Annotated in this window: 105 protein-coding genes, 1 tRNA gene and 1 other RNA gene (2 of these 107 cut by a window edge); 50 read left to right on the top strand and 57 right to left on the bottom strand. The window is 52.2% G+C overall.

Annotated elements, in window-relative coordinates; translation table 11 throughout:
* Both OGV93_RS08235 and OGV93_RS08240 read left to right on the top strand, forming a co-directional pair.
* Positions 1-184: the final stretch of a mannitol dehydrogenase family protein gene (locus tag OGV93_RS08235; protein WP_019078100.1), read on the top strand. It extends 989 nt beyond the left edge of the window; 184 of the gene's 1,173 nt are visible here — the last part of the coding sequence; its start codon lies beyond the left edge, outside the window; it ends in the stop codon at positions 182-184.
* A 2-nt stretch (positions 185-186) separates the two neighbouring features.
* Positions 187-474: an HPr family phosphocarrier protein gene (locus OGV93_RS08240; RefSeq protein ID WP_029139725.1), complete on the top strand. Its 288-nt coding sequence runs from the start codon at positions 187-189 to the stop codon at positions 472-474.
* 98 nt (positions 475-572) lie between these two features.
* Here the strand turns inward: OGV93_RS08240 and rsmJ are convergent, their stop codons facing one another.
* Both rsmJ and prlC read right to left on the bottom strand, forming a co-directional pair.
* Positions 573-1,325, bottom strand: coding sequence for a 16S rRNA (guanine(1516)-N(2))-methyltransferase RsmJ (rsmJ, locus tag OGV93_RS08245; protein ID WP_094761590.1), 753 nt, complete (start codon positions 1,323-1,325; stop codon positions 573-575).
* A gap of 8 nt (positions 1,326-1,333) precedes the next feature.
* Positions 1,334-3,376, bottom strand: coding sequence for an oligopeptidase A (gene prlC, locus OGV93_RS08250; protein WP_019078097.1), 2,043 nt, complete (start codon positions 3,374-3,376; stop codon positions 1,334-1,336).
* A gap of 214 nt (positions 3,377-3,590) precedes the next feature.
* Here prlC and OGV93_RS08255 point away from each other — a divergent pair, with 214 nt between their 5' ends.
* Together OGV93_RS08255 and gorA are read left to right on the top strand one after the other, a co-directional pair.
* Complete coding sequence (locus OGV93_RS08255) at positions 3,591-4,433, top strand: 23S rRNA (adenine(2030)-N(6))-methyltransferase RlmJ (protein ID WP_016154881.1); 843 nt, start codon at positions 3,591-3,593, stop codon at positions 4,431-4,433.
* A gap of 104 nt (positions 4,434-4,537) precedes the next feature.
* On the top strand, positions 4,538-5,890 hold the full coding sequence (gorA, locus tag OGV93_RS08260; RefSeq protein ID WP_046274489.1) for a glutathione-disulfide reductase: 1,353 nt from the start codon (positions 4,538-4,540) through the stop codon (positions 5,888-5,890).
* Between the two features lie 66 nt (positions 5,891-5,956).
* On the opposite strand, the gene dinQ is transcribed toward gorA, so the two are convergent.
* Both dinQ and OGV93_RS08270 read right to left on the bottom strand, forming a co-directional pair.
* Positions 5,957-6,040, bottom strand: coding sequence for a damage-inducible type I toxin DinQ (gene dinQ / locus OGV93_RS08265; RefSeq protein WP_003837776.1), 84 nt, complete (start codon positions 6,038-6,040; stop codon positions 5,957-5,959).
* A 381-nt stretch (positions 6,041-6,421) separates the two neighbouring features.
* Complete coding sequence (locus OGV93_RS08270; RefSeq protein WP_016157700.1) at positions 6,422-7,816, bottom strand: cytochrome-c peroxidase; 1,395 nt, start codon at positions 7,814-7,816, stop codon at positions 6,422-6,424.
* Positions 7,817-8,241: 425 nt separating this feature from the next.
* On the opposite strand from OGV93_RS08270, the gene OGV93_RS08275 reads away from it, so the two are divergent.
* On the top strand, positions 8,242-9,891 hold the full coding sequence (locus tag OGV93_RS08275) for an alpha,alpha-trehalase (protein ID WP_029139724.1): 1,650 nt from the start codon (positions 8,242-8,244) through the stop codon (positions 9,889-9,891).
* 26 nt (positions 9,892-9,917) lie between these two features.
* Here OGV93_RS08275 and OGV93_RS08280 read toward each other — a convergent pair whose 3' ends face one another.
* Positions 9,918-11,507, bottom strand: coding sequence for an STY4199 family HEPN domain-containing protein (locus OGV93_RS08280; protein ID WP_016154886.1), 1,590 nt, complete (start codon positions 11,505-11,507; stop codon positions 9,918-9,920).
* A gap of 167 nt (positions 11,508-11,674) precedes the next feature.
* On the opposite strand from OGV93_RS08280, the gene OGV93_RS08285 reads away from it, so the two are divergent.
* Both OGV93_RS08285 and OGV93_RS08290 read left to right on the top strand, forming a co-directional pair.
* Entirely contained in the window at positions 11,675-12,229 is a 555-nt protein-coding gene (locus OGV93_RS08285) for a GNAT family N-acetyltransferase (RefSeq protein WP_287109503.1), read from the top strand.
* A gap of 71 nt (positions 12,230-12,300) precedes the next feature.
* Positions 12,301-12,651, top strand: coding sequence for a glycoside hydrolase family protein (locus tag OGV93_RS08290; RefSeq protein ID WP_103283344.1), 351 nt, complete (start codon positions 12,301-12,303; stop codon positions 12,649-12,651).
* An 18-nt stretch (positions 12,652-12,669) separates the two neighbouring features.
* Here the strand turns inward: OGV93_RS08290 and OGV93_RS08295 are convergent, their stop codons facing one another.
* Positions 12,670-13,272: a helix-turn-helix transcriptional regulator gene (locus OGV93_RS08295; protein ID WP_016154889.1), complete on the bottom strand. Its 603-nt coding sequence runs from the start codon at positions 13,270-13,272 to the stop codon at positions 12,670-12,672.
* 355 nt (positions 13,273-13,627) lie between these two features.
* Between OGV93_RS08295 and OGV93_RS08300 the strand changes: the two genes are divergently transcribed.
* On the top strand, positions 13,628-13,804 hold the full coding sequence (locus OGV93_RS08300; RefSeq protein WP_153646715.1) for a hypothetical protein: 177 nt from the start codon (positions 13,628-13,630) through the stop codon (positions 13,802-13,804).
* 15 nt (positions 13,805-13,819) lie between these two features.
* Here the strand turns inward: OGV93_RS08300 and OGV93_RS08305 are convergent, their stop codons facing one another.
* Positions 13,820-14,578 carry an SDR family NAD(P)-dependent oxidoreductase gene (locus OGV93_RS08305; protein ID WP_016154890.1) on the bottom strand — a complete coding sequence of 253 codons (759 nt, stop codon included), beginning with the start codon at positions 14,576-14,578 and terminating at the stop codon, positions 13,820-13,822.
* Between the two features lie 119 nt (positions 14,579-14,697).
* Between OGV93_RS08305 and OGV93_RS08310 the strand changes: the two genes are divergently transcribed.
* From OGV93_RS08310 to OGV93_RS08320, 3 genes are all read left to right on the top strand, one after another.
* Complete coding sequence (locus tag OGV93_RS08310) at positions 14,698-15,597, top strand: LysR family transcriptional regulator (RefSeq protein ID WP_287109504.1); 900 nt, start codon at positions 14,698-14,700, stop codon at positions 15,595-15,597.
* Positions 15,598-15,644: 47 nt separating this feature from the next.
* The gene (gene yhjD, locus OGV93_RS08315; RefSeq protein ID WP_287109505.1) at positions 15,645-16,673 is read left to right on the top strand and encodes an inner membrane protein YhjD; all 1,029 of its coding nucleotides are present in this window, start codon (positions 15,645-15,647) and stop codon (positions 16,671-16,673) included.
* Positions 16,674-16,967: 294 nt separating this feature from the next.
* Positions 16,968-18,290 carry an MFS transporter gene (locus OGV93_RS08320; protein WP_003023312.1) on the top strand — a complete coding sequence of 441 codons (1,323 nt, stop codon included), beginning with the start codon at positions 16,968-16,970 and terminating at the stop codon, positions 18,288-18,290.
* A 92-nt stretch (positions 18,291-18,382) separates the two neighbouring features.
* Here the strand turns inward: OGV93_RS08320 and OGV93_RS08325 are convergent, their stop codons facing one another.
* Both OGV93_RS08325 and pdeH read right to left on the bottom strand, forming a co-directional pair.
* Positions 18,383-20,443 (bottom strand): AsmA family protein, encoded by a 2,061-nt coding sequence (locus tag OGV93_RS08325; RefSeq protein WP_019078089.1) that lies wholly within the window; start codon positions 20,441-20,443, stop codon positions 18,383-18,385.
* Positions 20,444-20,520: 77 nt separating this feature from the next.
* Entirely contained in the window at positions 20,521-21,288 is a 768-nt protein-coding gene (gene pdeH, locus OGV93_RS08330) for a cyclic-guanylate-specific phosphodiesterase (RefSeq protein WP_016157708.1), read from the bottom strand.
* 230 nt (positions 21,289-21,518) lie between these two features.
* Between pdeH and kdgK the strand changes: the two genes are divergently transcribed.
* The gene (kdgK, locus tag OGV93_RS08335; protein WP_016157709.1) at positions 21,519-22,448 is read left to right on the top strand and encodes a 2-dehydro-3-deoxygluconokinase; all 930 of its coding nucleotides are present in this window, start codon (positions 21,519-21,521) and stop codon (positions 22,446-22,448) included.
* A 64-nt stretch (positions 22,449-22,512) separates the two neighbouring features.
* On the opposite strand, the gene OGV93_RS08340 is transcribed toward kdgK, so the two are convergent.
* The 4 genes from OGV93_RS08340 to OGV93_RS08355 form a co-directional block, all read right to left on the bottom strand.
* Positions 22,513-24,006 (bottom strand): M16 family metallopeptidase, encoded by a 1,494-nt coding sequence (locus OGV93_RS08340; protein ID WP_047358202.1) that lies wholly within the window; start codon positions 24,004-24,006, stop codon positions 22,513-22,515.
* Positions 24,007-24,228: 222 nt separating this feature from the next.
* Entirely contained in the window at positions 24,229-25,515 is a 1,287-nt protein-coding gene (dctA, locus tag OGV93_RS08345) for a C4-dicarboxylate transporter DctC (protein ID WP_003023301.1), read from the bottom strand.
* 157 nt (positions 25,516-25,672) lie between these two features.
* Positions 25,673-27,679 carry a biofilm formation regulator HmsP gene (gene hmsP / locus OGV93_RS08350; RefSeq protein ID WP_103928736.1) on the bottom strand — a complete coding sequence of 669 codons (2,007 nt, stop codon included), beginning with the start codon at positions 27,677-27,679 and terminating at the stop codon, positions 25,673-25,675.
* Between the two features lie 226 nt (positions 27,680-27,905).
* Positions 27,906-28,013 carry a type I toxin-antitoxin system toxin Ldr family protein gene (locus tag OGV93_RS08355; RefSeq protein WP_016154898.1) on the bottom strand — a complete coding sequence of 36 codons (108 nt, stop codon included), beginning with the start codon at positions 28,011-28,013 and terminating at the stop codon, positions 27,906-27,908.
* Positions 28,014-28,438: 425 nt separating this feature from the next.
* Here OGV93_RS08355 and megL point away from each other — a divergent pair, with 425 nt between their 5' ends.
* Together megL and OGV93_RS08365 are read left to right on the top strand one after the other, a co-directional pair.
* Positions 28,439-29,635: a methionine gamma-lyase gene (gene megL / locus OGV93_RS08360; RefSeq protein ID WP_003023295.1), complete on the top strand. Its 1,197-nt coding sequence runs from the start codon at positions 28,439-28,441 to the stop codon at positions 29,633-29,635.
* Between the two features lie 117 nt (positions 29,636-29,752).
* Positions 29,753-31,051, top strand: coding sequence for an SLC5/6 family protein (locus OGV93_RS08365; protein ID WP_103928737.1), 1,299 nt, complete (start codon positions 29,753-29,755; stop codon positions 31,049-31,051).
* A gap of 33 nt (positions 31,052-31,084) precedes the next feature.
* On the opposite strand, the gene OGV93_RS08370 is transcribed toward OGV93_RS08365, so the two are convergent.
* From OGV93_RS08370 to OGV93_RS08425, 12 genes are all read right to left on the bottom strand, one after another.
* Positions 31,085-32,287: a sigma-54 interaction domain-containing protein gene (locus tag OGV93_RS08370; protein WP_016154900.1), complete on the bottom strand. Its 1,203-nt coding sequence runs from the start codon at positions 32,285-32,287 to the stop codon at positions 31,085-31,087.
* Positions 32,288-32,463: 176 nt separating this feature from the next.
* Positions 32,464-33,468 carry a dipeptide ABC transporter ATP-binding subunit DppF gene (gene dppF / locus OGV93_RS08375; protein WP_003827418.1) on the bottom strand — a complete coding sequence of 335 codons (1,005 nt, stop codon included), beginning with the start codon at positions 33,466-33,468 and terminating at the stop codon, positions 32,464-32,466.
* The gene (gene dppD / locus OGV93_RS08380) at positions 33,465-34,448 is read right to left on the bottom strand and encodes a dipeptide ABC transporter ATP-binding protein (RefSeq protein WP_016154901.1); all 984 of its coding nucleotides are present in this window, start codon (positions 34,446-34,448) and stop codon (positions 33,465-33,467) included. The genes dppF and dppD overlap by 4 nt, the downstream gene beginning before the upstream one ends.
* 10 nt (positions 34,449-34,458) lie before the next feature.
* Positions 34,459-35,361: a dipeptide ABC transporter permease DppC gene (gene dppC / locus OGV93_RS08385; protein WP_016154902.1), complete on the bottom strand. Its 903-nt coding sequence runs from the start codon at positions 35,359-35,361 to the stop codon at positions 34,459-34,461.
* 9 nt (positions 35,362-35,370) lie between these two features.
* Positions 35,371-36,390 (bottom strand): dipeptide ABC transporter permease DppB, encoded by a 1,020-nt coding sequence (gene dppB, locus OGV93_RS08390; RefSeq protein ID WP_016157714.1) that lies wholly within the window; start codon positions 36,388-36,390, stop codon positions 35,371-35,373.
* Positions 36,391-36,551: 161 nt separating this feature from the next.
* On the bottom strand, positions 36,552-38,159 hold the full coding sequence (dppA, locus tag OGV93_RS08395; protein ID WP_016154904.1) for a dipeptide ABC transporter periplasmic-binding protein DppA: 1,608 nt from the start codon (positions 38,157-38,159) through the stop codon (positions 36,552-36,554).
* Positions 38,074-38,310, bottom strand: coding sequence for a hypothetical protein (locus OGV93_RS08400; protein ID WP_137398959.1), 237 nt, complete (start codon positions 38,308-38,310; stop codon positions 38,074-38,076). Before OGV93_RS08400 ends, dppA begins: the two co-directional genes overlap by 86 nt.
* A 419-nt stretch (positions 38,311-38,729) precedes the next feature.
* Positions 38,730-38,863: non-coding RNA, RtT sRNA (locus OGV93_RS08405), on the bottom strand.
* Positions 38,864-38,896: 33 nt separating this feature from the next.
* Positions 38,897-38,973 (bottom strand) — tRNA-Pro (locus tag OGV93_RS08410).
* Positions 38,974-39,064: 91 nt separating this feature from the next.
* A complete protein-coding gene (gene eptB / locus OGV93_RS08415) occupies positions 39,065-40,759 on the bottom strand; it encodes a kdo(2)-lipid A phosphoethanolamine 7''-transferase (RefSeq protein WP_016157716.1) in 1,695 nt (564 codons plus the stop codon).
* A 210-nt stretch (positions 40,760-40,969) separates the two neighbouring features.
* Positions 40,970-42,172, bottom strand: coding sequence for an L-lactate MFS transporter (locus OGV93_RS08420; protein WP_016154906.1), 1,203 nt, complete (start codon positions 42,170-42,172; stop codon positions 40,970-40,972).
* Positions 42,173-42,423: 251 nt separating this feature from the next.
* Entirely contained in the window at positions 42,424-43,125 is a 702-nt protein-coding gene (locus OGV93_RS08425; protein ID WP_016154907.1) for an autotransporter outer membrane beta-barrel domain-containing protein, read from the bottom strand.
* A gap of 159 nt (positions 43,126-43,284) precedes the next feature.
* Here OGV93_RS08425 and tag point away from each other — a divergent pair, with 159 nt between their 5' ends.
* On the top strand, positions 43,285-43,854 hold the full coding sequence (gene tag / locus OGV93_RS08430; RefSeq protein ID WP_287109506.1) for a DNA-3-methyladenine glycosylase I: 570 nt from the start codon (positions 43,285-43,287) through the stop codon (positions 43,852-43,854).
* On the top strand, positions 43,844-44,284 hold the full coding sequence (locus OGV93_RS08435; protein WP_065554383.1) for an N-acetyltransferase: 441 nt from the start codon (positions 43,844-43,846) through the stop codon (positions 44,282-44,284). The genes tag and OGV93_RS08435 overlap by 11 nt, the downstream gene beginning before the upstream one ends.
* Here OGV93_RS08435 and OGV93_RS08440 read toward each other — a convergent pair.
* A complete protein-coding gene (locus OGV93_RS08440) occupies positions 44,253-46,586 on the bottom strand; it encodes a molybdopterin guanine dinucleotide-containing S/N-oxide reductase (RefSeq protein WP_287109507.1) in 2,334 nt (777 codons plus the stop codon). The two genes, OGV93_RS08435 and OGV93_RS08440, sit on opposite strands and share 32 nt — an antisense overlap.
* A 159-nt stretch (positions 46,587-46,745) precedes the next feature.
* On the opposite strand from OGV93_RS08440, the gene OGV93_RS08445 reads away from it, so the two are divergent.
* From OGV93_RS08445 to ghrB, 6 genes are all read left to right on the top strand, one after another.
* Positions 46,746-47,408: an OmpA family lipoprotein gene (locus OGV93_RS08445; protein ID WP_016157720.1), complete on the top strand. Its 663-nt coding sequence runs from the start codon at positions 46,746-46,748 to the stop codon at positions 47,406-47,408.
* Between the two features lie 101 nt (positions 47,409-47,509).
* Complete coding sequence (locus OGV93_RS08450) at positions 47,510-48,526, top strand: LacI family DNA-binding transcriptional regulator (RefSeq protein ID WP_005133828.1); 1,017 nt, start codon at positions 47,510-47,512, stop codon at positions 48,524-48,526.
* A gap of 99 nt (positions 48,527-48,625) precedes the next feature.
* Positions 48,626-49,375, top strand: coding sequence for a sugar phosphate isomerase/epimerase family protein (locus OGV93_RS08455; RefSeq protein ID WP_287109508.1), 750 nt, complete (start codon positions 48,626-48,628; stop codon positions 49,373-49,375).
* A gap of 3 nt (positions 49,376-49,378) precedes the next feature.
* Complete coding sequence (locus tag OGV93_RS08460) at positions 49,379-50,317, top strand: sugar kinase (protein ID WP_019078077.1); 939 nt, start codon at positions 49,379-49,381, stop codon at positions 50,315-50,317.
* 70 nt (positions 50,318-50,387) lie between these two features.
* Complete coding sequence (locus OGV93_RS08465; RefSeq protein WP_003827389.1) at positions 50,388-51,668, top strand: MFS transporter; 1,281 nt, start codon at positions 50,388-50,390, stop codon at positions 51,666-51,668.
* Positions 51,669-51,690: 22 nt separating this feature from the next.
* Entirely contained in the window at positions 51,691-52,665 is a 975-nt protein-coding gene (gene ghrB / locus OGV93_RS08470) for a glyoxylate/hydroxypyruvate reductase GhrB (RefSeq protein ID WP_094761604.1), read from the top strand.
* A gap of 58 nt (positions 52,666-52,723) precedes the next feature.
* Here the strand turns inward: ghrB and OGV93_RS08475 are convergent, their stop codons facing one another.
* Positions 52,724-53,434, bottom strand: coding sequence for a DUF3053 domain-containing protein (locus OGV93_RS08475; RefSeq protein ID WP_016154915.1), 711 nt, complete (start codon positions 53,432-53,434; stop codon positions 52,724-52,726).
* A 380-nt stretch (positions 53,435-53,814) separates the two neighbouring features.
* Here OGV93_RS08475 and OGV93_RS08480 point away from each other — a divergent pair, with 380 nt between their 5' ends.
* From OGV93_RS08480 to cueP, 3 genes are all read left to right on the top strand, one after another.
* Positions 53,815-54,105, top strand: coding sequence for an HTH-type transcriptional regulator (locus tag OGV93_RS08480; protein ID WP_016157726.1), 291 nt, complete (start codon positions 53,815-53,817; stop codon positions 54,103-54,105).
* 280 nt (positions 54,106-54,385) lie between these two features.
* Entirely contained in the window at positions 54,386-54,598 is a 213-nt protein-coding gene (cspE, locus tag OGV93_RS08485; protein ID WP_000014594.1) for a transcription antiterminator/RNA stability regulator CspE, read from the top strand.
* 187 nt (positions 54,599-54,785) lie between these two features.
* Positions 54,786-55,325 carry a copper-binding periplasmic metallochaperone CueP gene (cueP, locus tag OGV93_RS08490; RefSeq protein ID WP_104651747.1) on the top strand — a complete coding sequence of 180 codons (540 nt, stop codon included), beginning with the start codon at positions 54,786-54,788 and terminating at the stop codon, positions 55,323-55,325.
* 63 nt (positions 55,326-55,388) lie between these two features.
* Here cueP and glyS read toward each other — a convergent pair whose 3' ends face one another.
* From glyS to OGV93_RS08505, 3 genes are all read right to left on the bottom strand, one after another.
* Positions 55,389-57,458 (bottom strand): glycine--tRNA ligase subunit beta, encoded by a 2,070-nt coding sequence (glyS, locus tag OGV93_RS08495; RefSeq protein ID WP_287109509.1) that lies wholly within the window; start codon positions 57,456-57,458, stop codon positions 55,389-55,391.
* Between the two features lie 9 nt (positions 57,459-57,467).
* Positions 57,468-58,379: a glycine--tRNA ligase subunit alpha gene (gene glyQ / locus OGV93_RS08500; protein ID WP_001168551.1), complete on the bottom strand. Its 912-nt coding sequence runs from the start codon at positions 58,377-58,379 to the stop codon at positions 57,468-57,470.
* Positions 58,380-58,474: 95 nt separating this feature from the next.
* Positions 58,475-58,783, bottom strand: a complete 309-nt coding sequence (locus OGV93_RS08505) for a YsaB family lipoprotein (RefSeq protein WP_016154920.1) — start codon at positions 58,781-58,783, stop codon at positions 58,475-58,477.
* A gap of 173 nt (positions 58,784-58,956) precedes the next feature.
* Between OGV93_RS08505 and OGV93_RS08510 the strand changes: the two genes are divergently transcribed.
* Positions 58,957-59,952, top strand: coding sequence for an acyltransferase (locus OGV93_RS08510; RefSeq protein ID WP_109017937.1), 996 nt, complete (start codon positions 58,957-58,959; stop codon positions 59,950-59,952).
* Between the two features lie 40 nt (positions 59,953-59,992).
* On the opposite strand, the gene yiaA is transcribed toward OGV93_RS08510, so the two are convergent.
* From yiaA to xylA, 4 genes are all read right to left on the bottom strand, one after another.
* Complete coding sequence (yiaA, locus tag OGV93_RS08515) at positions 59,993-60,430, bottom strand: inner membrane protein YiaA (protein WP_142418069.1); 438 nt, start codon at positions 60,428-60,430, stop codon at positions 59,993-59,995.
* Complete coding sequence (gene yiaB / locus OGV93_RS08520) at positions 60,431-60,799, bottom strand: inner membrane protein YiaB (RefSeq protein WP_047415855.1); 369 nt, start codon at positions 60,797-60,799, stop codon at positions 60,431-60,433.
* Between the two features lie 166 nt (positions 60,800-60,965).
* The gene (xylB, locus tag OGV93_RS08525; protein WP_275262206.1) at positions 60,966-62,420 is read right to left on the bottom strand and encodes a xylulokinase; all 1,455 of its coding nucleotides are present in this window, start codon (positions 62,418-62,420) and stop codon (positions 60,966-60,968) included.
* Positions 62,421-62,491: 71 nt separating this feature from the next.
* Entirely contained in the window at positions 62,492-63,814 is a 1,323-nt protein-coding gene (xylA, locus tag OGV93_RS08530) for a xylose isomerase (protein ID WP_287109510.1), read from the bottom strand.
* 365 nt (positions 63,815-64,179) lie between these two features.
* Between xylA and xylF the strand changes: the two genes are divergently transcribed.
* The 4 genes from xylF to xylR all read left to right on the top strand — a co-directional run bounded on the left by xylF (position 64,180) and on the right by xylR (position 69,241).
* Positions 64,180-65,172 (top strand): D-xylose ABC transporter substrate-binding protein, encoded by a 993-nt coding sequence (gene xylF / locus OGV93_RS08535; RefSeq protein ID WP_016154926.1) that lies wholly within the window; start codon positions 64,180-64,182, stop codon positions 65,170-65,172.
* A 109-nt stretch (positions 65,173-65,281) separates the two neighbouring features.
* Complete coding sequence (locus OGV93_RS08540; RefSeq protein WP_046275786.1) at positions 65,282-66,823, top strand: xylose ABC transporter ATP-binding protein; 1,542 nt, start codon at positions 65,282-65,284, stop codon at positions 66,821-66,823.
* Entirely contained in the window at positions 66,801-67,982 is a 1,182-nt protein-coding gene (gene xylH / locus OGV93_RS08545) for a xylose ABC transporter permease XylH (RefSeq protein WP_142418067.1), read from the top strand. Before OGV93_RS08540 ends, xylH begins: the two co-directional genes overlap by 23 nt.
* Positions 67,983-68,062: 80 nt before the next feature.
* Entirely contained in the window at positions 68,063-69,241 is a 1,179-nt protein-coding gene (gene xylR, locus OGV93_RS08550; RefSeq protein WP_016154929.1) for a D-xylose utilization transcriptional activator XylR, read from the top strand.
* 42 nt (positions 69,242-69,283) lie between these two features.
* Here the strand turns inward: xylR and OGV93_RS08555 are convergent, their stop codons facing one another.
* Positions 69,284-70,108: a protein bax gene (locus OGV93_RS08555; RefSeq protein WP_016154930.1), complete on the bottom strand. Its 825-nt coding sequence runs from the start codon at positions 70,106-70,108 to the stop codon at positions 69,284-69,286.
* Between the two features lie 316 nt (positions 70,109-70,424).
* Here OGV93_RS08555 and malS point away from each other — a divergent pair, with 316 nt between their 5' ends.
* Together malS and avtA are read left to right on the top strand one after the other, a co-directional pair.
* Positions 70,425-72,455, top strand: a complete 2,031-nt coding sequence (gene malS / locus OGV93_RS08560) for an alpha-amylase (RefSeq protein ID WP_287109511.1) — start codon at positions 70,425-70,427, stop codon at positions 72,453-72,455.
* A gap of 176 nt (positions 72,456-72,631) precedes the next feature.
* Complete coding sequence (avtA, locus tag OGV93_RS08565) at positions 72,632-73,882, top strand: valine--pyruvate transaminase (protein WP_049042774.1); 1,251 nt, start codon at positions 72,632-72,634, stop codon at positions 73,880-73,882.
* 34 nt (positions 73,883-73,916) lie between these two features.
* Here avtA and OGV93_RS08570 read toward each other — a convergent pair whose 3' ends face one another.
* Together OGV93_RS08570 and OGV93_RS08575 are read right to left on the bottom strand one after the other, a co-directional pair.
* Entirely contained in the window at positions 73,917-74,390 is a 474-nt protein-coding gene (locus tag OGV93_RS08570; protein WP_094168827.1) for a 4Fe-4S binding protein, read from the bottom strand.
* A 236-nt stretch (positions 74,391-74,626) separates the two neighbouring features.
* Positions 74,627-75,367: a MipA/OmpV family protein gene (locus OGV93_RS08575; protein ID WP_016154944.1), complete on the bottom strand. Its 741-nt coding sequence runs from the start codon at positions 75,365-75,367 to the stop codon at positions 74,627-74,629.
* Positions 75,368-75,488: 121 nt separating this feature from the next.
* Between OGV93_RS08575 and OGV93_RS08580 the strand changes: the two genes are divergently transcribed.
* Positions 75,489-76,442 (top strand): LysR family transcriptional regulator, encoded by a 954-nt coding sequence (locus tag OGV93_RS08580; RefSeq protein WP_287109512.1) that lies wholly within the window; start codon positions 75,489-75,491, stop codon positions 76,440-76,442.
* Between the two features lie 48 nt (positions 76,443-76,490).
* On the opposite strand, the gene OGV93_RS08585 is transcribed toward OGV93_RS08580, so the two are convergent.
* The 9 genes from OGV93_RS08585 to OGV93_RS08625 form a co-directional block, all read right to left on the bottom strand.
* Entirely contained in the window at positions 76,491-77,627 is a 1,137-nt protein-coding gene (locus tag OGV93_RS08585; protein ID WP_016154946.1) for an HlyD family secretion protein, read from the bottom strand.
* Between the two features lie 5 nt (positions 77,628-77,632).
* The gene (locus OGV93_RS08590) at positions 77,633-77,956 is read right to left on the bottom strand and encodes a DUF3302 domain-containing protein (protein ID WP_016154947.1); all 324 of its coding nucleotides are present in this window, start codon (positions 77,954-77,956) and stop codon (positions 77,633-77,635) included.
* Between the two features lie 184 nt (positions 77,957-78,140).
* A complete protein-coding gene (aldB, locus tag OGV93_RS08595) occupies positions 78,141-79,679 on the bottom strand; it encodes an aldehyde dehydrogenase AldB (protein WP_047359014.1) in 1,539 nt (512 codons plus the stop codon).
* Between the two features lie 92 nt (positions 79,680-79,771).
* Positions 79,772-80,923: an L-threonine dehydrogenase gene (gene yiaY, locus OGV93_RS08600; RefSeq protein ID WP_287109513.1), complete on the bottom strand. Its 1,152-nt coding sequence runs from the start codon at positions 80,921-80,923 to the stop codon at positions 79,772-79,774.
* A 188-nt stretch (positions 80,924-81,111) separates the two neighbouring features.
* Positions 81,112-82,956 (bottom strand): selenocysteine-specific translation elongation factor, encoded by a 1,845-nt coding sequence (selB, locus tag OGV93_RS08605; RefSeq protein WP_287109514.1) that lies wholly within the window; start codon positions 82,954-82,956, stop codon positions 81,112-81,114.
* Positions 82,953-84,344, bottom strand: a complete 1,392-nt coding sequence (gene selA, locus OGV93_RS08610) for an L-seryl-tRNA(Sec) selenium transferase (RefSeq protein WP_016154951.1) — start codon at positions 84,342-84,344, stop codon at positions 82,953-82,955. The genes selB and selA overlap by 4 nt, the downstream gene beginning before the upstream one ends.
* A 98-nt stretch (positions 84,345-84,442) precedes the next feature.
* Positions 84,443-85,051 carry a glutathione S-transferase gene (locus OGV93_RS08615; protein ID WP_047501319.1) on the bottom strand — a complete coding sequence of 203 codons (609 nt, stop codon included), beginning with the start codon at positions 85,049-85,051 and terminating at the stop codon, positions 84,443-84,445.
* A gap of 70 nt (positions 85,052-85,121) precedes the next feature.
* A complete protein-coding gene (locus OGV93_RS08620; RefSeq protein WP_137380158.1) occupies positions 85,122-86,258 on the bottom strand; it encodes an HlyD family secretion protein in 1,137 nt (378 codons plus the stop codon).
* A 2-nt stretch (positions 86,259-86,260) separates the two neighbouring features.
* A complete protein-coding gene (locus OGV93_RS08625) occupies positions 86,261-86,623 on the bottom strand; it encodes a DUF3302 domain-containing protein (protein WP_016154955.1) in 363 nt (120 codons plus the stop codon).
* 533 nt (positions 86,624-87,156) lie between these two features.
* Between OGV93_RS08625 and mtlA the strand changes: the two genes are divergently transcribed.
* The 3 genes from mtlA to mtlR all read left to right on the top strand — a co-directional run bounded on the left by mtlA (position 87,157) and on the right by mtlR (position 91,029).
* Positions 87,157-89,073 carry a PTS mannitol transporter subunit IICBA gene (gene mtlA, locus OGV93_RS08630; RefSeq protein WP_016154956.1) on the top strand — a complete coding sequence of 639 codons (1,917 nt, stop codon included), beginning with the start codon at positions 87,157-87,159 and terminating at the stop codon, positions 89,071-89,073.
* 220 nt (positions 89,074-89,293) lie between these two features.
* Entirely contained in the window at positions 89,294-90,442 is a 1,149-nt protein-coding gene (mtlD, locus tag OGV93_RS08635) for a mannitol-1-phosphate 5-dehydrogenase (RefSeq protein ID WP_016154957.1), read from the top strand.
* Entirely contained in the window at positions 90,439-91,029 is a 591-nt protein-coding gene (gene mtlR, locus OGV93_RS08640; RefSeq protein ID WP_005120486.1) for a mannitol operon repressor MtlR, read from the top strand. Before mtlD ends, mtlR begins: the two co-directional genes overlap by 4 nt.
* 12 nt (positions 91,030-91,041) lie before the next feature.
* Here the strand turns inward: mtlR and OGV93_RS08645 are convergent, their stop codons facing one another.
* A complete protein-coding gene (locus tag OGV93_RS08645; protein WP_016154958.1) occupies positions 91,042-91,248 on the bottom strand; it encodes a hypothetical protein in 207 nt (68 codons plus the stop codon).
* A 292-nt stretch (positions 91,249-91,540) separates the two neighbouring features.
* Here OGV93_RS08645 and OGV93_RS08650 point away from each other — a divergent pair, with 292 nt between their 5' ends.
* The 6 genes from OGV93_RS08650 (at position 91,541) to trmL (ending at position 97,837) form a co-directional block, all read left to right on the top strand.
* The gene (locus OGV93_RS08650; protein WP_016154959.1) at positions 91,541-91,903 is read left to right on the top strand and encodes a YibL family ribosome-associated protein; all 363 of its coding nucleotides are present in this window, start codon (positions 91,541-91,543) and stop codon (positions 91,901-91,903) included.
* A 262-nt stretch (positions 91,904-92,165) separates the two neighbouring features.
* Positions 92,166-93,821, top strand: coding sequence for an L-lactate permease (lldP, locus tag OGV93_RS08655; RefSeq protein WP_016154960.1), 1,656 nt, complete (start codon positions 92,166-92,168; stop codon positions 93,819-93,821).
* On the top strand, positions 93,818-94,594 hold the full coding sequence (lldR, locus tag OGV93_RS08660) for a transcriptional regulator LldR (RefSeq protein ID WP_003024170.1): 777 nt from the start codon (positions 93,818-93,820) through the stop codon (positions 94,592-94,594). The genes lldP and lldR overlap by 4 nt, the downstream gene beginning before the upstream one ends.
* On the top strand, positions 94,591-95,781 hold the full coding sequence (lldD, locus tag OGV93_RS08665) for an FMN-dependent L-lactate dehydrogenase LldD (RefSeq protein WP_016154962.1): 1,191 nt from the start codon (positions 94,591-94,593) through the stop codon (positions 95,779-95,781). The genes lldR and lldD overlap by 4 nt, the downstream gene beginning before the upstream one ends.
* A gap of 195 nt (positions 95,782-95,976) precedes the next feature.
* Positions 95,977-97,317 carry an MFS transporter gene (locus OGV93_RS08670; RefSeq protein WP_016154963.1) on the top strand — a complete coding sequence of 447 codons (1,341 nt, stop codon included), beginning with the start codon at positions 95,977-95,979 and terminating at the stop codon, positions 97,315-97,317.
* 46 nt (positions 97,318-97,363) lie between these two features.
* The gene (gene trmL, locus OGV93_RS08675) at positions 97,364-97,837 is read left to right on the top strand and encodes a tRNA (uridine(34)/cytosine(34)/5-carboxymethylaminomethyluridine(34)-2'-O)-methyltransferase TrmL (protein WP_049042808.1); all 474 of its coding nucleotides are present in this window, start codon (positions 97,364-97,366) and stop codon (positions 97,835-97,837) included.
* A 181-nt stretch (positions 97,838-98,018) separates the two neighbouring features.
* Here the strand turns inward: trmL and cysE are convergent, their stop codons facing one another.
* The 5 genes from cysE to OGV93_RS08700 form a co-directional block, all read right to left on the bottom strand.
* Positions 98,019-98,840, bottom strand: coding sequence for a serine O-acetyltransferase (gene cysE / locus OGV93_RS08680; protein WP_016154965.1), 822 nt, complete (start codon positions 98,838-98,840; stop codon positions 98,019-98,021).
* Between the two features lie 77 nt (positions 98,841-98,917).
* Complete coding sequence (gpsA, locus tag OGV93_RS08685; protein ID WP_016154966.1) at positions 98,918-99,937, bottom strand: NAD(P)H-dependent glycerol-3-phosphate dehydrogenase; 1,020 nt, start codon at positions 99,935-99,937, stop codon at positions 98,918-98,920.
* Positions 99,937-100,404: a protein-export chaperone SecB gene (gene secB / locus OGV93_RS08690; protein ID WP_003024155.1), complete on the bottom strand. Its 468-nt coding sequence runs from the start codon at positions 100,402-100,404 to the stop codon at positions 99,937-99,939. Before secB ends, gpsA begins: the two co-directional genes overlap by 1 nt.
* Before the next feature lie 46 nt (positions 100,405-100,450).
* Positions 100,451-100,702, bottom strand: coding sequence for a glutaredoxin 3 (gene grxC, locus OGV93_RS08695; RefSeq protein WP_200083991.1), 252 nt, complete (start codon positions 100,700-100,702; stop codon positions 100,451-100,453).
* A gap of 51 nt (positions 100,703-100,753) precedes the next feature.
* On the bottom strand, positions 100,754-101,185 hold the full coding sequence (locus tag OGV93_RS08700) for a rhodanese-like domain-containing protein (RefSeq protein WP_005120473.1): 432 nt from the start codon (positions 101,183-101,185) through the stop codon (positions 100,754-100,756).
* 247 nt (positions 101,186-101,432) lie between these two features.
* Here OGV93_RS08700 and gpmM point away from each other — a divergent pair, with 247 nt between their 5' ends.
* The 3 genes from gpmM to OGV93_RS08715 are packed head-to-tail and all read left to right on the top strand — an operon-like array spanning position 101,433 to position 105,245.
* A complete protein-coding gene (gene gpmM, locus OGV93_RS08705; protein ID WP_200083992.1) occupies positions 101,433-102,977 on the top strand; it encodes a 2,3-bisphosphoglycerate-independent phosphoglycerate mutase in 1,545 nt (514 codons plus the stop codon).
* A 33-nt stretch (positions 102,978-103,010) separates the two neighbouring features.
* Complete coding sequence (gene envC / locus OGV93_RS08710; protein ID WP_231390992.1) at positions 103,011-104,270, top strand: murein hydrolase activator EnvC; 1,260 nt, start codon at positions 103,011-103,013, stop codon at positions 104,268-104,270.
* 3 nt (positions 104,271-104,273) lie between these two features.
* Positions 104,274-105,245 carry a divergent polysaccharide deacetylase family protein gene (locus OGV93_RS08715; RefSeq protein ID WP_103284429.1) on the top strand — a complete coding sequence of 324 codons (972 nt, stop codon included), beginning with the start codon at positions 104,274-104,276 and terminating at the stop codon, positions 105,243-105,245.
* Here OGV93_RS08715 and OGV93_RS08720 read toward each other — a convergent pair.
* The gene (locus OGV93_RS08720) at positions 105,232-106,266 is read right to left on the bottom strand and encodes a glycosyltransferase (protein WP_049042810.1); all 1,035 of its coding nucleotides are present in this window, start codon (positions 106,264-106,266) and stop codon (positions 105,232-105,234) included. The genes OGV93_RS08715 and OGV93_RS08720 overlap by 14 nt on opposite strands.
* Before the next feature lie 244 nt (positions 106,267-106,510).
* Between OGV93_RS08720 and rfaY the strand changes: the two genes are divergently transcribed.
* The gene (gene rfaY / locus OGV93_RS08725) at positions 106,511-107,197 is read left to right on the top strand and encodes a lipopolysaccharide core heptose(II) kinase RfaY (RefSeq protein ID WP_016157747.1); all 687 of its coding nucleotides are present in this window, start codon (positions 106,511-106,513) and stop codon (positions 107,195-107,197) included.
* A gap of 67 nt (positions 107,198-107,264) precedes the next feature.
* On the opposite strand, the gene tdh is transcribed toward rfaY, so the two are convergent.
* The 3 genes from tdh to yibB all read right to left on the bottom strand — a co-directional run bounded on the left by tdh (position 107,265) and on the right by yibB (position 110,633).
* A complete protein-coding gene (tdh, locus tag OGV93_RS08730; RefSeq protein ID WP_046275753.1) occupies positions 107,265-108,290 on the bottom strand; it encodes an L-threonine 3-dehydrogenase in 1,026 nt (341 codons plus the stop codon).
* A 9-nt stretch (positions 108,291-108,299) separates the two neighbouring features.
* On the bottom strand, positions 108,300-109,496 hold the full coding sequence (gene kbl, locus OGV93_RS08735) for a glycine C-acetyltransferase (RefSeq protein WP_019078053.1): 1,197 nt from the start codon (positions 109,494-109,496) through the stop codon (positions 108,300-108,302).
* Between the two features lie 279 nt (positions 109,497-109,775).
* Positions 109,776-110,633, bottom strand: coding sequence for a protein YibB (yibB, locus tag OGV93_RS08740; RefSeq protein WP_032932023.1), 858 nt, complete (start codon positions 110,631-110,633; stop codon positions 109,776-109,778).
* A 278-nt stretch (positions 110,634-110,911) separates the two neighbouring features.
* On the opposite strand from yibB, the gene rfaD reads away from it, so the two are divergent.
* From rfaD to rfaL, 4 genes are read left to right on the top strand one after another with little or no spacing between them, the layout of a single operon-like run.
* Complete coding sequence (rfaD, locus tag OGV93_RS08745; protein ID WP_003827312.1) at positions 110,912-111,844, top strand: ADP-glyceromanno-heptose 6-epimerase; 933 nt, start codon at positions 110,912-110,914, stop codon at positions 111,842-111,844.
* A 2-nt stretch (positions 111,845-111,846) separates the two neighbouring features.
* Positions 111,847-112,893 (top strand): ADP-heptose--LPS heptosyltransferase RfaF, encoded by a 1,047-nt coding sequence (rfaF, locus tag OGV93_RS08750; RefSeq protein WP_016154975.1) that lies wholly within the window; start codon positions 111,847-111,849, stop codon positions 112,891-112,893.
* 3 nt (positions 112,894-112,896) lie between these two features.
* On the top strand, positions 112,897-113,874 hold the full coding sequence (rfaC, locus tag OGV93_RS08755; RefSeq protein WP_287109515.1) for a lipopolysaccharide heptosyltransferase RfaC: 978 nt from the start codon (positions 112,897-112,899) through the stop codon (positions 113,872-113,874).
* A 14-nt stretch (positions 113,875-113,888) separates the two neighbouring features.
* Complete coding sequence (gene rfaL, locus OGV93_RS08760) at positions 113,889-115,097, top strand: O-antigen ligase RfaL (protein ID WP_200012429.1); 1,209 nt, start codon at positions 113,889-113,891, stop codon at positions 115,095-115,097.
* Between the two features lie 36 nt (positions 115,098-115,133).
* Here rfaL and OGV93_RS08765 read toward each other — a convergent pair whose 3' ends face one another.
* Positions 115,134-115,343 carry the end of a lipopolysaccharide N-acetylglucosaminyltransferase gene (locus OGV93_RS08765; protein WP_210404996.1) on the bottom strand. The gene runs 933 nt beyond the window's last position, so 210 of the gene's 1,143 nt are visible here — the last part of the coding sequence; the start codon falls outside the window, past its right edge; its stop codon occupies positions 115,134-115,136.

Raw genomic sequence — 115,343 nt, forward strand, 5'->3', positions numbered from 1 at the left:
TGCTTATTATGCCGAAGACGATCAAGCCTCTGTCAAACTGCAACAGAAAATGCAACGAATGGGATTGCTGACTACCGCTGCCGAAATCATTGGCTTACCTAAAAATCACCCTGTGACGCTTAATGTTGCACAGCAATATTTAGCGCTGGATGCTGAAAATTTAATTCCAACGACACAGTGTTAATTATGATGCCTGATGCCAATTGCAATGCTCGTTTCATCATAAAAAATGAGCATGGTCTACATGCTCGTCCAGGAGCAAACCTGGTTGCGACATTAAAACCCTTTAAATGTGAAGTTAAGATCGCAAATCTTGCAAGAAGTGATAAATACGTAAATGCAAAGAGTCTAATGGCTCTCATGTCCCTGGGTATAAAAAAAGGCCATGAAGTCAATATCGTATTCCTGGGTGAAGATGCCCAAATTGCATTACAAAAACTTAGCGCCGAAATCGAAAATGGTTTAGGTGAATAAGCTAATATCATTGGCGCTTATTTTTAAATAAGCGCCAACATCCGAAGATTTGGGAGCATTATGATGACCACCACCCATGATCGAGTTAAGTGGAAAGGCTATTCAGGAGTCCCCGCGTAAATATCAAACCGATGCCCTTTCGTAACTACCGCGTTCGGCGTGGCGACATTCGCCAGCGGCGGTGCGTAATCCGGGCGCTTCACTACCACACGTTTAGTGGCTAGCTGACGCGCAGGCTCCAGCAGCCCATCCGCATCCAGGTCCGGCCCCACCAACGACTGAAACACCCGCATCTCTTTTTTCACCAGCGCGCTTTTCTGCTTATGCGGGAACATCGGGTCGAGGTACACCACCTGCGGACGCGGGGTGATATCGGTTAACGCCGTCAGGCTTGAGGCGTGGATCAGTTGTAAACGTTCCTGCAGCCACGGACCGATTTCCGGGTCAGCATACCCTCGCGCCAGGCCATCATCCAACAGCGCCGCCACGACCGGGTTACGTTCCAGCATTCGCACGCGGCAGCCTACCGAGGCCAGCACAAACGCATCGCGCCCCAGCCCTGCAGTCGCATCGACCACATCCGGCAGGTAATCGCCTTTAATGCCAACCGCCTTCGCCACCGCTTCGCCGCGACCACCGCCAAATTTGCGCCGATGGGCCATCGCACCGCCAACGAAATCCACGAAGATACCGCCGAGTTTGGGCTCATCACGTTTACGCAGTTCCAGATGTTCCGGTGTCATCACCAGCGCCATCAGGTTATCTTCATCGTGCGTAAGATTCCAGCGGGCGGCAAGAACAGATAAGGCGCCGTCTCCGGCGCCTGTTTCATCTACTAAGCAGATTTTCACGTGAATAATCAGCCTTTAATCCCGTAATGCTCCAGCATTGCATCCAGTTGCGGCTCACGGCCACGGAAGCGCTTGAACAGTTCCATCGGCTCTTCAGAACCACCACGGGTGAGAATGTTATCGAGGAACGATTGTCCGGTTTGACGGTTGAAAATCCCTTCATCTTCAAAGCGAGAGAATGCATCCGCCGCCAGCACGTCGGCCCACAGGTAGCTGTAGTAACCCGCCGCATAGCCACCAGCAAAAATGTGGCTGAAGGCATGTGGGAAGCGGCCCCACGTTGGGCCCGGCACCACGGCGACCTGCTTTTTAATTTCCGCCAGCGTTTCGAGGATTTTCGCCCCTTGCTGTGGGTTAAACTCCGCGTGCAGACGGAAATCAAACAGGCCAAACTCCAGTTGACGCAGAATAAACAGCGCCGCCTGGTAATTTTTCGCCGCCAGCATTTTATCCAGCAGCTCCTTGGGCAGCGGCTCACCGGTCTCAAAGTGACCAGAGATAAATGCCAGCGCTTCGGGCTCCCAGCACCAGTTTTCCATAAACTGGCTCGGCAGTTCGACCGCATCCCACGGCACGCCGTTGATACCTGAAACACCGGCAGTTTCGATACGGGTCAGCATATGGTGCAGACCGTGGCCGAACTCGTGGAACAGGGTGATCACTTCATCGTGGGTAAACAGCGCGGGTTTGCCGTTCACCGGGCGGTTAAAGTTACAGGTCAGGTAGGCAACAGGCTTTTGCAGCGTACCGTCGGCTTTACGCATCTGGCCGACGCAGTCGTCCATCCACGCCCCGCCACGTTTATGTTCACGGGCATACAGGTCAAGATAGAAACTGCCGCGCAGTTCGTTGTTTTCGTCATACAGTTCGAAGAAACGTACTTCCGGGTGCCAGACGTCAACATCAGTGCGCTCTTTAGCGGTAATGCCGTAAATACGTTTAACCACTTCAAACAGGCCGTTAACGGCTTTGTTTTCCGGGAAGTATGGACGCAGTTGCTCGTCGCTGATGCTATAGAGGTGCTGTTTTTGTTTCTCGCTGTAGTAAGCGATATCCCACGGCTGCAGCTCATCGACACCAAATTCCGCTTTCGCGAAGGCGCGCAGTTGAGCCAGCTCTTTCTCACCCTGAGGACGGGCACGTTTCGCCAGGTCCGTCAGGAAGTCGAGTACCTGCTGCGGGTTTTCCGCCATTTTGGTGGACAGAGATTTAAAAGCGTAGCTTTCAAAGCCCAGCAGCTGTGCCAGCTCGTGGCGCAGCGCGAGGATCTCTTCCATTATCGGGCTGTTGTCCCATTTACCAGCGTTTGGCCCCTGGTCAGACGCGCGAGTGGAGTAAGCGCGATACATCTCCTCACGCAGCCCCTGGTTATCACAGTAGGTCATCACCGGCAGGTAGCTTGGGATATCCAGCGTTAACAGGAAGCCTTCCTGCTGTTTAGCATCAGCCTGGGCTTTTGCAGCCGCCAGCGCGCTTTCCGGCATGCCGGAGAGTTCCGCTTCATCAGTCACCAGCTTAGTCCAGCCCATCGTGGCATCGAGGACGTTATTGCTGTAGAGATTGCCCAGCTCAGACAGGCGTGTGGCAATCTCACCATAGCGCAGCTGTTTTTCCTTCGGCAGACCAATACCAGAAAGCTCAAAATCGCGCAGCGCGTTATCGACCGCTTTTTTCTGTGCGGTGTTCAGGGTGGCGTAATGATCGCCGTCACGCAGGTCGCGGTACGCTTTGTACAGACCTTCATGTTGTCCAACCCAGGTGCTGTATTCAGACAGCAGCGGCAGCGTTTGTTCGTAGGCTTCGCGCAATTCCGGGCTGTTTTTCACCGAGTTCAGGTGGCTAACCGGAGAGAAAATACGCCCCAGCACATCGTCAACTTCCGCCAACGGCTGGCAAAGATTTTCCCAGGTGTACGGCGCGCCCTGCGCAACCACTCGCTCAACGTTTTCGCGGCAATCGTTCAGCGCCTTAGTCACGGCAGGCACAACGTGCTCAGGCTGAATTTTAGAAAACGGCGGCAGTTCGAAGGGGGTCAGCAATGGATTGGTCATTAGCGCGGTCCTGTTGAAAAGAGTGAATGAAGCGCGTATCCGGCGCTGTGCATATTAATTTGTACAATGGGGTTAAGTGTAGAGGATTTCAATGCCAGGCGTTGCGCTTTCGCGGCAGTGACGACTTTTCTGTATACTGTGGCGATACGCTTTATTTTCGCCCGATATTGCGCTGTTTTCGGGCCTACGTTTATAACCTGGAACACGTTTACCCATGCTGAGTTATCGCCACAGTTATCACGCTGGCAACCACGCCGACGTCCTTAAACACACCGTCCAGAGCCTGATCATCGAATCGCTTAAAGAGAAAGAAAAACCGTTTCTCTATCTGGATACCCATGCTGGCGCAGGCCGTTATCAGCTGAGCAGTGAGCATGCCGAACGTACCGGTGAATATCTGGAAGGGATCGCCCGTATCTGGCAGCAGGACGATTTGCCTGCCGAACTGGAACCCTACATTGGCGTGGTGAAGCACTTCAACCGTAGCGGCCAACTGCGCTACTACCCCGGCTCTCCATTAATTGCTCGCCAGCTGCTGCGAGAACAGGATAGCCTGCAATTAACGGAACTGCACCCGAGCGACTTTCCTTTGCTGCGCGGCGAATTCCAGAAAGATGAGCGCGCACGCGTGGCCAAAGCCGATGGTTATCAGCAGCTAAAAGCAAAATTACCGCCGGTTTCCCGTCGCGGGCTGATCCTTATCGATCCCCCCTACGAAATCAAAAGCGACTACCAGGCGGTGGTGACCGGTATTAACGAAGGCTATAAGCGTTTCGCAACCGGCACCTATGCGCTGTGGTATCCGGTAGTTCTGCGCCAGCAAATCAAACGCATGATCCACGACCTGGAAGACACCGGTATCCGCAAAATTCTGCAGATTGAGCTGGCGGTGCGTCCGGACAGCGATCAGCGCGGCATGACGGCGTCCGGTATGATTGTAATAAACCCGCCGTGGAAGCTGGAGCAGCAGATGAACAGTGTCCTGCCGTGGTTGCACAGCAAACTGGTTCCGGCAGGAACCGGTCATACGTCGGTAAGCTGGATCGTGCCGGAGTAATCGCAGTCATCGGTGGAACCTTTTAATTTCAGGTATACAATCGCGAATATTTTGGCGGATGGCGTAACGCTTCTCCGCCCTACAATGAACATGAAGGAGCGGTCATGACCAAGCACTATGATTACATCGCTATTGGCGGCGGCAGCGGCGGTATTGCCTCCATTAACCGTGCAGCAATGTACGGCCAGAAATGCGCGCTGATTGAAGCCAAAGAGCTAGGCGGCACCTGCGTTAACGTTGGCTGCGTACCGAAAAAAGTGATGTGGCATGCCGCACAGGTCCGCGAAGCAATCCACATGTACGGGCCGGATTACGGTTTCGACACCACCATCAATAAGTTCGATTGGGATAAACTGATCGCCACGCGTACCGCTTATATTGATCGCATTCATACCTCGTACGACAACGTGCTGGGCAAAAATAATGTCGATGTGATTAAAGGCTTTGCCCGCTTTGTGGATGCCAAAACCATTGAAGTGAACGGTGAAACCATTACTGCCGATCATATTTTGATTGCTACCGGTGGTCGCCCGAGCCATCCGAGCATTCCGGGTGTGGAATACGGTATCGACTCCGACGGTTTCTTTGAGCTGCCCGCGCTGCCAAAACGCGTGGCCGTTGTTGGCGCAGGCTACATCGCCGTTGAACTGGCGGGCGTAATTAACGGTCTGGGCGCACAAACGCATCTGTTCGTGCGTAAACACGCGCCGCTGCGCAGCTTCGACCCGATGATCGTCGACACGCTCGTTGAGGTGATGAACGCCGAAGGCCCGACTCTGCATACTCACGCTATTCCAAAAGCGGTCGTTAAAAACGCTGATGGTAGCCTGACCCTGCAACTGGAAGATGGTCGTAGCGAAACGGTAGATTGCCTGATTTGGGCGATCGGTCGTGAACCTGCCACCGACAACTTCAACCTGGCGGTTACTGGCGTGAAAACCAACGAAAAAGGCTACATCGTCGTTGATAAATTCCAGAACACCAGCGTGCCGGGTATTTATGCCGTCGGCGATAACACCGGGGCCGTTGAGCTGACGCCGGTTGCCGTTGCCGCGGGCCGTCGTCTGTCCGAGCGTCTGTTTAACAATAAGCCGGACGAACATCTGGACTACAGCAACATCCCGACCGTGGTCTTCAGCCATCCGCCTATTGGTACCGTGGGCCTGACCGAGCAGCAGGCTCGCGAACAGCACGGCGATGATCAGGTGAAAGTGTATAAATCATCGTTTACCGCGATGTATACCGCTGTCACCACCCACCGTCAGCCGTGCCGCATGAAGCTGGTTTGCGTCGGCCCGGAAGAGAAGATTGTCGGTATTCACGGCATTGGTTTTGGGATGGATGAAATGCTGCAAGGCTTCGCGGTCGCTCTGAAAATGGGCGCAACCAAGAAAGACTTTGATAACACCGTTGCCATTCACCCAACGGCATCTGAAGAGTTTGTCACCATGCGTTAATCGCGCTTCAGGAATGTTAAAGGGCAAAGAGGGGTTAGCTCTTTGCCCTTAGTTACGTTTCCGCTATTAGTTCAGCAGTTGCAGCAGATAGCGGATCAGCTCCAGCAACGCGATTAACGCTCCCAGAACGATGATTGCTTTATCAATCACCCGTTTTCTCCATTAGATGGAGTGAGAATGCATCCGCTTACTCATCCATTGCCTGTCACGGCGCATGTCCCAGTGTTAGATGATGGAACTCTCACTCCGGCCAGAGCATCGGCCAACGGCACCACCCGTACAGCCGATCAGGACTTAGAAAGCGTTTAGCGCGCGTCCGGAATGAAAATGCTTCAGAGCTAACTGGATAAGTATACAGTTGTTTTAATCAAAACAACCAGCGTATTCTTGCAATACTACCGGTAAGGTAATACGATTGAAGCGTTAGATGATGGAACTCTCACTTCGGCCAGAACCACCAACTCGGGCTGAAGCGTAAAAAAACCGACGCGAAGTCGGTTTTTTTACGTCCGAATCTGGACCAGAGAGAAATTATTTACCCTGCATATACGGTGTATATACCCCATTAAGGCTTTCGAGGAATGCCACGATATCGTCGATATCTTCCTGCGGTAGTTCTTTACCCACCTGATAACGCAGCATAAGTTTTACCGCGCCGTCGAGCGTAGGCACATCACCGCGATGGAAATAAGGCGCAGTCAGCGCAACGTTACGCAATCCAGGGACTTTCTGACGCAGCTTGTCACGTAATTCATTGGTGACGTTCATGCGGCCAATATCTGCAGCAGTGACCTCGCCGAAATTAAAGTCCTTTTTCAGCCCCAATGGCTCAAATGAACGTCCGCCTAAAATAATACCGCCATGACAGGTCGCGCACTTATTATCTTTAAACAACTGATAGCCATGTTTTTGCTGAGCGGTTAAGGCCGCTTCATCACCACGCAGCCATTTATCAAACGGCGAATTTGGCGTAATCAGCGTTTTCTCAAACTCAGCAATCGCATCGGTAATATTATCCCCACTGAATCCCTGCGGATAAACGGCAATGAACTCTTGCTTAAGTTGCGGATCTTTGTCCAGTTTCTGGATAATTTCATCCCAGGATTTAGACGCCATTTCGATAGGGTTCAACGGTGGGCCACCGGCCTGCGCCTGCAGTGTTGGCGCACGGCCATCCCAGAATTGCTCAACGTTAAAGACCGAGTTAAATACCGTTGGCGCATTGATAGGGCCAACCGCGCCGCCTACACCGATTGACGTTTTCCGGCCATCCACGCCGCCCGCATTCAGGGCGTGACAGTGCGCACAAGAAATCGTGCTGTCGCCGGAAATACGCGGGTCATGGTAAAGCGTAAAACCAAGCGCTACTTTGCGGGCATCGGTCGGGATGCTTTCCGGTATCGGCTGTACAGGTTCATTACGATGCTGCGTGGCAGTATCGTTACTGGCGTAGTACTGCTCACGCTGTTTCGCAATCCAGCCCAGGATCTCTGCTCGCTCCGTATCGCTTACTTTGCCAGCCCAGTGCAGTGCGGTATAACGCGTCGGCGGCATGGTCTCGTACTGCATCACCCACTCAATTTTATTCAGATCGCTTTGCGAAACGGGTTTATCCGCGACCAGCGCCGCACGAACGGCCTCCAGATTGAATGATTTGTATCCCAGTTGAATATCGTAATTCATCAACTGCTTAGCGACGGGAAAAGAAGAATAGAAAGGTAATTCAGCCGAAGGAGTGTGACAATAATCGCATCCTTTTTCACGTAAGAACCCTAGTACTTTATTATTTTCTTCCAGCGTAGAGGCCTGAACATCAGCCTGTTTACTCCGTTGATTATCGTGATACCACACATAACCGGATAATCCAAAATAACAAATCGCGACGCCAGCTATGGCAATCACGGTAAGACGGGTAATGATTTTCATTATTTTACCCTCACCGTTGTGAGTTATTGTGACCCAGAAAATTAGAATAATTAATAGACAGTCTTTGTCAGACCTGACCATCATAGGAAATGAGGGGATTACTATTTTGATAAGTATCAAGCAATTACATGGAGGAGAACTATCGATAGAATAGCCTGTGCCTATTATAGAGTTAAACGTTACCAGGTTGTGTTCACACCTCGTTGCAATCGAATGTTCTGAAAATGGAATATCCTCAGGTTGTGCAGAATTCGGAATTCTGCATTATTTTCATTGGGATAGATTTACTTTTTGGATATTGCGCAGCACTAAAATGTGATCGACCGCACGCTTTACTCACCAGATACCGAAGCGAATGTCTACGCTTAATTGACGAGCGGGCAATAGCCTTAATCTTTCAACGTCCATCGGAGGTCTTTCGCATTATGCTCAACCAGAAACTACCCCACGCCCCTTCTGAAGAAATGACGATCGACATCGATCTGCTTTATGAAATGGATCCGTGCGAGTTAAAGCTGGATGAAATGATTGAGGCGGAGCCTGAACCAGAGATGATTGAAGGGTTACCCGCCTCAGATGCGTTAACTCCCGCCGATCGTTACCTCGAGCTGTTCGAACACGTTCAGTCGTCGAAACTGTTTGCCGATAGCAAAACCTTCCCCGACTGTGCGCCGAAAATGGATCCGCTGGATATTTTGATCCGCTATCGCAAGGTTAAACGCCACCGCGACTTTGATCTGCGACGCTTCGTCGAGAACCACTTCTGGCTCCCGGAAACGCCCTCCAGTGAATATGTTTCTGACCCGGCAAATTCGCTGAAAGAGCATATCGATCAACTGTGGCCGGTGCTGACGCGCGAACCACAGGATCACATTCCCTGGTCCTCGCTGCTGGCGTTACCGCAGTCATATATTGTGCCCGGCGGGCGTTTTAGTGAAACCTACTACTGGGATTCCTACTTCACCATGCTGGGTCTGGCGGAGAGCGGTCGCGAAGATCTGCTGAAATGTATGGCGGATAACTTTGCCTGGATGATTGAAAACTATGGTCATATCCCGAACGGTAACCGTACTTACTACCTGAGTCGCTCGCAGCCGCCGGTCTTTGCGCTAATGGTCGAACTGTTTGAAGAGGATGGCGTACGCGGCGCACGTCGTTACCTTGATCATCTAAAAATGGAGTACGCGTTCTGGATGGATGGCGCAGATTCCCTGGTACTCAACCAGGCCTACCGTCACGTGATCAGAATGTCGGACGGCTCCCTGCTCAACCGCTATTGGGACGATCGTGATACGCCGCGCGATGAGTCGTGGCTTGAAGACGTCGAGACCGCCAAGCATTCGGGTCGCCCACCCAATGAAGTGTATCGGGATTTGCGCGCGGGCGCGGCCTCCGGCTGGGATTACTCCTCGCGCTGGCTACGCGATGCAGGCCGTCTTGCCAGCATACGCACCACTCAGTTCATCCCTATTGACCTGAACGCGTTCCTCTACAAGCTGGAAAGCACTATCGCCAATATTTCCGCACTGAAAGGCGACAAAGATACTGAAGCGCAGTTTCGCCAGAAAGCCAATGACCGCCGCGATGCGGTGAATCGCTATCTCTGGGACGATGAAAACGGCTGCTATCGCGATTACGACTGGCGGCGCGAACAAATGGCCCTGTTCTCTGCCGCCAGTATTGTGCCGCTGTATGTCGGCATGGCAACGCATGAACAAGCCGACCGACTTGCCAATGCGGTCCGCAGTCGCCTGCTAACCCCCGGAGGGATTTTAGCCACGGAGCATGAAACGGGTGAGCAATGGGATAAACCCAACGGCTGGGCGCCGCTGCAGTGGATGGCGATCCAGGGTTTCAAACTTTACGGCGACGACCATCTCGGGGATGAAATCGCCCGTAACTGGTTGAAAACGGTGAATCTCTTTTATCAGGAACACCACAAGCTTATCGAAAAATACCACATCGCCGACGCCGCGCCGCGCGAAGGCGGCGGCGGAGAATATCCGTTGCAGGACGGCTTTGGCTGGACCAATGGCGTGGTGCGCCGACTCATCGGTCTGTATGGCGAACCCTAGATCTGACGGTCTGAATTATCAGACGGTCAGTTAATCGCATCGTACAGTTCGGCGTGAATTTTCTGCCATTTCTTGTTCTCTGGGCTTGGCTGCGCGCGAACGCGTAGCTCGGCCTGTTCAAGGTCATACTGCTGACGCGCGACAACCGCCGGCACCGAACAAAAACTTTGCAGATAGCTTTTATGCAGCGATGTGAGTGACGCCCCATTCGCCATCGCATGGCTGACCGTGGTCATAAACTGCCGACATGGCTTACTCTCACTCATCTGCGAAGGGTAACGCAGCAGCAGCCTCAACACCTCGGTATTGCCTGCCGAGAATGCCTGCTCCGTCCACGCCAGCTTCCAGTCCATCCCGCCCTGTAGGAAAAGTGACGTCACACGGGTGTCGTTGCGCTCGATAGCCGCGCGCATGTTAAAGGCATCCCAGGTGATGCCCATTCGGGTCACCGACTCCCGCGCACCAGGGGCATCACGCCGTGGCTCCTCCTGCACGATTTCAACGGATAGCCCGGAAGACGCTTGTGGCGCTGGCGAAGTGAATAACCAGAACGCGCCCAGCGAAATCACCAGCACCATCACACCGACCGCTACCCACAACATGCCGGAAATCAGCTGTTCACGTTCTTCCGCCGTGCGCCTGGCCCGCTTCTCCGGCGGATCGATACTGTCTGCGATTTCCTGTTTATCGCCCCCTGCCTGCTCGTCTTTTTGCTTTGCGTTTTCCCAAAACTGGCGAACCGTCGCCTCATCGGACGCCAGATACGACGCAGGATTAATGCGCGTACGCCGTTCTTCAAATGCCCGCTGCACAGGGTGAGTAATCTGTCGGTACTGGCAATCCAGCAACAGCAGTTGTACTGAGGTTAGCGGCTGCTGCGCGATAACGCAGTTACGGGCCAGGCGGCAGTCATCCAGGAACATCCTCAGCGTGATACGTGGCTCAACAAACGACATGAGCACCGAGGTATCGTTAAAAATCTCGCTAAAATGCCGAACGAATAACTTCTTATCGACAACCATCAGCGCCAGTTCGCTAAACATCATGCCGTCCAGCGCATCCCGACTTTCCCCCAGCTTTAACCAGCGACGCAGACGTTCACCGCCAAAGTGCTGTTTCAGGAAGCTGTTGAGCGGATGTTGATCCGGCCATACCCGCGCAATCAGCGATTTGAGGGTTAATTCTATTGCGCGAAGCTGACGCTGCGCCCGCATCTGCGCATCCGGCTCTGCACGTTCAATCTCGGTTGGATACTTCAGGAGGGGCTGTTGCTGGCGCAACTGTTCCAGAGAAGCGACAAAGCGCAGCGCAGAAATCAGCTGGTTTTCACTGACGTCCTGGCCATTTTCATATTGCGGCACGCTCTGCTGAAGATGGCGTAGCCGCAACGTGAACTGACTCAATTGCGCGTCATTCATCTGCAACCGCCTGGCGACAACACCCCAACCTCCCAGATTCAATCGCGCCTGGTCAAGCTGCTCGAGAAACCAGCGTGGATCTTTACCCTCTGCGACGCGCACGCCAAGCATCAGTAAAATTTCTACCGAGGCCTGCCGGATTATCCCCAAACAATGTTCGAATGGTGTACATGTCGCCTGTAACGCGCTATTGGTCATTATCTTCCCTAAAAGGACCCAAAAAGTGCGGCCTCACAATGGTGTGTAGTTATCTTTTTTAAATGCAGCGCTGTGCCGCCATAGACTAAAACACATTCATATAGCAAATAAATATGTTTTACAGTGACTTCCGCACAATCATTGAAAATTATTCTGGAGATAAGCCTGTGCCTGTACTGAAAACCTCGCGTTTGATCTGCCGCCCGCTCACACATGACGACTGGGCGTTTTTCTTAACGTTACAGAAGAACGCAGATGTGATGCGCTTTGTCGCTGACTCGCGTACCGAAGAGGAGATACGGACAGTCTTTGACTCCCGCTTGCCTGAATGGTCTCCCGGCAGTCCACACTGGCTGTGCCTGGTCCTGTGCGATAAGGCATCGGGCGTACCGCTTGGGGTAACCGGATATATTCAGGATAAAAATGAATGTGCCGAGGTCGGCTTTCTGCTCACTCCCGAGGCGCAGGGCAAAGGTTATGGCGCTGAATCCCTGCATGCCGTTTGCGATTATGCGTTTACCGCCGGAGGACTACGCCGACTGACGGCCTGCGTCACCGCAGGAAACGATGCCTCACGGCGTCTACTGGAAAAGGTCGGGTTCATTCTCGAAGGCACGCTGCGCGAAAACTACTGGCTACATCAAACCTGGCATGATGACTGGATTTTCGGCCTGTTAAAACAGGAATATCAGCCGCCCAAGCCATCAGGCGTTTTGCTGTAAAAAATGGCTGGATGGCGGCTGGCGTAACGGGGTGTGTTTCTTAAAATAGGTCTTTTTGTACAGAGATTATTATGCAGTTGCATTCGACGCATTTCACGCCCGCCTGTATCGCATTTATTAAGCAATGGCAGGGCCTGTCGCTGGAAAAGTATCAGGACAAAAAGGGGATCTGGGTCATTGGCTACGGGCACGAAATCACCGCAGATGAATCCTTTGATGCCCCAATTATGCTGATGCAGGCCGAAACATTGCTGCTCGCGGATATAAATATCTGCGAGGCATTCATCCATAAGGAAATGCCGCAAATACAAGATCGGTTTCAACAGGAAGCGTTAATTGCATGGATGCTCAGCGTGGGGATTAGCCGGTTTTGCACTGCTGAATTCTGGCCGGGGGCTATTTCACAGCCAGAAACAGTCTGACTGTGAAATATTTTCCCATTATAGGGTGTCGTTTAGCATCATTGCCGCCTGCGTACGGTTTTTTACCTCCAGGCGCTGATACAGCGATTCAAGATGGGCTTTTACCGTTCCAGTGCTGATATTTAATAATCGACCAATTTGTTTATTAGATTCTCCGGCGGCCAGCATCGTCAGAATCTCCCGCTGACGCGCGCTGAGCAATCTGATATTTTGCCCGCCACATTCGGTCGCTGTGATGCAATCTCTGGGGATAAACATCATACCTATCGCGACGCTATTGAGTGCCAGCGTGAAGGTTTCCGCATCAGAATCGCGCGGAACAATGGCCAGCACGTTTAATTGTGTGACTTCCTGTAGCCATTTTTTACGGCAGTCCGTTGCGGTTACCAGCACTTTTACCTTCGCAAAGCGCTCTGCTATCTGTTGCAGCAAGCTACGGCAGAACTCAGCGTCAAAATCTCCATCCAGCATTACCAGTGCATCAGGATTGTCTTCCAGCGTCCGCCAAAGATCATCTGCCTGACTGACACCCTGAACATTCACTCCTGGAATACGCTCTTGCAAAATTACATTCATTCCATGAATAAATATTGACTGCCTGTCAAACATTATTAACTGCATTATTTATCTCCGTCTGAATAAGATATTAGCCTTAACACGCGGAAGGGTATTATCCGAGGGGCAAAATATGAAGTCACCATTTGGCGGAGGCCATTTTACCGATAGACGGAGAAGAAAGAAGCAGACGTTATAAATAATTACAGCTGAAACCAAAGAATCACACAAAGGATCAAAATCGGGATCAAATATTCAGAAAATCCTTAATATTTGATGTTCAAAACTGGATTGCTAATATTAATAATCCAAAGTTTATATTCTTAGCTAAAAATAAGAAACTCACGATAACAGACAAATATGTTACAAAACAAAATATCGCATTAAATGATCATACGGACATGAGAATGGGGAGGTGATCATGGTTTCTGATGCAACAAATCCGCTCCCGAAGAAGAATGAACTCTTCAGAACGTTTATCCCCGATCTCTTTCAGCACCGCGATCGCGGTATCAGATTCCAAATAATACCGGCAAACGCCATCAGCTATATTTTGACCTCTGATGGCGCGCCAGTTTTCGATTGCTCAAAAGGCTAAGTAAGAGGCAGTCGATTACAGGAACATCCCGCCAGAGACTTCGATACGCTGTGCCGTCATCCAGGCCAGCTCATCGCTGAGCAACGCAGCAATGGCGTCGCCAATATCATCCGGTAACCCAACACGCCCCAGCGCCGTCTGCGATGCAATGTAGGCATTCAATTGCGCATTATCCCGCACGTTTCCGCCGCTAAAATCCGTCTCGATTGCCCCAGGCGCAATAATATTCGCCGTAATGCCGCGCTCTCCCAGCTCTTTCGCCTGATAACGGGTTAACACCTCCATCGCCCCTTTCATGGCAGCGTAAGCGCTGTAACCCGGTAGCGCAAAGCGCGACAATCCGGTCGAGACATTAAGAATGCGTCCGCCGTTGTTGATCAGCGCCAGCAGGTTCTGTGTCAGGAAAAAAGGTCCTTTAAAATGGATGTCCAAAAGCTGGTCAAATTGCGCTTCAGTGAACGCCGGATAAGGCGCGTTAATGCCAACTCCGGCATTGTTCAATAAATAATCAAAGGTGTCGCTTTGCCAGTGCGTTTGTAGGGTTTCCTGCACCTGTTTGACAAACTGAGGGAAAGTGGAAATATTTCCGACGTTCAACGGTAATGCTACAGCTTTACCGCCAGATTGGCGAATTTCATCCACAACTTGCTGCGCTTCTTTTTCATTGCTGTTCCACGTCAGGATGACACCAATGCCTTTACTCGCCAGCTTTAGCGCCGCGTTTTTACCGAGTCCACGGCCGCCGCCGGTCACCAATGCGATACGTTGCGTCATAAGAAACCTCATTTCAGGTGTTGTGAAGATTGAGACAAAGCTTATTAGGTGGTAGAAAAACAATAAATACCGCTAACTGCGCATTACTGTTTCATTTAGAACAACAATAGGGCATGAGAATGGATAAAATTCACGCAATGCAGTTGTTCATCCGCGTCGCAGAACTGGAGAGCTTTTCGCGCGCGGCAGACACCCTCGGACTTCCTAAAGGTAGCGTATCGCGTCAAATCCAGGCCCTGGAAAATCATCTGGGCACACAGTTGTTGCACCGCACAACCCGCCGCGTTCAGCTCACGCAAGACGGCATGATCTATTACGAACGAGCGAAAGATTTGTTGAGCAATCTCGATGAACTGGATGGGCTATTCCATCACGACCCGGCCAGCATCAGCGGCAAGCTGCGCGTCGATATGCCGGTTGGTGTGGCGAGAAATCTGGTGATGCCCCTCTTACCGGCCTTCTTGCATCAGTATCCGGGGCTTGAGCTCGAACTTAGCAGCAGCGACCGCCTGGTGGACTTGATCCGCGAAGGCTTCGACTGTGTGGTACGCGTGGGGACGCTGAAAGATTCAGGGCTGATTGCGCGCCCGCTGGGGAAACTCACGCAGATTAACTGCGCCAGCCCGCAATACCTCGCCCGCTTTGGTTATCCGGAAAGCCTGGAGGATTTAGCCTCGCATGCGGTGGTGCACTACTCAGTCAATTTGGGAACGCGTGCGCAAGGCTTTGAAGTGGCGACAGACAACGGTGTTAAATGGGTTAAAACCGGCGGCATGCTGACGGTGAACAGTACCGAAACGTATCATGCGGCATGTCTTGCCGGTCTGGGCATTATTCAGGTACCGCGCGTGGGCGTGCGTGATGCCCTGCGCGCCGGTACGCTGATTGAAGTATTGCCGCAATATCGCGCCGAACCATTACCGGTTTCATTGCTCTATCCGCATCGCCGTAACCTCTCCCGCCGCGTACATCTGTTTATGGAATGGCTGACCGGCGTGATGAAAGACTATGTGGACTGACAAGCTATACTGTCCTGAGAATGAACAGAACAAGGATTACTGCCCTGATGACGCAGGAAAAAGAGATTAAACGCCCCATTCAGGAACTTGAGCACGCACCAATCCCAAAAATTGAGACCCTGGAGCGTAAGAATACAGAAACCAACGGTAAGACCAACCAGGCGCTGAAAACCGCCCTGACCTTCGCCGATAAAATTCAACGTCAGCCCATGATTGCCCATCTGATTCGCGCCGCGGAGAGATTTAACGATCGTATGGGAAATCAGTTTGGCGCCGCCATTACCTACTTCTCGTTTCTGTCGATGATCCCTATCCTGATGGTGTCGTTTGCCGCCGCGGGTTTTATTCTCGCTTCGCACCCTACGCTGTTGCAGGATATCTTCAGCAAAATCCTGCTCAACGTCAGCGATCCGACGCTCGCCTCCACGCTGAAAAACACCATCAATACCGCCGTTCAGCAACGCACCACCGTCGGTCTGGTGGGTCTTGCCATCGCGCTCTATTCCGGAATTAACTGGATGGGAAACCTGCGCGAAGCTATTCGTGCCCAGTCGCGGGATGTCTGGGAGCGGACCCCACAGGATCAGGAAAAAATTTGGGTCAAATATCTGCGTGATTTTGTCTCATTGATTGGCTTACTGATTGCGCTGATTGTTACGCTGTCCATTACCTCCATCGCCGGTTCCGCCCAGCAGATGATTATCTCTGCGCTGTATCTCGACGGCATCGAATGGCTGAAGCCCGCCTGGCGGCTAATCGGCCTGACCATCTCTATTTTCGCCAACTACTTGCTGTTCTTCTGGATTTTCTGGCGGCTACCGCGTCACCGACCGCGCAAAAAAGCGCTCATTTGCGGCACGTTTATCGCGGCACTGGGGTTTGAAGTCATCAAAATGATCATGACATACACGCTGCCATCACTGGTGCAATCGCCGTCAGGCGCGGCGTTTGGTTCCGTACTTGGCCTGATGGCGTTCTTCTACTTCTTCGCCCGTCTGACTCTGTTTTGCGCTGCCTGGATTGCCACAGCGGAGTACAAAGACGACCCGCGTATGCCGGGGAAAACCCACCGCTAATCTTTGTTAACTGCCGGATAACGCTGCGCTTATCCGGCCAACCCAATGCTTACGTCGAAATTCTGCGCATTATCAGAATTAAAATCCAGCCCGTAACTTTTGTTTAACCAAAAACCAGTTTTATCATCCAAGTTTTAAATTATGTGAAGCATTTCATGGAAGTGAAATCTCCAGCCTAAAAATTATCCCCTTTTTGCTCCGTTTTTGACCAATCGCAAGGTTTGTTACAGATTGAAATGTCTCTTTTGCTGTGCGTAATATGGCCTTTCGTTCGACCAAAAATAAGAAAATATTATGCAAGCAACAGCCACAACGCTCGACAACGAACAGGAACATACCCCGGTAAACTCGCGCAATAAAGTCGTCGTCGCCTCACTCATTGGCACTGCCATTGAGTTCTTCGACTTCTATATCTACGCCACCGCCGCGGTGATCGTGTTCCCCCATATCTTCTTCCCGCAGGGGGATCCGACCGCGGCAACGCTGCAGTCCCTCGCCACCTTTGCTATCGCCTTTGTGGCACGGCCTATCGGTTCTGCTGTGTTCGGGCATTTTGGCGATCGCGTAGGGCGTAAAGTCACGCTGGTTGCCTCACTGCTCACCATGGGGATCTCGACGGTTGTCATTGGCCTGCTGCCGGGCTATGAAACTATCGGTATTTTCGCCCCGCTGCTGCTGGCGCTGGCGCGTTTTGGTCAGGGTTTAGGACTGGGCGGTGAATGGGGCGGCGCGGCGTTACTGGCGACGGAAAACGCACCGCCGCGTAAACGCGCGCTGTACGGATCATTCCCGCAGTTGGGCGCACCTATCGGCTTCTTCTTTGCCAACGGCACTTTCCTGCTGCTCTCCTGGCTGCTGACTGACGAGCAGTTTATGAGCTGGGGCTGGCGCGTACCGTTCATCTTCTCTGCGGTGCTGGTGATTATCGGTCTGTACGTTCGCGTTTCGCTGCATGAATCCCCGGTCTTTGCCAAAGTGGCTGCGGCGAAAAAACAGGTGAAAATCCCGCTGGGTACCCTGCTGACAAAACATGTCCGCGTGACGATCCTCGGCACGTTCATTATGCTGGCGACCTATACGCTGTTCTATATCATGACCGTCTATTCCATGACGTTCAGCACCGCCGCGGCGCCTGTAGGGCTTGGCCTGCCGCGTAATGAAGTGTTGTGGATGCTGATGATGGCGGTTATTGGCTTTGGCGTCATGGTGCCGGTGGCGGGCCTGCTGGCCGATGCGTTTGGTCGTCGCAAGAGCATGCTCATCATCACCACGCTTATTATTCTGTTTGCGCTGTTTGCCTTTAAACCGCTGCTCGGCTCTGGCAATCCGGTGCTGGTGTTCGCCTTCCTGTTGCTTGGTTTGAGCCTGATGGGTTTGACATTTGGTCCGATGGGCGCGCTACTGCCGGAGCTGTTCCCAACCGAAGTGCGCTACACGGGGGCGTCGTTCTCGTACAACGTTTCGTCGATTCTTGGTGCTTCCGTTGCCCCTTACATTGCCGCATGGCTGCAGGCGAATTACGGCCTGGCGGCGGTAGGTACGTATCTGGCATCAATGGCGGCGCTAACGCTGATTGCGCTGCTGTTAACCCACGAAACCCGCCATCAGTCATTGTGATTCTTTGGCTGTAACCACCGTCTCCGGCCTACGTTGAGCATGAAATGTATGTAGGCCGGAGACGCGTTAGCACCATCCGACAACGGCAAAAATCACTTCTTCATTTGCGACAAAATGGTCCGGCATTGATTAGCGTCTCCTTCAGAAGGTGAAATCAGCGCCAGCAAGGCCGCCGCGGGCGTCACTAACGTTGCCAGCGCGGCAGCAACCGCACCGCGCGCAATCAGCGGCCCGGCCTTCACACCGGCCTGCGGATTCTTAAAGGTGCCGCGAACATACAGCGGCGAACGCAGGGTAATAATACGAATGCCTTTGCTCTCCGGATCGATGGTTAAATCCAGTTGCTCCGACGCAAAACTCGCCGTACCAGTGACATTAATGACCGCGTTTTCCGTGTCGAAGGCAAAAATCTGCGGGCGGGCTACGCCGTTAACAATATCCAGATTCGCCGCCGCGCAGTTCACCCGCACCTCGTCATCACCAAATATCTGTCCAACAAGATAGTTGCCCAGATTCAAGCCAACAATTTCCATCAGATTCCGGCTGATCAAACCGTCGTTCATCAGCAGCTTCAGGTTGCCATTGCTGTTACCAAGCAGCGCCGCTACCGAGTTTCCGCTCCCGCTAAACCTGGCGTCACCGTTCATTTCACCGAGCGTTTTCTGCATCAGCTCCACATCCGGCATCAGCGCTTTTAGCTTCAGGCGGCGAGCCTGGATGTCCGCCTGCCCCCGCATCGGCTTTTTATCCCCTTCCAGATGGATGCTGGAGACAATGCTGCCTCCCGCGAGGCCAAATTTCAGCGGCTGCAGGCGCAGGTCGGCATTTTTCAGGATGATATGGGTGGAGAGATCGCTGATTGGCAGGCTACTGCCGTGCTCAATACGCCGTCCTTTGAAACGTACGTCAGCGTCCATCACGTTCCATTTGTCGGTTTCAAAACGGTCATACGGCAAGACCTTGTCCGCGGGCTGGACGCTCTTCTCACCTTTGCGCTGTTCAGATTGTTTAGCCCGCTCCGCCCCTTTGCCTGAATCCACACCGATCAGCGGCCCCAAATCAGCCAGCCTCAGTTGGCGTGACTCAACATCCCCTTTCAGCATTGGGCGCGGCTTACCGGTGGTATAGGCCAGCGTTCCGTGAATATCGCTGTCGCCAATTCGGCCATTAAAATCGCGGTAATCAAAAACAGAGGATTTTTCCGGGTCAATTTTCGCGACCAGATGTCCGTCGGTTTCAAACGGCGGCGTATCCGGGAGCAGCACGCCGGTCAAATCGTACAAATCCCCTAGCGAATCTCCCGAGAATTTAAGCCGCAGATCCGCCCCGCCCATATTCATCGGATCGTTTATCGTACCCATAAACGCCACACGCGTATTACCCGAACGGAAATCAGCCTGAATCGGGAAAGGGGTTCCTTCACCGCGCAGCGCCAGCATTCCGCCTATTTTCCCGCTACCGCTTAGCGGTTCGCCGTTATATCGGCCTTGCGCTTTCAGACCAAACACGTAGTCCTCAATGTGGGCGTTGCTCTCTTTACTTTTTGCGCCAGTCACTTCGCTAAAGGGCAACGGCTTACCCAGCGGATCGACCAGGATCTCAATCTCTGACTTCGTCACCTTATCGTTAATGGCGATGCGCCCTTGGTCGAACAGAATGTTATCCAGCCGGAAAGACCAGGCTGATGGCGGCGCATTGGGATCGCGGTTTTCATCCCCTGCCAGGTTAAAGGTCCAGTTATTGTTTTTCTCCGACAGGCGGATAAGCCGTGCATCGGGTTTTACCAGCTTGATCCACGGGAGCCAGACGGTTTTTGTCAGCAATGCCAGTGGGGCGAGCGTGGCTTCAACGCGCGGGAGATGCACCATGGTGACGTCAGGAATGTCCGGCGGGTTGCCGAGGATGATATCCTCAGCATGAACATGCGGCCACGGAACCCAGCTACGCCAGCCGGTTTCCTGTTTTTGGCGTTCCCAAACCACGCCCAGGTCACCCCGTATGGCGAAGGGCCGGTTGAGTTCTGTAGAGACTTTCTGGTTGATGGTCGGTTTGAGCCGGTTCCAGTCAAATGTCGCAATCACGATGATGAGTACGACGATCAACAACAAGAAAACCCCTATTACTGAAGTGGTTATTTTGCCTGTTCTCGTCATGTTTAACCTCCTTACTTTCTTCCTTGCCTGTCCTAAAGATAGTCCAGCAGAGGAAAAGGAGGCGTTCTACATCCTTATCAAAGCGACAGAATTACGTCTTCAAGGGTATCCAGAGGCACTGGACGAGAGAGAAAATAGCCTTGCGCAGCGAAAGCCGGTGAGTTTTGCACATCACGCCACTCTTCCAGCGTTTCAACGCCTTCGACAATCACACCGCGGCAATAGCGGTTCATCAGCTGTAACAGCAGCGTAAAGAGATTGCGGCCCTCCGGCGTCTGGCGCAGCATGACAAACAGATCCCGCGCCACTTTGATATAGTCGTAACTCACTTCACTCAGAGCCGAGAAGTTTGCCATTCCGGTACCAAAATCATCCAGCCAGAGCGGGCCAAACTCGCACATTGAGGCGAACGACGAGCCCTTCGGCAAGCGGATATGCTCCACCAGTTCAAAGCGCAGCCACGGCAGACATTCGATGATTTTCAGGATTTCGGGATCCTGGCGCATTGCAATCAGCGTTGGCCCGTCGACATTCACGGATGCCAGCAGATCGTGGGCTTTGAAAAACGCCCCTTTTTGTTCAAGCTGTACAAGCTGCTCTTTCACCACATCTACACGATGTCGTACGGCCACTTCGGCGAAATAGCGGTCCGGCGCGATACGTTGGGAGGGGTTTTCAGGATGGCTCACGACGGTCAGCAGCTCAACGGCCATCAGCCGTCCGTTGGTCTGATAAATCGGCTGGTAGGTGTAAGCACGCTCGCACTGCAGCCAATAGCGTCTCTCCTGCAAGTTTTCAATACTCGCATCGAGCGTAATTAGCTGCTGGGTAACCTGCTTTATCATCTGAGATGTCCTGTAAATAAGAGTGTGACTGACCGGACTCGTCAAAGGTTATCGGCGCTCAGGCGAAGAACTTTACGTTCAGCCCTACGCAAAATAGAAACTAAGCGGCAAAAAACGACGCAGAACACGTGCTGGCTCAAAAAAATAATGGAACGATGTTTTAATATAGTTGACCACTTAACACCCACAGCGCACACTAACGCTAATTTTTTTCAGAGCAGGTTACGACTATGTCCAGAAAGATTGCCGTGATTGGCGAATGCATGATTGAGCTGTCACAGAAAGGCGCTGACGTTCAGCGCGGATTCGGTGGCGACACGTTGAATACATCCGTTTATATCGCCCGTCAGGTCGATGCTGCGGCACTTTCCGTACACTATGTGACTGCGCTGGGTACCGACAGTTTTAGCCAACAAATGCTGGAATCCTGGCAGAGCGAAAATGTGGATACCTCATTAACCCAACGCATGGAAAACCGCCTGCCGGGCCTCTATTACATTGAAACCGATAGCACCGGCGAGCGCACCTTCTATTACTGGCGTAATGAAGCCGCCGCAAAATTCTGGCTTGAGAGCGAACAGTCCGCCGCTATTTGCGAAGAACTGGCGACATTTGACTATCTGTATCTGAGCGGAATCAGCCTGGCTATTTTAAGCCCGGCAAGTCGTGACAAGCTGCTGTCGCTGCTGCAAGAATGCCGCGCCAACGGTGGAAAGGTCATTTTTGACAATAACTACCGCCCACGTCTGTGGAGCAGTAAAGAAGAGACCCAGCAGGTGTATCAGCAAATGCTGGAATGCACCGATATCGCGTTTCTGACGCTGGATGATGAAGACGCGCTGTGGGGTGAAAAACCGGTTGCCGAGGTGATTGCCCGTACTCACGCGGCTGGCGTACAGGAAGTGGTTGTGAAACGCGGTGCAGACTCTTGCCTGGTTTCCATCGCAGGCGAAGAACTCATCGACGTTCCGGCCGTAAAACTACCGAAAGAGAAGGTTATCGATACGACCGCTGCGGGAGACTCCTTCAGCGCCGGGTATCTGGCGGTACGTCTGACCGGTGGCGATGCCGCTGATGCCGCAAAACGCGGCCACCTGACGGCAAGCACCGTTATTCAGCATCGTGGGGCGATTATTCCTCGCGACGCCATGCCGCAATAATCTGGTGTTCTGGCAGGCCGGATTAGACGTTAACGTCGCGTCCGGCCTGCAGGTCACGATTCCCTTATTGCACCGGCGGGATGTCCGTCACTTCAGAATGTGATTCATCCGTTTCTACCGACGTTGCCGCGGCGGTAACCGGCGCCATAATGCTATCCCACGTCGCCTGCAGATCCTTCATATTGAATTCAGGTTCACCCTTCGGCTGCAACAGAATTAACGCCATATCTTGCGACAGTTGCTGACGCAGGTCCTGATTCAGCATCTCAACACTCAGGTTGTTCAGGAAGCTCTGACGTAAACGCTGATACTGTTCAGGCGCAATATCTACGACCTGGTTTTGCAACGAGCGCAAACGCTGGCTGATCAAAATATCGGTATCGGTGCGACCATAGGTGGCAAACAGCTTCTGCAGTTCCAGATTCTTTTGCGCCACCAGCGCATTAAACTCTTCTTCCGGCAGCCCCTTATCGCGCACTTTGGCCAGCTCACGCGCAACCGTGCTGAGGTTCGCGTTCAGCTTACCGTTCGGTGATTCAACGTTAATGGCACATTGCGCGCGCAGGAACAGCACCCGACAGTCAAAGCCAAGGCCAATGTCTTTGGCATTGTTTTTGGTGAGCTCCTGCTGAATGTGCCAGAACAACGCTTCACGGGCTAAATCAGCGCGCCAGTAACGTAACAGCGCGGCAGATTCACGGATCGGCTGCCACGGCGTATCCCACATAATAGACAGGCGATCCTGACGTACCGCATCGGTCATTATGCTTACGGCCTCTGCACGCAGCGGAGAGAGCGTGGGTACGGGCGCAGGCGTTTCGCGTTTACCTTTTAATTCGCCGAAGGTTTTATTGATTTGATCAGCCACGCTGCGCGCATCTACGTTACCGACGATAATCAGCGTCATCGCATCCGGGGTATACCATTTCTGGTAGAAGGACTGGATTTTCGTCGCATCAACAGGCGTTTTCAGCGGATCGGCAGGATCGTGACCCAGCAGCGTCGATCCCTTCAGACGATAGCGCCACCATCCCTCTTTGGTATCTGACGGCCAGGTTGCAACCATATCTTCGCTACTCAGCGCATGATTGACCGATTCAGGGGTGATGCTCAGATTACCGGAAATATTCGCCAGATAAGAAAGTGACTCTTTCAGCAGATCGTTGCGGCTGTTAGGCAGACTGAGGTTATACAGCGTGGAATCATAGGAAACGATAACGGGCGGCATGGGACGACTGGGATCGAACCCCTGCTGCCACAGAGAACGGGCTTGCGTAGCATCGAGGCCACCGCTTTGCGTCAGCGCGATACGCGGGATCGCATGGCTGAAACCACTCTGTTGTGTACTTTCGGTGAGTGAACCGGTATTGACCAGCAGGCGAACCTCAATACGGTCGCTGGGGCGCTGGGGAGTGGCTAAGACTTGCCACTGTAAACCATTTGCCAGCGTGCCCTGTTGCCACGCCGGGTCAGGCTGGAGCGCATCTGCCTGCACATAGCCGGCAGTGGCCATCATCAGCAAGCCGCCCGCTAAAAGTCGAATTTTTGTGCCCTGCATGTGAACCCCTGATCAACTATCCTGGAAATAAAAAGACAGCCCGCGAGAGGGCTCTCTGAATATGACGTTAAAAACACTTCGTGTTAGACCGCAAGAACATAAAAATGTCACGGAGGAAGTGAAAAAATCCCGACGCCGCCGAATCGGCGGTTTCAGGCACAGGGGTTAATTATGCGCAAACGCCCGCAGTCCTGGAAGGGACTACGGGCATAAGTGGAGAGATTAAGAGGATATTTCGTGCGTTTTGCCATCCGGCGCACGATTATTCAGCACATCATCCAGCTTTTTATGGTCCAGTTCTTTCACCCATTTCGCTACTACAACAGTTGCCACACCGTTACCGACCAGGTTAGTCAGCGCACGGGCTTCAGACATAAAGCGGTCAATACCGAGAATCAGCGCCAGACCAGCAACCGGTAAATGGCCCACAGCGGAGATAGTCGCGGCCAGAACAATAAAGCCACTCCCGGTCACACCCGCAGCACCTTTTGAAGAGAGCAGGAGCACCACCAGCAGGGTTATCTGATGGAAGATATCCATATGACTGTTGGTGGCCTGAGCGATAAATACCGCCGCCATCGTCAGATAGATTGATGTCCCATCAAGGTTAAACGAGTAGCCCGTGGGTATAACCAACCCGACAACCGACTTGCGACAGCCCAGTTTTTCCATCTTATCGAGCATACGCGGCAGCGCGGACTCGGAAGAAGAGGTGCCCAGAACGATCAGCAGTTCTTCACGGATATAGCGGATGAATTTGAAAATGCTGAAGCCGGTTGCACGCGCAATCGAACCCAACACCACAACCACAAACAGAATACAGGTGATGTAGAAACAGATGATCAACTGACCCAACTGCACCAGCGTCCCGACGCCATATTTACCGATGGTAAAGGCCATGGCACCGAAAGCACCGATCGGCGCCAGGCGCATGATCATGTTGATGATGCCAAAAATAACCTGCGAGAAGCTTTCAATCACGTTGAAAATCATCTGGCCTTTGCTACCTAAACGATGCAGCGCAAAACCAAACATAACCGCAAACAGCAATACCTGCAGGATGTTGCCACTGGCGAACGCGCCAATGACGCTACCCGGGATAATATCCATCAGGAAGCCTACGATCCCCTGGTCTTTTGCCTGTTCGGCGTAAATCGCAACCGCTTTGGCATCCAGCGTCGCCGGATCGACGTTCATACCGGCACCGGGTTGCACCACGTTGACGATGATAAGGCCGATGATCAGCGCAATCGTACTGACAATTTCAAAATAAAGCAGTGCAACCGCACCGGTGCGGCCTACGGCTTTCATACTTTCCATGCCTGCAATGCCGGTCACGACAGTACAGAAGATGACAGGTGCGATGACCATTTTGATGAGCTTCACGAAAGCATCACCAAGTGGCTTCATTTGGGCGCCTAATTCAGGGTAGTAATGGCCAAGGAGGATACCTATGGCAATTGCTGTCAGGACCTGAAAGTAAAGGCTTTTGAATATAGAGGTTTTCATAGGGTGTCCTTAAAGTAAAAACCACAGGTCTTGTAAGGTTTTGTTTAACCTGCGGCCTTAAAGTAACACCCACACAACATGACAGAAATGCGCCTGGATCATAATTGATACAGAAATGTTAAAAATTTTGAGCTGGCTCGCACAAGCGAGACCTTTTTTAACTTTTGTAATCAGCGTTTTTCGGCGTCAGATAACGTTCTTCGAAGATATTCGCCGGAACCGGCCGGGCAAACAGGAACCCTTGTGCCACTTCTACCCCCGCTTGTGATAACCATTCGCGTTGCGCTTCGGTTTCGACGCCCTCAGCGATCATCTGCAAATTGAGGCTATGCGCCAACTGAATGATGGCGGAGATCATGCTGCAATCTTCGGGGACGCCATCGACAAACATCTTATCGATTTTGAGTACATCCACCGGGAGCGACTTCATGTGCTGCAGTTGTCGCAGACCCGCATACCCCATACCAAAATCGTCCAGCGCGATACGCACGCCCGCGTTGCGCAGCGGGCGTAAAATAGCCACAGCGGCATTAGGATCATCAATGTGCCGGCTTTCGGTCACTTCCAGAATCAACGTCCCAGGCTTGATGCGATAGCGGTTTAGCAATTCCAGCAGATCCGACACCATACTCGGATGCATCAGTTGTAGCGCAGACAGGTTCACCGAGAGCGGCAGCAGCAGGCCGCGTTCCTGCCAGGCTGACAGCTGGCGGCATGTCTCCTCCAGCACCCAGTAACCGACCGTCACCATCAGGCCACAGGACTCAATCCTGTCGATTAACCCTTCTGGCAGCTCCCAGCTTCCGTCTGGCTGCTGCATTCGCAATAATGCTTCTGCGCTCAATACCTTACCGCTGGACATCTCCACCTGCGGCTGCATCCAGAGCGCAAACTGATGGTTATCCAGCGCGGTAAGAATATCGTTCTCTTCCGTCAAACGCTGTTGCGCCTCTTCCATCTGCAACGGGTCAAAGAACTGAATCCGGTTTTTACCCTTGTGACGCGACGTTAACACAGCTGAGAGTGCGCGGTGGTAAAGCTGTTCTGCGGTCAAGTCGCCATTAAACATCGCCACCCCAATGTTACAGGTTGGACGGAGTTGAATGCCCTGAATCGGTAATCGCTCGTTAACGATAGTGAGCACTTGCTGACCTAGCGTAATAGCGTGCCAGGGTTCTTTCACACCATGTGCGATGATGGCAAAGTCATAGCCGCTCACCTGGGTAAGCACCATTCTGGGGGCCAATACTGACTTCAGCTTTTCAACCAGCGTAAGCAGCAGGATTTCCCGCTGGGTCTCGGATAACACACCCGCGGTATCACGCAGGGTTTCGCAGGTGACAATCATCAACGCCGTTGTCTGCTGGCGGTTCACAACCTGCTCCAGCAGCGCCATCAGAAACGACTTGTTGGGCAGCTCAGAAACCGGGAACCGCATTGAATGGTCGCTTTGCTCTTCACTGCGGCGCTGAATCAGTTGCTGATTGAGGTTGTAGCTACGCACCAGCAGGCCAATCTCGTCGTCCTGATGCAGACGCGGCAATGCCAGCTGATAGCCAATCAGATCCTGCTGGGGAATGTCGTTCAGCTCACGCGCTATTTTACGTAATGGATGCAAAATCAATCTGTTAATACACCATGAGATGGCTACCGTGAGTATTAACGAGAGAAGTAAGTAAATGGTCACTAACGTTGAGAGCGTACTCATCACGAACTTGTACATACGGTACGAATCCGCCTGTAGCACCAGATACGCCAGCGGTTGCGGATTCGCTGAACGCTCAAGAGAATAGACCGGCAGCGAAATTTGTACCGGAAGTTCAAACAGGCGAGTCACCGTAACCGGAACCGGGCGTTCAGGAATAAAGCTCATCCGCAGCGCCTGAAACTGATTGGGAAGCACCACATCGGCGCGGCTGACCACGCCTGCTGGTCGAATACTTCTTAAAATAGCTTCTGCTTCGGGAATATCCCCTTTCAGGATCGTGCCCGACAGAGGCTCACGGACGGAGCGAGCGATACTTTCCAGTTGCGTAGCCGTGTTGTAGCGATTCTGCTGGACCAGATGGAACAACAAAACGGTGCAAAAAATAAACACAAACACCATGACAACGGCCGCAACCATTGCCATCTGCTTAATTGTTAACGAGCGACTGACACGCAAACTGACTCTCCACGGATAGACGAAACTGCCGTCAGAGTATACCCGATCGTAGCGGTATTAAGAGAGGCGGTATCTGAAAACTTCCCAGCATGCATTATCCCGACAGGATAGGCACCTGGCGACGAGATTTATCTGCATTTAAGCCGAAAAAGGCCGCAAGGTTACCCCCTGCGGCCTGGTTCGGGCGCATGTTGCCATCACGGCAGACAGACGCCCGCAAGGTGCATTACTTCCTGTTACGCAGCCAGCTCACAATCAGGCTGGCAATAATGCCAGCGATGATCGGAGCCGCTAAATCGTGCCAGAAGGCCACGCCTAACTGTGCGAGCGTCATATAGCCGCCTGTGTTGCAATGGCAACTGTTCACGGCTATTCTTGAGTTGTTCAGGTTCAAGTTAGCCCCCGTTTTGTTGCCAGGTTTATACCGAACAACGTGCGGGGGTTTTCTCTTTCCAGCAACCGATGCCGCCGGGGATCAAGCCCCCGCAACATTGCGCCTCACCGGGAATTCCCGGCTTGCCGCTGATTCTACGGTAGCCCACTTGCCATATCACTGCGCAATACACGGCTCTGCGTAGCGCCTCGCATTTCACCTGTTTTCTCACCATTACGCTGGAAAGATTCTTGCCAGTTGGCAACATTCCTGCCGCTCTTCAATACAGAAAAAGACATATCTCATTGATATCTATAATTTCATTTTCTGGCACAGCGATTGCTATTTGACTGTGAGCTGTTTTGTTCCGAATCAAAGGAGATATCATGTCTGACTGTCGTACTTACGGATTCAACACCCAGATCGTTCACGCGGGGCAACAACCCGACCCTTCTACTGGCGCACTCAGTACGCCTATTTTCCAGACTTCAACGTTTGTTTTTGACAGCGCCGAACAAGGTGCCGCCCGCTTTGCGCTCGAGGAGTCCGGGTACATTTACACCCGTTTGGGTAACCCCACCACCGATGCGCTGGAGAAAAAGCTGGCGGTACTGGAAAGAGGTGAAGCCGGGCTGGCAACCGCATCCGGTATTTCTGCCATCACCACCACGCTGCTGACGTTGTGCCAGCAGGGCGACCATATCGTTTCCGCCAGCGCGATTTACGGCTGCACCCACGCGTTTTTGTCGCACAGCATGCCGAAGTTTGGGATTAACGTCAGCTTCGTCGATGCGGCAAAGCCTGAAGAAATCCGCGCCGCCATGCGCCCGGAAACCAAAGTAGTGTATATCGAAACACCCGCTAACCCGACGCTGTCGCTGGTCGACATTGAAACGGTAGCCGGTATCGCCCATCAACAAGGCGCATTGCTGGTGGTGGATAACACCTTTATGTCACCGTACTGCCAGCAGCCTTTACAGCTAGGCGCGGATATTGTGGTGCACAGCGTCACTAAATATATCAACGGTCACGGAGACGTGATTGGCGGGATCATTGTTGGTAAGCAGGAGTTTATTGACCAGGCGCGGTTTGTTGGTCTGAAAGATATCACCGGCGGCTGCATGAGTCCTTTCAACGCGTGGTTGACGCTACGCGGCGTTAAAACACTGGGGATTCGTATGGAACGCCACTGTGAAAACGCATTGAAAATCGCCCGCTTCCTCGAGGGGCATCCATCCATTACCCGCGTTTATTATCCTGGCTTGTCTTCACACCCGCAGTATGAGCTGGGCCAGCGACAGATGAGCCTGCCAGGAGGAATTATCAGCTTCGAAATCGCCGGCGGCCTCGAGGCTGGCAGACGGATGATCAATTCTGTAGAATTGTGCCTCCTCGCGGTCAGTCTCGGTGATACCGAAACCCTCATTCAGCACCCAGCGTCTATGACACATTCGCCCGTTGCGCCAGAGGAACGGCTTAAAGCAGGTATTACCGACGGGCTTATCCGTCTTTCTGTGGGTCTTGAAGATCCAGAAGATATTATTAACGACCTTGAACACGCCATCAGAAAGGCAACATTCTGACCATTATGACCTGAACCGACGCCGATCGGTTCAGGTTGTTGAGAATCAAGGCACAACAGTCTGGTAATACGCGCAATCCTGTTTCGGGGAGAGCGCGTATTTTGGGCAGGGGGTTCTATGCAGGACGACACATTACAACTAAGCAACAATACAGCAACCACCGTACCATTCTCAAAGAAAATACCGTTTACGAAATACGACTTTGGCTGGGTATTACTGTGTATCGGTATGGCAATTGGTGCTGGAACGGTACTGATGCCGGTACAAATAGGCTTAACAGGCATTTGGGTATTTATCGTCGCCTTTATTATTGCCTATCCAGCAACCTATATTGTGCAGGATATTTATTTAAAAACATTATCAGAAAGTGAAACTTGTAATGACTATACCGATATTATCAGTCATTACCTGGGAAAAAACTGGGGTGTATTTCTTGGCGTCATCTATTTTTTGATGATTATTCACGGCATATTTATCTATTCCTTATCCGTGGTTTTTGACAGTGCCTCATATATCAAAACCTTCGGTTTAACCGATGCCGATCTTTCACAATCGATAATCTATAAAGTGGCCATTTTTGCCGTGCTGGTGGCCATTGCTTCCGGAGGAGAAAAGCTGCTGTTTAAAATCTCCGGCCCGATGGTGGTAGTCAAAGTGGGGATCATCATCGTGTTTGGTTTTGCGATGGTTCCGCACTGGAACTTCGCTAATATCAGCGCATTCCCTGAAGCATCGGTCTTTTTTCGCGACGTGCTGCTGACCATCCCGTTCTGCTTCTTCTCGGCGGTGTTTATTCAGGTGTTGAACCCAATGAACATCGCCTACCGCAAGCGGGTAGCGGACCGGGTTCTGGCCACCCGCATGGCAATACGCACACATCGCATCAGTTACATTACGCTGATTGCGGTCATTCTGTTTTTCTCATTCTCTTTTACCTTTTCTATTAGTCATGAAGAGGCCGTTTCGGCCTTCGAACAAAATATTTCCGCACTGGCGCTGGCAGCGCAAGTCATTCCTGGGCAAATTATTCATATCACCTCAACGGTGCTAAATATCTTCGCCGTATTAACCGCATTCTTTGGTATTTATCTGGGGTTCCACGAGGCGATTAAGGGTATTATTCTTAATGTTCTGAGCCGCGTTATTGATGTGGAGAAAATTAATCCCCTGGTGCTTATGCTGGGTATTTGCACCTTTATTGTTATCACCCTGGTGATCTGGGTGTCATTTCGTGTATCGGTACTGGTGTTCTTCCAGTTGGGTAGCCCACTTTACGGGATTGTGTCCTGTATTATTCCGTTTTTCCTGATCTATAAAGTAACGAAACTGGAAAAACTACGCGGGCTGAAAACCTGGCTAATCCTGTTGTACGGAATCCTGCTGTGCCTGTCGCCATTATTGAAGCTGATTGACTAATCCGTTTACAGCGCCGTCAGTCACTGACGGCGCTTAACTCACACTCTCCAGTTGATAGCTGCGAATTTTATTCAGTACCGTGGTATGTGACACCCCCAGCGCTTTAGCGATATGCCGCGACGACACATTCTCTTCCACCATCTGTTCAATAAGCTGGCGTTCAGCACACAAAACCTGTTCTTTAAAAGGACGCTCTGTCGGCGTCAGCTCAACGGCAGGCAAATTCACCATCCCTAATTCTTCCCGCGTAATGACGTCGGACTCCGCCATCAGCATCAGGCGAATGATGGTATTTTCCAGTTCGCGAACGTTTCCCGGCCAGGTGTGATGATGCAGGGCATCAAAGCAGGCTTTATCCAGAATGATCCGTCGCTGAAATTCCTTCGCGTATTTCTGCACAAAGTGGCGAATCAATAGGCTGATATCCTGCGGGCGCTCCCGCAGGGGCGGAATGGTCAGTGAAAGTACATTGATGCGGTAATAGAGATCGGCGCGCAGCAGACGTTGTTCCACCATCTCTTCCAGATTGGCGTTGGTTGCCACAATAATGCGCACATTGACCGGAATAATTTGCGCCCCGCCAACGCGACGGATCCCGCCATCCTGAAGTACGCGCAGTAATTTAGCCTGTAAGCTCAGCGACATTTCACCAAATTCATCGAGAAAAAGGGTGCCTTTATCGGCCATTTCAAACAGCCCTTTTTTGCCTTTACAATCTGCACCGCTAAAAGCCCCTTTCTCATAGCCAAAGAATTCACTCTCCATCAACGACTCAGGTAGCGCAGAGCAGTTGACCGGAATAAACGGATAAAAACGTCGCTGCCCGGAATTATGGATAGCCCGGGCCAGCAGTTCTTTGCCAGTACCCGTATCGCCGCGGATCAAAACGGTATATTTGCTGTCGGCAATTTTTATCGCCTTTTCGATAAGCGAGTGCATGCTCTGGCTGCTACAAATAATGTCAGAGAAATAGCGCGGGCGTTCCGGCTCAGGCGTTGACAGTTCGCTTATCTCTTCACACAGGTAAGCGACGTTAATAATATCGGCGCGCCGGCCTAAACAGGATTGCACGCAGGAAATATCCTGTAACTGGCGGCACCAGGATTTAATCAGGATCCGTCCAGGCGTGACTTTCATAGAGATGATATTGATATCGCAGCAGGAAAATTCCTTCAGGACATCCTCAACCATCGACAGACGATCAATTGTTTTAATATCCCAGCGTATCGTGACCACATTTGCTCCTGACAGTTAGCAACTGCGAAATAGATATTTCTGTGACGAGAGGAAATCTGACTACATTTTAGACGCTGTGGAATAATGTTCTGCCAGAGGACTCACATTGTGGACGTAAAAACAAAATATAAAAAAACCGGAGCACAAGGCTCCGGTTATCAGGTCATAACCCACGTTTATTGCTGTGGATTTTCATCCTGGTCAACAGCGAAACAGGCCACGAGTTGTCCACCGTAATCCTTCAACTGCGGCTGAAGCTGGGTACACGGACCAAAACGCCGACGGCAGCGGGCATTGAACGCACAGCCCGGCGGTGGATTCAGCGGGCTTGGCAGCTCACCGGTCAGCTTGATACGCTCGCGGCGATCGTCCGGGTTCAGGCGCGGCGTCGCAGAGAGCAGCGCCTGCGTATACGGATGACGCGGATTATTGAAGATCTGATCCTTCGTTCCTTTTTCCACGCAACGGCCTAAATACATCACCATCACCTCATCGGCAATGTGCTCTACCACCGACAGGTCGTGCGAGATAAAGACGTATGACAGCCCCAGTTCCTGCTGCAAGTCCATCATCAGGTTCAGCACCTGCGCACGAACAGAAACGTCCAGCGCCGAGACCGGTTCGTCGGCAATCACCACGTCTGGATCAAGCATCAGCCCGCGAGCGATGGCAATACGCTGACGCTGACCGCCGGAGAACATGTGCGGATAGCGGTCGTAGTGCTCGGTTTTCAGCCCCACTTTCGCCATCATCGCCAGCGCTTTTTCACGACGCTCCTCTTTACTTAGCGTGGAGTTGATCAGCAGCGGCTCTTCCAGAATCTGCCCTACTTTCTTGCGCGGGTTCAGGGAACCGTAAGGGTTCTGGAACACAATCTGGATTTTCTGCCGGCGCAGCTTCTGCGCCTGCGGGTCGTGCTTAAGCAGATCCTGCCCCTGATAATACAGCTCGCCGCCGGTCGGGACTTCAATCATCGTCAGCAGGCGACCAAGGGTGGATTTCCCACAGCCCGACTCGCCTACCACCGCCAGGGTTTTGCCGCGTTCCAGCGTAAAGGAGACGCCGTCCAGCGCTTTCACCAGGCGTTCCGGGGCGAACATCCCCTTCTTCACCGGGTAGTGTTTTTTCAGGTCAATTGCCTGCAACAGCGGCTGTGGCAAAGCGGCCTTTTGCGTACTCATAGCCCAGGCCTCCCGGCATCATCAAGTGGGTAGTGGCATTTCGACTGACGACCGCCTTCCAGCAGGTTCAGTTCAGGTTCTTCAGCGCGGCATTTGTCAGTCGCATAGGGGCAGCGCGGGTTCAGTAAACAGCCGGTCGGGCGGTCATATTTACCTGGCACCACGCCCGGTAACGAAGCCAGACGCGCTTTATCCTGAGCGAACTCCGGCAACGCGCGCAGCAACGCCTGGGTATACGGATGACGCGGCGCGCGAAAAATATCCTGCGCGGCCCCGGCTTCCACTACCTGCCCGGCGTACATCACAATGATCTTGTGCGCCGCTTCGGCCACCAGCGCCAGGTCGTGCGTGATTAGGACCAGCGCCATGTTCTCTTTTTGCTGCAATTCCAGCAGTAGCTCGATGATCTGCGCCTGAATGGTCACATCCAGCGCCGTTGTCGGTTCATCGGCAATCAGCAGCTTTGGACGACAGGCAATCGCCATCGCGATCATCACGCGCTGGCTCATCCCACCAGACAACTGGTGCGGATAGACATCCAGACGCGAGGCCGGATCGGGGATCCCCACCAGCGTCAGCAGGTCAATCGCCCGCTGAATACGCGTTTTTTTGTTGCCGCCCTGGTGCACCTTAATGGCTTCCATAATCTGGTAGCCGACGGTGTAGCACGGGTTAAGGCTGGTCATCGGGTCCTGGAAGATCATCGCCACTTCCGCGCCCACTAACTGGCGACGCTCTTTCTCAGAGATGCGCTTCAGGTCACGACCATTAAACTCCAGATTTTCGGCCATAACGCGGCCTGGGTAGTCAATCAGTCCCATAATCGCCAGCGAGCTGACGGACTTACCAGAGCCGGACTCCCCTACAATGCCAACCACTTCACCCTGGTTCACGCTGTAACTAATGCGGTCTACGGCACGGAATTCGGACCCCACATCGCCGAAGTGCACCGATAATTTATCTACATTTAATAACGCCATCTCGAACCTCTTACTGCTTCAGTTTGGGATCGAGCGCGTCACGCAGACCGTCACCCATCAGGTTAAATGCCAGCACCGTCAGCAGGATTGCCAGCCCCGGGAAGGTCACGACCCACCAGGCGCTTTGGGCAAATTGCAACACGTCAGAGAGCATGGTGCCCCATTCCGGCGTAGGCGGCTGTGCGCCCATCCCCAGGAAGCCGAGGGCAGCCATATCGAGAATGGCGTTAGAGAAGCCAAGCGACGCCTGAACAATCAGCGGCGCAAGACAGTTAGGAAGAATATTGACGAACATCTGGCGCATCGCACCGGCTCCGGCCACGCGGGATGCGGTAACGTAGTCGCGGTTAACCTCCACCAGGACGGCGGCGCGCGTCAGACGCACATAGTGCGGCAATGCCACGAACGTCAGCGCCAGCGCGGCGTTGCCAATCGAGGGCCCAAATACCGCCACCAGCACCAGCGCCAGTAACAGGCTCGGCAGTGCCAGCATGATATCGACCACACGCATGATGACGTTATCGACAATCCCGCCAAAGTAACCGGCAATCAGCCCGAGAATCACGCCCATCAGCAGGGAGAGCACCACCACCAGACAGCCGACCAACAGAGACAGACGCGCACCGTACATCAGGCGGGACAGCACATCGCGGCCCACATCATCAGTACCAAACAGATGCGCCATGGTACCGCCTTCCTGCCACGCAGGAGGAGCCAGCAGCGTATCGCGGAACTGCTCTGCCGGGTTGTACGGCGCGAGGACGTTGGCAAAGACCGCAATCAGGATCATCACGACAACGTACACCAGCCCAACAACCGCACCTTTGTTGCGTTTAAAATAGTGCCAGAACTCCTGCAGCGGGGTCATGGGCACCGGTGCAGCAATAACTTTATTTTCAGTAACCTGTGACATGATGGCCCCTTACTTCCTATGCCGAATACGCGGGTTCACCACGCCGTACAGCAGGTCTACCAGCAGGTTGACGAGGATAATCATCGTCGCGACCAGCAGTACCCCGCCCTGTACCACTGGATAATCACGGCGTTGTAGCGCATCGATCAACCAGCGTCCCAGTCCCGGCCACGAGAAAATAGTCTCGGTCAGGATCGCCCCAGCCAATAACGTACCGACCTGCAGGCCGATAACGGTCACAACGGGAAGCATCGCGTTACGCAGAGCGTGAATGATGATGACGCGCATACGGGTCAGGCCTTTGGCGCGTGCGGTACGAATGTAATCTTCACCCAGTACTTCCAGCATTGATGAACGAGTCATACGCACAATTACCGCCAGAGGAATGGTGCCAAGCACCATTGCCGGCAGTATCATATGCACCAGCGCATCGATAAAGTTGCCCTCTTCACCCCAAATGGCGGTGTCAATCAGCATGAAACCGGTCAGGGGATTGGAATCATCAAGGAACACCATGTCGCTCACCCGACCGGAAACCGGCGTCAGGTTCCACTGCACGGAAACCAGCATGATCAGCATCATGCCCCACCAGAAAATCGGCATGGAGTAACCGGTCAGCGCCAGGCCAACGGCAGTGTGATCGAAAATTGAGCCGCGCTTAACGGCAGCAAGTACCCCCACCGGAATACCCACCGCAACGGCGAAAATCATCGCGCAGACGCCAAGTTCCAGCGTTGCTTTAAAGCGAGGAACGAACTCTTCCCACACCGGTAATCGGCTTTTCAGCGAGATACCTAAATCACCATGCATAACCCCCCAGATATAATGGAGGTACTGCTGCCACATCGGTTTATCCAGCCCGAGTTCAGCCAACAGTTGAGCATGACGCTCAGGGGAAATTCCACGCTCACCCGCCATGATCATTACCGGATCGCCGGGGATCATATGAACGAAAGCAAAGGTGAGAAGAGTGATACCGATAAACGTGGGGATGACGAGTCCCAAACGTCGGAGAATGAACTGCAACATAACCCGGATTCTCTCTAATGACGCACGGCCTGGAACCGTGAATCTGTATTGCTCACAAATCTTATCTCCCCCTCCAGCGAGAGGGAGATAAAGCATTACTGTCAGGTGGCGCTACGGTGACCCGACTTAACGGTCCGTAGCGCTGCCTGGCTTGCTTTTAATTATTCGACAGAGACGTTTTCGAAGTGATGTTTGCCTAATGGATCAACCACATAGCCTTTCACTTCTTTACGCACTGGTTCATACACGGTGGAGTGAGCAACAATCAGAGCCGGGGCCTGATCGTGCATAACAACCTGAGCTTGCTTGTACAGTTCAATACGTTTGTTGTGATCGTCGGTCGCACGCGCCGGCTGGATCAGATCTTCAAACGGCTTGTAGCACCAGCGAGAGTAGTTGGAACCGTCTTTCGCTGCCGCACAGCTGAACAGGGTGGCGAAGAAGTTGTCCGGATCCCCGTTGTCACCGGTCCAACCCATCATCACCGCCTGATGCTCACCCGCTTTGGCGCGTTTCAGATATTCGCCCCACTCGTAGGTCACAATCTTGGCCTGAACGCCGATTTTCGCCCAGTCAGCCTGAACCATTTCCGCCATACGGCGGGCGTTCGGGTTGTAAGGACGCTGTACCGGCATGGCCCACAGCTCAACGGTGAAGCCTTTATCCTGACCCGCTTCCTTCAGCAGCGCTTTAGCCTTTTCAGGATCGTAGGTGTAGTCTTTAACGTCGTCGTTATAGCCCCACATGGTCGGTGGGATCAGGTTTTTCGCGGCAACGCCAGCGCCCTGATATACCGCTTTAATGATGGCTTCTTTGTTCACCGCGTAGGTCAGCGCCTGACGGACTTTCACGTCATCAAACGGTTTCTTCTCGGTGTTGAAAGAGAGGTAGCCAACGTTCAGACCGGCCTGCTCCATCAGGTTAATGTTTTTATCCTGCTTCATGCGCGCGATATCTGCCGGGTTCGGGTACGGCATCACCTGGCACTCGTTCTTCTGCAGTTTGGCGTAACGCACGGAAGCGTCAGGCGTAATGGAGAAGACCAGACGGTCAATCTGTGGCTTGGTGCCCCAGTAACCTTCGAATGCTTTATACAGAATACGGGAGTCTTTCTGGTACTGCTGCAGCTGGAACGGACCGGTCCCAATTGGGTTCAGATCCACTTTCTCCGGGGAGCCGGCTTTCAGCATGTTGTCTGCATATTCTTTGGAAAGAATAGAAGCGAAGTCCATCGCCAGGTCAGCCAGGAAAGGCGCTTCCGGGCGAGTCAGCACGAACTGAACGGTTTTATCGTCCACTTTTTTCACTTCGGAGATCAGATCTGGCAGACCCATCCCTTCGAAGTATTCATAGCTACCGCCAGAGACTTTGTGGTACGGGTTCTGGGCATTTTTCTGACGATCGAAAGAGAACACCACGTCATCGGCGTTTAAATCGCGCGTCGGTTTGAAATCTTTGTTGTCCTGCCACTTCACGCCCTGGCGCAGGTGGAAGGTATAGGTTTTACCGTCTTCGCTGATTTCCCACTTCTCAGCAAGGCCCGGGATCACTTCAGTTGTACCGGTTTTGAACTCGACCAGGCGGTTATAGATCGGTACGGAGCTGGCATCATAGGTCGTGCCAGAGGTGAAAAGCTGTGGGTTAAAGCCTTCAGGAGATCCTTCTGAACAATAAACCAGAGTTTTAGCCTGTACGCTTGCGGCGCAGGTCATAGCCACCAGGCTCAGACCAAGCTTCAGCATCCCTGACTTCTTCAAGGAAATACTCATTCTTCTGCTCCAAATGTGATGTTTGTTGTTTTACCCTTTGCAGTGGGTTTGCACCGCCTGGCCTTTTTTGTTTTTTACCCGGCCGGGTCGGCGTTAAGAGGATAGGGATTCCGTTCACATAAGCGACTGAGTTGCAGTGCGGATTCTCCATGAAATGCCCCTCATGCCCTACAATCTGTCAACAGAATGTGAAAACGTCAATACAGGTAACCGTGATTTACACCAACGGTGAGAATTCGCAAACAAAGATTAAAAAAAGTGCAGAAGGACATTTTCAGCAGGGAAATTTGTGCTACGCGCACTATGCCAGAATAAACATCTTCATATTTCGCAACATTTGGTGATTAACATTTATGCAAATTATTAAAACTTTCTAAATTAATGCTGCATATCTGAGCGATTAATGCCATGAACGCTAAAGCGCACAGCGGAAAATGCCAGGTTCAGCCATAAGTAGCGCAAAAAAAGTTTCAAGCAAATATAAAAAAAGGCAATGGAATATGTCACAGAATCGTTAACAGTCAGTGGGAAGTGGTGCACAATTTTTGCAGATAAAAGGAAGGTCCATTTTGGTCGGTGAGAGAGGATTACTCGCCACTGACGTGGCTCGCCCTACGGGCCGTTGCTAACGCAACGTTCTCTCGCTGCGCTCGAGTCGAACCTCTTACCCCCGGAGGTTCTCATCCTCGTGGGTTTCAAATGCAAAAAACCCTGCTCGTTGAGCAGGGTTTTGAATTTGGTCGGTGATAGAGGATTCGAACCTCCGACCCCTTCGTCCCGAACGAAGTGCGCTACCAGGCTGCGCCAATCACCGAATGCGGGGCGCATCTTACTGCTCAGCCGCGCCCCCGTCAATCCCTTAGTATCAAAATGCCATTTGATCGGCGAGAAAGTCAGCAGCCCAATTACTGAGCCGTAACCTTCTTCGCGTCCGGGATACGGCACCAGTTGTTATTCTCGTTAATACCGCCATTTGGCGAGGTATAACCGAGGCAACCCAAAATAGTGTCGTACAGTTCCACATGACGACGCGGCACCTTCATATCCGCTTCTTGCTTCAGGTGTGCAAACGCCTTCGCATGGTCTGGGTCTTCCAGATATTTGTCTGACATCCACACCAGCATTGGAACGCGGAACTGCTCTGGCGGAGCCATTTTACGCGGCGTACCGTGCAGGTGCTCACGCTCGTTAATCGACTCACCGTGATCGGCGGCGTAGAACACTATCGCTTTCTTATCCCGCAGTTGATCAAACACTTTGGTAATAAAGTGATCAACATAGGTTACCGAGTTATCAAAAGAGTTAATCATCTCGGCTTTCGAGCAACCGCTATCCACATTGACACACTCCGGCTTCCACTGCGCATATTCGCGGGTGTAGCGCTGCGTGTAGTTAAAATGCGAACCTTTGGTATGCAGAATAATCAGACGTTTGCCATCATCATCAGTCGGTTGCAGAGACTGCTGCATTTCGGTAATCAACAGCATATCGTCAACGTTCTTGCCACGGTTACGCGGCTCTGCGCCAATCTGCTCTCGGTAAGCGATGTTCTCCGCCATGGTATTGCTGTAGAACCACATCTCGCTTTGCATCGCGTAGAGGTCTGTCTTGAACCCTAACTGACCGAGCACGGAAAAGACGTTTTGTTCTTTCAGGGTACGCTGCGGGTTTTCTTCCGCCCCACCTTCACGCACAAACATACAGCGCAGCGAAAGCTTGGTCGCCGTGTCACAGGAATATCCACGGAACGCGGCCAGGTTTTTCTCCTGGGCGAGCCTTGGCGTGGTATTTCGCTCATAGCCAAAAATCCCCATATGGTCCCAGCGGGTGGTTTCGCCGATAATAAAGACCACATAGGTGTCGTCGAGATTCTTAGGCTCAACATAGGTAAATTTCTTCGCCGGGTTCATCAGCGATTTGTTGTCTGAGGATTCATCCACCTGTGCCCAGGCGTACAAACCCAGCGCAGAGAGCCAGTTTGACGGCAAGTAAGAGTTCGCCACAACCCCGCCATAGCTGGGTAAATCGATACCTGTTTCTCGCTCTACGCTTCTCTGTTGCATGCTCAGCAGGCGAATCGGCGCCCATACCATCAGGCCGGCCAGTAAAACTACCGCTACGCTACGCCACCTCATGCCCGGCGTACGAATTTGTCTCATCAACGTGTAGCGGCAGCGGTTACTCCAAATCAGCACCAAGGGAATAATACTGACCGAAACCAGCCACACGATGAAATGCCAGCCGACGACTTCTTTCGATAAATCAATATCCGTGGTCATTACGGAGGCGATAATACCGTAACCAATTACCACGTTCAGGAAGGTCATATAATAACTGGCGCCGGCAGAACACAGCACCAAACAGGTTGCCAGGACACGCCAGGCGCGGCGGCCAAACAAAGAGAGAAGGCGTAGTAAAAAGAAGGTCACCAGCACAGTGCCGGCCAATTCAACAACCGCGGAAAGTCCTTTCCAGACGGTAAAATCGTGCGCATATCCGCTAAAACGACGGAAAAATACAGCACAGTTCATAAACAAACCGATATAGATTGCCAGCAAGAAACTGAGTTTCTGCTGCGTCATCGACTTAATGTATCTCATGCAAACAAACCCTGGAAATCGGGATAAAAAACCCTGAGCAGCGATCAATCAGACCTGACAGAGGAAAAATGCGACAACAGCAGAGGTGAAATGTCTACGGGCGCGGGTAAGTAGACCACAGGAGGGAGCAAAAGTGCTTATAGAGAATGAAAATGGCGCATAAATTTTTGTAAATATATGCGCCAGGTATTAATCATACTACTAATAGATTTAGGCGTGCGCCTCGGTATAGACGCTACGTTGTGGCTGACGAATAGTGGTAGAAAGCGCCAGCGAAATGATTAACAGCGCAAAGATGACGCAGAAGGTCACATAGAACCCGCCAAACAGCGAGGCGATAATGGAACCGCAAATACTACCGATACCGAAGCCCAGGTAAATAACACCGTAGTTTTTAGCCAGGTTATTCAGACCGAAGAACTCGCTGACCAGTGACGGGAATACGGTGATGGTGCCGCCAAAGTTAAATGCGACACAGGCAATGGCCATAAAGAAGGTTACGTCATTCAGCGGCGCGAACAACAGTGCAGCCATACCGACCAGCGAAACGACCTGACCAATGGTGATCACGCGAATACGGGAGATTTTATCGGACAGAATCCCCAGCACCAGACGACCCGACAGGTTCGCGATAGAAATGACGGTAACTGCATTCGCCGCCGTCGCCACATCCATATGCGCCAGGCTTTGTGCGATATCTTTCGCCACGCCAATGACGTACAGACCGCTCATACACGCTGTCAGGAACATGACTGCCAGCATCCAGTACTGCGGTTTGCGCATGGATTGCGCCAGGGTGTAGTCGTTCTCAACCACGCCATTCTTCGCTTTCACTTCCTGATTCGGCGCATCTTTCATCAGCGTGGAGCCAAAGACGATCATCACCAGTACGATCGCGCCCCAAATCATGAAGGTTTTTTCCAGGCCCACGGTGCTCAGCAGTTGGCTGTCGATAAATTTAAAACCGAGGCTGCCAAGGCCATAAGAACCGATGGCAAAGGCGGAAATCAGCCCTTTACGCTCAGGGAACCATTTTACGCAGTTGGAAAGCGTTAACAGGTAACCTGCACCATCCGCCAGACCAACCAGCACACCGGCGCTCAGCCACAGCATAATCAGGCTGTTGGAATGGGCGGTTAAGAAGAAACCGACGCCGAGTAAAATACCGGAGGCCATGGTGACGCGTTTCACGCCAAAACGTTCCTGCAGCTTGCCGGCAACGGAAGAGGAAATCGCCAGCCCGAGGCTCAGCAGGCCAAAGGAAAATGCCACCTGACTTACCGGCGCATCGAGCTTAGAAGAGAGCGCGCCATTAAACAGGCTCCAGGTATAAACAGAACCTAAAGCAAATTGGGTAATAATCGTGCCGATCAGTGTTAGCCAGCGAGTGCGCTGATAATCAGAAGTTTTCATGGCAGTCTTCCTGCATAAGCAAAATGGGAAATTCTCTGCCAACAACCATACCGAAGCGCTTTTATGGCCAGGAGAAAACGGCATGAAATGCCACCAGGACGGAATGAAATGCCTGGAATGCGGAATGAATGACGAGACAAAAAGTCGGGTTACTGAATTTTATCGTAAGAGTTAGTACACGCTATCGCTGAGGGGCGTGTGATTGTTGATCTCAATATGTAACAGAGATGTTTATATGATGATTGTTTGCGTTAAAATTTGGCACTCACTCCCATGGTGTACATATAGTCGCTGTTATTGGTGCTATTTTCCGCCTGCGAAAGCGCCGCGTAAGCTGCCATGTGCCGGTTCAACAGCATATCTGCGCCAACGGTAACATCCAGCCAGTTACCGTCTTGACCCGCCGCCGTCATGCGACTGAGGCCCGACTGCGCTTTCCAGATATTCTCGCCAAACTGCTGGTTATAGCTGATTTGCGCCCACGGTCGCACATCACCGAACTGAGAATTGACTCGCCAGCCTAACGTGCTGACGCTGGCATGCCACAGCGGATCGTTCTGCGTTACCGACGTCACGCTATCGCCAAATTCGTTGTAAGTAGACGTGGTCGAACCGTCATAATGCAGCGCGGCCACCGGACCAGTCATCACCTGCCTTGAAAGCGGAAAGTTCCAGCCCATACTCATGCCGCTGGTCGCATCCATAGGCGTTTCATCCGCCAGATTCACCACGGGACCCGCCACGTTTTGAGTGGAGCGAATACGTTCTTCCAGAATGTCGTTATAACGTGGTTGGTGATCGCTGTCCCATGTATAACGTTCAGCCGTATGCCCTGACATCGCATCAACGATATATTCTTGTTGCCAGCCATATGCTGTATTGATGAACAGCGCACAAACTACGACGCTCGCCAGAGTTAACCTTTGGCGACCACTACTGTTTCTTATAATCATCAACGCGACTCCAGAAAAGAGCCGAATTCGGCGATATTATTGTCATTGTGTGAAGGATATCGGGCCCATCAGGCCCTGTATTAAATATTGTCTTTTTAGCTGGCGCGTCAAGGCGGGCCGAATGAAATTTTTACGCCAGTAAAAACAGCGAGGAAGAATATGCAGCGTTGCGGATGGGTCAGCCAGGACCCACTTTACATTGCCTACCACGACAAGGAATGGGGCGTCCCCGAAACAGATGGCAACAAGCTGTTCGAAATGATCTGTCTGGAAGGCCAACAGGCCGGTTTATCGTGGATCACTGTGCTTAAGAAACGGGAAAATTATCGCCACGCCTTCCACCATTTTGACCCGGAAAAAGTGGCGGCCATGACCGAAGAGGATGTGGAAAGACTGGTACTGGATGCCGGCATTATTCGCCATAGAGGAAAAATTCAGGCCATTATCGGCAACGCTCGCGCCTTTCTGACCATGGCGCAAAACGGAGAATCGTTTAGCGAGTTCGTCTGGTCGTTTGTTGATAACCAACCGCAACTGACCCGCGCCGCCAACCTGAGCGATATCCCCACCTCTACACCGGCGTCAGATGCTCTGTCTAAAGCGTTAAAAAAACGCGGATTTAAGTTTGTCGGCACCACCATCTGTTACTCCTTTATGCAGGCATGCGGCCTGGTCAACGACCATGTCACCAGCTGTCTCTGTTACCCGGGAGAACAACATGATTCGTGAATCAAAGGCTGACGATCTACCGTCGATTCTGGCGCTGTGGATGGAAAGCACGATCCATGCCCATCCGTTTATCGAAGAACGCTACTGGCGCGAAAGTGAATCCATCGTGCGGGATGTTTATCTGCCAGCCGCACAAACCTGGGTATGGGAAGAAGAAGGGGTGCTCAAAGGCTTTGCCAGCGTCATTGACGACCGCTTTCTCGGCGCGCTGTTCGTCGCGCCTGCCGCCATCAGAAGCGGGATCGGCAAAGCGCTGGTGCAGCATGTACAGCAGCGCTTTTCGTTACTCAGCCTCGAGGTCTACCAGAAGAATCAATCAGCGGTGAACTTCTACCATGCGCTGGGTTTTCGCATTGAAGATGGCGCATGGCAGGAAGATACTCACCATCCCACGTGGATTATGGGCTGGCAGGCGGATCAAACGCCGTAAGCGTCAACGTTGGTCCGCTGTATTTTTCGAGCCACGCCAGCGCAGTGTTGCCCGCACAGCCATTCCCCAGCTTCGAGCTGGGGAGATCTTTGGTCAGCACGTTGACGGCGCCATTTTTACAAATACCGTTGGCGGCGAGATCCAAATCAGGCCAGGCACCCTCATGAATACAGATGACACCGGGTTTAATTCCCGTCGTCACGACCGCTCCCGCCAGAACGTGCCCACGCTGGTTCCACACCCTGACCGTGTCGCCATCCGCAATACCGCGCGCTTTGGCATCCTGCGGATGAATCGTGACGGGCTCACGATCCGCTACCGCATACTGTTCGCGCAACGCGCTGTAATTTAGCTGACTGTGCAAACGGTGCGCCGGATGGGCGGAAAGCAGCTGTAACTGGCCCGGCTCGGCGTTACCGAACCACTCATCCGGCTCCAGCCACATCGGATGCCCCGCACAGTCCGCGTAACCGTAACCGGCAATCCTCGCGGAGTAGATTTCAATTTTACCGCTGTCCGTTTTCAGCGGATGCGCCTGTGGGTTGCGGCGAAAATCCGCGAAACGGATAAACTCCGCGCTGGCGGCGTTTTCCGGCATTTCGATCAGCGCATTCCGCTGCCAAAACTCGGTGAATGGCGGCAACGTCACCTGCTGGCTAGCCCCACGCTGCCCGGCAATGTTGTAAAAAGTCTCCAGCCATTCCAGCTCGCTTTTGCCTTCGGTAAATCGCTCATATCCGCCCTTCTCCCAGCGTTCACTCAGCTCGGCAAAGACATCAAAATCATTTCGCGCTTCAGCCTGCGGCGATACAACCTGCTTCATCGGCACCAGATGCTGGTTGCTGTAATCGCCGGTCATGGTCAAATCATTACGCTCAAAAGACGTCGTCGCCGGCAGCACGATATCGGCATGCTTCGCTGCGGCTGTCCAGAAACACTCCGAGATAACCACCAGCTCCGGTTTTTGCCAGGCGCGAATCAGACGGTTGGTGTCCTGATGATGGGTGAAGTTGGCGCCGCCCGCCCACCACAGCATACGGATGTCCGGGAAATGGCGGTCCATACCGTTGTGCTGATAAAAACCACCGGGGTTCTCCAGCGCTTCAACAATTCGCGCCACCGGGATTTTATCTACCGCGTCGGTACCGTTTTTAACGCTGCCCTGCATTGAAGCCAGCACCGCAGCACGGCGCGTTGGGTTGCCGCCGTTGGCAAAATGGTACGACAGCCCAAAGCCGCCGCCAGGCGTCCCGATTTGCCCGAGCATGGCGGCCAGCGTGACAATCATCCAGTGTTTCTGCTCGCCATACTGCTGGCGTTGCATACCCCACCCCGCCATCAGCATGGTGGTGTTTTGGTGAAATATCGCCGCAAGTTCACGTATTTTCGCCGCCGGAACACCACAAATTCCCGCGGCCCATTCTGCCGTTTTTGCAACATCGTCAGATTTGCCCAGCAGATAGTCGGCAAAACGGTCATATCCGGTCGTACACCGAGCGAGAAAGTCCGCGTCGTGCCAGCCGTTTTCCACCAGCGTATGCGCGATACCCAGCATCAGCGCCACGTCGGTTCCCATATGTGGAGCGATCCATTCCATCTTCTCGCCAAAGAAATCGACGCTTTCCGATCGCATCGGATCGATACAGATCAACCGCTTCCCGCTGCCACGCAGTGCCTCAAAGTAAGCGAGGCCCTGCTCGTCGGAGGCGTTCCAGGCAATTTTCAGGGTATTCAGCGGATTGGCGCTCCATAACACCACCACTTCGCTGTTCTCCAGCACCACCGGCCAACTGGTCTGCTGCTGGTAAACTTCGTTACCGCCCACCACGTACGGCATGATGGCCTGCGCAGCACCCGTCGAGTAATCCCCCAGATGCCCGGTATAACCACCCGCCAGCGCCATATAACGCTGTAGCAGGGTTGCGGCTTTGTGTAACACGCCGTTGGAACGCCAGCCGTAGGAACCGGCAAAAATCGAGGCCGGGCCGTAGCTGTCACGGATGCGTTTATGCTGCGTATGGATAAGATTCAGCGCGTCGTCCCAACTGACACGAACAAATTCATCCTGCCCGCGCACCCCCTGCGGATCCTCCGGCGAGGCGAGAAAGCCTTTACGCACCATGGGAAAACGTACCCGCGTTTTACTGTGTACCTGGTCGCGCACCACGGTTTGCAAAGAGTTGGGATGGGCGGTGGGCAGCACGCCGCGAGAGGAGAAAACCGTCTCGCCATCGGTTTCGACGAGAATAGGTCCCCAGTGGGCGGCGGTTAACACCGAGTAATGTGCGGGTGAATTAGCCAAGATGGCGCTCCTGAATGCGATGTGACGGCTTATTTATTATGCCGTTCAATGTTACTTACAAATTTCAGAGTCTTCCCTGGAATTTTCTTCATGTTCACACGTCATAATCAACCGCCACGGTCGCTGTGGCAAAGAAGAAAAAGTCATTAAGGAATTAAGATGAAGAAACGTGTTTTTGTTATTGCTGCCATCGTGAGCGGCGCCCTAGCGGTTTCTGGCTGCACAACAAACCCTTACACCGGAGAACGCGAAGCGGGTAAATCCGGCATTGGCGCGGGTATTGGCTCTCTGGTCGGCGCGGGTATTGGCGCACTCTCTTCTTCGAAGAAAGATCGCGGCAAAGGCGCGCTGATTGGTGCGGCGGCTGGCGCGGCCGTTGGCGGCGGTGTCGGCTATTACATGGACGTGCAGGAAGCAAAACTGCGCGACAAAATGCAGGGAACGGGCGTCAGCGTGACGCGCAGTGGCGATAACATCATCCTGAATATGCCAAATAACGTCACCTTCGACAGCAACAGCAGCAACCTGAAACCTGCGGGTGCCAACACCCTGACAGGCGTGGCAATGGTACTGAAAGAGTACAATAAAACCGCCGTCAACGTGCTCGGCTTCACCGACAGCACCGGCAGTCAGGATCTGAATATGCGCCTGTCGCAACAGCGCGCGGACTCCGTGGCCAGCGCCTTAATCACTCAAGGCGTCGCCGCTAACCGTATCCGCACTCAGGGTATGGGCCCGGCAAACCCGATCGCCAGTAACAGCACGGCGGAAGGTAAAGCACAAAACCGCCGCGTAGAGATCACCTTAAGCCCGCTCCAGTAACGTTTTGTGCCGGATAATGGAAGCGTCTTATCCGGCATGAAGCACTTGCCATCGTTGATTTTCGCGTTAAGGTGTTGTCACCAAATTTAGGGAAATCAGCGATGAGCAAATCAACACGGGCAACCATCAGCGATGTGGCGAAAGCCGCAAAAACCGGCAAGACCAGCATTTCACGCTACCTCAACGGTGAAAAGCACCTGCTTTCCGACGCGCTACTGGCCCGCATTGAACAAGCCATTGCCGATCTCGACTACCGTCCCAGCCTGATGGCAAGAGGCCTGAAACACGGTCGTACCCGTCTGATTGGTCTGATCATCGCCGATATTACTAATCCCTACTCCGTCAACGTGTTAAGCGGGATTGAAGCCGCCTGTCGCGATAAGGGCTTTACCCCGCTGGTGTGTAACACCAACAACGAAGTGGATCAGGAGCTGCATTATCTCGACCTGCTGCGCAGCTACCAGGTCGAAGGGATTGTGGTCAACGCCGTTGGAATGCGCGAAGAGGGGCTGAACCGCCTGCAACAGTCTGCGCTACCGATGGTACTGATTGACCGTAAAATCCCCGATTTTGCCTGTGATATGGTCGGGCTGGATAACACCCAGGCGGCAACGGTTGCCACTGAACATCTGGTCGAGCAAGGTTTTGAAGCCATCCTGTTCCTCAGCGAACCGCTGGGCATGGTGAATACCCGCCGCGAACGCCTGAGCGCTTTTCGCGCCACGCTCGCACAGTACCCCGGCGTTATCGCGCAAAATGCCGAAGTCCCGCTAACGGACAATACGCAACTGGATGACACGCTGCGCCAGTTTCACCAGCAGCATCGGGGGATGCGCAAAGCCGTTATCTCTGCCAACGGCGCTCTCACGCTGCAGGTTGCCCGCGCCCTGAAGCGCATTGGCCTTAACTGGGGCAGCGATATCGGCCTGCTCGGTTTTGACGAACTGGAATGGGCGGAGCTGGCGGGCGTCGGTATCACCACGTTGAAACAACCCACATGGCAGATTGGCTACACCGCCGTTGAGCAGGTTGTACGCCGAATTGATGGCGGCTCTGCTGCCATTCAGGAACAGGTATTCTCCGGCGAGCTGATCGTGCGCGGCTCAACCGCCCGTTAAATTTCCTTCGTGATGGTGATCATAAATTCGACATCATGAGCTTTTCTTTGGAACCGGTTCCATCTAGCGTTATAACAAGAATGCTAGTCTGGAGTTTCCATGAAAAGAAAAATTATGGTGGTTACCGCCGCCTACGGCTACGACCAGGTGCGGGCCGCAGGCGGGCAAACGGCAATGTTGCCCATCATTGCCGAAGCCGGTGCTGACGGCGTCGAAATCCGCCGCGAGTTATTAACCGACGCCGAGCTGAAAACGCTGTCCACAATGGCCTCTGCAATCGAACTCTTCGGCCTGCTGGCCTGTTATTCAGCGCCTGAACCGTTATTCCTTGAGGATGGGAACCTGAATCCCCGACTTCCGCAGCTCCTCGAAGAAGCGCAGGCCCTACAGGCGCTGTGGTTAAAAGTCTCTCTCGGTCATTTTTCCCATACCGAACAGTTCGACGATTTACGTGAATGGCTGGACAACAGCGGCATGGAGCTGGTTGTGGAAAACGATCAGACCGCCTGCGGACGCCTGCAGCCGATGCAACGCTTTAATGAAGCCTGTCAGACGCAAAACCTGCCGATATCTCTGACTTTCGATATGGGCAACTGGCTGTGGGTTGGCGACTCCCCGAAACAGGCCGCGCAGAACCTGGCGGCAACCGTCGGATATATTCATGTCAAAGCCGCAGTTACGCATCGCGATAGCTACCGTGCCGTACCGCCTGATGAAGCAGATTCACGCTGGCTGGCGCTGTTAAAAACGCTGCCCAACGATGTTCCGCGCGGTATTGAGTTCCCCCTGGAAGGGCAGGATTTGACGGCGGTTACCCGCCACTACGTCGAGCTGTTACGCAAGGAGTAACACATGAAAAATTCACTGGATGCGGTCACTATTGGTGAAGCGATGGCGATGTTTGTCGCCACGCAAACCGGCGAACTGACGGATGTAGAGCAGTTTATCAAGCGCGTTGCAGGCGCTGAACTCAACGTGGCGACCGGTCTTGCTCGTCTGGGCCTGAAGGTCGGCTGGGTGAGCCGCGTAGGCAACGACAGTTTTGGTCGTTTTATCGTTAAGTCGCTGGAAAAAGAAGGGATAGATGCGCAGGGAGTTACCCTGGATGGGCGTTACGCTACCGGCTTTCAGCTTAAATCTAAGGTCGAAAATGGAACCGATCCCATCGTGGAGTATTTCCGCAAAGGTTCCGCCGCCAGCCACCTCAGCGTTGAGGATTATCACGAGGACTATTTCGCCAGCGCGCGCCACTTGCACCTGAGCGGCGTGGCGGCAGCGCTTTCTGCCAGCTCCTATGAACTACTGGCGCACACCGCCCGCACGCTGAAAGCCCAGGGGAAGACCATCTCGTTCGACCCAAATTTGCGTCCGGTGCTGTGGAAAAGCGAAGCCGAGATGGTGGAAAAACTGAACCGGCTGGCATTCCAGGCTGACTGGGTTTTACCTGGATTAAAAGAGGGGATGATTTTAACCGGCCAACAGACGCCTGAAGCCATCGCCGACTTTTATCTGCGTCACGGAGTGAAGGCCGTGATCATCAAAACCGGGGCTGATGGTGCCTGGTACAAAACAGCCAGCGGTGAACAAGGTTGCGTTGCACCGGTAAAAGTCGACAACGTGGTCGATACGGTCGGCGCAGGCGATGGCTTTGCCGTGGGCGTTATCAGTGCCCTGCTGGAAGGCCGTTCGCTGCATCAGGCGGTGACCCGCGGCAATAAAATCGGCGCACTGGCCATTCAGGTTCAGGGCGACAGCGAAGGATTACCCACACGTGAACAATTAGGGGAATAAACTCCCGGCCAACTCTGTCTCTGTACCCTACATACAGAGGCGGCGTATCAGCATAACCAGAGGGCAGTCTATGAATAGCTCAACTAATGCAGCAAAACGCTGGTGGTACATTATGCCAATCGTGTTTATCACGTATAGCCTGGCGTACCTTGACCGTGCGAACTTCAGCTTCGCCTCCGCCGCCGGTATCAACGAGGACCTCGGCATTACCAAAGGGATCTCTTCCCTGCTGGGCGCTCTGTTTTTCCTCGGCTATTTCTTCTTTCAGATCCCAGGCGCGATTTACGCAGAACGGCGCAGCGTACGAAAACTGATTTTTGTCTGTCTGATCCTCTGGGGCGCATGCGCGTCGTTAACCGGTATGGTCAGCAATATTCCAATGCTTGCCGCCATCCGCTTTATTCTTGGCGTCGTTGAAGCCGCGGTGATGCCCGCAATGCTGATTTATATCAGCAACTGGTTTACGAAATCCGAGCGCTCGCGCGCTAACACTTTCCTGATCCTCGGTAACCCGGTTACCGTCCTGTGGATGTCTGTGGTTTCCGGTTATCTGATCCAGGCGCTGGGCTGGCGGGAAATGTTTATCATCGAGGGCTTCCCGGCCATCATCTGGGCGTTCTGCTGGTGGGTATTGGTAAAAGACAAACCGTCTCAGGTCGGCTGGCTGTCAGAATCTGAAAAAGCCGCCCTTCAGGCGCAACTGGAAAAAGAGCAGCAAGGCATCAAAGCCGTGCGTAACTATAGCGAGGCCTTCCGCTCACGTAACGTCATCCTGCTGTGCATGCAGTATTTCGCCTGGAGTATTGGCGTCTATGGTTTTGTCCTGTGGCTACCGTCGATTATCCGCAACGGCGGCGCAAATCTGGGCATGGTAGAGGTTGGCTGGCTGTCATCCGTACCTTATCTGGCGGCGACGGCGGCGATGATCCTCGTCTCCTGGGCCTCCGATAAGCTGCAAAACCGTAAACTGTTTGTCTGGCCGCTGTTATTGATAGCCGCTTTCGCTTTTATCGGCTCCTGGGCCGTGGGTGCAGACCACTTCTGGATTTCTTACACGCTGTTAGTTATTGCGGGTGCGGCAATGTACGCCCCATATGGCCCCTTCTTCGCCATCATCCCGGAAATGCTGCCGCGCAACGTCGCCGGGGGTGCAATGGCGCTGATTAACAGCATGGGCGCGCTAGGCTCATTCTTTGGTTCATGGTTTGTCGGCTACCTCAATGGCGCAACCGGCAGCCCATCCGCCTCGTACATTTTTATGGGGGTAGCGCTTTTTGTCTCAGTATGGCTAACTTTAATTGTTAAGCCTGCTAATAATCAGCAATTACCTATTGGCGCACGCCACGCTTAAATTTTAACTTACGGAGATTCGCATGAAGCCGTCCATTATTCTCTATAAAGCGTTACCTGACGATTTACTGCATCGCCTGGAAGAGCATTTTACTGTGACTCATGTGCCTAACCTGCGCCCGGAAACGGTCGCACAGCACGCCGAGGCTTTTGCCAACGCGGAAGGTATGCTGGGTTCCAGTGAAGCCGTCAATACCGCCCTACTGGAGAAAATGCCCAGGCTACGTGCGACATCCACGATTTCCGTAGGCTATGACAACTTCGACGTCGATGCCCTCAACGCGCGCAAGGTGCTGTTGATGCACACGCCAACCGTGCTGACGGAAACTGTCGCCGATACGGTAATGGCGCTGGTGTTAAGCACCGCTCGCCGCGTGGTAGAAGTTGCTGAACGGGTGAAAATTGGCGAATGGACCAAAAGTATCGGGCCGGACTGGTTTGGTACGGATGTACACCACAAAACGCTGGGGATTGTCGGCATGGGCCGTATTGGTCTGGCGCTGGCGCAACGCGCGCATTTTGGTTTTAGCATGCCGATTCTTTATAACGCGCGCCGTCATCACCAGGAGGCGGAAGAACGCTTCAACGCGCGTTACTGCGACCTCGATACGCTGTTGCAGGAGTCCGATTTTGTCTGCCTGATCCTGCCGTTAACCGCAGAAACGCATCATCTGTTTAGTACCGAACAGTTTGCCAAAATGAAGTCCTCCGCCATTTTCATTAACGCCGGGCGTGGGCCAGTGGTCGATGAAAAAGCGCTGATTGCCGCCCTGCAAAGCGGGGAAATTCATGCCGCAGGCCTGGATGTGTTTGAGCAGGAGCCATTACCGGCAGACTCACCGTTATTGGCGCTGCCAAACGTGGTAGCCGTACCGCACATAGGTTCAGCGACGCATGAAACGCGCTATAACATGGCAGCCTGTGCGGTGGATAACTTAATCGATGCGCTGCAAGGACGCGTTGAGAAGAATTGCGTGAACCCGCAGGTCGCGCCATAAACAAAAGGCCGGGTAGCACTTACGCTTACCCGGCCTTTTATGTATTACAGCGCCTTCATTACTGAGCGGCATTCACCGCAGCAGTCCAGGCCTGATTAAATGCCTGATGCTGAGAGGCCAACGGGCCAATCAGCGTGTTGTACTGACTTGCCTGCTGTGAAGTTGGGAACTGGATACCGTTAGCGACAAAGCTCACCTGCGTATCCTGCTGTGCCACAAAATCACCGACCTGCACTAACTGCTGTGTGAAGATTTGCGCGGCAGGGATCAGCGGCTGTAGCGCCTCTGAAGGTACAGTGACGACTTTATTGTAGACCTGGTCAAAGACCGGCTTCAGATCCTCGCCCTGCTTCAGCGCGCCATGCGCAGCATCTGCCTGCAGTTTCGCATTCTGCAACTGTTGCCCTAACACGCCCAGCGCACCATTTGCCTGACGCAGCGGTTCGCGCTGAGTCACATAATCCTGAGGAACACGAATCGCATTTACGCTATCAACCACCGGGCGCAGACCGGAGTCCATTGCCTGATTAACCTGCTGCGAATAGCCATACAGAATCGCGTAATCGGACACAAACGGGCCAAACTGTTTTTTCTGATCGGCGGTCAGCGTTGGTAAACGCTCTCCGCTACGCATTGCAGTATTCTGCAGAAAATCGATAAACGCTTTGCGTTGATCGCCTTCTTTATCAAAACACCCACTCAGGCCAACTACCATTAAGAGCGCCAAAACAGGCGCAAACCAGCGAGAGCAGGACTTACCTGTCGCCATTTTAATACTCCTTTCACCCAAAAATGCGCACAACGACACCCGCGTGCCTGACGTTGACAAGGATAGTCCAGGTCAGCCCCGCAAGATACCCTTTCCGCGTAATCTTGTGGGGGAAAATAACCGCTCCCGCCACCCATCGTTTTGCTAAACAATGCGCCATTTACCACACGACGTCATATTTTAGTCATCTTTACAATCGGGATCGATCGTTCGCAGATCACGACCTTTATCAGTTCGTTAGCCTGCAAAAGATTGTCGACCCCGATCCGCTGAAACGAATCCATCACGCAAACCTAAAATCCGGCTTCATTTTTTCCGACTACTCTTAATGAGCTTCGATGAAATTCACGATCCCGCTGTGTGATTTGTAGGAGTTCTCAATGGAATACAAAGATCCTATGTTTGAACTGCTGAGCAGTCTGGAGCAGATTGTTTTTAAAGATGTATCGCAGACGGTTACTCTGACGCAAAAAACCAACCCTTTCACCGAATTTGAACAGCTACGACGAGGGACAGGTTTAAAAACAGATGATTTTGCCCGGGTGATGGGCGTGACGGTCGCGACGGTTCATGAATGGGAGTCTAAACGCGTAAAGCCTTCCAATACCGAATTGAAGTTAATGCGCCTGATTCAGGCAGACCCAAGATTAAGTAAGCAACTGATGGATTGAACTATTTTTCAATTTTACTTATGAACGGTCCTGTAAAAGGGCCGTTCCCTTAAGGGGGGTTATCCACAAAAAAGAAAATAGTAGTTGCATCCACATGCGTAAAATGAGTTAATGCCCTCAACGGTTTGACGTACAGACCATTACAGCAGTTAGTAAGGCAAGTCCCTTCAAGAGTTATCGTTGATACCCTTCGTAGTGAGCATTTCCTTTACTGTTAAAAAATCTGTAAAGCACGCCATATCGCCGAAAGGCACACTTATTTTTTAAAAGGTAATACACTATGTCCGGTAAAATGACTGGTATCGTAAAATGGTTCAACGCTGACAAAGGTTTCGGCTTCATCACTCCTGACGATGGCTCTAAAGACGTGTTCGTACACTTCTCTGCTATCCAGAACGATGGCTACAAATCTCTGGACGAAGGTCAGAAAGTTTCCTTCACCATCGAAAGCGGCGCTAAAGGCCCGGCAGCTGGCAACGTAACCAGCCTGTAAGCTTAAAAAGCTCAAAATTCTGAATCCCTGCCAAACGGCGGGGATTTTTTTTATCTGTACTTCGCAAGACTCCCCGCCCAAACGCTTCTTTGCATTACTTTACCCGTCCTCCCTTTGACCTTTCCCTAAGGGCAAGCTTTATAGTGAGCCAGTCTGTATTCCACAATATTCACAAGGAATTGAAGTTATGTCGAAATCCTCACTGCTGCTGGTTTTAGGTTTGCTCACAACCGGTAGCGCGTTCGCAGCAACTCCGGAAGCTGCTTTTCTGGCGGAACACGGGCTCAGCGGTAAATCCGTCGAGCAAATCGTCGAGACCATTGACCAGTCGCCACAGAACCGCCCGCTGCCGTACTCAGCATCTATCACCAGTACCGAACTGAAGCTCTCTTCGGGCGATCAGATTTATACCCTACCGCTCGGTGACAAGTTCTATCTGTCATTTGCCCCCTATGAATGGCAAACACATCCTTGCTTCAACCACAGCCTTTCTGGCTGCCAGGGCGAAATGCCGGAGAAGGCATTCAATGTCAAAGTGACGGATAACAAGGGTGAGGTGATGGTACAAAAAGTGATGAAGAGTGGTCGAAATGGCTTCGTCGGGGTATGGCTACCGCGCAATATGGCAGGCACAATCGCGGTAAGTTACAACGGTAAAACGGCAGAGTATCCCATCAAGACGATGGAAGACAGCCAGACCTGTCTGACAAAATTACAGCTGCGCTAACAACATACAAAAAAGCCGGATGGCACAATGCTTATCCGGCTTTTCAAAGTCAGCTCAGGAGCGTTACTGCAGCAGAGAAATATCCGCTACGCGCAGGAACAGTTCGCGCAGTTTTGCGAGCATAGACAGACGGTTAATACGCAGATCTTTATCTTCCACGTTGACCATCACTTTCTCGAAGAACGCATCAACCGGTTCACGCAGTTCCGCCAACTCAACCAGCGCTTCCTGGTAACGACCAGTTGCAAAGACAGGCTCCAGCTTATCGCGCAGCACCACAACCTGCAGCGCCAGCGCAATTTCTTCCGGCTCTTTCAGCGTTGCCGAATTTACGCGGTCATTCAGCGTCTCTTCAGACTTCGCCAGGATGTTCGATACACGCTTGTTCGCTGCAGCCAGCGCGGACGCGGCTTCCAGCGTACGGAAGTGCGAAACCGCCTTCATACGTGCGTCGAAATCAGCCGGACGAGTCGGACGACGCGCCAGTACTGCCTGAATGGTATCGACGGTGTAACCTTCATCCTGATACCAGGCGCGGAAGCGACCGAGCATAAAGTCGATCACATCATCCACCACGTTGGAGTTAGTCAGCTTGTCGCCATACAGACGAACCGCTTCTTCGGTCAACGTTTGTAGATCCAGATTCAGGTTCTTCTCAACGATGATACGCAGTACGCCCAGCGCGGCACGACGCAGCGCAAACGGGTCTTTGTCGCCTTTCGGATGCTGACCGATACCGAAGATACCCGCCAGTGTGTCCATCTTATCGGCAATCGCCACGGCACAGGCAACCGGGTTAGACGGCAGGTCATCACCGGCAAAACGCGGCTGATACTGCTCGTTCAGCGCCACAGCGACATCTTCCGCTTCACCATCGTGACGCGCGTAGTGCATGCCCATCACGCCCTGGGTATCGGTGAACTCGAAGACCATGTTGGTCATCAGGTCACACTTGGACAGCAGGCCAGCACGCGTTGCGTGGTTAACGTCAGCGCCAATCTGACCAGCAATCCAGCCCGCCAGCGCCTGGATACGGTCAGTCTTGTCGCGCAGCGTACCCAGTTGCTGTTGGAACAGCACGGTTTGCAGACGCGGCAGATGGTCTTCCAGACGTTTTTTACGGTCAGTATTGAAGAAGAATTCGGCATCCGCCAGACGCGGACGAACCACCTTCTCGTTACCGGAGATGATTTGCTGCGGGTCTTTGGATTCGATGTTGGCAACGAAGATAAAATTCGGCAGCAGTTTGCCGTCGTTCGCGTATACCGGGAAGTACTTCTGGTCACCTTTCATGGTGTGAACCAGCGCTTCGGACGGAACAGCGAGGAATTTCTCTTCGAACTTCGCGGTCAGCACGACCGGCCATTCCACCAGCGAGGTGACTTCTTCCAGCAGGCTTTCACTCAGATCGGCGTTGCCGCCAATTTTACGCGCCGCGTCTTCGGCATCGGCTTTGATTTTGGCTTTACGCTCAGCGTAATCCGCAATCACTTTGCCGCGCTCACGCAGAATTTCTGGGTACTGATCGGCATTATCGATGGTGAACTCCGGCTCGCCCATAAAGCGATGCCCGCGGATCACGCGATCGGACTGAATACCCAGAATAGTTGCCGGAATAACTTTGTCGCCCAGCAGCAACGTCACGGTGTGAACCGGACGCACGAAGTGAACGTCAGACGCGCCCCAGCGCATCAGTTTCGGGATCGGCAGCTTAGCCAGTGAGGTGGCGATCATATTCGGCAGCAACGCTTCAGCGCTTTCGCCTTTCACATGCGCGCGATACAGCAGCCACTCGCCTTTGTCGGTGGTCAGACGCTCAGCCTGATCAACCGTGATGCCACAGCCACGCGCCCAACCTTCAGCCGCTTTGCTCGGTTTACCTTCGGCGTCAAACGCCTGGGCGATAGCCGGGCCGCGTTTTTCTACTTCACGGTCGGGTTGTGCTTCAGCCAGGGCAGCGACTTTCAACGCCAGACGACGCGGCGCGGCGAACCACTCCACGTTGCCGTGCGCGATGCCAGCATTATCCAGCTCCGCGGTAAAGTTCGCAGCAAAGGACTCAGCCAGGCTGCGCAGTGCTTTTGGTGGCAGCTCTTCAGTGCCGATTTCCACCAGAAAAGTTTTCTCAGACATGGCCGCCTCTTATTTGTCTTTGTTGCACATCGGGAAGCCAAGGGCTTCACGGGAAGCGTAGTAAGCTTCTGCCACTGCTTTGGTCAGGGTGCGAATACGCAGGATATAGCGCTGACGCTCGGTGACGGAGATGGCTTTACGCGCATCCAGCAGGTTGAAGCTATGGGCGGCTTTCAGAATACGTTCATACGCAGGCAGCGGCAGCGGATTTTCCAGCGCCAGCAACTGCTGCGCTTCTTTCTCGTACTGCTCGAAGCAGGTGAACAGGAAGTCCACGTCGGCGTATTCGAAGTTGTAGGTGGATTGCTCCACTTCGTTCTGATGGAACACGTCGCCGTAAGTGGTTTTACCCAGCGGGCCGTCGCTCCAGACCAGGTCGTAAACGCTGTCTACGCCCTGAATGTACATGGCCAGACGTTCCAGACCGTAGGTAATTTCCCCGGTCACTGGTTTACATTCCAGACCACCAACCTGCTGGAAGTAGGTGAACTGCGTGACTTCCATGCCGTTCAGCCACACTTCCCAACCCAGACCCCAGGCACCCAGCGTTGGGTTTTCCCAGTTATCTTCCACGAAACGGATATCGTGAATGGTCGGGTCCATACCCAGCTCTTTCAGAGAACCCAGGTACAGCTCCTGAATGTTGTCCGGAGACGGCTTAATCACTACCTGGAACTGATAGTAGTGCTGTAAGCGGTTCGGGTTTTCGCCATAGCGGCCGTCGGTCGGACGACGAGAAGGCTGCACATAAGCAGTCGCCATCGGTTCCGGCCCCAGCGCCCGCAGGCAGGTCATTGGGTGAGATGTCCCTGCGCCGACTTCCATGTCCAATGGTTGAACGATGGTGCAGCCCTGGCGAGCCCAGTAATCCTGTAAGGTCAGGATCAAGCCCTGGAAGGTCCTGGTATCAAACTTTTGCATATTATTTCGTGCTGGATACGTGTGGATTTAAAGGAAGCGGTCAGTATACCCGCTGGCTGCAAGATATACAGTACGAAACGGGAAAAAGGGGGAACTTAGCGCATGGAAAGGTGTAAAAACTGCCCGTCTGCATCAAAAGAGCAGACAAAACTCTCTTTACGGAAGGTAGAACCACGCATCTCATAGCTGCCCTGAAATTGTTCCAGACCGGAGATATCAATTTTCTGCACACCAGTGTTGTAGATTTGTGCCGCCTCATTTTTACACAGTGACTCCATATCCAGCGAACGTGTTGCACTGACTTTGATCTTTTGCGCCTTCTGCGCGGGTGCAGGCGGCTGGGTGTCGGCGCACGCAACCAGTAAAAGGGTAACGATCGCGGAAAAGAAATACTTCATCATCATTTTATTAGCGCCTGGTTTGCTGGTCAGTCTTATTATTAAGTGTCTGGAAACGGATGCTATTTTGAGAATCTCATCAGACCATCTCAAGCTTTAGCGTAAGAACTCGGATTTTTCCAGTGAGCTACGCTCGCAAAATTTCGGTCAGACTTTTTTTAATGAATACAGAGGAACTGATGCAGCCCAAAATATTCTGGATTGATAACCTGCGCGGGATAGCCTGTCTCATGGTTGTGATGATCCACACCACGGCCTGGTACATCACCAATGCGCAAAGCGTCAGCCCATTGAATTGGGATCTGGCCAATGTGCTCAATTCAGCTTCTCGCGTCAGCGTCCCGTTGTTCTTTATGATTTCGGGCTATCTGTTTTTTGGCGAGCGCAGCGCCAAACCGCGCCATTTCATGCGCATTGCGCTCTGCATCCTGTTTTACAGCAGCGTGGCGCTGGCCTACATCCTGCTGTTTACCTCGATCAACGCTGAGCTGTCGCTGAAAAACCTGCTGCAAAAGCCGGTGTTCTATCACCTGTGGTTTTTCTTCGCGATCGCCGTAATCTACCTGGTTTCCCCGCTGATACAGGTAAAAAATATCAGCGGCAAGATGCTGCTGGCGCTTATGGTGGTGATTGGGGTGATTGCCAATCCCAATACCGTCTCACAAAAAATTGGCGGTTTTGAGTGGCTTCCCATCAACCTGTACATCAGTGGCGACACGTTCTACTACATCGTGTACGGTATGCTAGGCCGAGCGATTGGTATGATGGATACGCACAAGCGCGCACTTACCTGGCTCTGTGCGGCGTTGTTTATCATCGCAGTGTTTATTATTTCTCGAGGCACGTTGCATGAACTGCGTTGGCGAGGCAATTTTGCCGATACCTGGTATCTCTATTGCGGCCCGGCGGTGTTTATTTGTGCTGCCTCCCTCCTGACGCTGGTCAAAAATACGCTCAGTACGCGCACTCTGCCGGTACTGGGCCTTATTTCCCGCCACTCCCTGGGCATTTATGGCTTTCATGCGCTGATCATTCACGCGCTACGCACCAACGGTGTAGAACTCAAAAACTGGCCGCCGCTGGATATGTTATGGATTTTTAGCGCCACGCTAGCGGGAAGTTTACTGTTGTCTGTATTGTTGCAGCGCATCGATACGCGCAGACTGGTGAGCTAACAATAAAAGCCCTCGATCGGTAACCATCGAGGGCATACGATCACTCCGTAAAATCGTCTGCGACTGCCAGCGTTTCTTTTGGATGCTCAAAGTCACTATCACGGATATTTTTCTGCACCGCAACGGTACCAAACAGGCTTAAAAAGAAGGCCAGGCCGTAAAACCCTTTCTCGTTTAGCAGCAGCGTGGCATTCCACAAACCGATAACCAACAATGCAACCGCAATAATAAACGCGGCAAGACAGGTTATGTAGTAAATCGGCGTAGTCGGGATCCCCTCATATTTATCCCGTACCGTCTTTTGATACGACGCAGCAGAAAACAAACCAAGCACCAAAACAGCAAAGTAATACCCCTTTTCGTTCAACTGCATATCGGCATTCCACAATCCCAGCAGATAAACCACAATGCCGCCGAGAAGCGCGACCCATGACACAATACTAAATGCCGGTGAATAAGTTGATGTCCTGTTTTCCATTTAGAGTTCCGGTCCTTTAGATAAATATTCTGCTGAACGCATGAGTAAAACTTGCCCCAGTAAACATACGATGAATGCCAGCGGGAACAGCCCCTTTTCGAGGGGTGATAATGGGACATTCAATACGCCCACCAACAGCACCCCTACCGTGATGAGCGCCACCATCTGACATACAGAGGCGAAGTGTTCATCGTTCTGATTGAGATTTTCTGCACGCTGATAAACGTACGTCACAAACATTCCCGTCATCAGCACGGCAAAAAAATAGCCTTTGCTACTCAATAACGGGCATGCCCGCCATAAGCCAATAACGTAAATCAATGCACCAGAGAAGAATAATATCCATGGCAACAGCCTTGTCGTCTTCATTGGGACCTCCTTATCCATCATGGATACAATATGAATAACCCGCTAAAGACAACACAGAAAAGGTCACTACGCCGGACTTTCAGAATAAATTCATGCGCGCTAATTATTAATTAGATTGAAATATATATTTGATAAATCCCCTCTGTTTATCAGAGGGGATTTAGGGTCAGGACATCAGCGGTTGTAATTGCTGATAGATTCGGCGGAAGGTTTCCCGACGCTGTTGGTAAAGGGCATGGCGCTCGGCATCAGGATAATGCGCCTGCTCCAGCGTAAGCTGAGGTAGAAGGTCTGATAATGGCTGCTGCGGATTAATGGCAATTTGCGCCAGACGCGCCGCACCGAGAGCAGGACCAACATCGCCGCCGGTACGGTAATCCAACTGCAATCCGCTGATGTCAGACAGCATCTGACGCCAGTATTCGCTGCGCGCCCCGCCGCCAATCAGCGTAATGCTGGAGGGCTGCACGCCGCAGGCGTGTACCACGTCCATACCCTCAGCCAATGCAAAACCAACGCCTTCCAGCACCGCCTGTGCCAGCTCCGCCGGACCATGCTGATGCGTCAGACCGAAAAATACGCCCTTCGCCTGCGGGTTGTTGTGCGGCGTACGTTCACCGGACAGATAGGGTAAAAACCAGACCGGCTCAGCGTGTTCATCCGCCTGTTGCGCTGCGGCAATCAACGCAGGAACGCTCGCCAGTCCGGTTAATTTTGCCGCCCAGTCCAGGCAGGATGCCGCACTTAACATCACGGACATCAGGTGCCATCGTTCAGGCAATGCATGGCAAAAGCTATGGACCGCGCTTTCCGGTTTGCTGAGAAAGCCGTCGCTGACCGCAAAATAGACCCCGGAAGTACCCAGCGATAGCATCGCCTGACCGGCATTCATCATGCCCACGCCAACTGCCCCCGCTGCGTTATCCCCGCCTCCGGCGACCACCGCAACCTCCTGCATTCCCCAGGCCCTGGCGACTGCTGGCAACAATGTTCCGGTAATCTCACTGCCTTCATAGAGCGCAGGCATATGCGCACGAGTCAGCTTACAGGCTTCCAGCATGACATCACTCCAATCACGCTTCGCAACATCCAGCCACAGGGTACCAGCCGCATCAGACATATCGCTGGCGAAATCGCCGGTCATACGCAGGCGCAGGTAATCTTTCGGCAGCAGGACTTTATCAACCCGGCTAAAAATCTCCGGTTCGTGGCGCTGTACCCACAGCAGCTTTGGCGCGGTAAAGCCAGGCATCATCAGGTTGCCGGTGATGGCACGAGACTGCGGAACCAGGCTCTCCAGCATGACGCACTCTTCGGCGCAGCGACCATCGTTCCACAGGATAGCCGGGCGCAATACCTTCTGTTGTGCATCCAGTAGCGTCGCGCCGTGCATCTGTCCGGCAATCCCCAACGCTTTCACCTCGCGAAGTGAATGCTGCCGACCCAGGGCTTTCACAGCACGATCCGTTGCCAGCCACCACTGCTCTGGGTCTTGTTCTGACCATAACGGGTGCGGGCGCGAGACGGTGAGTTTCTCCGTTTGCGAAGCGACCACATCGCCCTGCTCATTGAGCAGAATGGCCTTTACGCCTGATGTGCCAAGATCTATCCCGATATACATAGGGCATCGTTCCTTAAAGAAAGGCCCGGTCGCGCGAGCTGACCGGGCTTACGGACATGCTCAGAGACCCGTTATTTGTCGAACAAATAATGGTTCACCAGATTTTCCAGCAATTCCTGATGACCGCTCTGGTGCACTGGCGCCAGGTTGTGTTGTTCAGCGTACTGCGCAATTTCCGTCAGCGTCATCTGCCCTTTCAGAATTTGCTGGCCCAGCTCACCATTCCAACCGGCATAACGTTTAGCCACGCGCTGATCCAGACCACCGTCTTCAATCATACGCGCCGCAATTTTCAGCGACAGCGCCATGGTATCCATCGCACCAATATGACCATAGAACAGATCGTATTTATCGGTACTCTGACGACGAACCTTGGCATCGAAGTTCAGGCCACCGGTGGTGAAGCCGCCGGCTTTCAGGATTTCGTACATCACCAACGCATTCTCTTCTACGCTGTTCGGGAACTGGTCAGTATCCCAGCCCAGTTGTGCGTCCCCACGGTTGGCATCGACAGAGCCAAACAGACCCAGCGCGATAGCGGTGGCGATTTCGTGATGGAACGAGTGACCCGCCAGCGTGGCGTGGTTGGCTTCGATATTCAGTTTGATCTCTTTTTCCAGACCGAACTGCTTGAGGAATCCGTATACGGTCGCCGCATCGTAATCGTACTGGTGCTTGGTCGGTTCCTGCGGCTTCGGCTCGATAAGCAAAGTGCCCTGGAAACCGGTTTTGTGTTTGTGTTCCACGACCAGTTGCATGAAGCGACCAATTTGCTCACGTTCCTGCCGCAGATCGGTATTCAGCAGCGTTTCATAGCCTTCACGACCGCCCCACAGAACGTAGTTTTCACCGCCTAATTTATGCGTGGCATCCATAGCCGTAACCACCTGAGTGGCGGCCCAGCTGAACACTTCCGGATCCGGGTTCGTGGCCGCGCCCGCGCCGTAACGTGGGTTGGTGAAGCAGTTTGCCGTTCCCCACAGCAGCTTCACGCCGCTCTGTTCCTGTTTTGCCGCCAGTACATCAACCATCTGCGCAAAATTGTTTTTGTACTCTTTCAGCGACGCGCCTTCCGGCGAGACATCCACGTCATGGAAGCAGTAGTAGGGCACGTTCAGCTTGTGGAAAAACTCGAACGCCACGTCCGCCTTGCGCTTCGCTAATTCCAGCGCTTCACCGGGCTGCTGCCACGGGCGATTAAATGCACCAACACCAAACATATCTGCACCATTCCAGCAGAAAGTGTGCCAGTAGCAGGCAGCAAACCGCAGGTGATCTTCCATACGCTTGCCTAACACTAACTCATCAGAGTTGTAGTGGTGAAATGCTAATGGATTAGTTGATTTGGTGCCTTCATAACGAACGCGCTCAAGCTGGTCAAAATAGGCTGGCATAATGAACTCCATAATCAGGTAATGCGGCGGGTGATGGATAATGTCGTAATATTGGGCACTCCCCACCCATTGCTCAATTATGTTATTTCATACTGCCATTGAGATAATTCACAAGTGTGCGCTACTTCTCAAAATAAAATCTGAACAATTTAAAAATTGTTACTTATCAAACTTAAATGCAACCCAGGTAACGAATCATTTAAAATACGATCCCGGTCATAAATCAAGAAATAAACCAAAAAACGTAATTGGAAGATAAAAATCTATAATTGCCTTCCCGCCGTTACCTGTTAAAACTCTGCTACGTCTTATGCTGTGATTGTTACTTTTACTGCTGTTTCCCCCCTACAAAAGGCATCACGATTATGAAGATGAAGAACATTTTACTTGCTGTTTGCACATCCCTTTTACTCACCAGTGTCGCAGGTCATGCCAAAGAAGTAAAAATCGGTATGGCGATTGATGATCTCCGCCTGGAACGCTGGCAGAAAGATCGCGATATTTTCGTCAACAAAGCTGAATCGCTTGGTGCGAAAGTATTTGTACAATCGGCGAATGGTAATGAAGAAACCCAAATGTCGCAGATTGAAAACATGATAAACCGGGGCGTGGATGTCCTTGTGATAATCCCTTACAACGGCCAGGTATTAAGCAATGTTATCAAAGAAGCAAAACAAGAAGGGATCAAGGTGCTGGCTTACGATCGCATGATCAATGATGCTGACATCGATTTTTATATCTCTTTCGATAATGAAAAAGTAGGTGAATTACAGGCTCAATCATTAGTCAATATTGTTCCCGAAGGGAATTATTTCCTGATGGGTGGCTCACCCGTTGATAACAACGCGAAGCTGTTCCGCGCTGGACAAATGAAAGTATTAAAACCTTATATCGACAGCGGAAAAATTAAGGTGGTGGGCGATCAATGGGTTGACGGCTGGTTACCGGAGAATGCGTTGAAGATTATGGAAAATGCGCTAACCGCCAACAATAACAAAATTGACGCAGTAGTTGCCTCAAATGACGCCACAGCTGGCGGTGCGATTCAGGCGCTGAGTGCGCAAGGATTATCAGGAAAAGTCGCTATTTCCGGACAAGATGCAGACCTTGCAGGCATCAAGCGCATTGTCGCCGGGACTCAAACCATGACGGTTTATAAACCTATTACATTGCTCGCAAATACCGCTGCGGAAATCGCCGTCGAACTGGGAAATGATCAACAGCCTAAAGCAGATACTTCGCTGAATAATGGCCTGAAAGATGTCCCTTCCCGACTACTCACACCTATTGATGTTAACAAAGACAATATTAACGAGACCGTCATTAAAGACGGATTCCACAAGAAAAGCGATCTGTAAGCCATGTGCCCTCTGCAAATCAGAGGGCAATAAAACGTGGTGTCAAATTCGCCACGGATAAACGTGAATGTCCACGCAGGGTTCTCTTATTGGCTTATGTGGAGCAGTTATGCCATATCTTCTTGAAATGAAAAACATTACCAAGACATTCGGCGTAGTGAAGGCGGTTGATAACGTTAGCCTTAGGATCAATGCTGGCGAAATCATTTCATTATGCGGTGAAAATGGTTCGGGTAAATCGACGCTAATGAAAGTTCTGTGCGGAATTTACCCGCATGGAACCTACGAAGGCGAGATCATTTTTGCTGGCGAAGCCATCCGTGCCAGCCATATTCGTGATACCGAACGTAAGGGTATTGCGATCATCCACCAGGAATTAGCCCTGGTAAAAGAGTTAACAATACTGGAAAATATTTTCCTCGGTAACGAAATGACCCGTAACGGCGTTCTTGATTACGAGATGATGACGTTACGCTGTCAAAAATTACTCGATCAGGTCAGTTTGTCTATTTCGCCAGATACGCGCGTGGGCGATTTAGGATTAGGGCAACAACAGCTGGTAGAAATTGCAAAAGCGCTGAATAAGCAGGTCCGCTTACTTATTCTGGATGAACCAACGGCCTCCCTCACCGAGCAGGAAACTGCAATACTGCTGAATATTATACGTGACCTACAACAGCATGATATCGCCTGCATTTATATTTCACACAAATTGAATGAAGTTAAGGCCATCTCGAATACCATTTGCGTTATTCGCGACGGTAAACACATCGGCACACGCGATGCGACCAACATGACTGAAGACGATATTATCACCATGATGGTTGGTCGTGAGCTCACCGCACTTTACCCCAGCGAGCCTCATACCACGGGAGAAGAGATTTTACGGGTTGAGAATCTGACAGCCTGGCATCCCGTCAATCGCCATATAAAACGCGTCAACGACATTTCTTTCTCACTCAAGCAGGGCGAAATTCTCGGCATTGCCGGACTCGTCGGTGCAGGACGTACCGAAGCCGTACAGTGTCTGTTTGGCGTCTGGTCTGGTCGTTGGGAGGGAAAGATTTTTATTGAAGGCACTCAGGTACATATCCATAACTGCCAGCAAGCTATTGCTCATGGCATCGCCATGGTGCCTGAAGACAGAAAAAAAGATGGCATTGTTCCGGTGATGGCTGTGGGGAAAAATATCACGCTGGCTGCACTCGATAAATTTACCGGGGGCATGAGCCATCTTGATGATGCCGCTGAACAAAAATGCATTCTGGAATCGCTTCAACAGCTCAAAGTAAAAACATCGTCCCCCGACCTTGCGATCGGGCGTCTGAGCGGAGGGAATCAGCAAAAAGCGATTCTCGCGCGTTGCCTCCTGTTAAATCCCCGGATTCTCATTCTTGATGAACCCACCAGGGGTATTGATATCGGCGCCAAATATGAAATCTACAAACTCATCAACCAGCTCGTCCAGGAAGGCATTGCCGTGATTGTCATCTCCTCTGAATTACCTGAAGTGCTCGGACTAAGCGATCGCATCCTCGTGATGCATGAAGGAAAACTGAAAGCTAACCTGGTAAATCATAACCTGACTCAGGAGCAGGTGATGGAAGCCGCATTAAGGAGCGAACATCATGTCGAAAAACAATCCGTCTGAAGCGAAACTTTCTCCCTCTATCACAGGTGGTTTCCCAGCAATAAAATCGCTTAACTTGCAAGTCTTCGTCATGATTGCGGCGATTATCGTGATTATGCTGTTTTTCACGTGGACCACTGATGGCGCATACCTGAGCGCACGTAATGTCTCGAACCTGCTTCGACAGACTGCGATTACCGGTATTCTTGCCGTGGGTATGGTGTTTGTGATCATTTCCGCTGAAATCGATCTCTCTGTCGGTTCCATGATGGGATTGTTGGGCGGCGTAGCGGCGATCTGTGATGTTTGGCTAAGCTGGCCTTTACCGCTGACGGTGATCGTAACCCTGACTCTGGGATTGCTCCTCGGGGCATGGAATGGATGGTGGGTTGCTTACCGCAAGGTTCCGTCGTTTATCGTCACCCTTGCGGGAATGCTGGCTTTCCGCGGTATTCTGATTGGCATCACCAACGGCACCACCGTATCCCCCACCAGCGCAGCAATGTCTCAGATTGGTCAGAGCTACTTGTCTGATGGCACAGGCTTTGTCATCGGTGCTCTCGGCTTAATGGCGTTTGTTGGCTGGCAATGGCGAGGCCGTATGCGTCGCCAGGCGTTAGGACTTGCCACTCCCGCATCAACGTCGGCTGTGGGTCGCCAGGCATTCACAGCCATTGTCGTCTTAGGGGCAATCTGGCTATTAAACGATTATCGTGGTGTTCCAACGCCCGTCCTGCTGCTGACGCTGCTGCTGCTCGGTGGGATGTTTATGGCCACGCGCACGGCATTCGGTCGGAGAATTTACGCCATTGGCGGGAACCTGGAAGCCGCCCGCCTTTCAGGTATCAACGTTGAACGCACCAAACTTGCCGTCTTCGCTATTAATGGTTTGATGGTCGCCATTGCCGGGCTCATTCTTAGCTCCCGGCTTGGCGCAGGTTCCCCTTCCGCAGGGAACATTGCAGAACTGGATGCCATTGCCGCATGTGTCATCGGGGGAACCAGCCTGGCGGGAGGGGTCGGGAGTGTTGCCGGCGCCGTCATGGGCGCATTCATTATGGCTTCTCTCGATAATGGAATGAGTATGATGGACGTCCCCACCTTCTGGCAATACATAGTGAAAGGGGCGATATTGTTGTTGGCGGTATGGATGGACTCAGCAACCAAACGTCGTTCCTGAATTTAAGAAGTGGGTGTATCTCAATGCCGGTTAATGCAACCGGCATTGTCTTATCTACATGATTCAGCAGGAAAAGAACCATGTTTTATAAACGTCATCGTATTACGTTGTTATTTAATGCCAATAAAGCCTACGACCGTCAGGTGGTTGAAGGGGTTGGCGAGTATCTGCAAGCGTCGCAATCGGAGTGGGATATCTTCATAGAAGAAGATTTTCGTGCTCGCATTGATAACATTAAAGAGTGGTTAGGCGACGGCGTTATTGCCGATTATGACGATGATGATATTGCGCAATTACTTGTCGATGTGGATGTTCCGATCATTGGCGTTGGGGGTTCCTACCATCTGCAGCAAGATTATCCACCAGTACATTACATTGCCACCGACAACCACGCGCTGGTAGAAAGCGCCTTCCTGCATCTGAAAGAGAAAGGGATTAACCGGTTTGCATTTTATGGTCTTCCGGCTTCAAGCGGTAAACGCTGGGCCGCAGAACGTGAATATGCGTTTTGCCAGTTGGTTGCCAAAGAGAAGTACCGCGGCGTCGTCTATCAGGGGCTGGAAACCGCGCCGGAGAACTGGCAGCACGCGCAAAATAGGCTGGCGGACTGGCTGCAAACTCTGCCGCCGCAAACCGGGATTATCGCCGTCACCGACGCACGTGCGCGGCACGTTCTGCAGGCCTGTGAACATCTGCATATTCCGGTACCGGAAAAACTGTGCGTCATTGGTATCGATAACGAAGAGCTGACCCGTTACCTGTCACGAGTCGCCTTGTCCTCCGTCGCTCAGGGGGCCAGACAAATGGGGTATCAGGCAGCCAAACTACTCCACCGCCTGCTGGCTCACGAAGAGATACCCTTACAGCGCATTCTGGTTCCTCCTGTACGCGTTGTTGCGCGTCAGTCTACAGATTATCGTTCACTTACCGATCCTGCCGTTATTCAGGCGATGCATTACATTCGCAACCATGCCTGCAAAGGTATCAAGGTTGATCAAGTGTTGGACTCAGTAGGGATTTCACGTTCGAATCTGGAGAAGCGCTTTAAAGAAGAGGTCGGAGAGACCATTCACGCCGTGATTCATGCCGAAAAGCTGGAAAAGGCGCGCAGTCTGTTGATTTCTACCACGCTTTCAATCAACGAAATTTCACAGATGTGCGGCTACCCATCTCTGCAGTATTTCTATTCGGTATTCAAGAAAGAGTACGACACGACGCCAAAAGAGTATCGCGATGTGAACAGTGAAGTGTTGCTATAAGGATGATAGCCGGAGGGCGAAGTCGCCATCCGGCACTCGAAATTACATATGCGCGGCGATTAAACGCTGGTTGTCCTGATACATTGCGAACAGATAGTTGTTATAACTCTGTCCCTTAGTGGAATAACCCTTCAGCTTATGGATCATCGCGGTTGCGGTGACTTCCTGATCGGCTTTACGCAACTGCGCACGTGACTTACGGAAGGAAGAGTAGGCCGGATGCGTATTCAAATTAATGACGTAAGCATTCACCGACTCTTTCACTGATTCAAACTGTGAGTAGCCTTTCACCTTACCCGGTGCATTGTTACAACGACCCTTGCCACATTTCATGCCAAACAGGTTGTTGTTGCTCCGCGCCAGCTTCGACGTACCCCAGCCGCTTTCTGCCGCAGCCATGGTTGCCACCATACTGGTCGGGATAATGTCTACACGCTCAAGCAGCGTATTCCACGGAATTTTACGCGTGTTACCAGACCAGTTCACCTTGTAGCGCTTCGCGATGTCTTTCATACGCGTACGCTCAGTCGGTGACCAGCGATTCTGGTACTGTTTTGAAATCAGCCAGTTACGGTCCGCCGTAATGGCAGCATTTTGACTGGTAATATAAGGCATAACTGTCCGGAGAAACGCTTTTTTCCTTGGTGTTCCGGAAGGGTATTTTCGCAAATCAGGAAGTGAACTACTCTTTGCACTATTGCGAGAATACTCTTGTTTACTGCTAACCTGTTTATTACTTGCCTTGGTTATCTGGGGCTTGTGACTCGTTGTCGCCGTGTGTGTCTTTGCCAGCACCTCACCCGAAAATGCAACGGTGAGTAACATAAGAATCATTGCCCCATATCGTCGAATGGGAGTCAATATCATTAGGTCTCCTGGTCGGATTTATACATTCCAACACCTTATATTTTTCACAAAAATGAGAGATGAATCTCAAATCATATCAAAAATAGCCGTCAAGAGCACCCACAGGAATAGTCCAATTCTGAAACTATGTCACGTATTAACGGTTCTGGGTGCCATTAATTCGAAGAAAATGTGGAGGTTATCGCAAAATAAGTTCATTTTTTGCACGCGATCGCTCACCCTCACTTCTCCTCCTGGCGGAATCAACTCAAAGGAGGAGTTTCCGGCCTGATTTCGCTGGCAAACTGGCGAAAATCGCAGCATCAAGGACAGCACTATGAAACTTGCCGCCGTTGCGCTGGCGCTAATGCCCGGCATTGCCATCGCCTCATCATGGACGTCTCAAGGACTTCCCACCTTCGAAGCGGAAGGTACGGGTAAATTCGTCAGCCATGCAGCGTTGACGAAGGGTACCCGTCCTTTAACCCTGAATTTTGACCAACAGTGCTGGCAGCCTGCTGATGCGATAAAACTCAACCAGATGCTGTCGCTAAAACCTTGTGAAGGCACGCCGCCACAGTGGCGTTTATTCAAAGACGGCGATTACACGCTGGAAATCGATACCCGCTCCGGTACGCCGACGCTGATGCTGTTGGTAAAAAGTGCTAAGGACACCGTCACCACCCAGATTCGCCAATGCCCGAAATGGGACGGTTCACCCTTAACGCTGGACGTGAGCCAGACCTTCCCGGAAGGTGCCGTGGTGCGTGATTTCTACAGCCAGCAAACGGCAACGGTAAAAAACGGGTCGATTACCCTACAGCCCACCGCAACCAGTAACGGGCTGTTGCTACTGGAACGGGCGGAAACCGATGCCCCCGCCGCTTTCGACTGGCATAACGCCACGGTGTATTTCGTCCTGACGGACCGCTTTGTGAATGGCGATCCGAGTAACGACCACAGCTATGGGCGTCGCAACGACGGCATGCAAGAAATTGGCACGTTCCACGGTGGCGATTTGCGCGGGCTCGCCAGCAAACTCGACTACCTGCAACAGTTAGGCGTCAACGCCCTGTGGATCAGCGCGCCGTTTGAGCAAATCCACGGCTGGGTCGGCGGTGGCGCCAAAGGGGACTTCCCCCACTACGCTTACCACGGCTACTACACCCAGGACTGGACCACGCTTGACGCCAATATGGGAAACGAAGCGGACCTGCGCGCGCTGGTTGATGGCGCACACCAGCGCGGCATCCGTGTCTTGTTTGATGTGGTGATGAACCATACCGGCTACGCCACGCTGGCGGATATGCAGGAGTATCAGTTTGGGGCACTGTACCTATCGGGCGATGAACTGAAAAAAACGCTCGGGGAACGCTGGACGGACTGGCAGCCATCCGCCGGGCAAAGCTGGCACAGTTTTAATGATTACATCAACTTTAGCGATAAAGCTGGCTGGGAAAAATGGTGGGGAAAAAACTGGATCCGCACCGATATTGGCGATTACGACAATCCTGGCTTTGACGACCTGACGATGTCGCTGGCTTTCCTGCCCGATCTGAAAACCGAATCCACCACGCCTTCCGGGCTGCCAAACTTTTATCAGCACAAGCCGGATACGCACGCCAAAGCCATCGCCGATTACGCGCCCCGGGATTATCTGACGCACTGGCTCAGTCAGTGGGTGCGTGATTATGGGATTGACGGCTTTCGGGTCGACACCGCTAAACACGTCGAGCTTCCCGCCTGGCAGCAGCTAAAAACACAGGCCAGCGCGGCGCTGCTCGAATGGAAGAAAGCCAATCCGGAAAAAGCGCTGGATGATAACCCCTTCTGGATGACTGGCGAGGCCTGGGGTCACGGTGTGATGCAAAGCGACTATTACCGTCACGGCTTCGATGCGATGATCAATTTCGACTACCAGGAGCAGGCGGCAAAGGCCGTCGATTGTCTGGCAAATATGGACCCCACCTGGCAGCAGATGGCGGATAAATTGCAGGACTTCAACGTCCTGAGCTATCTCTCCTCGCACGATACACGTCTGTTCCGCGAAGGTGGAGACAACGCCGCCGAGCTATTGCTGCTGGCACCTGGCGCGGTTCAACTCTTTTATGGCGACGAGTCGGCCCGCCCCTTTGGCCCAACCGGCTCAGACCCATTACAGGGTACGCGCTCAGAGATGAACTGGCAGGATGTGACCGGGAAATCTGCCGCCAGCGTCGCCCACTGGCAGCGAATCAGTCAGTTCAGGGCCAGGCATCCCGCCATTGGCGCCGGTAAACAAATCACGCTGCCGCTGAAGCAGGGATACGGATTTATTCGTGAGCATGGCGACGATAAGGTGATGGTGGTGTGGGCCGGTCAGCCCTGATCCCGGCAGGCTTCTCGCTGTCCACGCAGCGGGAAGCCTTACTCAACATTAAAAACCAGCCAAATAAAAATCAGCAGCACAAAATCTCAATCCGGCCTGATACCCCTGATTTGCACCCTGCCATGGGTAGCGCTATGGTTAGCCACTTTACTACTCAGTTCGACAGACCACCTGCTATGACATTCTCACTTTTTGGCGACAAATTTACCCGCCATTCAGGCATCACACGCCTGATGGAGGACCTTAACGACGGTTTACGCACTCCAGGCGCCATCATGCTCGGTGGCGGCAATCCGGCGCAAATTCCAGAGATGCAAAATTACTTTCAGTCTCTGCTGACAGATATGCTGGAAAACGGCAAAGCCACTGATGCGCTTTGCAATTACGATGGTCCACAAGGTAAAACCGAGCTGCTGACTGAGCTGGCGAAACTGCTACGTGAGAAGCAGGGTTGGGATATCGAGCCACAAAATATTGCACTGACAAATGGCAGTCAGAGCGCATTTTTCTACTTATTCAATCTGTTCGCCGGACGCCGCGCCGACGGAACAACGCAAAAAGTGTTGTTCCCGTTAGCTCCGGAATACATTGGCTATGCCGATTCCGGGCTGGAAGAGGATCTCTTTGTCTCCGCGCGTCCAAACATCGAACTGTTACCAGAAGGTCAGTTTAAGTATCACGTTGATTTTGAACACCTGCACATCGGTGAAGAGACGGGCATGATCTGCGTGTCACGTCCGACAAATCCGACAGGCAACGTGATCACCGATGAAGAGCTGATGAAGCTGGACCGGCTGGCCAACCAGCATGGGATCCCGCTGGTGATTGATAACGCCTATGGCGTACCGTTCCCCGGCATCATCTTTAGCGAAGCGCGCCCGCTGTGGAATCCCAACATTGTGCTGTGCATGAGCCTTTCCAAGCTGGGTCTGCCAGGCTCCCGCTGCGGCATCATTATCGCGAATGAAAAAATCATCACCGCCATCACCAACATGAACGGCATTATCAGTCTCGCGCCTGGCGGAATGGGTCCGGCAATCATGTGCGAAATGATTAAGCGCAACGACCTTCTACGTCTGTCCGAGACGGTGATTAAGCCGTTTTATTATCAGCGCGTTCAGGAGACGATTGCGATCATTCGCCGCTATTTATCTGAAGATCGCTGCCTTATTCATAAACCGGAGGGCGCGATTTTCCTGTGGTTATGGTTCAAAGATTTGCCTATCACCACCGAACTGTTGTATCAGCGTCTGAAAGCGCGCGGCGTGCTGATGGTTCCCGGTGATTACTTCTTCCCGGGTCTGGATAAACCCTGGCCGCATACGCATCAGTGCATGCGGATGAACTACGTGCCAGAACCGGAGAAAATAGAAGCTGGAGTGAAGATTCTGGCTGAAGAGATCGAACGCGCCTGGCAGGAAGGCTAATGCAAACCCGACCCGAGAGCGGGTCGGGCTCACTTCACAGCGGCTGTGAATGCAGGCGCTGGCGCTGAATACTGACGGCATCTATACACTGCAACGCGCTGGTCGGGCAGGCTTCGACACACGCGGGTCCCGCATCACGGTGCCAGCATAAATCGCACTTTATCGCCTGCACCCGTGACGAGCGGGCGACGACATTCATTGCCCCAAACGGGCAGGCCAGCATACAACTTTTACAGCCAATACAACGCGTCTGTTCAACGAAGATATGCCCATGTTCACGACGAATTGCGTGCGTCGGGCAGACATTTGCACAGGGAGCGTCCTCGCATTGATGGCAGGCGACTGCCGTCGTAAAGGCGTCGTCTTTGATCACGCGGATGCGCGGGGTAAACGCAGTGGAAGAGACCGACGCGCAGTCCTGGTTTTGCTGGTGCGCGACGACGCAAGCAACTTCGCAGGTACGACACCCAATACATTTTGCCGCATCCGCCATAATAAACGCGTTCATTGCTCCCTCCGTCTGCGTGAAAACCACAGAGTGCCAGAGAGACGGCCCCTGTCGCTTTGATCGGACAGGGGAAACGGTTAAATATTGTCAGGTGCCTGAACAACTATGGCGATCCGCCTAATCGCGAACGGTAAAGCCCAGCTCATTAGAAATGGCCGGATGACGATGCTTCGGGTCTTATCCGGACTACCACATTGAAAAGATTGCCCTCCTCCCTGAGGACAAACGGGTGAGAATCAGAAACGCCAGGTCAGACCGGACATAAAGGTAAAGCTGTCATCACGGTCAACCATCGGGCTATTTTTAATATCATCTGGCAGCGCACTATAGTTGGCGCTGGCCAGCAGCGTCAGATTGCTGGTCAATGCGTATTTAGCGGAAAGGCCAACATACGGTGTCCAGCTATCGCCAGGGGAGTAACTTGATAACCCACTACGGCGGGATTCATTGCCAGAGATGCCGTAGTAATATTCGTTGAAGTTTTCGTCATAGTAGAGCACGCCAATCGCCGGCGTCAGCGTCAGCTTGCCCATCGGCATTTGGCGAAACAGAGACATTTCCCCAACCCAACCGTTGCTGTTGTCCAGCACATCCGCTGCTGCGGAGACTTTCACACTGCCCCATTTCTCATGGTGATACCATGCAGCACCCGCCATCGCGGTTGCGTCACGCTTGTTCAGTTGCTTCATCGCTTGATCGTCGTTATCACCCGGATCAAACTCAAGCGGCATGTATGAGGCAGTAATGCTAAATTCATTACTTTCATTTTTTGAAAGAATATAACCTAACGTTGTTTGCCTAAAATAAAATGATTCACTTTCATAACTGACAAGCGGTACTGCGTGAACGTTATCATTATATCCACGATAAGGAGATTCGTTATATACAGCGCCGCCGCCAATAGAAAATTCTGCGGCAGTTGCGCTCGCCATAAATGAAAAGGCGAATAGCGCCACAATATTGCGTTTAATTAACATGCCCACATTCCATTTTAAAATAAGATACAAAACGCGTGCATAATAATGCTTACAATTTCATCGGTGCAAGATTCATATTTATATAGTAATATATACAAACATATATATATTGGGTTTGGCGATGAACAAATTACAACTCAAACACCGGGAACTGAAGATTATTTCGGTAATTGCTGCCAGTGAAAACATCAGTCATGCCGCTACGGTTCTCGGCATCGCACAAGCCAACGTTAGTAAGTATCTTGCTGATTTTGAATCCAAAGTTGGACTAAAGGTATTTGATCGCACCACTCGACAGCTCACCCTCACACCGTTTGGTACAGCGCTGCTTCCTTACATCAATGACATGTTGGACAGAAACGATCAGCTCAATAATTTCATTGCTGATTATAAGCACGAAAAACGTGGCCGGGTAACCGTATATGCTCCGACGGGCATAATTGCTTATTTATCGCAACATGTGATCGCAAAAATTCAGGATATCGGTGGAATTAGCCTCTCACTTAAAACATGTAACCTGGAACGAAAGGCATTTTTTGAAGGTGTCGACTTCCCTGAAGATTGTGATATTTTAATCACCTATGCCCATCCTAAAGATGAATCTCTGGTTGCCAGTTTCATTACCAAATATGCGGTGACGGCTTTTGCCAGCCCTGAGTATATCAAAGTACATCCTATTAGTAGCCCTGATGAACTGGAAGAACATTCCTGTATCCTGATTGATTCCATGATGATAGATGAGGCTAATATCTGGCGTTTCACTTCTGCCGGAGGCAAGGAGATGCACGATTATCGGGTAACCGGAAATTATGTCTGCGACAATACACAGTCTGCACTGGCGCTGGCACGTAACCATCTGGGCATTGTTTTTGCGCCAAATGCGAGTGTGCAAAAAGATGTTGAATCCGGGTCGCTGGTTCCATGTTTCTCAGAACAACATGAATGGTGGCTGGATTTGGTGGTGATTTTCCGCAAACGTGAATATCAGCCATGGCGGGTACAGTTTATTCTTGATGAGATGTTGGCAGAGATCCGCCAGCAACTTACTCAGGCGCTGGAACAGCAGCCTGAGTAAGCGAAATTAGGGTACCAGGTTCAAAATGGTAAGCAAAATAGCCTGCGCCTAGTGATCGAGATACAGATAATGCACCCAACTGGTCATACGCAGCAGAACCTTACGCATCACTGACACATGGGTGAAGTGATCAGAATAAACCGCGACCTGCGCATAAATCCCATCAGGCAGAGCGTTCACATCCACATTATCATTCAGCTCAATCGTGGCGATCACCCCTTCCGATCCGGGCGTAGAATTTAAGGATTGCAGCGCCCCATTCGACTGGTATGTTCCCCCCGGTACGGCCGGACTGATGGCAGCCAGTTTGCCGCTGAAAACCTTACCCGGCAGGGCGTTAAACACCACTTCAGCTTCATCGCCTGGCTCCAATCGCAGCAACGAGTTTTGCCGGAACTGGGCGATAATTTGCCGTTTTTGATCAGGGATAAACACCATCACCGGACGCATAGGCAGCGCGGCGGCATAGGTTCCCGGTCGCATCAACACCTGCGTAACGTAACCATCGCTGGGCGCGCGAACCACTGTCTGGTCCAGGTTGAACTCCGCTTCGGCTAACTGCGCTTTCAGGCTGGCAATTTGCGAATTCTCACCCTGCACCAGGCTGTCTAACTGACTCTGGATTTGCTGTTGTTCCGCAACGGAGGATTTCACCGCTGCTTCCTGCGCCAGATAGTTTTGCCGCGCCGCATCGATATCGCGTTCAGAAAAAGGATTGACCTTCGCCTGACTCCCCTGCGCATAACGCTGGTAATCTTTAGCTAGCTTGTCACGCGTAGCCTTTGCCCGCTGCGTGTTGGCTTGCATTTCGTCTAACTGCGCCACCAGCACCTGCTCTTTATGTTGTGCAGTGACAATATCAGCTTTCAGGCGATCAACTCGTGCCTGATAACGTCCCGGATTAAGTTTAAACAGTACCTCACCTTTTTTGATCAGCGTATTCTTCTTATCCGTCACTTCCGTCACGACCCCCGTGACCTGCGGTACTACGGGAATAGAAATTACTGCCTTTTGCGCCTTAAATGTATACGGATGGTTATAATTCATCAGTAATATAAGCCCGCAAACAATGAATATACCGCCCAATGCTGCAGTGGGTACTGTCCATTTATTGGCAGGAATTTTAAAAATCTTAAATATTGACCATGCGCACGCCACATAGGTCAGAACGATCAATAAATCCATCGATATTACTCCGCCGGAGAGGTCTTCGCCTCACCCAGTTTCTTTTCCAGATCGGCAACCCTGGCCTGCAACTGGATCAGGGAAGAATCCGCGCTTTGCATACCCCACCCGCGTTCCGGGCGATAAAGCGTTGCCCAGATCCATAAAAAGGGCCACATGACATGTAAGGTAAACAAACTCACCCAGCCTGCGACATGTATTGCGTCAGCATGAGGATGGTTACGTTTCTTTGCAATGAGATAGGGAATATCATGCAGAATAATAATCCCGTAAAAAATGACCAGGAATACAAAAATAAGCACTCCTAATGCAAAATAATTAAGGAACATATTTGCCTCAGGGATTTAAATTAAAAATTCGGCTGCAATTTGATTTACACAATAGAGTTGATAATAGTAGTGGAATGACCAGATTGGATGCAATCGTCTTATTTATATAACGATATATGGGTTTATATATAACTGCAGAATAAAGATATGCCCGGCGCAAAACCGGGCAATAAGTGATGAGAAATTAAAATAGTCCCAGCGGTTTATCCGAGTAGCTCACCAGCAGACATTTGGTTTGCTGATAATGCTCGAGCATCATCTTATGCGTCTCGCGCCCGATGCCTGACTGCTTATAACCACCGAATGCCGCATGGGCCGGGTAAGCATGGTAACAGTTGGTCCATACACGCCCCGCCTGAATCCCACGGCCCATCTTGTACGCCAGATTTCCGTTACGGCTCCAGACGCCAGCGCCAAGCCCATATTGGGTGTCATTGGCGATTTCCAGCGCCTCTTCCATGGTTTTAAAGGTCGTTACGGCCAGCACGGGCCCGAAGATCTCTTCCTGGAAAACCCGCATGTTGTTCTTGCCAAACAGAATGGTTGGTTCGAGGTAATAACCTTCTTTTAAGTCGCCACCCAGTTGCTTGCGCCGCCCACCGGTGAGAACGTCGGCCCCTTCTTTCTTACCAATATCGATGTAATTCAAAATGGTTTCCAGTTGACCATGCGACACCTGCGCACCCATTTGCGTCACGCTGTCTAACGGGTTGCCGCTGCGAATACTCTCCACCCGGCGAATAGCTCTTTCCATAAAACGTTCGTAAATAGATTCCTGTACTAACGCACGGCTCGGACAGGTACACACTTCACCCTGATTGAAGGCAAACAGCGCGAAACCTTCCAGCGCTTTGTCAAAAAACGCATCTTCTTCATCCATCACATCAGCGAAGAAGATATTGGGCGATTTCCCACCCAGCTCCAGCGTGACGGGAATAATGTTCTGCGTGGCGTATTGCATGATCTGCTGCCCAACTTCCGTTGAGCCGGTAAACGCCACTTTCGCAATGCGCTTAGACGTCGCCAGATACTCACCGATTTCCCCACCCGCACCGTTTACCACGTTCACCACACCTGGCGGGAGCAGATCGCCGATGACTTCCATCAGCAACAGCACGGACAGCGGCGTGAGGCGCGCGGGTTTAAGCACGACGCAGTTACCCGCCGCCAGCGCGGGCGCCATCTTCCAGCTGGCCATCAGCAGCGGGAAGTTCCACGGGATAATTTGCCCTACCACGCCAAGAGGTTCATGGAAGTGATAAGCCACGGTCTCGCTATCAACCTCGCTTATTCCCCCTTCCTGCGCACGAATACAGGAAGCGAAATAGCGGAAATGGTCAATCGCCAGCGGAACATCTGCCGCGCTGGTTTCGCGGATGGGCTTACCGTTATCCCAGGTTTCTGCCGTCGCCAGCAGTTCCAGGTTTTGCTCCATACGATCGGCGATTTTGAACAGTATCGCTGCCCTGTCCTGCACGGATGTCTGTGCCCACTTGTCTTTTACTTTGTGCGCGGCATCCAGTGCCAGATCGATATCCTTTTTGCCGGAAGAGGCCACTTCGCACAGTAATTGCCCGGTTACCGGCGTCAGGTTTTGGTAATACTCGCCGTCCACCGGGGCAACCCAGTCACCGCCGATAAAGTTATCGTATCGGGCTTTTAACTTCAGAGGGTAACCATACTCGCCGGGATAAATACGCGTTGAAGGGGGGTTATTGGTCATGACCGTCTCCTTGCTGTGGGGGTACTACAAGGGTAGACGGGGCTGGCGAATTATTCGCCAGCCATTTACTGCTTTACGACAGGTATCACGAATTACATAGCAGCGCGATAAATCGCCATGATTTCTTCATGAGTCGCCTGAATCGGGTTAGTGAAACCGCAGGCATCTTTCAGAGCATTGGTCGCCAGTACGGCAATATCCTCTTCCTTCACGTTCAACTCACGCAGACCGGCCGGGATATTCACTTTCTGCGCCAGATCGCGGATCGCCGCGATGCAGGCTTCCGCCCCTTGCTCTGCGCTCAAGCCAGCAACGTCCACGCCCATTGCCGCAGCGCAATCACGCAGGCGAGCGGCAGCCACTTTGCTATTGAAGACCTGCACATGCGGCAGCAGCACTGCGTTACATACACCGTGCGGCAGATCGTAGAAGCCACCCAACTGGTGCGCCATTGCGTGCACATAACCAAGAGAAGCGTTGTTAAAAGCCATGCCCGCGAGGAACTGCGCGTAAGCCATGGCTTCGCGCGCCTGAGCATTGCTGCCATCTGCAACGGCGACCGGCAGGTTTTCCGCAATCATGGTGACCGCTTTCAACGCGCACGCATCGGTAATCGGCGTTGCAGCAATAGACACGTAGGCTTCAATGGCGTGGGTCAGCGCATCCATACCGGTTGCCGCTGTCAGGGACTTCGGCATGCCGACCATCAGCGAGGAGTCATTAACGGACAGCAGCGGCGTAACATGCTTATCCACAATCGCCATTTTAATGTGACGTACTTCATCGGTAATGATGCAGAAACGGGTCATCTCAGATGCCGTGCCCGCGGTGGTGTTAATGGCGATCATCGGCAGCTGTGGTTTTGCAGAACGGTCCACACCTTCGTAATCGCGAATATCGCCGCCGTTAGCCGCCACCAGCGCAATGCCCTTCGCACAATCGTGCGGAGAACCGCCGCCGAGGGAAATAACGCTATCACATTCATTTTCTTTCAGTATATGCAGGCCAGCAGCGACGTTACTGGTCGTGGGATTAGGATGCGTACCGTCGAAAATTACGCTGAAAATATCACGTTCCTGTAATGCTTTTTGAATCTCGCCAGCCATACCTAATTTTGTCAGCATGGCATCCGTGACAATCAGCGTACGACGAAAACCATATTCCGCCATTGTATTCATTGCTTCTTTTAATGAATCAGCGCCGATTACATTCACGGAAGGAATAAAAAATGTTGAAGCAGCCATTGTACGATCCTTAATTACTCTAAAGAGTCAGGAAGCATACGAGTGAAATATCCAACAAAATATGATCGTGGTTGTTATTTTAATAACACCCACAATTAAAAAGCACATTAGGTTCATAATCTAATGTGCTTATTTCAATCAATATCTATTTTGTATTAATTCATTTAATTCCTGAATTAATTGTTTCATTACTTTTCGGGAAACAGCAAAGCATCGCGTAATAAATGATCATTTCCCCGGCGACGCGTAAAACCAATGCGGTCAAAATATTCCAGAATCTGGATAGCCAATTTGCGTCCAACGTTAAGCCTGTCGCGGAAATCGGCAGCACAAGTCGATCCTTTCTCCTGATCCAGTTCGCGGATCATATTGGCAAAGGCCACAATCCGATCGTTACGGTAATAGCGATCTTTGACGATCGCGGTGATGATGCCTTGCTGCGCTGCTTGTCGTAACGCCACACGCATCATCTGCTCATCTGTGCCCGTCTGTTTTGCCAAATCACGCACCCACCACGGCTCATCGCCAAAAAGCGGTTCTGCTTTTTGCCAGATAGCCTGCTGCTCTTCGCTGAAACCGGCCTTATGATCCGGCAAATGCAGCCAGCCATGATGGCTATGGATGGCGCCGCTCTCACGCATCTTTTCAATCAGCAGCAGGACCAGCGCTTCGTCTTCCATCGGCAAAGCCATACGCCGCAGGCGTTCTCGCCCAGGTCCTGGTTCATCACGGTGCTGTTCGTGGTACGTCGCCAGCGTTTCAAGGACTTTCCGCTGCCAGCGCGCTGCAACGGCAGCATTCAACAGACTGTATCCCGCCTGAATAAAGCCATGCAGCTCAATCAACGGACGCATACCGTTGCCGTTGAGCTGACGCGCCCAGGCGAAGTCAGGAATATTCACCGCCCCGCGCGTCAGATGCAGCGCCAGAGCTTCGCCGTCGCTCTGCACCTTCTCCAGTGCTGCCAGCCACTGCAAATATTCCGGCTTACGCTTCCCGCGACGCGGCGGATTGAGCGTTACCACGCGCGCGCCAGCCAGCGTCGTGCGGGCCGAAATATCGCGTAGCACCAGACGGTCGTTATCGGCGAGCCAGAGCGGTGTATCAAACACCAGTTCCGCCAGCGTCCCTTCAAGCAGCGAGATTCTCCCAGTGACATGGCTGGCCGCGTGGTGAATATGCAGCGGTTGCCACTGCATCAGCGGCGCGGCATGCTCTAAAGAGACAATCACGCGGGTAAACGCCTCTGGCGGTGCATCGGACAGCAGCCAGTCGCCGCGGTTAAGCTCTTCTTTTTGTGCATCACCGGCAATATTCAGCGCAATACGTTGCCCCGCCTGCGCGCGATCGGTGGCCTGATTTTGCGCATGCAAGCTACGTACGCGCATCGGTTTGTTGACGCCCGTGAGCCACAGCGTGTCACCAACAGTCACCTCACCGCTAAGCGCCGTCCCGGTCACCACCAGACCCGCGCCTTTGACCGTAAAGGCACGGTCAATCGCCAGGCGAAAGCTGCGATCGCGGGCATGCTCGCGCGACGTTAATTGCTGTAAATGATCGCGCAGTTCTTCGATTCCACGACCTTCACTGGCAGCCGTCACGAACAGAACCGCATCGGCGAATCCATAGTTCTCAAGCGCAGTATGCACCTCAGTACGTACCGCGTTGATGCGATCGTCATCCACGCGATCGGCTTTCGTGAGCGCCACGGTGATTTGCGGATTGCCCGTCAGTTGCAGAATTTGCAAATGCTCACGCGTTTGCGCCATCACGCCGTCATCACACGCCACCACCAGCAGCGCATGGTCGATCCCGCCGACACCCGCCAGCATGTTGGACAAAAACTTTTCGTGTCCGGGAACATCGATAAATCCCAGAATCCTTCCGTCCGGCTGCGGCCAGTAGGCATAACCGAGATCGATGGTCATGCCGCGCTTTTTTTCTTCCGGCAAACGGTCGGCATTCACGCCGGTAATCGCCTGTAATAACGTTGTTTTTCCGTGGTCAACGTGTCCGGCGGTTGCAATAATCATTTCAGCATCATCTCCATAAACCGGGTCTCGTCCTCAAGGCAGCGCAGATCCAGCCATAAGCGACCATCATAAATTCGCCCAATGATCGGCACGGGCAGCGCACGCCAACGGGCGGCCAGTGCTTCGAGGCGGCTACCGCGCCCGTCATGTGGCGTAAAGGTTAATGCCGCGCTGGGCAGCCTATCAACAGGTAGCGAACCGCTGCCTATCTGCGATAAACAAGGCATAACGTTCAGGGCGAATTCGTCGCCGTAATGATCAGCAAGCCGTGCCTGTAATTGTTGTGCCTGCGCGTGGACAGCCTCCTGCGAGCGGGTGAGCTGGCGTAACGTCGGCAACTTCGCTGCCAGCGCTTCCGGGTGCAGGTAGAGCCGCAGCGTCGCTTCCAGCGCAGCCAGCGTCATTTTATCAGCCCGTAATGCACGTTTCAGCGGATGGCTCTGTAAGCGCGCGATCATCTCTTTTTTACCGACAATAATCCCTGCCTGCGGCCCTCCCAGTAATTTATCGCCAGAGAAGCTCACCAGGCTAACGCCAGCTGCAATCAGCTGTTGCGGCATCGGCTCCTGCGGTAATCCATACTGGCTGAGATCGACCAGCGAGCCGCTGCCGAGATCCGCCACTACCGGAACATCCAGCTCCTTGCCAATAGTGGCCAGCTCTGCCTCATCCACCGACTTCGTAAAGCCTTCGATGCTGTAATTACTGGTATGCACTTTCATCAGCAGACCGGTGTTTTCATTTACCGCCTGACGATAATCTTTCGTGTGGGTCCGGTTGGTGGTACCCACTTCGCGCAGAATACATCCGGCCTGACACATCACGTCCGGAATACGAAATGCGCCGCCAATTTCTACCAGTTCTCCGCGTGAAACGACCACCTCTTTGCCGTTAGCTGTGGCCGCCAGCATCAGCAAAACCGCTGCCGCATTGTTATTGACGATACAGGCGTCTTCCGCCCCCGTCAGACGGCAGAGTAAATCCGCCAGGGCCCGATCCCGATGCCCACGCCCGGCATCATCCAGGCTGTATTCCAGCGTCACCGGCGTGCGCATCGCCTGCACCACCGCCTCGATCGCTTCTTCGGCCTGCGATGCGCGCCCAAGATTGGTATGCAGCACCGTTCCGGTCAGGTTAATTACCGGACGCAGCGCACTTTGCGATTCTCGTTCCAGTCGGGCGCAGGCCTCTTGCGCCCAGTCCTCACACCATGCCGGGAGCGCATGCGTGTCGCGAATAGCTTCTCTGGCTTCGTCGAGCATGTGACGCAGCAGGTCAACCACCCGGGTATGACCGTGAGACTCACGTAAAGCTGGGAAGGCGCTATCGCGCAATAAACGATCGATCGCAGGAAGCTGGCTGTAGAGTGAACGCATGTCGGTTGTCATGAAAGGGCCTGGCTGTTGGTGGCCCTCTCCACCGTGGAGAGGGATATCGATATAGGAAGGATTGTACCGTGACTTTGCTCAGGCGAGTATAATGTGTATCAAGCCTTTGGCGGTTCCGTACGGGCAAAACTTTCGCGTTGAAAGAGCGTTTCCACCAGTTTGACCAGACGCGGGCGATCAACACACCAGCCGGGCGCAACCCGACGGAAATTGAGATAACCGACGGCACAGGCAATCGCAATGGTTGCCAGGTTAACCGTATCCGTTTTCAGCGTACCCTCCGCCAGATAACCTTCCAGCATATCCAGACTACGGGTAATCTTTTCTCGCTGGCGTAACAGTTCGGTTTCTGACTGCTGCGCGGCGGGGCGAGCCTGTTCGCGTACCGAGACTAAACCGGCATCCATAATGCCATCGGCCAGCGCTTCCAACTGGCGTACCTTCAGCGCCGCCAGTGGTTCACGCGGCAGCATCGCTGGCGCAATATCCAGCAGTTCTATGTATTCCGCGATGATCGGAGAGTCAAACCAGTACTCGCCCTCATCGGTAACCAACGCGGGCACTTTTCCTAACGGGTTATAGCGTGCCACGCCGTTATCTGCGTTATAGGGGAGTTCATTCACAAATTCGAAGGTGATGCCCTTTTCCAGTAACAGAATAGAAATTTTACGCACAAAAGGGCTGGTATAGCTGCCAATGAGTTTCATGCCGGGTCCTTTTTGCCAACAAAAATATCAGTATGGCTCAGGTCAGTGCAAATGGCAGGTGATGACGGTCTCAATGATCCAAATAAAGGTAATGCATCCAACTGGTCATGCGCAGCAGCACTTTTCGCATCACTGAAACGTGAGCGAAATGGTCGGAATAGACCGCCACCTGGGCATAGATACCGTCCGGCAGCGCATCCACATCGGCATTGGGAGCCAGCTCAATCGTGGCCAGCACGCCATCGGTACCCGGCACCACCGTTAAGGACTGTAATGCTCCCTGCGCCTGATAAGAACCGCCCGGAACAACCGGCAGAATGCTGGTAAGCTTGCCGGAGAATACCTGGCCTGGCAGCGCGTTGAAGACCACTTCCGCTTCATCACCCGGTTTAAGGCGCAGCAACGAATTCTGGCGGAATTGCGCCACGATTTGCCGTTTTTGTTCCGGAATAAATACCATCACCGGGCGCAGAGGCAGCGCGGCGGCATAGGTCCCGGGCCGGATAAGCACCTGTGTTACATAACCGTTGCTGGGCGCACGTACGATAGTCTGTTCAAGATTGTATTTGGCTTCAGCGAGCTGGGCGCGCAGAGACGCAACCTGAGATTGCTCTCCATTGACCATACTGTCTAACTGGCTCTGAATCTGCGTCTGTTCAGCAACGGAGCCTTTGACCAGCGCATCCTGCGCCAGGTAGTTTTGCCGGGCATTGTCGATGTCGCTTTCAGAGAATGGATTAACCTTCGCCTGACTACCCTTCAAATAGCGTTGATAATCTTTATACAGGCGATCTCGTTCAGCGGAAACGCGGGTGGTATTGGCTACGGCTTCAGACAGCTGCGCTTTCATATTGTCGATGTTGTGCGTAGCGGTCACCAGGTCGGCCTGCAGCCTGTCGACCCGCGCCTGATAACGAACGGGATCGATTTTAAATAACACCTCGCCTTTTTTAATCAGCTGATTATTTTTATCTGTCACTTCACTAACAATTCCGGTGACCTGTGGGGTAACAGGAATTGAAATAACCGCCTTTTGCGCCGTAAAGGTATACGGGTGGTTATAGTTCATTAATAAAATCAGTCCCGCCACAATAAACACCCCACCTAATGCGGCGGTAGCAAGCGTCCATTGATTTACCGGAATACGGAATATTTTAAAAATGGCCCAGGCGAATGCCACATAGGTCAGGACAATCAACAAGTCCATGATCAAATCTCCGGAAAGGTGGAGTTATCGTTTTTTTTCTCCCCATCCAGTCTATTTTCCAACTGGGTGATGCGCGCGGCCAGCGCGGCAATTTCAGGGTCAGGTTCCTTCCCGGACGGCGTGATGTGTGACTGCATTCCCCAGCCTCGTTCTGGCTGATAGAGCGTGGCCCAGATCCACAGGAAGGGCCAAATAACATGCAGCGTAAATAAGCTCACCCAACCCGCCGTATGGATGGCATCGGCATGGGGATGGTTGCGCTTCTTAGCCATGTTATAGGGAATATCATGGATGGCGATGATTCCGTAAAACAGAACCAGAAAAACGAAGATCAGCACACCTAACGCGAAATAGTTTAGAAACATACCCGCCTCGTATTCACGCTAATCAGAGCTTTCAATTGCAGGCAGCCGAAAGGAGTCATGGCTGGTAATTTGAACATAATTGCAGTTAGCCATTTCCGCCATACCACCAGGTTATAAATTTTCAGGTTGATGGCTTGCGGGGTAGTTGCAAGAAATAGGTGATGAAACAGAATCCGCGCCAGATCACACCAGGAGAAATCCAGACAAATATTTATTGCGAAGTAGATCACAAATACCCAACAAACAGCCAAAGCAAAAACGTGAACAACTTCACACTTAACACCCATTTTTAGCCAATTCTTGACCTATGATGTTTTTTTGTACCGATATTTTGTGATGAAAATCACATTAACTAACGCCATACACCCTATATTTACGTGACAAACGTCACATAAAAAGCCGTCGACTGGACAGTTGAACGATTCAGTGCCAGATTTCGCAGTATCTACAGGGTCCGGCTACCTCCTGCCGCTACATTAACAAACCTCGGGCTTTTAGCCTGCGCGACAGCAAACATAAGAAGGGGTGTTTTTATGTCATCCGATATTAAGATCAAAGTGCAAAGCTTTGGTCGATTCCTCAGTAACATGGTGATGCCAAATATCGGCGCGTTTATCGCGTGGGGTATTATCACCGCATTATTCATTCCGACAGGGTGGTTGCCGAACGAAACGCTGGCGAAGCTTGTCGGCCCAATGATCACCTATCTGCTGCCGCTGCTGATCGGTTATACCGGTGGTAAGCTGGTTGGCGGCGAGCGTGGCGGCGTGGTGGGTGCTATCACCACCATGGGCGTTATCGTCGGTGCCGATATGCCAATGTTCCTCGGCGCGATGATCGCAGGTCCGCTGGGCGGCTGGGCTATCAAACATTTCGACAACTGGGTAGACGGTAAGATCAAGTCCGGTTTTGAGATGCTGGTGAATAACTTCTCCGCAGGCATCATCGGGATGATCCTCGCCATTCTGGCATTCCTTGGCATTGGCCCATTGGTTGAAGCACTGTCCAAAATCCTGGCGGCAGGCGTTAACTTCATGGTTGTCCATGACATGCTGCCGCTGGCGTCTATCTTCGTTGAACCGGCGAAAATCCTGTTCCTCAACAACGCCATCAACCACGGTATTTTCTCACCGCTGGGTATTCAGCAGTCCCACGAGATGGGCAAATCCATCTTCTTCCTGATTGAAGCTAACCCGGGTCCGGGTATGGGCGTTCTGCTGGCATACATGTTCTTCGGTCGCGGCAGCGCTAAGCAGTCTGCAGGCGGCGCGGCTATCATCCACTTCCTGGGTGGTATCCACGAAATTTACTTCCCGTACGTGCTGATGAACCCGCGTCTGATCCTGGCCGTTATCCTCGGCGGTATGACTGGTGTATTTACCCTGACTATCCTGAACGGCGGCCTGGTTTCTCCGGCTTCTCCGGGTTCTATCCTGGCCGTACTGGCAATGACGCCGAAGGGTGCTTACTTCGCGAACATCGCTGCTATCTGTGCCGCAATGGCTGTCTCCTTTGTCGTCTCAGCCATTCTGCTGAAAACCAGCAAAGTGAAAGAAGATGATGACATTGATGCCGCTACTCGTCGTATGCACGACATGAAAGCGGAATCCAAAGGTGCATCTCCGCTGGCGGCTGGCGACGTGACTAACGACCTGAGCCATGTGCGTAAAATCATCGTTGCCTGCGATGCGGGTATGGGCTCCAGCGCCATGGGGGCGGGCGTACTGCGCAAGAAAGTGCAGGATGCCGGTCTGTCTCAGATTTCCGTCACCAACAGCGCGATTAACAATCTGCCGCCGGATGTCGATCTGGTCATTACTCACCGTGACCTGACCGAACGTGCGATGCGCCAGGTGCCTCAGGCACAGCACATTTCGCTGACCAACTTCCTCGACAGCGGCCTGTACGCCAGCCTGACCGAACGTCTGGTTGCAGCACAGCGCCACAACGTGAACGAAGAGAAAGTCCGCGATCACCTGAAAGACAGCTTTGAAGAGGGTGATACCCACCTGTTCAAACTGGGTGCGGAGAATATCTTCCTCGGCCGTAAAGCCACTAACAAAGAAGAAGCGATTCGCTTTGCCGGTGAGCAACTGGTGAAAGGCGGCTACGTTGAGCCAGAATACGTCGAGGCGATGCTGGACCGCGAAAAACTGACCCCGACTTACCTCGGTGAGTCCATCGCAGTGCCGCACGGTACGGTTGAAGCCAAAGACCGCGTGCTGAAAACCGGCGTGGTGTTCTGCCAGTACCCAGAAGGCGTGCGCTTCGGTGAAGAAGAAGACGACATTGCCCGCCTGGTCATTGGTATCGCCGCACGTAACAATGAACATATCCAGGTGATCACCAGCCTGACCAACGCTCTGGATGACGAATCCGTGATCGAACGTCTGGCCCATACCACCAGCGTGGATGAAGTTCTGGAACTGCTGGCCGGTAAAAAAGCTTAACCATTAAGTATCTCCAAAATAGTTCGAGCTGCAGAAAGGCGGCAACGCAGCGAATCCCCAGGAGCGTACATAAGTACGTGACTGGGGTGAGCGAGGAGAGCCAACGCATCTGCAGTTCGAAATATGAAGGCGATATCCTCTCCCTTGTGGAGAGGGTTAGGTTGAGGGAAACGCCTCACCCCAGCCCTCTTGGGTAAAAACATTAATGAAGGTTAATACTATGAAAGCATTACATTTTGGCGCAGGTAATATCGGTCGTGGCTTTATCGGCAAACTGCTGGCGGACGCGGGGATACAACTGACGTTCGCGGATGTAAACCAGGTCGTGCTCGATGCCCTGAATGCCCGTCATAGCTATCAGGTTCATGTGGTGGGTGAAAACGAGCAGGTTGATACCGTTTCCGGCGTCAACGCCGTGAGCAGCATCGGCGATGATGTTGTCGACCTGATTGCCCACGTAGATTTAGTCACTACCGCCGTCGGTCCGGTCGTGCTTGAGCGTATCGCTCCGGCCATCGCCAAAGGGCTGGTTAAACGCAAGGCGCAGGGCATCGCCACTCCGCTGAATATTATCGCCTGTGAAAACATGGTGCGCGGAACCACCCAGTTGAAAGGCCACGTTATGAACGCGCTGGCAGATGAAGACAAATCCTGGGTTGAAGAACATGTTGGCTTCGTCGATTCCGCCGTGGACCGCATTGTTCCCCCTTCGGCTTCTGCGACCAACGATCCGCTGGAAGTCACCGTCGAAACCTTCAGTGAGTGGATTGTCGACAAAACACAGTTCAAAGGCGAACTGCCTGACATCCCGGGAATGGAATTAACTGATAACCTGATGGCATTTGTCGAACGTAAACTCTTCACGCTGAACACCGGGCATGCTATAACCGCGTACCTCGGAAAATTGACCGGTCATCAGACCATCCGTGACGCGATTCTCGACGAGAAAATCCGTGCAGTGGTAAAAGGTGCGATGGAAGAGAGCGGCGCGGTACTGATCAAACGCTATGGCTTTGATGCAGCAAAACATGCGGCATACATTCAGAAAATCCTCGGTCGCTTTGAAAACCCGTATCTGAAAGATGACGTTGAGCGCGTGGGTCGTCAGCCGCTGCGTAAACTGAGCGCGGGCGATCGTCTGATTAAACCGCTGCTGGGCACGCTGGAGTATGGCCTGCCGCACGCGAATCTGGTCACCGGTATTGCTGCAGCGATGCACTATCGCAGTGAAGAAGATCCGCAGGCCCAGGAACTGGCCGCGCTGATTGACGAAAAAGGTCCACAGGCCGCGCTGGCGCAGGTTTCCGGTCTGGATGCCAACAGTGATGTGGTGGCGGAGGCGGTTAACGCATATAACGCAACCAAATGATAGAGAATGTGGCGCAGGTCAGCCTGCGCCCAAATGACAGATTGTCAGATATGCAGGCAATAATGGAACAAACGCAGGCCTTTGAAAATCGTGTGCTTGAGCGTCTGAATGCTGGCAAAACCGTACGCAGCTTCCTCATCACCGCCGTAGAACTGCTCACCGAAGCGGTGAATATCCTTGTGCTTCAGGTATTTCGCAAAGACGACTATGCGGTAAAATATGCCGTAGAACCCCTGCTCGACGGCGACGGTCCGCTGGGCGATCTTTCCGTTCGTCTGAAGCTAATTTACGGTCTGGGCGTACTCAGCCGGCCGGAGTATGAAGATGCGGAGCTTCTGATGGCGCTGCGGGAAGAGTTAAACCATGACGGTAATGAATACGCGTTCACCGACGACGAAATTCTTGGCCCGTTTGGCGAACTCCACTGCGTGACGGCACTCCCGCCGCCACCGCAGTTTGATACCTCAGACTCAGGTTTGCACGCAATGCAGATTCAGCGCTACCAGCAGATGGTACGCTCCACGATGGTACTTTCCCTGACCGAGCTGATTTCTAAAATCAGCTTAAAAAAAGCCTTTCAAAAATAAGACCCTGCAGGCTTACTTCTCTTCCTGCTGCGGTCGATACAGCTGCCGATAATACGCCAGACGTTGCAGATACAGCTGCGCATTCTCCTGCGGTATTTCAGTAGGGACAACGTTGCGCGGTGGTGTTTTATTCAGATATTCGCGAAAAGCCTGGCTTGAAGCCATAAAATCGACCGTCTTATCAATAAGGGCCGAAACGTTCTCACCTATTTTCGCCATAATCTTCCCTCCTCCATGTATTAACCGCGCTCAGCCTGCGCGGTTGCTCATTTAAGTTTAGGATCGGTTGGGCGATTATATTGAGGAAAACGTGCTTCACTATGAACCCGTCAATAAAAAGCACCACGGCCGACCTTATCACTTAAAATTCCTTATTAATCAAAATAGTAGTATTTTCATTAGCTGAATAATACTTGCAACATTTGATTATTTATCTTCGATTAGTTGTGAATAATCCCGCTCTGCGCGCATACTATAGGATATTCATCCTATTTTTATCAGAAGCTATCCTATGAAAGAAGTCGAAAAAAACGAAATTAAACGCCTGAGCGATCGTCTGGACGCTATCCGCCACCAGCAGGCAGACCTGTCCCTGGTTGAAGCCGCCGACAAATATGCCGAGCTGGAGCAAGAGAAAGAAACGCTGGAAACCGAGATTGCGCGTCTGCGTGACGTCCACGGCCAGAAGCTGAGCAAAGAAGCGCAAAAGCTGGCGAAACTTCCTTTCCGTCGTGCTATCACCAAAAAAGAACAGGCCGACATGGGCAAGCTGAAGAAGAGCGTGCGCGGCCTGATCGTCGTTCACCCGATGACCGAGCTTGGCCGTGAAATGGGCCTGAAAGAGATGACGGGCTTCGCGAAGAGCGAGTTCTGATCTCCCACCGGGCAACATTCGCTTGCCCGGTCCTTCCCTTCTCCTCGCAATTGGCCCTACCAATTTCAGCCAGATCCTACCAGCACCTCACATTTCATTAAAATGTGCGTACAATACCGTTGCCAATAAATAACATTTGATTAACCATTCATTGTCATTACCCCTACACAACAATATTGGCAGGGCCACTTTTACACATAATGTGACCAGGAGATGAGCACAGACTCATTCCATTATGTCGGCGGCCCCCAGGAGACCTGCAATGAATCTCTGGCAACAGAACTACGACCCGGCCGGTAACATCTGGCTTTCCAGTCTGATCGCATCGCTCCCTATCCTGTTCTTTTTCTTCGCCCTGATTAAGCTCAAGCTGAAAGGCTATGTTGCGGCGTCATGGACGGTGGTGATCGCTCTGACGGTCGCCCTGCTGTTTTACAAAATGCCAGTCGATCACGCTCTGGCTTCCGTGGTGTACGGCTTCTTCTATGGTCTGTGGCCAATTGCCTGGATCATTATCGCCGCGGTATTCGTCTATAAAATCTCGGTGAAAACCGGGCAGTTCGACATCATCCGCTCCTCAATACTCTCGATTACCCCGGACCAACGTCTGCAAATGCTGATTGTCGGTTTCTCCTTTGGGGCATTCCTCGAAGGGGCGGCAGGATTTGGCGCTCCGGTAGCGATTACCGCCGCACTGCTGGTTGGTCTGGGCTTTAATCCTCTGTACGCGGCAGGTTTGTGTCTGATCGTAAACACCGCTCCGGTCGCTTTTGGCGCAATGGGCATTCCGATTCTGGTTGCCGGTCAGGTTACCGGGCTGGATAGTTTCGAGATTGGTCAGATGGTGGGCCGTCAGTTACCGTTCCTGACCATTATCGTGTTGTTCTGGATTATGGCGATTATGGATGGCTGGCGCGGCGTAAAAGAGACCTGGCCTGCGGTGATGGTCGCTGGCGGCTCGTTTGCTATCGCGCAGTACCTCAGCTCTAACTTTATCGGGCCGGAACTGCCGGACATTATCTCGTCTCTGGTTTCGCTGGTCTGCCTGACGCTGTTCCTGAAACGCTGGCAGCCAGTACGCATCTTCCGCTTTGGCGATATGGGCGCTTCACAGGTCGATCAGACGCTGGCTCGCACCCACTATACCGCTGGACAGGTGGTCCGCGCCTGGTCTCCGTTCCTGTTCCTGACCGCCACCGTCACGCTGTGGAGCGTACCGCCGTTTAAAGCGCTGTTTGCACCAGGCGGCGCGATGTACCACTGGGTGGTCAATATTCCGGTTCCGTACCTCGATAAGCTGGTTGCCCGTATGCCGCCGGTCGTACACGAAGCCACAGCCTACGCGGCGGTGTATAAATTTGACTGGTTCTCCGCAACCGGTACCGCGATTTTGTTTGCCGCCCTGCTGTCTATCGTCTGGTTGAAGATGAAGCCGTCCGCAGCGCTGCAGACTTTTGGCAGCACGCTGAAAGATCTGGCATTACCTATTTACTCCATCGGAATGGTGCTGGCATTCGCGTTTATCTCAAACTACTCCGGGCTTTCATCAACCCTGGCGTTGGCCCTGGCACACACCGGCAGCGCGTTTACCTTCTTCTCACCGTTCCTCGGCTGGCTGGGGGTATTTCTGACCGGGTCCGACACCTCATCAAACGCACTGTTTGCCGCCCTGCAGGCTACGGCTGCTCAGCAAATCGGCGTTTCGGATGTGCTGATGGTTGCGGCAAATACCACCGGCGGCGTGACCGGCAAGATGATCTCGCCGCAATCTATCGCTATCGCCTGTGCGGCAGTGGGACTAGTGGGGAAAGAGTCTGACCTGTTCCGCTTTACCGTGAAACACAGCCTGATTTTCACCTGCATGGTGGGTGTGATTACCACGCTGCAGGCCTATGTCTTAACCTGGATGATTCCATGATAGTGATGCCCAGACGCCTGTCAGACGAAGTCGCATCTCGTGTGCGGGCGCTGATTGAAGAACAACAGCTGGAGGCGGGCATGAAGTTGCCCGCTGAGCGCCAACTGGCCGTACAGCTCGGCGTATCGCGTAACTCGCTGCGCGAGGCGTTAGCAAAGCTGGTCAGTGAAGGCGTACTGATTAGCCGTCGTGGCGGCGGGACGTTTATCCGCTGGCAGCATGAGGCCTGGTCTGAACAAAACATCGTTCAGCCGCTGAAAACCCTCTTGGCGGACGATCCTGATTACAGTTTCGATATTCTGGAGGCCCGCCACGCCATCGAAGCCAGTACCGCCTGGCACGCAGCCATGCGGGCCACCGCCGCGGATAAAGAGAAAATCAGGCTCTGTTTCGAGGCCACGCAAAGCGAAGATCCGGATCTCGCCTCGCAGGCTGACGTTCGTTTTCATCTCGCCATTGCGGAAGCCTCGCACAACGTGGTGCTGTTGCAGACCATGCGCGGTTTCTTCGACGTCCTGCAGTCTTCGGTAAAACAGAGCCGCCAACGTATGTACCTGGTACCGCCCGTATTTTCTCAACTGACGGCGCAGCATCAGGCCGTGCTGGACGCCATTGTTGCCGGGGATGCCGACGGGGCGCGTAAGGCCATGATGGCGCACCTCAGTTTTGTCCACACCACAATTAAACGATTTGACGAAGATCAGGCCCGGCAGGCGCGTATTACGCGCCTGCCCGGTGATCCTGGTGAGAATAGCAGGGAGAACAACACATGATTATTTCAGCAGCCAGCGACTATCGCGCCGCAGCCCAGCGCATCCTGCCCCCCTTCTTGTTCCACTATATTGACGGCGGGGCGTATGCCGAGCACACCTTGCGCCGTAACGTGGCAGACCTGTCAGAGGTGGCGCTGCGCCAGCGCGTACTGAAGAATATGTCCGACCTGAGCCTGGAAACCAAGCTGTTCAACGAAACACTCTCCATGCCGGTAGCCCTCGCGCCTGTCGGCTTATGCGGCATGTACGCACGCCGGGGCGAGGTTCAGGCCGCCGCCGCCGCTGATGCCAAAGGCATTCCGTTTACGCTTTCCACAGTGTCCGTATGTCCGATTGAAGAAGTCGCCCCGACCATCAAGCGTCCGATGTGGTTCCAGCTGTATGTGCTGCGCGATCGCGGTTTTATGCGTAACGCACTGGAGCGCGCCAAAGCGGCGGGTTGCTCCACGCTGGTCTTTACCGTCGATATGCCAACGCCTGGCGCACGCTACCGTGATGCCCATTCCGGTATGAGCGGTCCAAATGCGGCACTGCGGCGCTACTGGCAAGCAGTCACTCATCCACAGTGGGCATGGGACGTTGGTCTGAACGGTCGCCCGCATGATTTAGGCAATATTTCGACTTATCTTGGCAAACCCACCGGCCTTGAAGATTACATCGGCTGGCTGGCGAATAACTTCGATCCGTCGATTTCCTGGAAAGACCTCGAGTGGATCCGCGAATTCTGGGATGGTCCGATGGTGATCAAAGGGATCCTCGACCCTGAAGATGCCCGCGACGCCGTACGCTTTGGCGCGGATGGTATCGTTGTCTCTAACCACGGTGGCCGTCAGTTAGATGGCGTGCTGTCTTCAGCTCGTGCGCTGCCCGCCATTGCCGATGCGGTGAAAGGCGATATTACCATTCTGGCTGATAGCGGGATCCGCAATGGTCTGGACGTTGTACGCATGATAGCGCTGGGTGCGGATAGCGTGCTGCTGGGGCGTGCTTATCTGTACGCGCTGGCGACCCACGGCCAGGCCGGTGTGGCGAATCTGCTGAACCTGATCGAGAAAGAGATGAAGGTGGCGATGACCCTGACCGGTGCGAAGTCGATTAGCGAAATTAGCCGTGATTCGCTGGTACAGGAACTGGGTAAGAGCCTGCCTGCCGCGCTGGCACCTCTGGTCCAGGGTAGCGCAGCGTAACAACATCCCCGTAAACCCCATTTTCTGAATGGTCGGTCTGTTTTCAGCCCGACCATTTTTTATCCAAAAATAACGACTAGTTAACATTTACAACCAATATATTTGACAACTTTTTATCCACCTGCCAAATGTATAGACAAGCTAATACAACAGCATTTTATACATATAACAACCATCATAACGGGCGAGGGTGACATGGCTTATTCCGGAAAAGTGAATATCCAGCAGGCGATAGATGACAGTGCTTTTTCGCGCTTCCACTGGGTCATTATTGTCCTGGGTTTTCTGGTTTTAGCCATTGACGGCTTCGATACGGCGGCGATGGGCTATATTGCCCCCACGCTTTCAGCCGACTGGGGCATCAAGAAACAAGATCTTGGACCGGTGTTAAGCGCCGCGCTATTGGGCCTCTCATTTGGCGCCCTGCTGGCCGGACCGATTTCAGATCGTATGGGTCGTAAGCGCGTCCTGGTCTTTTCCTGTCTGTTCTTTGGCCTCGCCAGTCTGGGAACCGCCTATGCCCAGACGCTGAATATGCTCACGTTTTGGCGCTTTCTCACCGGGCTTGGGCTTGGCGCGGCAATGCCCAATGCCATCACCCTGGTGTCCGAATTCGCCCCGAAACGCTGTCGTTCAATGGCGATTAACACCATGTACTGTGGCTTTCCGTTAGGGGCTGCGGGCGGCGGCGTGATCTCCTCCTGGCTGATCCCCAACTACGGCTGGCACAGTGTTCTGCTTGCTGGTGCGATCGCCCCGCTGGTCCTCACCGTACTGTTGGTGCTGTTCCTGCCGGAGTCGGTTAAGTATCTGGTTCACCGCGGTAAAGGGGTTGCACAGATTAAACGCATTGCTCAACGTTTTATGTCGGGAAGTCTGGAACAGGTTACCCAGTTTTATCTGGATGAAGACCGTATCACGGTCAAAAAAAGCAGCGTGGCACAGTTATTTAGTATGCCCTGGCTGCCGGGTACGCTGATGCTCTGGATGACCTACTTTATGGGGCTGGTTATCTATTACGTGCTGCTGAGCTGGATGCCAACGCTGATGCTGGGAATGGGCTATCCGCTGGCCGAATCCGCCTGGCTGACATCGCTGTTTACCTTTGGCGGTACGGCGGGGATCCTGCTGGCCGGTTGGTTAATGGACCGCTGGGAAGCCCATAAAGTGGTCTCACTCGGCTTCATTCTGACGATGCTGTTTGCCCTCGCTCTCGGGTTTGAACATAACCACATCATCTTGTTCGGCGCACTGATCTTCCTGATGGGGATTACCATGAACGGCGCGCAGTCCGGGCTGCAGACGCTGGCCGCCACGTTTTATCCAACCCACTGCCGTGCGACGGGCATTGCCTGGATGCAGGGCGTGGGCCGCTTCGGCGGCGTAGCCGGAACGATGATGAGCGCCCAGTTGCTTTCCCTGCAATGGCAGGCAGACAGTATCTTAATGTTCCTCAGCCTTCCGGCCCTGGTCGCTGCTGCCGCGACAATTTACAAGCTGCAACGCTATAAACCGCAGACGCTGACCGTCGCATAGTACCCGCTCTTTCTGCTATTCTGCCCCCCGTTATCAAGGGGGCAGTATGCTTAACATCGTTTTATTCGAACCAGAAATCCCGCCAAATACCGGCAATATTATCCGTCTTTGCGCCAACACCGGCTTTCGTCTGCATATTATAGAGCCAATGGGCTTTACCTGGGACGACAAGCGCCTGCGTCGCGCGGGGCTGGATTACCATGAATTTACCGCCGTGCTGCGCCACTCTGATTACGCCGCCTTCGTCGCCGCAGAACATCCGCAGCGCCTGTTTGCTCTGACCACCAAAGGTACGCCAGCGCATAGCGCGGTATGCTATCAGGACGGGGATTATCTGATGTTTGGTCCGGAAACACGCGGTCTGCCAGCCAGCATCCTTGACGCGCTGCCGGCCGAACAAAAAATTCGTATTCCGATGATGCCAGACAGTCGCAGCATGAACCTGTCAAATGCGGTGTCGGTGGTGGTGTATGAGGCCTGGCGCCAGCTAGGGTATCCGGGCGCGGTACTGCGTAGCTGATGATTGTTGGATGGCGTCTAGGGCCTGATCCGACCTACATTAATTTGATGAAATTCATTTCGAGCGTTATCGGCGCAGACAGATTGAACACGGACTGCGCACAGTCACCGGAGCGTACACGCAATACGTGAGGATGACGAGCACAGCTCAGGTTCAATCTGCCAGGTAAGATAGCTCGAAATCAGATACCATCTCCATACTCAAAAGTATGATGTATCCCGTTGAAATGCTGATCCATATCCATGGACGGCTTATCGCTGTCAGGCTTGCCGACGATGCGTGCCGGAACGCCTGCTGCAGTGGTATGCGGGGGTACCGGCTGTAAAACGACGGAACCTGCGCCAATCTTCGCGCCGCGCCCGACTTCAATGTTGCCGAGAATTTTTGCTCCCGCGCCAATCATCACGCCTTCACGAATTTTCGGATGACGGTCACCGCCGGCTTTACCGGTCCCGCCCAGCGTGACGGATTGCAAAATAGAGACGTCGTTTTCAATCACGGCAGTTTCACCGACCACAATACCAGTGGCGTGATCGAGCATAATCCCACGGCCAATTTTTGCCGCCGGGTGAATGTCTACCTGGAAGCTAACGGACACCTGATTTTGCAGGAAGATCGCCAGCGCCTGACGCCCCTGATGCCACAGCCAGTGACCGATACGGTAGGCCTGAAGCGCATGAAAGCCCTTCAGATACAGAAGTGGGGTGGAATATTTATCGACAGCCGGATCACGCGTGCGTACCGCCTGAATATCACAGGCCGCTGAGGCAATCATTTCAGGATCGGCCGCGTAGGCCTCTTCCACGACTTCGCGAATGGCAATGGCGGGCATGATCGGAGAAGCGAGTTTATTCGCCAGCATATAGCTCAGCGCACTGCCGAGGTTTTCATGCTTGAGCAACGTTGCGTGATAAAAACTGGCCAGCATTGGCTCACATTCCGCCAGTGCCCGGGCTTCCGCTTTAATGTTTTTCCAGACGATATCCAGTTCTTCACACGGCATTGCGTACTCCAGAAGGTAGCAAAACGACCGACCCGTTCTTCGCGGGTCGGGTCGTTATATTCAACAGTTCCTTACAGCTAGTGGCGACTCAGCTCGTCCCTGCGTGCACGGCCTAATAACGTCAATGCTGCCTCGCGCGCGTTTTTTCCGCAATACAATACTTGATAAATTTCCTCGGTTATTGGCATCTCAACACCAAAACGGTGCGCCAATTCCCGAACTTCTTTCGTATTGCGGTAGCCTTCAACCACCTGACCAATCTTGTCCTGCGCCCCCTGCACGTCCATCCCCTGGCCGAGCATCATGCCAAAACGACGGTTACGCGACTGGTTGTCGGTACAGGTCAGCACCAGATCGCCTAAACCCGCCATCCCCATAAAGGTGGCAGGATCGGCACCCAACGCCGCGCCAAGGCGAGACATTTCGGTCAGTCCACGGGTGATCAATGCGGTTCGCGCATTCGCGCCGAAACCGATGCCGTCAGACATCCCCGCGCCAATCGCAATGACGTTTTTCACCGCGCCGCCAAGCTGCACGCCAATGAAATCCGGATTGCTGTAAACGCGGAAGCTCTTGCCACAGTGCAGCAACTGCTGGAGATCGTCAGCAAAGGTGTCGTCCGTCGAGGCCAGAGAAATCGCCGTCGGCATGCCCGCCGCCAGCTCTTTGGCGAACGTCGGACCGGAGATAACCGCCAGTGGAATAGAATTCCCCAGCGCTTCACGCGCGACGTCCTGCAGCAGGCGTCCTGTTTCCGCTTCCAGACCCTTTGTCGCCCAGACCAGACGCGCGTCAGGACGCATCAGCGGTTTGATGTTGCGCAGCACTTCGCCAAAGACGTGGCTCGGCACCACCACCAGAATATTACGACTGGCGGCCAGCGCAGTGGCTAAATCACTTTCCAGGCGCAGCGTTTCGGGAAAAGGCACATCAGGGAGGAACGCGACGTTGCAGCGATCGTGCTCGAGGGTCGCGATATGTTTCGGATCATGGCCCCACAGGACAACCTGATGGCCATTTCTTGCCAGGGTGATGGCAAGAGCGGTGCCGTACGAGCCGGCACCAATCACAGTCATTGAAGCATTACTTTGGTTCATCAGGCATCCTGATGTTCTTCAGTACCTTCGCCAGCCTGCTGCTGTAAATAGTTCATGAACAGCGCATCAAAGTTGACCGGCGCAAGGTTCAGTTGCGGGAATGTACCGCGGGAAACCAGGCTGGTGATGCATTCGCGGGCATACGGGAACAGAATGTTCGGGCAGTATGCACCAAGGCAATGCGCCATCTGAGTCCCTTCAATACCACTGATGGAGAAAATACCGCCCTGCTGAACTTCACACAGGAACGCAGTTTCTTCACCCAGAGAAGCCGTTACGGTGACACGCAGCACTACTTCATACACATCATCTGCCAGTTGGGTAGATGCGGTATCAAGATCCAGTTTAACCTCTGGCTGCCAATCTTTCTGGAAAACATGTGGTGCATTTGGCGCTTCGAAAGACACATCCTTGGTATAAATACGTTGGATCTGGAAAGCCATTTCAGTGTTATTTTGTTCTGACATGTTGAGAAAACCCTTTAGTGTTGTCCTTTAAATACTTCGGTACGCCTTAACGCAGCAGTGGATCCAGTCCACCACGTGCATCCAACGCATACAAGTCGTCACAACCACCAATGTGCTGTGCATCAATAAAAATCTGCGGAACCGTTGTACGGCCACTGCGCTTGATCATCTCTTCACGCTTCATGGCATCGCCGTCAATCGGAAGTTCCTGGAAACTCACACCCTTGCTGTTCAACAGCGCCTTTGCGCGATGGCAAAACGGGCAGGTCGCTTTGGTATAGATCTCAATATTGGCCATGACTTATCTCCAGTGTTCTTTTACCCTGAGGCATGAAAGAAGACGGGTAAATTACTTGCCGCGAACCAGTGGCAGATTCTCGCCACTCCAGCCCGCTACGCCGTCTTTCAGTACAGATACCTGCTCAAAACCGGCTTTAATCAGCGCAGTTGCTGAATCCTGGCACTGCATACCAGAGCCATCAACCACAATAACAGGTTTGTTTTTGTGTTTTTCCAGCTCGCCAAAATTGTTGGCTTTGATTTCGCTCGGCAGCAGGTTCGTGGAGCCCGCGATATGGCCTTTGCGGAAGTCGTCGCGCTGACGTAAATCCACAATCACCGCATCTTCTTTGTTGATAAGACGAGTGGCTTCTCCGCGCGTAATTACCTTCACTTTCGAAGTCAGGCTCTTAAACGTGGTAAATAATACAGCCGCCAGTAACGCAATCCAGGCGATACTCAATACAGGGTGGCGACTAACAAATTGCATAATTTCTTGCATGGGGGGTAACAACTCCCGACTTAGTGATTAAAAAACCAGGAAAGGAGTATACCTGCGCGTTGGCGCAAATACAGCCAGAGCGTGCATTGGATTGCATTTTTGCGGGGCGCTACGGAAAAAAAAACGTAAATCCGCGCCCTCTGCGACACGCTCTGGTCGATTATTTGATCTTCTGGGGCTATTTTATCGATTCAGCTGTAGTAAAATTACGCAATTATTTTTGTCTATTGAGTGTGAGGTTGTCGCAATGTCGGTTTCTAAAAAACCTATGGTACTGGTGATTCTGGATGGCTATGGCTATCGTGAAGACAGCCAGGATAACGCCATCTTTAATGCCAAAACCCCGGTAATGGATGCTCTGTGGGCAAAACGTCCGCATACCCTGATTGATGCCTCTGGCCTGGAAGTCGGCCTGCCCGATCGCCAGATGGGCAACTCCGAAGTGGGTCACGTCAACCTGGGCGCGGGCCGTATCGTGTATCAGGACCTGACCCGTCTGGATGTTGAAATTAAAGAACGGACTTTCTTCGCTAACCCAGTGCTGACCGATGCGGTCGACCAGGCAAAAAATAGCGGCAAAGCGGTTCACATCATGGGCCTGCTCTCTGCTGGCGGCGTTCACAGCCACGAAGATCACATCATGGCGATGGTCGAAATGGCAGCTGAACGCGGTGCTGAGAAAATCTATCTGCACGCTTTCCTTGATGGCCGTGATACCCCGCCGCGCAGCGCTGAACATTCGCTGCAGAAATTCGAAGAGAAATTTGCCGCGCTGGGCAAAGGCCGCGTAGCGTCCATCATCGGTCGTTACTACGCCATGGACCGCGACAACCGTTGGGATCGCGTTGAACAGGCTTATGACCTGATGACGCTGGCAAAAGGCGAGTTCCAGTTCGCTACGGCTGTTGAAGGCCTGCAGGCTGCTTATGCCCGCGACGAAAACGACGAATTCGTGAAAGCGACCGTGATCCGTGCTGAAGGCCAGGCTGAAGCCGCCATGGAAGACGGCGATACGCTGATTTTCATGAACTTCCGTGCTGACCGTGCGCGTGAAATCACCCGTGCGTTTGTTAACGCTGACTTCGACGGCTTCGCCCGTAAGAAAGTCGTTAACCTCAACTTTGTGATGCTGACCGAATACGCAGTCGACATCAAAACGGCTGTTGCTTACCCACCAGCGTCTCTGGCCAACACCCTTGGCGAGTGGATGGCGAAGAATGACAAAACGCAGCTGCGTATTTCCGAAACTGAAAAATATGCCCACGTGACCTTCTTCTTTAACGGCGGCGTAGAAGAGCCGTTCAAAGGCGAAGATCGCATCCTGATCAATTCGCCGAAAGTCGCGACCTACGATCTGCAGCCGGAAATGAGCTCTGCTGAGCTGACCGAGAAGCTGGTTGCTGCGATTCAGAGCGGAAAATACGACACCATCATTTGTAACTACCCGAACGGCGACATGGTTGGTCACACCGGGGTGATGGAAGCTGCGGTTAAAGCGGTTGAAGCGCTGGATCACTGCGTTGAGCAGGTGACTAAAGCGGTTGAATCCGTTGGCGGCCAACTGCTGATCACCGCCGACCACGGTAACGCAGAGCAAATGCGCGATCCGTCCACCGGTCAGGCGCATACAGCACACACCAACCTGCCCGTTCCGCTGATTTATGTCGGTGGTAAAAACGTCAAAGCAGTTGAAGGCGGCAAACTTTCTGATATCGCCCCGACGATGCTGACGCTGATGGGTATGGAAATCCCGCAAGAGATGACTGGTAAGCCGCTGTTCATCGTGGAATAATCCCTCCCCATGAGGGGAAAGGCGATTAATACCATCACTTGGGCCGTGAAACTGCGAAAGCTTTCAGTCAGGCCCTTGTTCTACGCCAGCGCGCTTAGCGCTGGCGTATTGCTGTGCGCCTTTTCCGCCCACGCGGACGAGCGCGATCAGCTCAAATCTATTCAGGCTGATATCGCGGCAAAAGAACGCGCGGTACGCCAACAACAACAACAACGCTCCACTCTCCTCGCTCAACTTAAAGCTCAGGAACAGGCCATCGCCGTTGCCGCCAGGCAACTACGCGAAACGCAAAACTCGCTGGCGCAGCTGAATGCACAAATCACAGAGATGAATGCCGCCCTCGCGAAGCTGGAAAAACAGCGGGCTGCGCAAGAGCGTAGCCTGGCAGCGCAACTTGACGCAGCGTTTCGCCAGGGCGAACACACCGGTATTCAGCTCATTCTGAGCGGGGAAGAGAGCCAGCGCGGGCAACGCCTGCAGGCCTATTTCGGCTATCTGAACCAGGCGCGGCAGGAAACCATCGCGCAGTTGAAACAAACCCGCGAAGAGGTCGACTCGCAAAAAGCCGAGCTGGAAGATAAGCAGAGCGAACAGCAGACGTTGCTGTACGAACAGCGCGCTCAGCAGGCTAAGCTGGAGCAGGCGCGTAATGAACGCAAGAAGACGCTCTCGGGTCTGGAGTCATCGATTCAGCAGGGTCAGCAGCAACTGGGCGAAATGCGCGCCAACGAATCACGCCTGCGCAACAGCATTGCTCGTGCCGAAGCCGCAGCCAAAGCACGCGCGGAACGTGAAGCTCGCGAGGCGCAGGCCGTACGTGACAAACAGAAGGATGCGTCACGGAAAGGCTCAACCTACAAGCCAACCGAAAGCGAAAAATCACTGATGTCCCGTACCGGCGGTTTAGGTTCCCCACGCGGCCAGGCATTCTGGCCCGTTCGTGGTCCAACGCTACATCGTTATGGCGAACAGTTGCAAGGTGAGCTACGTTGGAAGGGGATGGTTATTGGCGCATCCGAAGGCACCGAAGTTAAAGCCATTGCCGATGGCCGCGTCATTCTGGCGGACTGGTTGCAGGGCTACGGTCTGGTGGTCGTCGTTGAGCACGGTAAAGGCGATATGAGCCTTTACGGTTATAACCAGAGCGCGCTGGTCAGCGTCGGTACGCAGGTTCGCGCCGGGCAGCCTATTGCACTTGTGGGTAGCAGCGGCGGACAGGGCAGGCCGGCACTCTATTTCGAAATTCGTCGCCAGGGTCAGGCGGTCAATCCACAGCCGTGGTTGGGAAGATAAGTTTTGCCTCAATTTCGTCGTCTATTATTCTCTCTCGCCAGCGTGCTGGCCTTCGCAACACCTGTTTTTGCTGGCAAACTTGCCATCGTTATTGATGATTTCGGCTATCGTCCACACACCGAAAATCAGGTTCTGGCGATGCCTTCCACCCTCTCCGTTGCCGTTCTGCCTAATGCCCCACACGCGCGTGAAATGGCGATTAAAGCGCATAACAGCGGGCATGAAGTTTTAATCCATCTGCCAATGGCGCCGCTGAGCAAACAGCCGTTAGAGAAAGATACTTTGCGCCCGGAAATGAGCAGCGAAGAGATTGAGCGGATTATTCGCGACGCGGTAAGCAAAGTACCGAATGCGGTCGGGCTGAACAACCATATGGGCAGCGCGATGACCTCCAGCCTGTTCGGTATGCAGAAGGTGATGCAGGCGCTGGAACGCTACGATCTCTACTTCCTGGACAGTATGACCATCGGCAACAGTCAGGCAATGCGCGCAGCATCAGGAACCGGCGTGAAGGTTATCAAACGCAAAGTCTTCCTGGATGACACGCAAAACGAAGCCGATATTCGCCGTCAGTTTAATCGTGCCGTTGAGCTTGCGCGCCGCAACGGTTCAGCAATTGCCATTGGGCATCCTCACCCTTCGACGGTTCGCGTCCTGCAGCAAATGCTTTATAACCTGCCTGCGGACATTACGCTGGTTCGCCCAAGCAGCCTGCTCAATGAACCACAGGTAGACACCTCCAGACCAAACCTTACACCGCCGAAGAATGGTAAACCTGATGTGCCACGTAATCCTTTCCGCGGGGTGAGATTATGCAAACCGAAGCAGCCGTTAGAGCCGGTTTACGCCAGCCGCTTCTTCAGCGTGCTCGGTGAAAGCATCACCCAAAGCACGCTGGTGCAGTACATGCGCCTGCAATGGCAGGGCTGGGGGAATACATCCTCACCCAGCGCTATGAACGCTAACGTAAATTAAGCGTTTTACGGGCAATACGAGAGGGCGAGGATGTTTTATCGCGCCATTTCCAGAGACGGAATGACCATAGCAGCGCCTGGTACAAAACTTTGGCGCTGCGTACGTTAGTAATCATGCGCTTATACATACCAGAGACAAAAATCTCTGCAATCATGCGTTGACGAATATGGACATCCGGCTCTTTGCGTACTGCGTGGCAAACGCGTAATGCTTCATAGGTTATTTGCTGATGAAATTCCGGATAAATAGTAATCCGACCCGCATATTCACGATTCAACTTATCCAATAACCGTGTAATTTTAATATAGTGGCGTTGGTAATTGAGATTTTTTAAGCCTTGTCTTTTAAGGCGGCTAACTGATTGATCGTGTAAGAAGTATTTATACAATGATTGCTCGGTATATCGCACACGTTTGGCGTTAAACATAAACTCCGTCGTCCATACAATATCCTGATGATGCAACCCTGGAATAAACGCTATCTTGTTTTTCTCGATAACATCTCTGCGATAAACCCCCATCCAGACCACATGCGTCCAACGGCGTGAAGCCAATGCCATACGTAACCAGTCGGGGCCGGTCAATACACCCGTAGACCGCAGACGGTCCGTCGGTATTGATTGCCAGGTGTCCCCCGTTTCGAAAATGCACCAATCAGAATTGCACTGTGCCAGATCGAGGTCATCCTGAAGCGCCATGGTCATCAGGGTTTCATACATATTGGGATAAACCAGGTCATCGGCATCGACAAATGCAACATAATCCCCTTTGGCCACTGCCAGACCACGATTACGCGCGACAGATGCCCCGGCGTTAGCCTGATGTAACAACCGGACATGGGAATAGTTATCAGCATAATGTCTTGCAATATCAACAGAGTTATCCGTTGAACCGTCATCCACAATAATGATCTCTATCGCAGCCCATGTCTGTGCGATCAAAGATTCCATGCAATCCCGAAAACTATCACCCGCGTTATACAACGGAATAATAACACTCAACATATTTGTGCGGTTTCTCATCAGATAACCCAAGTTTGTCAGTACACTGATGACTTTTACTACAGTTTCATTAAGGAATTATTAAGGTTAGAACGTTTAATTTTCAGAAGCGGCGCAGCGAAAGCAACCAGTATGGGAAAATGCCATGCGGCGCCTGAGTTCAGCGGCCTGTGATAGCTCAGATCGTCTACATATTGAGGGACACAACCTGTATACTATACCCCTGTAAATTAACGCGCGATGTACACTGATATTGAGGAAAGTGATGGCCATCAGTAAGACACATGAAAAAGGTTATACGGTCTATTGCAAAGAGACCAAAACAGACCTTAAGTCACTGATGAATAAGTATATAAACAAAGAAATCAGTGGCAAACCATTGAGCAGTGGTAACGCCATGCGCAGTGTAGAACTGGTCGAGTACAACTCACAAAAATTTATCATCAAAAACGACCGTGAAGTTGATCCTCGATTTGAGAAAAAAATGCAAAATTTTATCTCCGGCCCCTTTTATTCCAGGCTCATCAAGAAGCTGGACACACTCTCCCCGGAAATGCGCGCCTGTACAGCGGATCTCTACTATGCCGCTGAAAAAGTACGACTTCGTCAGTGTCATGATGTTTATATTATTCATGAATATGTTGAAGGCACTCCTTTAAAAGAAATTAACCATAAGAATGCCGATGAAGTGAAGCAGTGCGTTCTGCGCCTTCACAAAGCCGGGTTGGCATCTAATGATATCCATCCTGGAAATTTCATTCGTACGCCAGGCGGTGAATTAAGAATAATTGACTTATCCTGTAAGGGAAATATGAAGATTTGCCAGGCTAATGATATTTTAGCTTTGCAGCGAAAATATCATATTAACATCAAAGGAAAAGGATTAATCTATAAGCTCATCTGGCTCAAAGAAGCGATAAGATCTTTATCCAGAAAGCTTCGTGGCAAATAGTATTTATTCTTTATACGGCCAGAATAAAGAATCTGGCCGTTGGTAGCATTTAATACAAGTCGAGCATTCAATCCCAGCTCAGGATCACTTTCCCTGACTGGCCCGAGCGCATCGCGTCAAAGCCCTGCTGGAATTCATCGATGGAGAATCGATGGGTGATGATCGGCGACAAATCCAGACCAGACTGAATCAATGCGGCCATCTTGTACCAGGTCTCAAACATCTCACGACCGTAGATACCTTTAATAAACAATCCCTTAAAGATAACTTTAGTCCAGTCGATGGACATGTCTGATGGTGGAATACCCAGCATAGCAATACGGCCACCGTGGTTCATGGTGTCCAGCATGGTGCGAAACGCTGGCGGCGCGCCGGACATCTCCAGACCGACATCAAACCCTTCGGTCATGCCCAGTTCAGCCATCACGTCGGTTAGACTCTCTTTCGACACGTTGACCGCGCGAGTGATGCCCATTTTACGCGCAAGTTCAAGGCGATACTCATTAACATCGGTAATCACCACGTGGCGTGCGCCAACGTGCCTGGCAACCGCTGCCGCCATAATACCGATTGGACCCGCGCCGGAAACCAGCACATCTTCCCCAACCAGATCGAACGACAGCGCCGTATGCACCGCATTACCGAACGGATCGAAGATAGACGCCAGGTCGTCAGAGATGTTGTCCGGAATTTTAAACGCGTTAAATGCCGGGATCACCAGGTATTCTGCAAAGCAGCCAGGACGGTTTACGCCAACACCGGTCGTATTGCGGCACAGGTGAGTACGTCCACCGCGGCAGTTACGGCAATGCCCGCAGGTGATATGACCTTCGCCTGAAACGCGATCGCCGATTTTAAAGCCTTTAACTTCCTGGCCGATGCCAACAACTTCGCCGACATATTCATGTCCAACGACCATCGGTACCGGGATGGTTTTTTGCGACCATTCATCCCAGTTATAAATGTGAACGTCAGTCCCGCAGATGGCTGTTTTACGGATTTTAATCAGCAAATCGTTATGGCCGACTTCCGGTTCAGGAACGTCGGTCATCCAAATGCCCTCTTCCGCTTTCAGTTTGGATAACGCTTTCATTTCACATCCTCAGGCAATAACGCCCAGTTGTTTACCAATGCGTGTGAACGCCTCAACAGCACGCGTAATCTGCTCAGGGGTATGCGCCGCAGACATCTGGGTACGAATACGCGCCTGACCTTTTGGAACCACCGGATAGAAGAATCCAGTAACGTAAATCCCCTCTTTTTGCAGCTCGCGGGCGAAATCTTGCGCCACTACCGCATCCCCCAACATGACCGGGATAATTGCGTGATCCGCTCCCGCTAACGTAAAGCCTGCGGCAGACATTTGCTCGCGGAACTGACGTGCGTTCTCCCACAGGCGATCGCGCAGCTCGCTGCCTGCTTCGACCATCTCCAGCACTTTAATGGAGGCAGAAACAATTGCAGGAGCCAATGAGTTGGAGAACAGATACGGACGGGAACGTTGACGCAGCCACTCAACAACCTCTTTGCGCGCTGCGGTATAACCGCCAGATGCGCCGCCGAGCGCTTTACCCAGCGTACCAGTGATGATGTCCACACGCCCCATCACGTCACAGTATTCATGTGAGCCACGACCATTTTCGCCGACAAAGCCGACAGCATGGGAATCATCAACCATGACCAGCGCGTCGTATTTATCCGCCAGGTCACAAACGCCTTTCAGGTTAGCAATCACACCATCCATAGAGAACACGCCATCGGTGGCGATCAGGATATGACGGGCTCCCGCTTCACGCGCTTCTTTCAAACGAGCTTCCAGTTCGACCATGTCGTTGTTGGCGTAACGGAAACGCTTTGCTTTACACAAGCGAACACCGTCAATGATAGAAGCGTGGTTGAGCGCATCTGAGATAATCGCATCTTCTGCGCCCAGCAGCGTTTCAAACAGGCCGCCGTTGGCGTCAAAGCAGGAAGAGTAAAGGATGGCATCTTCCATACCGAGGAATGCCGCCAGTTTTTGCTCCAGTTGCTTATGGCTGTCCTGGGTACCGCAAATAAAGCGGACCGAAGCCATACCAAATCCGTGAGAATCCATACCTGCTTTTGCAGCTGCAATCAGTTCCGGGTGGTTAGCCAGCCCCAGATAGTTGTTCGCACAAAAGTTAATAACGTGGCTTCCGTCCGCCACGGTGATATCCGCCTGCTGGGCAGACGTAATAATGCGCTCTTCTTTAAACAATCCTTCCGCACGTGCGGTTTCGAGATCGTTCGTTAACTGTTTGTAAAAATCCCCACGCATTTCAATTCTCCAGACTGGGCAAATTTCAGCACATATTACCCAAAGCTATACGCTGATACGAGATGACGCATCATCACTTCTTCAAAATGAAGCATAAATCACGTATACCCACATGGCTAATCAGTGATGCCGTCGTATGGATTCATTGGACGCAATTAATCGCAACCAATTGAATTGGCTGGATTTTATAAAAAATCATAAAAAAACAACAGCAATAGCAGAAGAATGCCTTTGCAGCATTCTATCTGGTTAGGTAACCCTTCAATCTCATTCAAGCCACTACTTTCGAGTGAGAAAAATTCGCAATGCCTGGAGTTTTGCACCTAAAGCGGTTCGCCGATAAACACGGAACAGATCGAACCATTTGCCCCGACCAAGGTAATTAAGCATTAATAGATCAGGGCGCTTGTAATAACACATGACAAAAATACCCTGATCATCATCAACAATATTATTTCTGAGAGTCTCTTTTTGACACTCAGTGACTAATGAGTAAAACTCTTTCCATTTCTCTGGTGAACCAACAATAGCGCCGCCGATAATATAAGTATGATTTCCGATCATAAAATCAAAAACCTGTTTTCTGGATGATATAACCAGACCCTTTTTAATCGTGAAGAGATGCATTTTATTACGGTCAAAAGGGAAGTCCCATACTTTTAATCCACGAGTAACCTGCGGTTTACGGCAATATCCGAAGTCTACCCAAGCAACCATCGGAGTATTAACTAAGCCTGCATTTATGGCCTTCACTACAAAATATGCTTTTAAATTATTGATCAACACATATTCTGGAGACCAGTACTCAGGGTTACCTAGCTGTCGCGTCTCTAATTTATTCTTAAAGGTATCATCCTGCTGAATTTGTCTTATTTTATTATTAATATGCTTAAATTTTTTACCTAAATCTATGGTTATAATTTTTGTGGGCTTACCTTTGCGTATTTCCGCAACTCTGTCTTCAAACTCAGACGAGGTAAAAATAACCATATCATTTTCTAAAGCGGCTAACCGTTTGAAGTAGTCAAAATAGACATCAGAAGATCGGGAAAGTTTTTCACGGAAGCCTTTATTAACAGTCCACTCCCCCCTACCGATATCAAAATATGCTGTCACAATAGTGGTAGACGATTTCATAACCATTTTCAAACCATTAATAAAAAAAATATTATATCACAAAGTTTTTGTTTTTGTACATATAATATACATAGATGGATATAAAAAAACTAAGTACATTTAAGATTAATTTAATAGACTTAATAACCATTAAATAAGCATTCTTATACTGGTGTTTATAGGCCTTCTACCGACCCACCATCTTACTTAAGAGGCTGAAGGGATGCCGATGTGATGGTATGATTACAGACATTAGTGTCTGAGATTGTCTCTGACTCCAAAATTCGAAGGTTACATTTATGATCATCGTTACCGGCGGCGCGGGCTTTATCGGCAGCAACATCGTCAAGTCATTGAATGATAAAGGCATCACCGACATCCTGGTGGTGGACAACCTGAAAGATGGCACCAAGTTTGTTAACCTGGTGGATCTGAATATTGCTGACTACATGGACAAGGAAGACTTCCTGATCCAGATTATGGCCGGAGAAGATTTCGGCGATATCGAAGCGATTTTCCACGAAGGCGCATGCTCCTCCACTACCGAGTGGGACGGCAAGTATATGATGGATAACAACTATCAATACTCCAAAGAGCTGTTGCACTACTGCCTGGAGCGTGAAATTCCGTTCCTGTATGCGTCCTCTGCCGCCACCTACGGCGGCCGCACTTCTGATTTCATCGAATCCCGTGAATATGAGAAACCGCTGAACGTTTACGGCTACTCAAAATTCCTGTTCGACGAGTACGTTCGTCAGATCCTGCCAGAAGCCAATTCTCAGATTGTTGGCTTCCGCTATTTCAACGTCTACGGACCGCGTGAAGGCCATAAAGGCAGTATGGCGAGCGTCGCTTTCCACCTCAACACCCAGCTCAACAATGGCGAAACACCAAAACTGTTCGAAGGCAGTGAAAACTTCAAGCGTGATTTCGTTTACGTAGGCGATGTGGCTGCGGTGAACCTGTGGTTCCTGGAAAACGGGGTTTCCGGCATCTTTAACCTTGGTACCGGTCGTGCGGAATCTTTCCAGGCCGTTGCCGATGCAACGCTTGCGTACCACAAAAAAGGCAGCATTGAGTACATCCCATTCCCGGAAAAACTGAAAGGTCGCTATCAGGCGTTTACCCAGGCCGATCTGACTAATCTGCGTGCTGCGGGCTATGACAAGCCGTTTAAAACCGTTGCTGAAGGTGTAACGGAATATATGGCCTGGCTGAACCGCGACGCGTAAGTATGAAAATTTTGGTGGTAGGCCCGTCCTGGGTGGGCGACATGATGATGTCGCAAAGTCTCTATCGCACGCTTAAGGCGCGCTATCCCCAGGCGATAATCGACGTGATGGCACCTGCATGGTGCCGTCCGTTATTGTCGCGCATGCCTGAAGTTAACGAAGCTATCGCCATGCCGCTGGGACACGGCGCGCTGGAGATCGGCGAGCGGCGTAAACTCGGTCATAGCCTGCGTGAAAAACGCTATGACCGCGCCTATGTGCTGCCTAACTCGTTTAAATCCGCGCTGGTACCGTTTTTTGCTGGCATTCCCCATCGTACCGGATGGCGTGGTGAAATGCGCTACGGCCTGCTAAACGATGCGCGCGTGCTGGATAAAGATGCCTGGCCGCTGATGGTCGAACGCTATGTAGCCCTGGCCTATGATAAAGGCGTAATGCTGTCAGCTAAAGATTTACCGCAGCCTCTGCTATGGCCGCAGTTGCAGGTAAGCGAAGGTGAAAAGTCCCTGACCTGTCGCCAGTTTTCCCTTTCTGCCGAACGCCCCATCATCGGCTTTTGCCCTGGTGCGGAATTTGGTCCAGCGAAACGCTGGCCACATTACCACTACGCAGACCTGGCGAAGCAACTGATCGATGAAGGCCATCAGATTGTGCTTTTTGGCTCTGCAAAAGACCATGACGCCGGAAATGAGATCCTGGCGACGCTGAGCGTTGATCAGCAGGCCTGGTGCCGTAATCTGGCGGGCGAAACACAGCTGGAGCAGGCCGTCATTCTGCTCGCCGCCTGCAAAGCGGTGGTCACCAACGACTCTGGATTAATGCACGTTGCCGCAGCGTTGAATCGACCTCTGGTAGCGTTATATGGCCCCAGCAGCCCGGATTTTACTCCGCCGCTTTCACACAAGGCTCGCGTAATTCGCTTGATTACGGGCTATCACAAAGTACGCAAGGGAGATGCAGCAGAAGGCTATCATCAGAGCCTGATTGACATCACACCCCAGCGCGTGCTGGAAGAACTCAACGACCTGTTGTTACAAGAGGAAGCCTGACGGATGCGGGTACTGATCGTTAAAACATCGTCTATGGGCGATGTACTGCATACGTTACCGGCATTAACCGATGCGCAGCAGGTCATGCCGGATATTCAATTTGATTGGGTAGTGGAAGAAGGCTTCGCGCAGATCCCATCCTGGCATGCAGCCGTTGACCGGGTGATCCCAGTGGCGATCCGCCGCTGGCGTAAAGCCTGGTTTTCAGCGCCGATTAAAGCCGAGCGTAAAGCCTTTCGCGATGCGGTGCGTTTACAGCAGTATGACGCGATAATTGATGCGCAGGGTCTGGTAAAAAGCGCGGCGTTGGTTACGCGTCTGGCACGTGGCATCAAGCATGGTATGGACTGGAGCACGGCGCGCGAACCATTGGCGAGCCTGTTTTATAATCACAAACATCACATTGCCAAACAGCAGCACGCGGTAGAACGTACGCGTGAATTGTTCGCCAAAAGTCTGGGATATTCCAGGCCCCAGTCGCAGGGTGATTACGCTATCGCTCAGCATTTTCTGAAAGAACGTAATGCTGATGCGGGCCAGTATGCCGTATTTCTGCATGCCACAACGCGTGATGATAAGCACTGGCCAGAAGCCAACTGGCGGGAGCTAATTGGCTTGTTAAATAACGCTGGCATACGTATTAAACTGCCATGGGGTGCTCCTCATGAAGAAGCACGAGCCCGTAGGCTGGCAAATGGTTTTTCTTATGTTGATGTTCTTCCACGGATGACTTTGGGAGAGGTCGCTCGCGTACTGGCGGGGGCAAAATTTGTGGTGTCGGTTGATACAGGCCTGAGTCATTTAACCGCTGCACTGGATCGCCCAAATATTACGTTGTACGGTCCAACGGACCCAGGATTGATTGGTGGGTATGGGAAGAATCAAGTGGCATGTCGCTCAGAAAGTGAAAATCTTTCAGACTTGCGTTCTTCGACCGTATTAGAATCAATTAATTGCAATTTTTTAAATAATTGTCTGTAAGTGTCGGAGAAATGATGGCTTTAACAAAGTTTTTTTTAGATGAGAAAAAAAACTGGAAGATAAACTGGAATAGAGGACTTATATTTCTGTTTGTCGCCACCTATTTCTTAGGTGGTATTACGCGTTATAAACATTTGATTGTCATACTGATGACTATCACAACGATTGTTTATTTATGTAAGAATCCTCGACATTATATTCCTATTTTTAAAACATTTGTTTTTGCAAGTATATCATTTCTTGTAATCGCTACCTTCGTCTCTTTAGTGTTCACTCCTGAACTAAAAGCTAGCCTGAAAGAGATAAACAACTCAGTTATTGAAAATGTCTTATTATGCACTATTGCGATCCCTGTATTACTAAGAGAAGAAAGCAAAGAAACCATTTCAAAGTTGATATTCTTCTCGTTCCTTACAGCTCTTAGTTTGCGATGCCTTTCAGAACTTGTCCTTTATTATCAGGACTATCAGCAAGGAATCATGCCTTTTACTAATTACCAACATCGCGGAATTTCAGATGCAATGGTGTTTTTATTCCCAGTGCTTCTGAATCTATGGCTCGTTAAATCAGCGAAATACCGTATATTATTCCTGTTGTTAGGGGCGATATACACCTTTTTAATTCTTGGAACATTGTCCCGTGGCGCATGGTTATCTGTATTCATTATTGCTCTTACATGGATAATCATGTACAAACAATGGCGATTGCTTACTGTAGGAATCCTCGTAGCTATTGTTGCTCTGACAGCTATATTTTCACACAAAGATATGTCAGAAAAACTGACCTTTAAATTGCAGCAAACTGACAGTTCATATCGCTATACTAACGGTACGCAAGGAAGTGCGTTTGACCTAATCTTAGAAAATCCAGTTATTGGTTATGGTTTTGGTAATAACGCTTATAAAACTGTATACAACAAGCGTGTTGTTGATTATCCAAACTGGACATTCCGCGAGTCAATTGGACCACACAACCTTATTCTTTTTGTATGGTTTGGTACAGGATTACTTGGACTTGTGGGTTTAATACTGGTGTACACTAGCATTGTGAGAGAATGTGTTACGCATGCATTTAGGGAGAATTACTATTCCCCATACAATGCTTATATAATAATTTTACTTTCATTTTTCGGTTATTTTATTATACGTGGCAACGTTGAGCAGATTGAGTTAGATCTGTTGGGTATTTTTGCAGGTTTTCTGTTAGCGCTGAAGAATAAATAAAATAGTAAAAAAAGGCTACTTTATGTAGCCTTTTTTTCACTCGAACCAGTTACAAATAACCTCTTCAAACCGTTGTGTAACCGCAGACCAACTATAGTTTCCAAAGACATATTGCTGACCTCGTTGGGCGGTATCCGCTAAACTACTTTCCGCCATTACCCTGGTAATATCCTGAGCAATAGTTTCTGCAGTCATCGGCTCTGTAAGGTGATAGCCTGTAATTTTATCTTTAACAAACTCAACCAT

Source organism: Citrobacter sp. Cb031, from assembly GCF_030336725.1.
Classification (GTDB): Bacteria; Pseudomonadota; Gammaproteobacteria; order Enterobacterales; family Enterobacteriaceae; genus Citrobacter; species Citrobacter braakii.

What these genes read in the sequence shown, in the direction of transcription:
- tag (WP_287109506.1), top strand. Translation starts at nt 43,285, where the DNA reads ATGCAGCGTTGCGGATGGGTCAGCCAGGACCCACTTTACATTGCCTAC.
- OGV93_RS08540 (WP_046275786.1), top strand. Translation starts at nt 65,282, where the DNA reads ATGCCATATCTTCTTGAAATGAAAAACATTACCAAGACATTCGGCGTA.
- xylR (WP_016154929.1), top strand. Translation starts at nt 68,063, where the DNA reads ATGTTTTATAAACGTCATCGTATTACGTTGTTATTTAATGCCAATAAA.
- OGV93_RS08645 (WP_016154958.1), bottom strand. Translation starts at nt 91,248, where the DNA reads ATGGCGAAAATAGGTGAGAACGTTTCGGCCCTTATTGATAAGACGGTC.
- kbl (WP_019078053.1), bottom strand. Translation starts at nt 109,496, where the DNA reads ATGCGTGGGGATTTTTACAAACAGTTAACGAACGATCTCGAAACCGCA.
- dppF (WP_003827418.1), bottom strand. Translation starts at nt 33,468, where the DNA reads ATGAGTACGCAAAAGGCCGCTTTGCCACAGCCGCTGTTGCAGGCAATT.
- OGV93_RS08255 (WP_016154881.1), top strand. Translation starts at nt 3,591, where the DNA reads ATGCTGAGTTATCGCCACAGTTATCACGCTGGCAACCACGCCGACGTC.
- OGV93_RS08620 (WP_137380158.1), bottom strand. Translation starts at nt 86,258, where the DNA reads ATGGACTTGTTGATTGTCCTGACCTATGTGGCATTCGCCTGGGCCATT.
- kdgK (WP_016157709.1), top strand. Translation starts at nt 21,519, where the DNA reads ATGTCCAGAAAGATTGCCGTGATTGGCGAATGCATGATTGAGCTGTCA.
- OGV93_RS08275 (WP_029139724.1), top strand. Translation starts at nt 8,242, where the DNA reads ATGCTCAACCAGAAACTACCCCACGCCCCTTCTGAAGAAATGACGATC.
- gpmM (WP_200083992.1), top strand. Translation starts at nt 101,433, where the DNA reads ATGTCGGTTTCTAAAAAACCTATGGTACTGGTGATTCTGGATGGCTAT.
- OGV93_RS08585 (WP_016154946.1), bottom strand. Translation starts at nt 77,627, where the DNA reads ATGGATTTATTGATCGTTCTGACCTATGTGGCGTGCGCATGGTCAATA.
- OGV93_RS08510 (WP_109017937.1), top strand. Translation starts at nt 58,957, where the DNA reads ATGCAGCCCAAAATATTCTGGATTGATAACCTGCGCGGGATAGCCTGT.
- OGV93_RS08615 (WP_047501319.1), bottom strand. Translation starts at nt 85,051, where the DNA reads ATGAAACTCATTGGCAGCTATACCAGCCCTTTTGTGCGTAAAATTTCT.
- OGV93_RS08320 (WP_003023312.1), top strand. Translation starts at nt 16,968, where the DNA reads ATGCAAGCAACAGCCACAACGCTCGACAACGAACAGGAACATACCCCG.
- dppD (WP_016154901.1), bottom strand. Translation starts at nt 34,448, where the DNA reads ATGGCGTTATTAAATGTAGATAAATTATCGGTGCACTTCGGCGATGTG.
- xylA (WP_287109510.1), bottom strand. Translation starts at nt 63,814, where the DNA reads ATGCCAGCCTATTTTGACCAGCTTGAGCGCGTTCGTTATGAAGGCACC.
- rfaC (WP_287109515.1), top strand. Translation starts at nt 112,897, where the DNA reads ATGCGGGTACTGATCGTTAAAACATCGTCTATGGGCGATGTACTGCAT.
- pdeH (WP_016157708.1), bottom strand. Translation starts at nt 21,288, where the DNA reads ATGATAAAGCAGGTTACCCAGCAGCTAATTACGCTCGATGCGAGTATT.
- OGV93_RS08355 (WP_016154898.1), bottom strand. Translation starts at nt 28,013, where the DNA reads ATGACGCTCGCACAGTTAGGCGTGGCCTTCTGGCACGATTTAGCGGCT.
- mtlA (WP_016154956.1), top strand. Translation starts at nt 87,157, where the DNA reads ATGTCATCCGATATTAAGATCAAAGTGCAAAGCTTTGGTCGATTCCTC.
- dppB (WP_016157714.1), bottom strand. Translation starts at nt 36,390, where the DNA reads ATGTTGCAGTTCATTCTCCGACGTTTGGGACTCGTCATCCCCACGTTT.
- gorA (WP_046274489.1), top strand. Translation starts at nt 4,538, where the DNA reads ATGACCAAGCACTATGATTACATCGCTATTGGCGGCGGCAGCGGCGGT.
- yiaY (WP_287109513.1), bottom strand. Translation starts at nt 80,923, where the DNA reads ATGGCTGCTTCAACATTTTTTATTCCTTCCGTGAATGTAATCGGCGCT.
- yiaB (WP_047415855.1), bottom strand. Translation starts at nt 60,799, where the DNA reads ATGAAGACGACAAGGCTGTTGCCATGGATATTATTCTTCTCTGGTGCA.
- OGV93_RS08425 (WP_016154907.1), bottom strand. Translation starts at nt 43,125, where the DNA reads ATGATTATAAGAAACAGTAGTGGTCGCCAAAGGTTAACTCTGGCGAGC.
- OGV93_RS08455 (WP_287109508.1), top strand. Translation starts at nt 48,626, where the DNA reads ATGAAAAGAAAAATTATGGTGGTTACCGCCGCCTACGGCTACGACCAG.
- glyQ (WP_001168551.1), bottom strand. Translation starts at nt 58,379, where the DNA reads ATGCAAAAGTTTGATACCAGGACCTTCCAGGGCTTGATCCTGACCTTA.
- grxC (WP_200083991.1), bottom strand. Translation starts at nt 100,702, where the DNA reads ATGGCCAATATTGAGATCTATACCAAAGCGACCTGCCCGTTTTGCCAT.
- dppC (WP_016154902.1), bottom strand. Translation starts at nt 35,361, where the DNA reads ATGTCACAGGTTACTGAAAATAAAGTTATTGCTGCACCGGTGCCCATG.
- dctA (WP_003023301.1), bottom strand. Translation starts at nt 25,515, where the DNA reads ATGAAAACCTCTATATTCAAAAGCCTTTACTTTCAGGTCCTGACAGCA.
- OGV93_RS08365 (WP_103928737.1), top strand. Translation starts at nt 29,753, where the DNA reads ATGCAGGACGACACATTACAACTAAGCAACAATACAGCAACCACCGTA.
- glyS (WP_287109509.1), bottom strand. Translation starts at nt 57,458, where the DNA reads ATGTCTGAGAAAACTTTTCTGGTGGAAATCGGCACTGAAGAGCTGCCA.
- OGV93_RS08420 (WP_016154906.1), bottom strand. Translation starts at nt 42,172, where the DNA reads ATGAAAACTTCTGATTATCAGCGCACTCGCTGGCTAACACTGATCGGC.
- OGV93_RS08555 (WP_016154930.1), bottom strand. Translation starts at nt 70,108, where the DNA reads ATGATATTGACTCCCATTCGACGATATGGGGCAATGATTCTTATGTTA.
- dppA (WP_016154904.1), bottom strand. Translation starts at nt 38,159, where the DNA reads ATGAGTATTTCCTTGAAGAAGTCAGGGATGCTGAAGCTTGGTCTGAGC.
- OGV93_RS08475 (WP_016154915.1), bottom strand. Translation starts at nt 53,434, where the DNA reads ATGGCGACAGGTAAGTCCTGCTCTCGCTGGTTTGCGCCTGTTTTGGCG.
- OGV93_RS08340 (WP_047358202.1), bottom strand. Translation starts at nt 24,006, where the DNA reads ATGCAGGGCACAAAAATTCGACTTTTAGCGGGCGGCTTGCTGATGATG.
- xylH (WP_142418067.1), top strand. Translation starts at nt 66,801, where the DNA reads ATGTCGAAAAACAATCCGTCTGAAGCGAAACTTTCTCCCTCTATCACA.
- cueP (WP_104651747.1), top strand. Translation starts at nt 54,786, where the DNA reads ATGTCGAAATCCTCACTGCTGCTGGTTTTAGGTTTGCTCACAACCGGT.
- megL (WP_003023295.1), top strand. Translation starts at nt 28,439, where the DNA reads ATGTCTGACTGTCGTACTTACGGATTCAACACCCAGATCGTTCACGCG.
- OGV93_RS08650 (WP_016154959.1), top strand. Translation starts at nt 91,541, where the DNA reads ATGAAAGAAGTCGAAAAAAACGAAATTAAACGCCTGAGCGATCGTCTG.
- selB (WP_287109514.1), bottom strand. Translation starts at nt 82,956, where the DNA reads ATGATTATTGCAACCGCCGGACACGTTGACCACGGAAAAACAACGTTA.
- OGV93_RS08280 (WP_016154886.1), bottom strand. Translation starts at nt 11,507, where the DNA reads ATGACCAATAGCGCGTTACAGGCGACATGTACACCATTCGAACATTGT.
- cspE (WP_000014594.1), top strand. Translation starts at nt 54,386, where the DNA reads ATGTCCGGTAAAATGACTGGTATCGTAAAATGGTTCAACGCTGACAAA.
- OGV93_RS08670 (WP_016154963.1), top strand. Translation starts at nt 95,977, where the DNA reads ATGGCTTATTCCGGAAAAGTGAATATCCAGCAGGCGATAGATGACAGT.
- OGV93_RS08450 (WP_005133828.1), top strand. Translation starts at nt 47,510, where the DNA reads ATGAGCAAATCAACACGGGCAACCATCAGCGATGTGGCGAAAGCCGCA.
- yhjD (WP_287109505.1), top strand. Translation starts at nt 15,645, where the DNA reads ATGACGCAGGAAAAAGAGATTAAACGCCCCATTCAGGAACTTGAGCAC.
- avtA (WP_049042774.1), top strand. Translation starts at nt 72,632, where the DNA reads ATGACATTCTCACTTTTTGGCGACAAATTTACCCGCCATTCAGGCATC.
- rfaF (WP_016154975.1), top strand. Translation starts at nt 111,847, where the DNA reads ATGAAAATTTTGGTGGTAGGCCCGTCCTGGGTGGGCGACATGATGATG.
- OGV93_RS08505 (WP_016154920.1), bottom strand. Translation starts at nt 58,783, where the DNA reads ATGATGATGAAGTATTTCTTTTCCGCGATCGTTACCCTTTTACTGGTT.
- trmL (WP_049042808.1), top strand. Translation starts at nt 97,364, where the DNA reads ATGCTTAACATCGTTTTATTCGAACCAGAAATCCCGCCAAATACCGGC.
- malS (WP_287109511.1), top strand. Translation starts at nt 70,425, where the DNA reads ATGAAACTTGCCGCCGTTGCGCTGGCGCTAATGCCCGGCATTGCCATC.
- OGV93_RS08325 (WP_019078089.1), bottom strand. Translation starts at nt 20,443, where the DNA reads ATGACGAGAACAGGCAAAATAACCACTTCAGTAATAGGGGTTTTCTTG.
- OGV93_RS08700 (WP_005120473.1), bottom strand. Translation starts at nt 101,185, where the DNA reads ATGCAAGAAATTATGCAATTTGTTAGTCGCCACCCTGTATTGAGTATC.
- mtlD (WP_016154957.1), top strand. Translation starts at nt 89,294, where the DNA reads ATGAAAGCATTACATTTTGGCGCAGGTAATATCGGTCGTGGCTTTATC.
- lldR (WP_003024170.1), top strand. Translation starts at nt 93,818, where the DNA reads ATGATAGTGATGCCCAGACGCCTGTCAGACGAAGTCGCATCTCGTGTG.
- OGV93_RS08295 (WP_016154889.1), bottom strand. Translation starts at nt 13,272, where the DNA reads ATGCAGTTAATAATGTTTGACAGGCAGTCAATATTTATTCATGGAATG.
- mtlR (WP_005120486.1), top strand. Translation starts at nt 90,439, where the DNA reads ATGATAGAGAATGTGGCGCAGGTCAGCCTGCGCCCAAATGACAGATTG.
- rfaY (WP_016157747.1), top strand. Translation starts at nt 106,511, where the DNA reads ATGGCCATCAGTAAGACACATGAAAAAGGTTATACGGTCTATTGCAAA.
- OGV93_RS08575 (WP_016154944.1), bottom strand. Translation starts at nt 75,367, where the DNA reads ATGTTAATTAAACGCAATATTGTGGCGCTATTCGCCTTTTCATTTATG.
- OGV93_RS08310 (WP_287109504.1), top strand. Translation starts at nt 14,698, where the DNA reads ATGGATAAAATTCACGCAATGCAGTTGTTCATCCGCGTCGCAGAACTG.
- xylF (WP_016154926.1), top strand. Translation starts at nt 64,180, where the DNA reads ATGAAGATGAAGAACATTTTACTTGCTGTTTGCACATCCCTTTTACTC.
- tdh (WP_046275753.1), bottom strand. Translation starts at nt 108,290, where the DNA reads ATGAAAGCGTTATCCAAACTGAAAGCGGAAGAGGGCATTTGGATGACC.
- OGV93_RS08270 (WP_016157700.1), bottom strand. Translation starts at nt 7,816, where the DNA reads ATGAAAATCATTACCCGTCTTACCGTGATTGCCATAGCTGGCGTCGCG.
- OGV93_RS08460 (WP_019078077.1), top strand. Translation starts at nt 49,379, where the DNA reads ATGAAAAATTCACTGGATGCGGTCACTATTGGTGAAGCGATGGCGATG.
- aldB (WP_047359014.1), bottom strand. Translation starts at nt 79,679, where the DNA reads ATGACCAATAACCCCCCTTCAACGCGTATTTATCCCGGCGAGTATGGT.
- ghrB (WP_094761604.1), top strand. Translation starts at nt 51,691, where the DNA reads ATGAAGCCGTCCATTATTCTCTATAAAGCGTTACCTGACGATTTACTG.
- gpsA (WP_016154966.1), bottom strand. Translation starts at nt 99,937, where the DNA reads ATGAACCAAAGTAATGCTTCAATGACTGTGATTGGTGCCGGCTCGTAC.
- eptB (WP_016157716.1), bottom strand. Translation starts at nt 40,759, where the DNA reads ATGAGATACATTAAGTCGATGACGCAGCAGAAACTCAGTTTCTTGCTG.
- rfaL (WP_200012429.1), top strand. Translation starts at nt 113,889, where the DNA reads ATGGCTTTAACAAAGTTTTTTTTAGATGAGAAAAAAAACTGGAAGATA.
- OGV93_RS08570 (WP_094168827.1), bottom strand. Translation starts at nt 74,390, where the DNA reads ATGAACGCGTTTATTATGGCGGATGCGGCAAAATGTATTGGGTGTCGT.
- rfaD (WP_003827312.1), top strand. Translation starts at nt 110,912, where the DNA reads ATGATCATCGTTACCGGCGGCGCGGGCTTTATCGGCAGCAACATCGTC.
- OGV93_RS08580 (WP_287109512.1), top strand. Translation starts at nt 75,489, where the DNA reads ATGAACAAATTACAACTCAAACACCGGGAACTGAAGATTATTTCGGTA.
- OGV93_RS08305 (WP_016154890.1), bottom strand. Translation starts at nt 14,578, where the DNA reads ATGACGCAACGTATCGCATTGGTGACCGGCGGCGGCCGTGGACTCGGT.
- OGV93_RS08465 (WP_003827389.1), top strand. Translation starts at nt 50,388, where the DNA reads ATGAATAGCTCAACTAATGCAGCAAAACGCTGGTGGTACATTATGCCA.
- OGV93_RS08290 (WP_103283344.1), top strand. Translation starts at nt 12,301, where the DNA reads ATGCAGTTGCATTCGACGCATTTCACGCCCGCCTGTATCGCATTTATT.
- OGV93_RS08590 (WP_016154947.1), bottom strand. Translation starts at nt 77,956, where the DNA reads ATGTTCCTTAATTATTTTGCATTAGGAGTGCTTATTTTTGTATTCCTG.
- yiaA (WP_142418069.1), bottom strand. Translation starts at nt 60,430, where the DNA reads ATGGAAAACAGGACATCAACTTATTCACCGGCATTTAGTATTGTGTCA.
- lldD (WP_016154962.1), top strand. Translation starts at nt 94,591, where the DNA reads ATGATTATTTCAGCAGCCAGCGACTATCGCGCCGCAGCCCAGCGCATC.
- lldP (WP_016154960.1), top strand. Translation starts at nt 92,166, where the DNA reads ATGAATCTCTGGCAACAGAACTACGACCCGGCCGGTAACATCTGGCTT.
- OGV93_RS08400 (WP_137398959.1), bottom strand. Translation starts at nt 38,310, where the DNA reads ATGGAGAATCCGCACTGCAACTCAGTCGCTTATGTGAACGGAATCCCT.
- xylB (WP_275262206.1), bottom strand. Translation starts at nt 62,420, where the DNA reads ATGTATATCGGGATAGATCTTGGCACATCAGGCGTAAAGGCCATTCTG.
- prlC (WP_019078097.1), bottom strand. Translation starts at nt 3,376, where the DNA reads ATGACCAATCCATTGCTGACCCCCTTCGAACTGCCGCCGTTTTCTAAA.
- secB (WP_003024155.1), bottom strand. Translation starts at nt 100,404, where the DNA reads ATGTCAGAACAAAATAACACTGAAATGGCTTTCCAGATCCAACGTATT.
- OGV93_RS08625 (WP_016154955.1), bottom strand. Translation starts at nt 86,623, where the DNA reads ATGTTTCTAAACTATTTCGCGTTAGGTGTGCTGATCTTCGTTTTTCTG.
- yibB (WP_032932023.1), bottom strand. Translation starts at nt 110,633, where the DNA reads ATGAAATCGTCTACCACTATTGTGACAGCATATTTTGATATCGGTAGG.
- OGV93_RS08435 (WP_065554383.1), top strand. Translation starts at nt 43,844, where the DNA reads ATGATTCGTGAATCAAAGGCTGACGATCTACCGTCGATTCTGGCGCTG.
- OGV93_RS08240 (WP_029139725.1), top strand. Translation starts at nt 187, where the DNA reads ATGATGCCTGATGCCAATTGCAATGCTCGTTTCATCATAAAAAATGAG.
- OGV93_RS08300 (WP_153646715.1), top strand. Translation starts at nt 13,628, where the DNA reads ATGGTTTCTGATGCAACAAATCCGCTCCCGAAGAAGAATGAACTCTTC.
- selA (WP_016154951.1), bottom strand. Translation starts at nt 84,344, where the DNA reads ATGACAACCGACATGCGTTCACTCTACAGCCAGCTTCCTGCGATCGAT.
- OGV93_RS08480 (WP_016157726.1), top strand. Translation starts at nt 53,815, where the DNA reads ATGGAATACAAAGATCCTATGTTTGAACTGCTGAGCAGTCTGGAGCAG.
- cysE (WP_016154965.1), bottom strand. Translation starts at nt 98,840, where the DNA reads ATGCCGTGTGAAGAACTGGATATCGTCTGGAAAAACATTAAAGCGGAA.
- OGV93_RS08720 (WP_049042810.1), bottom strand. Translation starts at nt 106,266, where the DNA reads ATGAGAAACCGCACAAATATGTTGAGTGTTATTATTCCGTTGTATAAC.
- OGV93_RS08445 (WP_016157720.1), top strand. Translation starts at nt 46,746, where the DNA reads ATGAAGAAACGTGTTTTTGTTATTGCTGCCATCGTGAGCGGCGCCCTA.